A 114356-nucleotide genomic window follows, 5' to 3' on the forward strand; every position below is an offset into this window, starting at 1 on the left:
GCCAACTCCTCACTCTGTGCCGCCGCCTGCCCCATACACGACGCAGGCCCACCACTCCCATAACGAGCGGGAGTTCCGCAGGGGTCGGGAGCTGGATCGTTCCGTTCGAATCGTCGGAGGCAACCCTATGCGACAGCGGAGGAGCAGCGGTCGACCCGGTGGCCGAGTCGGACACGGAGGCGTACGTGTTCGGCTCCTCGAGCATGTTCCAGTGGCCGAGGGGCCAGGCGATGACCATGGCACGGCCCACGACCTCCTCCTCGGAGACCGTGCCGCCGTAGTCGGTGTCCTGGTGGGCGCGGGAGTCCGCGGAGTTGTTCCGGTGGTCGCCCATCACCCACAGCCGCCCCGGGGGCACCGTGATGTCGAACTGCGTGTCGGACGGGGCGATGCCGGGGTACAGGTAGTCCTCGTTCAGCGGGATGCCGTTGACGGTCACGCGCCCTTGCGCGTCACAGCACTTGACGCGGTCGCCGCCGACGCCGACGACCCGCTTGATGAGGTCCTTCTCGTTCTCGGACGGCAGCAGGCCGATGAAGGTGAGCCCTTCCTTGATCTGCTTGATGACGACGGGGTCGTCCTTCTGCGTGGTGGGCTGCTCGTCCTGGAGCCAGCCGCCGGGGTCCTTGAACACGACGACGTCCCCGCGCTGCGGCTTCGAGCCGAACCACGGGGTGAGTTTGTCGACCAGGACGCGGTCGCCGATCTGGATCGTCTGCTCCATGGAGCCGGACGGGATGACGAAGGCCTGGACGAGGAAGGTCTTGAGGACGAGGGCTATCAGGACGGCGACGCCGACGAGGAGGGGTATCTCCTTGACGGCACCGCGCCTGCGGCGCCGTTTGACCTTCTTCTGGAGTTTGCGCCGCTCGGCGCGCGTACGGCCGCCGGACGGGCTGGCGGCGCGCCGGGCGCCGGTGGGCAGCAGGTTGTCCGCGGGGCTGGCGGGGACGCCGCGCGGTTTGCCGCGGTTACCCATGGGCGCCCGCCTCTCCGGCGGCGGGGGCGGGCACGTGTGCGTAGGCGTCGGGGCGCTGCAGCCGGGTGGCGTGGCCGAAGGGCCAGACGATCCAGTCGGCGCGGCCGATGACGTCGTCGACCGGGATCATGCCGCCGCCCGGTGAGCCGAGGTGGTTCCGGGAGTCGCTGGAGCTGCTGCGGTGGTCGCCGAGGACGAACAGGGTGCCGTCGGGCACGACGACGTCGAAGGGCACCGAGGACGGGCTGTCGCCGGGGTACAGGAAGCCCGACTCGTCGACCGGCCGGCCGTTCACCTGGATCCTCCCCTCCTTGTCGCAGCACACCACGTGGTCTCCCCCCACGCCTACAACGCGCTTGACGTAGTCCGCGTGCCCGAAGTAGCCGGTCCCGTCGAACACGACGATGTCTCCCCGCTGCGGATCGGCACCGAAACGGTACGCCAACTTATTTACGAGAACCCGGTCCCCGATCCTCAATGCCTGCTCCATGGATCCGCTGGGGATCTGGAACGGCCGCATCACGAACGTGCTGAGGAACAGCAGGAACAGCAGGCACGTCAGCAGGGTGAGAGTGATCCGGCCGCCCGGGATCCATGCGCTGACACGCGACACCAACGCGAAACGCGACCGGCCCTCCGGCCCTCCGGGGTCCGAGGTCTGCTCGGAGTCGGAAGGGCGGGAGGAGCGGTCGCGCTCCGTCGGCTGTGCTTCGGTGTCCATCGGAGCCAGATGCTATCCGGCCCCGGTGTGAACCCCGGAGAGCGCTCAGCTCTCGCGCTTCTCCTTGATCTTCGCGGCCTTGCCGCGCAGCTCGCGCAGGTAGTACAGCTTGGCGCGACGGACGTCACCCTTGGTGACGAGCTCGATCTTCTCCACGATCGGGGTGTGCACCGGGAAGGTGCGCTCGACGCCGACGGAGAAGGAGACCTTGCGGACCGTGAAGGTCTCGCGCACGCCGGAGCCCTGGCGACGGATCACGACGCCCTTGAACTGCTGCACACGGGAGCGGTTGCCCTCGATGACGCGGACGTGCACGTTGACCGTGTCGCCCGGGCGGAAGGCGGGGACGTCGCTGCGCAGCGACGCGGAGTCGACGGTGTCGAGCAGGTGAGACATGTCGTCTGCTTTCCTCGCTGATGCCACAGGTCATCAACGGAAACTAGGTGTTTCGGAATCAGGGCTGTGCGGGTCGGGGCGGGCGTCGTCTCCCCCTGTGGCAGGGGCGCACGCCGGACGGACGCACAACAGCTGGCTATTCTTCCACGTCGTCGGTCCTGCGCCAAAATCGGCCGTACGGCTCCCCCTCCGGGTCGGGTGCCCAGCCCAGGATGGAGAGCATCTCGCGGTCCTTCTTGTCGAAGGCCTTGGGGTCGCACCGCTCGATCAGGTCGGGCCGGTGGGCGGTGGTGCGCCTCAGGGCCTCGTCGCGGCGCCAGCGGGCGATCTTCCCGTGGTGGCCGCTGAGCAGCACGTCGGGGATGTCCCGGCCGCGCCACTCGGGCGGCTTGGTGTAGACGGGGCCCTCCAGCAGGCTCGCCATGGCGCCGGGCGCGAAGGAGTCGTCCCGGTGGGACTCGGCGTTGCCCAGGACGCCCGGCAGCAGCCGCGCCACGGCCTCCGTGACGACGAGGACGGCCGCCTCGCCGCCGGCCAGCACGTAGTCGCCGATGGACACCTCGTACACCGGCATGCGCGTCGCGTACTCGTCGACGACGCGCCGGTCGATGCCCTCGTAGCGGGCCGGCGTGAAGATCAGCCAGGGGCGCTCGGAGAGGTGGACGGCGAGTTCCTGGGTGAAGGGGCGTCCGCTGGGGGTGGGCACGATGAGGGCGGGCTCGTGGGAGCCGGTCTCGTAGCCGTCGGCCAGGACGGAGTCCAGGGCGTCTCCCCAGGGCTCGGTCTTCATGACCATGCCGGGGCCGCCGCCGTAGGGGGTGTCGTCGACGGTGTGGTGGCGGTCGTAGGTCCAGGAGCGCAGGTCGTGGACGTGGACGTTCAGCTGTCCACGCGCGCGTGCCTTGCCCACGAGGGAGACGTTCAGCGGTTCCAGGTACTCGGGGAAGATCGTGACGACGTCGAGGCGCATTACGACTCTTCCCGGCTGGACGCGATCTCGGCGCGGTCGTCGATCAGGCCGGGAGGCGGGGTGATGACGGCCCTCTGCTCCTCCAGGTCGATCTCGGTGACGATCTCCTCGACGAAGGGGATCAGCACCTCGCTGCCGTCGGGGCGCTCCACGATGAACAGGTCCTGGGTGGGCAGGTGCGAGATCTCCGTGATCCGCCCGACCTCGGTGCCGTCCGCGGTGACCACGTCGAGGTCGATGAGCTGGTGGTCGTAGTACTCGTCCTCGCCCTCGGGCAGTTCGTCCGGGTCGACGTCGGCGATCAGGAGGGTGTTGCGCAGGGCCTCGGCGCCGTTGCGGTCGCTGACGCCCTCGAAGCGCAGCAGGAGACGGCCGCTGTGGACGCGGCCCGTCTCGATGGTGAGCGGTCCCGCGGAGGCGGGATCGGTGGCGAGTACGGCACCGGGGGCGAGCCTCAGTTCCGGCTCGTCCGTACGGACCTCGACGGTGACCTCACCCTTGATGCCATGGGCACGGCCGATCCGTGCGACTACCAGCTGCACGTGTCCAATCTCCTGTCATACGGCTGCGGGCCGGGGACGGCCCAGTGGCCCTCCCCGGCCCGAGCCGGTTGCGCGATAAGCGTCAGCGGACGTGGTCCACGTCGACGAGGTCGACGCGGACTCCGCGACCGCCGATGGCGCCCACGACGGTGCGCAGGGCGCGTGCGGTGCGGCCGTTGCGGCCGATCACCTTGCCGAGGTCGTCCGGGTGGACCCGGACCTCGAGCACTCGCCCGCGACGCAGGTTGCGCGAGGCGACCTGCACATCGTCAGGGTTGTCGACGATGCCCTTCACGAGGTGCTCGAGAGCCTCCTCGAGCATGCTCAGGCCTCGGTCGACGCGGACTCAGCGGCGGCCTCGTCCTTCTTCTCAGCCTTCTTCTTCTGGGTGATCGCCTCACCCTTGCCCTCGTCGTCACCGCCGAGAGCCTCGAACGACGGGCGCGCGGCCTTCTCGGGCTGCGTCAGGAGCGGGGCCGGAGCGGGCTCGCCCTTGAACTTCTGCCAGTCGCCGGTCTTCTTGAGGATGGCGAGCACGGGCTCGGTCGGCTGGGCGCCGACACCGAGCCAGTACGCCACACGCTCGGCGTCGACCTCGATCACCGACGGGTTGTACGTCGGGTGGTACTTGCCGATCTCCTCGATCGCACGGCCGTCACGACGGGTACGGGAGTCGGCGACGACGATGCGGTAGTGAGGCGAACGGATCTTGCCCAGACGCTTCAGCTTGATCTTGACTGCCACGGGAGTGGGTTCTCCTGGATTTGACGTGGTTGGGCACGGCGAGAAGGCCGCGTGGGGTTGCGGTACCCGAGTGCCCGATGGACGCGTCAGCCGGAGGAGAGAGGGGTCCTGTGCGGCTGTCGAGTACAGCTAGCCATTGTGCCACACCCTGCGGGTCGCTCCGGCCGGGGGTGCGCCGCGTGCGGGCAGGCCGGAGCGGCACCCGGCGTGGAGGTGAGGTACGTCGGGTGCCGCACCGCCCCGGCGTCCGTCTCGACCGGCAGCCACGAGATGCCGGTGGGGGACGTCAGCCGGCGACCGCTCCCGCCCCCACGACCTCCGGGATCCGGAACGGCTTGCCGCAACCGCCGCAGACGATCGGGGCCTGGGCGAGGACCGACGGCACCACGCGGACGTTGCGGCCGCAGTCGCAGACCGCCTTGACGCGGACGCCGCCGCCGGAGGAGCCGTGCCGGGCGGCCGGGCCCCGGAAGGTGCGGGAGGTGTCGGAGGAGGTGGCCGCGGTGTGGGCCTTCAGGGCGCGCTGGAGGCGCTCCATCGTCGGGCGGTAGCGGCGCTTCGCCTCGGGGGTGAGCGTGACCAGGGAGAAGCCGCTGCTCGGGTGCGGTTCCTCGGGGTGGTCCAGGCCCAGCTCCTCTGCGATCGCGAGGAATCTGCGGTTGTGGTAGCGGCCGGCACGGGAGGTGTCGCGGACGCCGCGCGCGGCGGCGATGCCATGGACTGCCTCATGGAGCAGTCGCTCGAAGGAGAGCTCGTGACCGCACGCGGACGACGACTCCCCGATCAGGGACTCTGGCGCGGCAAGGTCGGGCAGCTCGGGGTGGTACCGCTGAATGTCGGCCCACGCCTGTGCCAGCTCTGCGGCGAGAACAGGTGGTGTCTGTGTCGTGCTCACGTAATGACAACGAGCCGGGGTGCCCCAGTGTTCCGATTCCGGGCCATCCCAAATAATTTGCACGTACCCGTCAGTTGCCTCTGATGCGTCCCGACGAGGGCGCCTGCGCTGATCTGGGGAGAAGCCTCACAGCTCACCACAAGGTGGTGCGTAGCCCCGCGTACGCCCCGGCGCGTAGACGATGTCCGCGCGCCGGGGACGCGGGGGCCCGCCGGTGCGCAAGAGGCGTTTCGGCCGCCTTGCGCCCCACCGGTGGCCGCGTGCCGCGACTCAGTAGGCGCGTGCGACGACGGCGACGTTACCGGGTGCGTCGTCGGCGTCCGGCACCGACCCGTCCTCGGCGACCAGACACCGTACGGTCACCGCGTGGTCGGCCAGCTTGGCCTCGCCCTCCTCGCCGAGCACCGACCAGGGGATGCGCGCCCAGCCACCGGCCGTCGCGGCCTCGACGGCCTCGTCGATCGTGGAGACCTCCGCGGTCCGGGACCGGCGGCGCTCGCGCGCCTGCTCCAGCAGCAGCGCCTGGTCCTCTTCCAGGACCCTGGGGAGCAACTCGACCAGGTCGTCCAGGGACACCGGCTCCTTGCCCCCGGGGATGCGGCGCGCGAGCATCGCCGTGCCGTTCTCCAGGTCGCGCGGCCCGACCTCGACGCGCACGGGGACGCCCTTGAGCTCCCAGTCGACGGCGCGGCGACCGAACGGGGTGTCGGTGCGGTCGTCGACGTGGACGCGCACGCCGGCCACCTTCAGCCGGTCGCCGAGCTCGCGGACCTTGGCCAGAACCGCCTCATCGCCCTTGATCGCGAGCACCACGGCCTGGATCTGCGCCAGCCGGGGCGGGACGCGCAGGCCGTGGTCGTCGCCGTGCATCATCACCAGGGCGCCGATCATGCGGGTGGTGGAGCCCCAGGAGGTCTGCCAGACCAGTTCCTGCCGCCCCTCCCTGGACAGGTACCGGGTGTCGAAGGCCTTGGCGAAGTTCTGGCCCAGTTCGTGGCTCGTGGCCATCTGGAGGGCCTTGCCGTCGCCCATCATGCCTTCGAGGGTGAGGGTGTTGACGGCGCCCGCGAACCGTTCCTTGACGGTCTTGCGGCCGGGGACGACATCCATGGCGAGGACGTTCACCATGAAGTCCTCGTAGACCCGCCGGTGGATATGCGCGGCGAAATCGCGCGCCTCCTCGTACGTGGCGTGCGCGGTGTGGCCCTCCTGCCAGAGGAACTCGGTCGTGCGCAGGAAGAGGCGGGGCCGGAGTTCCCAGCGCACGACGTTCGCCCACTGGTTGATGAGCAGGGGCAGGTCGCGGTAGCTCTGCACCCACTTGGAGAAGTAGTCGTTGATGATCATCTCCGAGGTGGGCCGGACCACGGCGGCCTCCTCGAGTTCCTTGCCGCCGCCGTGCGTGACCACGGCCAGCTCGGGCGCGAAGCCCTCGACGTGGTCCGCCTCCTTGGTCAGGTACGACTGCGGGATCAGCAGGGGGAAGTACGCGTTCTGGGTGCCCGTCTCCTTGATGCGGGCGTCCATCTCGGCCTGCATCCGCTCCCAGAGCCCGTACCCGTACGGTCGGATGACCATGGTGCCGCGCACCGGACCGTTGTCGGCGAGTTCCGCCTTGGTGATCAAATCCTGGTACCAGCGCGGGAAATCGTCCGCCCGGGGAGTGAGAACAGGTGCTTTGGCCATGGCGCGATGGTACGGGCCCAGGTTGCCGGAATGTGAAATCTCGCCATAGGCACATGACAACTCACAAGCCGGGGCCCATTCCACTGGACGACAGGTCGAGGGGGGAGTTTCCTGGCATACGGGGGTAGTGCGAGCGCACTGTCACGGGGGCCATGGAATCGGGCAAGAGGCAACTCTCGGCGGATTGGGGCGCTTACTTATGACACCTACGCTCGTGCGGCAGCACCTGCCTCACGCGGGGGCCGCACCCCGCGTGGACCTGCGTGCACGCGCGCGTGACTGGTCCGAGATCCAGGAGCGGATGCTCGTACCGCTCTACGAGGCCGTCTACGAGCGACTGGACGTGGGTCCCGCCACGCGGCTGCTCGGCCTGGGCTGCGGTTCCGGGCTCGCCCTGCTGATGGCCGCCGCCCGGGGAGCGGCGGTCACCGGTGTCGACGCTTCCCCCGAAAGAATGGCTCTCGCACGGGAGCGGCTGCTGCCCGAGGCGGGGAGCACGCGCGGGCGTGCGGGCACCCGGCTGGTCGAGGGCTCGCCCCGGGACACGCGGGAGCCGGGCGCTCCCGCGTACAGCCTCCTGACCGCCTTCGAGCCGATCGGGTGCCTCGCGGGCGACGCGGAGGGGCTGGGCGGGCTGCTCGCGGAGGCGACGCCGCTCGCCGAGCGGGGTGCGGCCGTGGTGCTGGCGGGCTGGGGCCCGCCCGAGCGCTGCGCCACGACGTCCGTGCTGCGGGTGGCCACGAAGCTGGCGGAGCCGCTGCGCGCCTCGGGCAGCTGGCGTCCCGCCCTGCGCGACGACCTGGAGGAGGTCGCCCAGCGGGCCGGGCTGAAGCCGGACGGCTCGGGGCGGGTGGCGTGCCCGTTCGGGTACGCGGACGTGGACAGCGCGGTGCGCGGGCTGAAGTCGACGGGGCTGTTCGACGCGGCGATGACGGCGACGGACCAGGTGCAGGTGGACAAGGAGCTGACCGAGGCGCTCCATCCGCACCAGCGGCGGGACGGGACGGTGTGGATGCCGAACGTGTTCCGGTATCTGATCGCCCGGACGCCGTGACGCCCGGAGCCTGACGGAACGGCCGCGAGGGCACCCCTTGGGGCAAGGGGCGCCCTCGGTGTCGTGCGGAGCGGGCCGGTGGCGTGCGGCGGGGACCGTCAGCCCATGAACTTCTTGAACTCGTCGGGGAGTTCGAAGTCCTTGCCGCCCTGCTGCGGCAGCCCGAAGGCGCCTCCGGCCTCGGCGGCGGCCGCGCGGCGGGCGGCGGCCTCCTGCTCCTGCTGCTTGCGCTTCATCGGGTTGCCGGAGCGCTGCTTGCCCTTGGCCTGCTTCTGCTTCTTCTTCGTCCGGCCGGGACCGCCGCCCATGCCCGGCATCCCGGGCATCCCCGGCATGCCGCCGCCCTGGGCCATGCGGGACATCATCTTGCGGGCCTCGAAGAACCGCTCGACCAGGTTCTTCACCGCGCTGACCTCGACACCGGAACCCCGCGCGATACGGGCGCGGCGGGAGCCGTTGATGATCGTCGGGTCCTGGCGCTCGCCCGGGGTCATCGACTTGATGATGGCCGCCGTGCGGTCGACGTCCCGCTCGTCGAGGTTGTTGATCTGGTCCTTGATCTGGCCCATGCCCGGGAGCATGCCGAGCAGCTTGGAGATGGAGCCCATCTTCCTGACCTGCTCCATCTGGGCCAGGAAGTCGTCGAGGGTGAAGTCCTGGCCCTTCTTGGAGGCCAGCTTCTCGGCCATCTTCTGGGCTTCGGCCTGGTCGAAGGTCTTCTCCGCCTGCTCGATCAGGGTGAGCAGGTCACCCATGTCGAGGATGCGGGAGGCCATCCGGTCCGGGTGGAAGGCGTCGAAGTCCTCGAGCTTCTCCCCGTTCGACGCGAACATGATCGGCTTGCCGGTGATCTGCCGGATCGACAGGGCGGCACCACCGCGGGCGTCGCCGTCGAGCTTGGAGAGCACCACGCCGTCGAAGCCGACGCCGTCGCGGAAGGCCTCGGCGGTGTTGACGGCGTCCTGACCGATCATCGCGTCGACGACGAACAGGATCTCGTCCGGGGAGACCGCGTCGCGGATGTCCGCGGCCTGCTGCATCATCTCCTGGTCGATGCCGAGGCGGCCGGCGGTGTCGACGATGACGATGTCGTGGACCTTGGACTTCGCGTGCTCGATGGAGTCCTTGGCGACCTTGACGGGGTCGCCGACGCCGTTGCCCGGCTCCGGCGCGTAGACGCCGACGCCGGCGCGCTCGGCGACGACGCTGAGCTGGTTGACGGCGTTGGGGCGCTGGAGGTCACAGGCGACCAGCAGCGGGGAGTGGCCCTGCTCCTTCAGCCAGCGGCCGAGCTTGCCCGCGAGGGTGGTCTTACCGGCACCCTGCAGACCCGCCAGCATGATCACGGTGGGCGGCTGCTTGGCGAAGCGGAGGCGCCGGGTCTCGCCGCCGAGGATGGTGACCAGTTCCTCGTTGACGATCTTGAGGACCTGCTGGGCCGGGTTCAGCGCCTTGGAGACCTCGGCGCCGAGGGCGCGCTCCTTGACGTTCTTGATGAACGTCCGGACGACCGGAAGCGCCACGTCCGCCTCGAGGAGCGCGATGCGGATCTCGCGCGCCGTGGCGTCGATGTCCGCCTCGGAGAGCCGTCCCTTGCCGCGCAGGTTCTTGAAGGTCGCTGAGAGGCGATCGGAAAGAGTATCGAACACGGCGCTCGCGGTCCTCGGGGTCGGAGACAGACTGGGGAATCGCCCTCCAGGGTATCCCGGCGTGACAAGTCGCCGGGTCGCCCTCACCCACGCAGTGTCTCCTCCAGCTTCCGCGCCACCGCCGCCGCCTCGTCGGCGGGCAGCGGCGCGCCCTCCGGGCCGGTCACGTAGAAGGCGTCGACGGCGTTGGCGCCGAGGGTCGAGACGTGCGCGCTGCGCACCCGCACGCTCGCGTCCTCCAGGGCGCGGCCGATGCGGAACAGCAGGCCGGGGGCGTCCTGGGAGCGGACTTCGATGACCGTGGCCAGCCGGGAGGCGGCCGGGTGGACCGACACCCTCGGCGGCGGCGCGACGACGCCCCGGCGGCGCGGATAGGCCGCGTCCCGTTCGGCGAGGCGGCCGGCGATGTCCAGGGAGCCGTCCAGGGCCCGCACGAGGTCGGCGCGGAGGCGGGCGGCCTGCGGCAGGGAGCCGTACTCGGCGGCGACCCGCCAGTCCAGCAGCAGGACGGAGCCGTCGACGCCGTCCGGGAGGGTCAGGGAGCGCAGCTCGGCGGTCCGCACGGTCAGCCGGTGCATGGCGAGGACCCCGGCCACCGCGGGCAGCACGCCCGGCTGGTCGGGCACGGCGATGAGCAGTTCCACTCCGAGCGGCTCGGGGTCGCCGGACGGTTCCTGCCCGGCGGGCGGCTCGGTCTGGGCCCGCAGGGCGAGGACCGGGCCGCCGGTCGCGACGGCCTCGATGGCGAGCCGCTCCTGCTCGGCGGTCGGAGCGGCGTCCTCGGGGTCGTCCGGGGCGTCCCCGGCGAGCACCGCCGAGACCCGCTTGACGAGGTCCGCCACGAGCGAACCCCGCCAGGACGACCAGGCGGCCGGGCCGGTGGCCAGGGCGTCGGCCTCGGTGAGCGCGTGCAGCAGTTCCAGGGTGCCCGGCGAGCCGACGGCCTCGGCGACCGAGCGCACGGTGGCCGGGTCCTCCAGGTCCCGGCGGGTGGCCGTCTCGATCAGCAGCAGGTGATGGCGTACGAGGGTGGCGATGACGGTCACGTCGTGGCGGTCGAAGCCGATGCGGGCGGCGACGTCCTTGGCGATGATCTCGCCGGCCACCGAGTGGTCGCCGGGCCAGCCCTTGCCGATGTCGTGCAGCAGAGCGGCGACCAGCAGCAGGTCGGGCCGGCTGACCCGGCGCGTGAACTCGGAGGCACGCACGGCGGTCTCGATGAGGTGCCGGTCGACGGTCCACAGGTGCACGGCGTTGCGCTGCGGCCGGCAGCGGACCCGCTCCCAGTCGGGCAGCAGCCGGGTGATCAGCCCCTCGGCCTCCAGCGCCTCCCAGACCTCGACGGTCGGGCGGCCGGAGCCGAGCAGGGTGACGAGCTGTTCCCGGGCCTCGGCGGGCCAGGGCGTGGGGATCGGGCGCACGGTGGCCGCCATCCGCCGTACGGCGTGCAGGGAGAGCGGGAGTCCGGCCTGCGCGGCGGCCGCGGCGGCGCGCAGCGGCAGGACGGGATCGCGCTCGGGGCGGGCGGCACGGGCGAGCACGACCTCGCCGTCCTGCTCGACCACGCCCTCCGCCAGGGGCGACCGCTCGGGGGCCGGTTTCCCGCCGCCCAGCATGGCGCGCAGCCGGGGCCGCACGGCGCGCGACCGCAGCACGCGCCCCACCTCGCGCCAGGTGACGTCACTGGCGTACGAGACGACCCGGGCCGCCTCGTAGACCTGCCGCAGCAGCGTGTCCGCGTCGAGCAGGCCGAGTTCGGCGGCGACCTGGTCCTGCTCTTGGAGGGCGAGCCGGTCGGTGGCCCGCCCGGTGGCCAGGTGCAGGGCGTCCCGGACGTCGAGGAGGCGGCGCCGGGCGTCGGCGAGACCCTCGCGCGGGGCGTCGGCGAGCCAGGAGGCGGCGACGGCGCGCAGGGCGGTGGCGTCCCGCAGCCCGCCGCGGGCCTCCTTGAGGTCGGGCTCCAGCAGGTACTGCAGCTCGCCCTGCCGCTCGGCGCGTTCGGCGCACAGTTCCTGGAGTTCGGGCAGGCGCTTGGGCGCCTGGTTGCGCCAGTCGGCGAGGACGGCCGTGCGCAGTCCCGCCGTCAGACCGAGGTCGCCGGCGATGTGCCGGGCGTCCAGCAGGCCGAGCTGCACCTTGAGGTCCTCGCCGGCCGTCTTGCGGGCCTCGGCGGGCGTGCGGACGGAGTGGTCGAGGTCCAGTCCCAGGTCCCACACCGGGTACCAGAGCCGGTCGGCGAGGGCGGCGACCGCCTTGGTGTCGCTGCCGTCGTGCAGCAGGAGCAGGTCGAGGTCGCTGCGGGGGGACAGTTCGCCGCGGCCGTAGCCGCCGACGGCGACCAGGGAGGCCCCGCGCAGCCCCTCGGCGCCCGCGGTGAACAGGCCGGAGAGCCAGTCGTCGGTCAGTTCGGCCAGGGCCGCACGGCGCGGCGGCCCGGACCGCGCCTCCTCGGTGAGGAGACGCAGCCGGGCCGCCGCGTAGCCGCTGGGTCCCGAGTCCTCTGCTTCCTTCTGCACGTCCGTACCCGTCACCCAGCGACTCCTGTTCTGTTTGCCTGCCTCAGAGCGCGTCGGGGCCGCGCTCGCCGGTCCGGACCCGTACGGCCGTGTCGACCGGGATGGACCAGACCTTGCCGTCACCGATCTTGCCGGTGCGGGCCGCCTTGACCACGACGTCGATCAGCTGCTCCGCGTCGTCGTCCTCGACCAGGACCTCGATGCGGATCTTGGGGACCAGGTCGACGGTGTACTCGGCACCGCGGTAGACCTCGGTGTGGCCCCGCTGACGACCGTAGCCGCTGGCCTCGGTGACCGTCAGGCCGTGCACTCCGAAGGCCTGCAGGGCCTCCTTGATCTCGTCGAGCCGGTGCGGCTTGACGACGGCGGTGATGAGCTTCATGCGTCCACCTTCTTGCTCTCGGCGCCGGCCGCTGCGGCCGCCACGGCTGCGGTCTTGGCGGCACCGCCACCGGCGCCGCTGAAGTCGTATGCGGTCTCGGCGTGCTCGGCCTGGTCGATGCCGGCGACCTCGTCGTCCTCGGTGACCCGCATGCCGATGGTCTTGTCGAGGATGAAGGCGAGGATCGCGGAGACGATCAGGGAGTAGGCGAGCACCGCGAAGACACCGGCGCACTGCTTCCAGAACTGGGTCAGGCCGCCGCCGTAGAAGAGGCCCTCGACCTCGGACTGGCCCTTGCCGCTGGCGAAGAAGCCGATGAGCAGGGAGCCGACGACACCTCCGACCAGGTGGACGCCGACGACGTCGAGCGAGTCGTCGTAGCCGAACTTGTACTTCAGGCCGACGGCCATGGCGCACAGCACACCGGCGATGACGCCGACGGCGATCGCGCCGAGCGGGGTGACCGCGCCACCGGCCGGGGTGATGGCAACCAGACCGGCGACCGCGCCGGAGGCGGCGCCCAGCGTGGTGAACGCGCCGTGGCGGATCTTCTCGTAGGCGAGCCAGGCCAGCATGGCGGCGGCGGTGGCGATCTGCGTGTTGACGAACATCAGCGCGCCGACGCCGTCGTCGTTGCCGAGCCAGGAGCCGGCGTTGAAGCCGAACCAGCCGAACCACAGCAGACCGGCGCCGAGCATGACCAGCGGGAGGCTGTGCGGGCGCATCGGGTCCTTCTTGAAGCCGACGCGCTTGCCGATGACCAGGATCACGCCGAGCGCGGCGGCACCGGCGTTGATGTGGACCGCCGTACCACCGGCGAAGTCGATCACACCGAGCTCGAAGGCCCAGCCGCCGGCGCCCCAGACCCAGTGCGCGACCGGGAAGTAGACGACCGTGGCCCACAGGGCGATGAACAGGGCCCAGGCGCTGAACTTCACGCGGTCCGCGAGGGCACCGCTGATCAGGGCGGGCGTGATGATCGCGAACATCAGCTGGAACACCAGGAACACGAACACCGGGATGGTGTAGCCGTCCCACAGCTCGGTCAGGCCGATGTTGCCGAGGCCGACCCAGTCGGAGTTCCAGCCGATGAGGCTGCCGGAGTCGGTGCCGAACGCCATCGAGAAGCCGTACAGCACCCACAGGATGGTGACGATCCCGAGGCTGATGAAACTCATCATCAGCATGTTCAGGGTGCTCTTGACGCGGACCATGCCTCCGTAGAAGAAGGCCAGGCCCGGGGTCATGAGCATCACCAGGGCGGAACAGATGAGCATGAACCCTGTGTTGGCGGCAGACAGCTTGGGTGCTTCTGCGGCAAGGGTGATGGCTGGTGCCATCGGCGTCTCCTCGTCGTTGGTACGGCCCCGTGCGGGCGAAGCCTCGAGCGGAATGAGGGGTGGGCCGGTTATGCGCCACGAGATTGGCGCAGCGCGGTTTCGGTGGAAGCCCCTCGTTGTTTCACGGCCGTGACGAAGGCGCCTGCTGTGTTACGCGTCGATGAACTGCCGGATTGCGGGCGCGCCGATCGTTATCGTGGCGCAACCTTCCGTCCGGGCGGCCCTGGACACACGGGCCGGCCGCGGTCGGCCTTCCGATGACCTGGCATGGGGGAGCCGAGTCGGGCAGTTCGGGAGGGCCGGCCGCGGCCGGGGTTCGGGGGCCGGGTGGTCTCAGACCGCCTCGGCGGTCTCGGGCAGCTCGGCGGCGAGCCGCTCGGTGAGGTCGACGACCTCGCCGAGGTCGCCGAAGTCGCGTGCGGCGGTGTCGACCGTCTTTCGGATACGGGTGTTGACGCGCTCGGAACGCACCTTCTTGGCCACCTGCATGGCCTGGGCCGCGTAGACCGTGCTCTGCTCGGGCTCGCGCTGGAGGAGGTGCACGGTGGCCATGCCGATCAGGTTCAGCGCATACGACCGCTGGTGCTCGTCGTCCTCGGCGAACTGCTCCACGGCCCGCTTCATCAAGGGCTCGGCCAGCGAGGCGTAGGTGGGGCTGCGGCCGGCCACGTAGGCCAGGTCGCGGTACGAGTGGGAGTTCTCGCCGTAGAGCTCGGCTTCGGAGAAGAAGCGGATCCAGTCGGGGTCCGGCTCGTCCCACTCGTCGGCCTCGGCGAAGGTGTCCTCGGCCATCCGGACCGCCCGCTTGCACTTCCCGGGCTGCCCCATGTTGGCGTAGGCGCGGGCCTCCATCGCATACAGCATCGACTGGGTGCGCGGGCTCGCGCAGTCCCGGCTGCCGTACTGCGCGAGGTGGATCAGCTCCAGCGCGTCGTCGGGCCGGCCGAGGTGGATCATCTGGCGGCTCATGCTGGACAGGACGTAGGAGCCCAGCGGCCGGTCACCGGCCTCCTTGGCCGCGTGCAGCGCGAGGACGAAGTACTTCTGCGCGGTCGGCTGCAGCCCGATGTCGTACGACATCCAGCCCGCCAGCTCGGCGAGCTCGGCGGCGACCTTGAACAGGCGCCGGGTGGTGGCCTCGGGCTGGGGTTCCTGGAGCAGGTCGGTCACCTCGTGCAGCTGGCCGACGACCGCCTTGCGGCGCAGGCCGCCGCCGCACTGGGCGTCCCACTGCCGGAACATCACCGTCGTGGACTCCAGCAGGTCCAGCTCCGGCTTGGAGAGCCGGCCGCGGGCGCGCCCCGCACCGACCGCGGGGTCGGGCTCGGACCGCGGCGCCGGGGGCGAGGGGACGAGCCAGCGCTGCATCGGCTCGATGAGGGCCGGGCCCGCAGACAGGACCAGCGAGCTCCCGAGGAAGCCGCGCCGCGCCAGCATCAGGTCGCTGCGCGAGAACTCGCTGAGCAGAGCCACGGTCTGCGGGCCCGTCCAGGGCAGGTCGACACCGGTCGCGGAGGGTGACTGACGCGCCGTGCGCAGCCCCAGGTCCTCGACGGAGACGACGACGCCGAAGCGCTCCGAGAACAGCTCGGAGAGGATCCTGGGGATCGGCTCGCGCGGGTTCTCGCCGTCGAGCCAGCGGCGCACGCGCGAGGTGTCGGTGGAGATGTGGTTGGCGCCCAACTGCCGCGCCCTGCGGTTGACCTGGCGGGCGAGCTCGCCCTTGGACCAGCCGCTGCGCACGAACCAGGAGGTGAGCAGCTCGTTCGGGCGCTTGTCAGTGTGCGTCGCGTGTGCAGCGTTCGTCCCGCTTCCGCCGTTGCCGCTCACTGGAACGCCCCCATCCCTGAGACCACTTGTCGCCGAGTGCGCCAAGCCCTATCAGCATGCCGGTTCGTACGGCCGTCCGTCCGGCCCTTGTCACCCTTCGAACGGAAAGACGACTTGCCTCCGGCATACCCACGAGCGCATGTGCCCCCAGGCCTCGTGCACACAAAGTAATCCTACGATCACCCGTCCAGCCATGGCTCACACGTAAACGCCACCATTCGCCACCCCATCGAATGAACTCACGTACGCCTGCGCGCGATTCACTTGACACAGGACACCCAGGAGCGGGCGCAGCGATGCACTCGGGGGCGCGCGTCGTCAGGCACACCACCCTGGACACTTCCGGGCGCCGAGTGAACCGGCCTCCGCCGGGAAGGCGGAAACGGAGAGTCACGCGTCGCGTCCGCTGCGTAACCGTGGGTGCGTCGGACCCGTTGGAGGGGGTATGGGCTTCACGATCGGCATCAGCCGGGGCATGCGCGACATCCGGACCGGCTCCCGCCGCCGCGGCCGCACGTCGGACGGCACCGCCGTGGCCGAGTACACCGGGCTGTGGGGCTGGGACGTGGTGCCGGGTGCCCGGGCGTCGGCGGGCGCCTGCTCCTGCGGCCGCCGTGACTGCCCGGCGCCCGGCGCGCATCCGCTCGGCTTCGCACCGGTGATCCCGGCCGGGGCGACGCTGGACGAGGTGACCGAGGCCTGGAGCGAGTACCCCGGCGCCTCGGTGATGCTGCCGGTCGGCCGGGCGTTCGACGTCATCGAGGTGGCCGAACCCGCCGGCTGCCGCGCCCTGGCCCGGCTGGAGCGCATGGGCCTGCCCGTCGGCCCGGTCGCGGCGACCCCGGACGGCCGCGCCCACTTCTTCGTCGCCCCCGGTGCCGCCGCCGACCTGCCCGGGCTCCTCTACCGCATGGGCTGGGACGACCCGGACGCCCTCGACCTGCGCGGCCTCGGCCCCGGCACGCACATCACGGCACCGCCCTCGGACCGCGGCGGCCTCGGCCCGGTCCGCTGGCTGCGCTCCCCCGCCCTGGACTCCGCGTCCCGCCCGCCGGAGGCCCGCCTGGTGCTGGGCACGCTGGCGTATGTGGCGCACCGGTCACGGGCGTAGGCACGGCAAGGACACAGAGCGAAGCGCCCGTCCCCGACTGCACCTCGGGGGCGGGCGCTTCTCGCGCGCGGATGCGGTTCTTCGGAGGTCCTGCCTCGGCGGGTGCCGGGCTCACTCCCCGATCAGGGCGTCAACGAACGCCTCCGGCTCGAACGGCGCGAGGTCGTCCGCGCCCTCGCCGAGCCCGACCAGCTTGACCGGGACGCCCAGCTCCCGCTGGACCGCGACCACGATGCCACCCTTGGCGGTGCCGTCGAGCTTGGTGAGGACGATGCCGGTGATGTCGACGACCTCGGCGAAGACCCGGGCCTGGACCAGGCCGTTCTGGCCGGTGGTGGCGTCGAGCACGAGCAGCACCTCGTCGACCGGGGCCTGCTTCTCCACGACCCGCTTGACCTTGCCGAGCTCGTCCATGAGGCCGGTCTTGGTGTGCAGCCGGCCGGCGGTGTCGATGAGCACGACGTTCGCGCCCATCTCCTTGCCCTCCTTGACCGCGTCGAAGGCCACGGAGGCCGGGTCGCCGCCCTCCGGTCCGCGCACGGTGTAGGCGCCGACGCGCTCGCCCCAGGTCTGGAGCTGGTCGGCGGCGGCGGCCCGGAAGGTGTCGGCGGCGCCGAGCACCACGCTCTGGCCGTCGGCGACCAGGACGCGGGCGAGCTTGCCGGTCGTGGTGGTCTTGCCGGTGCCGTTGACGCCGACGACCATCACGATGCCGGGCTTGCGGTCCTCGGGCTCGGTCTTGACCGCGCGGTCCATGTCGCGGCCGACCAGCGTGACGAGCTCCTCGCGGAGCAGGGTGCGCAGTTCCTCGGGGGTGCGCGTGCCGAGCACCTTCACGCGCTCGCGCAGCCGCTCGACCAGCTCCTGGGTGGGCTGCACGCCGACGTCGGCGGTGAGCAGCGTGTCCTCGATCTCCTCCCAGGTGTCCTCGTCGAGGTGCTCGCGGGACAGCAGGGTGAGCAGGCCCTTGCCGAGGGCGTTCTGCGAGCGGGAGAGCCGGGCCCGCAGCCGGACCAGGCGGCCCGCGGTGGGCTCCGGGATCTCGATCTCGGGAGCTTCGGCGGGGGGCTCCTCGACGACGACCGGAGCCGAGCCGTCCGGAAGATCCACCTCCTCTATCGTGCGCCGCGGTTCCTCCCGCGGCGTCTCGGCCTCGTCGCCGACGTGCGGCTCGGCCGGTGGGGCGGTGATGTCGGGCGCCGCGGGCGGGGGCGGCGGCAGCTGCTTCTTGCGCCGGCTGCCGACGATGAGCCCGCCGAGCGCGCCGAGCACGACCACGGCGATGACTACAGCAAGGATGACGATGTCCATAACGCGTCCAGTATCAGTCATGGGGCCCCGGGTCACCCTGCGCGCACCGCCCCGAAGGACCGAGGCCCGCCGGATCTCCACACCCCTGGATGTCTGACGCCCCGTCAGCTAACGTCCCCCGGACACCCGCCCGGTGAAGGGAGACGCCGCCATGCCCGTCACGGTCGCACGCTTCAACCTCGTCGCCCCCGGGGCCTCCCCCGCCGAGCTCGGCGCCCGGTACCGGGCGGCCCTGGAGATGGCCGCGTACGCCGACGACCGGGGCGTGACCACCGTGCAGACGGAGGAGCACCACGGGGCCGACAACAACTGGCTGCCGTCGCCGTTCGCCTTCGCGGGAGCCGTCTTCGGCGCGACCCGGCGTGTCGTGGTCACCGTCTCGGCGATCATCGGCCCGCTGCACGACCCGCTGCGGCTGGCCGAGGAGATCGCCGTGCTGGACCTGCTCAGCAAGGGCAGGCTGGTGACGGTCGCCGGGATCGGGTACCGGCCGGAGGAGTACGAGCAGTTCGGCGTGGACTTCACCCGGCGCGGGAAGCTCCAGGACGAACTGCTGGAGACACTGCTGAAGGCCTGGACGGGTGAGCCGTTCTCCTACCGGGGCCGCACGGTCCGGATCACCCCGCGCCCGTTCACCGACCCGCACCCGCCGCTCCTGGTCGGCGGCTCCTCCAGGGCCGCCGCCCGCCGGGCCGCCCGGCTCGGCCTGCCCTTCTTCCCCAGCGCGCACCTGCCGGAGCTGGAGGCGTACTACAAGGAGCGGCTCGTCGAGTACGGCACCGAGGGCTGGGTCATGATGCCCGCGGCCGAGACACCCCTGCTGCACGTCGCCGAGGACCCGGACCGGGCCTGGGCGGAGTACGGCCGGCACTTCCTGCACGAGGCGCGGACGTACGCCGCCTGGCAGTCGGGCGGGGTGCGCTCGGCGGTGAAGTCGGCCGCGACGACCGTCGAGGAGCTGCGCGGGGAGGGCGTGTACCGGATCCTCTCGCCGGAGCAGTGCGCGGGGCTGGGGCTGGACTCCTACGTCCTGCATCCGCTGGCGGGCGGGATGCCGGTGGAGGAGGGGTGGCGGAGTCTCCAGCTGTTCTGCGAGCGGGTGCTGCCGGTCCTGGAGGGCTGAGGCCGGCGCATGACCGGTGGTCCGTCGCGCCCGGCCGGTGCTCCACTGGGGCCATGAGCTTGTCGGTCGACGTGTTTCTGCGCGAGCCGGACGGACGGCTGCGGATCCTCGACGTCCCCGAGGGGCGCGACGACTCGGCCGGGTTCGAGTCCTGGCGGACCGTGGTGTGGGGGTCGGAGGCGGTCCGTGCGGCTGGTTGCCCGCTTCCTCCCGGTGCTGGCCTGCGACGACCTGGAGGTCGAGGTCGACGACGTCGCGGCGTTCCTGCGCGAGGTGGCCCTGCTGCGCGACCGGCTCGACGCGATCACCGAGGCCACCCGGGGCCCGCGGGATTTCGAGGAGCACCGGCGCGGGCTCGTGAGACGGCTGCGGAACCTGGAGGTGGCCGCCCTGCACGCCCGGATGATCGAGGGCGGCGTCATCGTGTGGTGAGACGACGGACCGCCGCCCCGGCTCGGGCAGTGGCCGAACCGGGGCGGCGGCGGGTTACGGGGAGAGGGGCAGCGGGGACTTTGGCCCTCCTCCCCGAGTGCGCGGGACGGGCTCAGCCCATCTCCTCCAGGGCCTTGCCCTTCGTCTCCTTGACGAACTTCAGCACGAACGGGATCGAGAGCGCGGCGAACGCCGTGTAGATCACGTACGTCACGGAGAGGTTCCAGTCGGCCAGCGACGGGAAGCTCGCGGTGATGGCCCAGTTGGCGATCCACTGCGCGGCGGCGGCCACGCCCAGGGCGGCGGCGCGGATCCGGTTGGGGAACATCTCGCCGAGCATGACCCAGACGACCACGCCCCAGGACAGGGCGAAGAAGAGGACGAAGACGTGCGCGGCGATCAGGGCGATCCAGCCCTGCGTGGCCGGCAGCTTGCCGTCGACCAGGTGGTGGGAGAACGCCCAGGCCTCCAGCGCCAGGCCGACGACCATGCCGACCGAGCCGATGATCGCGAGCGGCCGGCGGCCGATGCGGTCGACGAAGATCATCGCGATGACGGTGCCGACGATGTTGATGATCGACGTGGTGAAGGAGTAGAAGAACGAGTCCGTCGGGTCGACGCCGACCGACTGCCACAGCGTCGAGGAGTAGTAGAACGCGACGTTGATGCCGACGAACTGCTGGAAGACCGAGAGGCCGATGCCGATCCAGACGATCGGCTTGAAGAAGAAGCTGCCGCCGAGCAGGTCCTTGAAGCTCGACCTGTGCTCGCTCTTCATGGCGCCCTCGATCTCGGCGACACGGGCGTCCAGGTCGATGTCCTTGCCCTCGACCTCGGTGAGGATCTCGCGGGCGCGCTCGTGCTTGCCGACGGAGATCAGGAAGCGCGGGGACTCCGGGATGGCGAAGGAGAGCAGCCCGTAGAGGATGGCCGGGATGACCATGACGCCCAGCATGACCTGCCAGGCCTCCAGGCCCATCAGCTTGCCGCGCTGGTCGCCGTCGGCGGCGTTCAGCAGGCCCCAGTTGACCAGCTGCGACACGGCGATGCCGATGACGATCGCGGCCTGCTGGAAGGAGCCGAGCCGGCCGCGGTAGGCGGGTGGGGCTACCTCGGCGATGTAGGCCGGGCCGATCACGGAGGCCATGCCGATGGCGAAGCCGCCGACGACGCGCCAGAAGGCGAGGTCGTACAGCGCGAAGGGCAGCGCGGAGCCGACGGCGCTGACGGTGAAGAGGATCGCGGCGATCTGCATGCACCGGATGCGCCCGATGCGGTCGGCTATGCGGCCGGCGGTCGCGGCGCCGACGGCGCAGCCGATGAGGGCGATGGCGATGACCTGGGCGAGGGCCGCGGAGCCGACGTCGTAGCGGTCACGGATGGCCTCGACGGCGCCGTTGATCACGGAACTGTCGTAGCCGAAGAGGAAACCGCCCATCGCGGCCGCCGCCGCGATGAAGATGACGTGCCCGAGATGCTCGGGATGAGCCGTCCTGGCTCCTGACTGGGGTGCCTGCGCTGTGCTGGTCACGTGTACTCCTCGGGCCACCGGCAACGCTGCCGGAGAGGGTCAGCCCTTCGAGGTGCCACCTGAAGGTACCTGAAGGTAAAAGGAACGTTGCCGAGACTATGCCTTCAAGTTTCGAAGTCAATAGGACAGCCGCCGTGAATCTGAGGCAGGGATGTGTCAGTGATGTGTTCAAGAAATGAAGTCATCGAGAGCCGCAGGTGAGACCGGTGTAGACCACACCCATCTAGCGGAGGCGCTGCGAGATGACCTTCGACACACCGTCGCCCTGCATGGAGACGCCGTAGAGCGCGTCGGCGACCTCCATCGTCCGCTTCTGGTGCGTGATCACGATCAGCTGGGAGGCTTCCTGGAGCTCCTGCATGATCCGGATGAGCCGCTGGAGGTTGGTGTCGTCGAGTGCGGCCTCGACCTCGTCCATGACGTAGAACGGGCTGGGCCGCGCCTTGAAGATCGACACGAGCATGGCCACGGCGGTCAGCGACCGCTCCCCGCCGGAGAGCAGGGACAGCCGCTTGACCTTCTTGCCCGGCGGCCGGGCCTCGACGTCCACGCCCGTGGTGAGCATGTTGTCGGGGTCGGTCAGCACCAGCCGCCCCTCACCGCCGGGGAACAGCCGGCTGAAGACGCCCTCGAACTCCCGTGCGGTGTCCCGGTAGGCCTCGGTGAAGACCTGCTCGACCCGCTCGTCGACCTCCTTGACGACCTGGAGCAGGTCGGCGCGGGTCTTCTTCAGGTCCTCCAGCTGTTCGCTGAGGAACTGGTGGCGCTCCTCCAGCGCCGCGAACTCCTCCAGCGCGAGCGGGTTCACCTTGCCGAGTTGCTGGTAGGCGCGCTCGGCGGCCTTCAGGCGCTTCTCCTGCTCGGCCCGGACGAACGGTTTCGGCCGGTTGCGGGGGTGCTCGGGGTCCTCCGGCAGCTCCTCCCCCTCGGCGGGGGGCGAGGGCGGCACGAGCTGGTGCGGTCCGTACTCCGCGACGAGCCCGGCCGGTTCCACACCCAGCTCCTCCAGCGCCTTGGTCTCCAGCTGCTCGATCCGCAGCCGCTTCTCGGCGCCGAGTACCTCGCCGCGGTGGACCGAATCCGTCAACTTGTCGAGTTCGGCCTTGAGGTCGCGACCCTCGGTGCGGGCGCGGGCGAGGTCCTGCTCGCGCCGGGCCTTGGCGGCCTCGGCGGCGGTGCGCTCCTCGTCGGCGCGGGCGACGGACACCTCGACGTGCGCGAGGAGCTGCCGGGCGCCGGAGGCAACGGCTTCCGCCACCGCCGCCTCGTGCCGCAGCCGGGCCCGCCGCTGCTCGGCACGCGCGCGTGCCTCGCGTTCCGCGCGGGCGGCCCGGTCGAGGGAGTCGGCCCGGCCGGCGAGGCCCTTGACCCGTTCCTCGTGCGTACGGACCTGGAGCCGGGCCTCCATCTCGGTCTGGCGGGCGTTGGCGCCGTCGGCGGCAAGCCGGTCCCGCACGGCGGTGTCGGGCTCCTCCTCGATCGGCATCTCCTCGGCGACGGCGAGCCGCTCGGCGAGTTCCTCGACCTCCTGGAGGGCCTTGTCGAGAGCCTCCTGGGCCCGGGCCGCGGCGGCGGTGGACCGCTCGGCCTCCCCCGCCGCGCCACGTGCCTGCCCGGCGAGCCGGCCGAGCTGCTGGGCGACGGCCGACTTCTCCCGGTCGGCGGCCCGGCGCCGCTCCCCCAGCTCCTCGACCAGCGCGGCGCACTCCTTGCGCCGCTCGACGGCCTCGTGCTGGGCCTCGGTCAGCTCCTCGCAGCGGACGGCCAGCTCCTCCAGCTCGGCGGCGGCCTCGTCGACGGAGGCCTGTACTTCGAGGAGGCTGGGGGCGCCCGCGGAGCCGCCGTGGGCGAAGTGGGCGCCGAGGAGGTCGCCCTCGGCCGTGACGGCGGTGAGGTCGGGGTGGGCGTAGACGAGGTCCTCGGCGTCTTCGAGGGTGCCGACGACGACGATGCCGTGGAGCAGCCGCCTGACGGCAGGCATGAGGTCCGTGGGGCCGCGGACCAGGTCTGCGGCGTAGGTGTGGCGGGTGTCTGCGGCGCCGTTGTGGCTGGTCGCGCCCACGCGGCGGCAGCCGCACGTCTGATGCGGCCCCGCGCCCCTGAGGGCGTCATCTCCTGCCAGGAGCAGGGTGGCCCTGCCACCGTCCTGTTTGCGGAGGAGTCGGATCGCGTCGGCCGCGGATGCCGGGGACGTGACCGCGATGGCGTCCGCCGCCGCCCCGAAGGCGGCGGCCAGGGCGACCTCGTGGCCCTGGGCCACCGTCAGGAGCTCCGCCGCCGGGCCGAGCAGGCCGGAGAGGCGGTCCTTCGCCGCGAGCAGTGTCCCGGTGCCGTCCTTGCGGCGCAGGCCGAGTGCCAGGGCCTCGTGCCGGGCCTGGGTGGCGGCGCGCCGACGTTCCGCCGAGGTGGCGGCCTCCCGGGCTGCCGTGAGGGCGGCCTCGGCCTCGGCGAGCTGCTGTTTCGCGGCCTCGTGCTGCTCGGCGAGTGCGACGTCGCCGGCGTCGAGGCCGTCGACCTCGGCCTTGAGCGCCTCGTATTCCTCCTGGGCGGTGACGGCACGTTCCTGCGCCTCGTCGCGGGCGGCGGCCAGGCGTTCGATCTCGGCCTGGGCGGAGGCGGCGCGGGAGCGGGCCGCGTTGACCTGGCCGCTGAGCCGGGCCAGGCCCTCGCGCCGGTCGGCGATGGCGCGGGCGGCGTCCTTCAGGCGCCGCTCCTCCTGGGCCAGTTCGCGCTCCAGCTCGGCACGGTGGGCGACCGTGTCCTCCAGGGCGCGTTCGGCGGCTTCCAGGGCCGCCTCGAGTTCGGCCTCCTGCTCGCGGATGCGGGCGGCCTCGCGCTCCATGTCCTCGGGGTCGCGGCCGCGCCGTTCCTCGGGAGGTGCGGAGGTGGCGCTCTTCACCCGGGCGTCGGCCAGCGAGATCGTGCCGCGCACCCGCTCGGCGAGCTGGGAGAGCTCGTACCAGGTCTGCTGGGCGCGCTGCAGGCGCGGCGTGAGCTGCCGTACCTCGTCCTCCAGGAGGGCCTCGCGCTGGAGCGCCCTGCGCAGCTCCTGCTCGGCGGCCTCCTTGCGCTCCTTCAGCGCGGCCTCGTCGGCGACCTCGGCCTGGAGGGCTTCGCGGAGGCGGACGAGGTCGTCGGCGAGGAGGCGCAGGCGGGCGTCGCGCAGGTCCGCCTGGATGACGGCGGCCCTTCTCGCGACCGCCGCCTGTCGGCCCAGCGGTTTGAGCTGGCGGCGCAGCTCGTCCGTGAGGTCCTGGACGCGGGCGAGGTTGGCCTGCATCGCGTCCAGCTTGCGCAGCGCCTTCTCCTTGCGCTTGCGGTGCTTGAGGACGCCGGCGGCCTCCTCGATGAAGGCGCGGCGGCCCATGGGGTCGGCGTGCAGCACGGAGTCGAGCTGGCCCTGCCCGACGATGACGTGCATCTCGCGGCCGATGCCGGAGTCGGAGAGCAGTTCCTGGATGTCGAGGAGGCGGCAGGTGTCGCCGTTGATCTGGTACTCGCTGCCGCCGTTGCGGAACATGATCCGCGTGATCGTGACCTCGGCGTACTCGATGGGCAGGGCCCCGTCGGAGTTGTCGATGGTCAGGGACACCTCGGCGCGGCCCAGGGGCGGGCGGCCGGTGGTGCCGGCGAAGATGACGTCCTCCATCTTGCCGCCGCGCAGCGACTTGGCGCCCTGCTCGCCCATGACCCAGCTGAGCGCGTCGACGACGTTGGACTTGCCCGAGCCGTTCGGTCCGACGACGCACGTGATGCCCGGCTCGAACCGGAGTGTGGTGGCCGAGGCGAACGACTTGAACCCGCGGAGGGTCAGGGCCTTGAGGTGCACGCCGCCGGACTCTACCGCCCGGGTTGGTCTCACTCCATGAACCCGCGGTTTCGCCGGTGAACGCGCAGGGCACACCAAACGTTAAAGACGGTGAAAGGATGCGTGGGGAAAGAAAGAAGGGACGCCGAGGGCGTCCCTTGCACTTCTGACAACTCAGCGGTTGTGACGGGCGGCCCGACCACTGCTGTGCTGTTGTGGAGCGATGCAGTGATCAGGTGAGCGCAGGCTCCGCCTGGTGTGCGTCAACGCTCTCCATGATCCTGTCGTGAGAAGCGGCAGCCGTCAGCGCTTCGTTCTCCGCCTGGATCCGTACGAGCTCGGATTCCAGGTCCTGGACGCGCTGCTGGAGCCGTCGCATCTCGGCGAGGAGTCGAGGGTCGGAGCCGCCGACGTAACCGAGAAGCGCCTTTGCCATGATGGATGGTCCTCCACAATGAGTGACCGACCGATGCGGTGTGGGTCGTGAGGGATTCGCACCCGCCCTGCCTGGCAGGCCTGGAGTTGTGCTGCCGTTCAGCCATGCCAAACAGCTAAGGTGCGCGGGGTGCTTTCAGCGTCTCACCAAAAAGTTTGACGGTCAACACGATCACGCCCCGTATTGGCGGGCGACCCGGGCACACACGGCCGGGAACGGCGGTGCGGCGGCTTCTGCGGGGCCCTCGGGGCGTGGCGATCATCCTTGCGTGCGGAGCCTGCCAAGGCAAGCGGTTCTGGCAATCACCAGCGAGTTTCCGTCCGGGGCGGCGTCCCGCGGCCTGTCCGTGGGCGGCCCGCGTGCCCGCCCGGCGGTACGGGGTCAGCGGATGGCGAAGCCGTCGTAGCCGCCGCGAGGTGTGTCCCAGATCTCGGTGACACCGTCCACGCGGCCGGGCGTGTCGTCACTCTGGAGCCACTCCAGCAGGCCTTCACAGCCCTCTCGCGCGCCCTCGGCGACCACTTGGACCCGTCCGTCGCCCAAATTGAGAGCAAAACCACTCAGGCCGCCGATCTCCAGGGCCTTGGCCCGGGTGAACCAGCGGAAACCCACACCTTGGACGCGTCCCCGCACCCAGGCGACCAGTCGCACATCCTCGCTCATGACTGCAACCTAACCGCCTGATCTCCCTCCGGGCACTTCCTCCACTTGCGCCATGCGGTACCGTCCCCCCTCAACGAATCTCATATGAAACTCACACGATCGAGTGAGTTTGGTGTTGATCTCGAGGACGAGTCGACCGCCAGGACGAGGAAGGCCAGGACATGGGACGCCACCGACGCTCCGCCGCCGGCCGCGCCGCCACGGGGATCACGCGGGCCGACGGCGCCGCGGAGGGCCACGAGCCGCTGCACTCCACCGCGGGAGACGCTCCGACGATGGGCATCGCGCCCTATCTGAACCCGGAGGCGTACGCCGAGAGCTACGCGAAGAGCGAGGCCTACCTGTTCGGGGCGGAGGCGTCCGCGGCGGGTGACCGCTACGAGGACACGGCCGTCTTCGCGAGCGACGGGTTCGCGAACGACCGCTTCACGAACGACCGCTTCACCACAGACGGGTTCGCGAGCGACGGCTTCACGCCCGATGGCGGTGCCCGCCGCGCCGGCGCGCACCGCCGCCGGAAGAAGGCCGCGCGTCCGATGCGCACCGGGCTGCTCGGCGTGTCCGCCGCGGTCGCCCTCGGCACGGTCGCGGTCGCCACGGGCGCGGTGCCCGGCCTCGAGAACTACAAGCTCGGCGGCAACGGCGGCGCAGACAAGGTGCAGGCCGGGGACACGCCGACGAACACCCCGATCGAGCAGGGCGGCACCTCCGGCAGCGCCGACAGCCGGGGCGACGCCCCCACCAGCCGGGACGCGGAGCGCTCCGCCTCCCCGTCGCCGTCCGCGTCGAAGTCCTCCGCCGCGCCGACGAAGACGCCTCAGAAGCCGGACAAGACGCAGGAGAAGACCCCGGAGAAGAAGCAGCCGGCGGCCACCCCCAGCGAGAAGCCGGCCGACCCGCCGTCCCGCACGGCCACCAAGGCGCCGCGGAAGCCCAGCGCCTCCGCCGCGCTCTCCGGTGAGTCCGCGGCGGCGGCCCAGGTGCTCGCGCTGGTGAACGAGGAGCGCGCCAAGGTGGGCTGCAGCCCGCTCGCCGCGAACAGCGTGCTGGCCGAGCTGGCCCGGAACTACAGCGAGGACATGGCCGCCCGGGGCTTCTTCGACCACACCGACCCGGACGGCAGGACGCCGTGGGACCGGGCCGAGAAGGCCGGGATATCCAACCTCGGCGGCGAGAACATCGCGCGCGGCCAGGCCGACGCCGCGGCTGTGATGGACGCCTGGATGAACAGCCCCGGCCACCGCGCCAACATCCTGAACTGCGACTTCAAGACGCTGGGCGTCGGTGTCGAGTTCGGGTCCGGCGGTCCCTGGTGGACCCAGAACTTCGGTTACTGAGATAACCGCAGGTCACAGAGCTAAGAGACCTCAGGGGCCGTCTCGGGGCCGTCTCCCGAGGGGTCCTCGTCCTCGAAGACGCGATCAACGGCGGCCCGAGTCCGCGTCTCACTCGACGGCATCAGGTGCGTGTACGTGCGCAGGGTGAATCCGGGGTCGTGGTGGCCCAGGTACTCACTGAGAGCCTTGATGCTCTCCCCCGCGTCCAGGAGCACCGACGCGTAGAAGTGCCGCAAGGCGTGCATGCCATTGCTGCGGTCAGCGTCGACACCGGCAGTCCGGAGAGCTGGCCGCCACACGCGGTCATTGAAGCGGTTGCGATTCAGCGCCAGGCCCTCAGCGCTGGTGAAGAGCAGCGAGGCCGTGACCGGCGGCCCGTCGAGGGTCTTCCACGGCAGGGTGATCCTCGTCGCCGGGTGCCGCTTCAGGTGACCGGCCAGCGCGAAGGCGACGGACTCCGGCAGAGGAACATCACGCTCACGTCCGCTCTTCGGCGGGGCGAACACCGCCCGGTGGCGTTGCAGCAGCTTGACCTGTCGCACGACGTGCACGACGCCACCGAGGAAGTCCACGTCTTCCACCGCCAGGCCGAAGGCTTCTCCCTGACGCAGACCGAGCCCAGCCGCGACGTTCACCAGGGCCTGGTAGGGATCCGGCAAGGCGGCGCGAACGGCCGTGACCTTGCCGACTGACCAGGGCTTGACCTTGCGCGGCTCAAGCCGAGGAGCCTTGACCGAGCGCGCGCTACACGGATTCACGCGGATGATCCGGTCTTCTACAGCGGCGGTGAACACCGTCGAGACGTGGGCGAAGATCCCGCGCCGGTAGCCAGCCGAAAGCCCACGATCTTCCAGCGTCCGCAGCCAGAGGCGCAGGTGAGAGGGCGTGAACGAGCTCATCGGCCGCGTGCCCAGGTACGGGATGGCGTGGAGCCGTAGCCGACTCTCGACCGACTCACGGGTCAGAGGGTCCGTAATCTGCGTTGCCATCCACTCGGTGGCGTACTGCTCGAACGTGACCTTGCCCGAGTCCGGATCAACGTAGTCGCCGCGCGACATGTCCGCCTCGATGTTGGCGAGCCACTGTTCCGCCTTGCGCTTCTGCTTGTCCGGGAAGCTCTTCGACTTCTCGGAGCCGTCGGGACCGAGGTACCGGGCGCGGTAGCGCAGGCCGACGCCGAAGCGATCGGTCTTGACCTTGACGGTCTTGCCGTTGGAGTCGGTCTCGACCTTGTACCAGCGGTCTTGGACGTGTCCGGCCATCAGGCTGCCTCTTCCATCTGGGACTCGACCCAGACGCGGACGTCTTCGGGGTCGAAGCGGAGGTGCCGGCCGACGCGGAAGCCACGCGGTCCGGTCTGCTTGCGGCGCCACTGGTAGACGGTCTCGACCGGGACGCCGAGGAGGTCGGCCAGGTCGACCGGGGTCAAGTAGCGGTCGGGCAGCGAGCGCCTCATGCCCACACCTCCATGTCGTCCATGTCGTGCAGGTCAGCGAGTGCTTCGCGTGCTGTCTCGCGGTTCAAGCGCAGGTCCCGGGCGATGCTGGCGGCGAGCCAGGATTCACCGGGGCTGTGGCCCTGTCCGGCGTAGGTCCAGTGGGCGAGGACGAGCGTGGAGCCCTCCGAGTCGTCGAGGTCTTCGGAGAGCCCGCGTTCGCGGCGTTCCTGTCGGGCCCGGAAGTCAGCCCGCGCCTGGCGCAGCGTGCCGAGGGTGGTGGAGTAGCTGCGGGATTTGGTGGAGAAGTGGCCGCGGAAGCCGAGCATGTGAGCCCACCGGGCCAGCAGCCGTTCCGGATAGGCGTCATCCAGCGCCCAGCATGCTTCGATGAGCCGCCGGGTGTGCGCAGGCAGCGGCAGCTTGTCCAGCTCGGACAGCTCCCCGATCCGGCGATCCACGGTGCCGGTGGTCTCGGCCGCCTTGGTGGCGTACTTGGCCACGTAGGAGGCGACCGCCTGTTCGGTCAGTTCCTCGTGACCCAGAGCCCCGATGGACTGCACGTCGACCTGAGAGCCCCAGCGCAGGACCCGCGCCGGATGGTCACCAGAGGCAGGCACTGGCACCGAGACCCGCCCGGCGGCGGCCCGGATCGCATCATCCAGTAGAGCCACCGTGGCCCACGCTGGCGGAGCAGTGTCAGGACCGGCCGGGCCGTCCAGGCGCACCACGGCATGGAAGTGCACGGCCCCGCGCTTTTGGAACTCGGCGACCTTGCCGAATGAGACCCGGCATACCTCTCGCAGCGCCGACTGTGTCAGGCCCGCCCGTGCGGCGATCTCCCGGCGCAGGTAGATGGTGAAGCGCCGCCACAGGTCACCGGCGTAGTTGTTGAACAGCACCGACCCCGCGTAGTCGTACCGCTCCGAGTCGAGCGCCGTACCAAGCGCCGGGTCATCCTCGGCGTGGGAGCCCCCGCAGCGGCAGCGTCCGGAGTCGGGGCGGTTGTGGACTGGGCCGAACGAGGGCGCGGTGAGGGTGGCAAAGACGCGCGGGTGATCCCGCACGGTCGCGGGCACATCTTTGCGTTCGTCGCCCGTGATCCCGGCCCGGATCAGGTGATAGGTGTCGCCCGCGTAAGTCCAGGCGCAGGCCGGGCAGCGTGAGGCCCGCCGGTTGCCGCAGGCGACCCTCAGCATGCCGCCCGGCTCGTGGTCGGTGCTGTAGGAGTACAGCACGTCACCGGTCTTGGCATCGCGGGTCACGGTCTGGCCCATGAGCCGGATCGGGTTAGCGCAGCCGCCGGTACGGCGCACTTGTTCCTGCCACCGATCGAAGCCGGGCGCGTTCGCCACCCGCAGCAGGTCTGCCAGGGTCACAGGGTTAACGCCCATGGAGGCCGCAGCACCGGCCACGGCCTCCGGAGGGACGGGGAACACCGTCACGCGGCACCCCCGCACAGCGAGCACGGCCCGTAGCCCTCCTCGTACCAGTCGGCATCCACGTCGACGGCCCAGCACGCCCACACCTGCCGGGTGTCGCCGCACTCGGGGCACGGCCCGTCCAGCAGGAACCGACCGCCACGCTCGCGAGCCTCATCACTCATGGAGGCGAAGTGCGTAACGAGCGCGGCCAGTTCCCCGGCCCGCCGGTCGCGCTTGCGGTTCGGGAACCGCTCGGCGTGGGCCCGCTTCTGCTCAGCCGTGACCCTCTTTCGCGCCTCAAGACGCCGGTACCCCGCCTCCAGCGCGGCGACGTGGCGGAGCCGGTCCAGCCCCATACGAGTGGCCCCCTGGATGATCCAGGCGACAAGGCACTGCTCGTCCCCGCGCTTGTAGCGGTAGCCGTCCGGCAGGTCCGAGGCGTACAACGCCACAGTCCGCTCACCGTTCGACAGGTCTTCGACCGACACGGACGGCACAGATAAACCGGCCGAGGAGACGTGCTGAGCAACCAGAGTTGCGGGCATGATGGGACTTCCCTTCGAGGGAGCCAGGGGCGGCGGTTCTTCTTGGCGGTTGAGGCGCCGTCCCTGGGCAGGCCGTTGGTGGTGCCGGATCTCTCATTCATGCGGCGTGATCCGGCGCAGCCGGGTCTACCGCGACCGGCATGGAATCGTCGCGCACTCGACCTCATGGATTCCCGTCCGGTACGGAGAGCTGATCCCACAACTCACGAGCAGTGAGCGACTGACCGGGGGAACGTCGCTGCAACTCATCGCGCAGGCAACCGGACGCCCCATCACGCACCGTTTCGACACCGCGTCGGCTCGGTTGCTCACGCCCGAGGACGCGCAGTTGTTGGAGCTGGATCCCGAGGCGGCGCCGCGGGACCCGGTGGTCGTCATGACTGCGAAGTTCGTCGACAGTGAAGGCACGGTCGTTGAGTACGGTGTCGACCTCGGCGGCCCCGGCCGTACGTGGCAGACAGCATCGGAAGTCACCCAGTGACCGCCGTGGACAGCGCTCGTCAACCGTTCTGCGTCCTCATGGCAGGGCTTCCCGGCTCAGGGAAGACCACTCTGGCCCGTGCACTGACAGCACGAGGGTTCGTCCGACTCTGCCCTGATGAAGAGATGTTCCGCCGACATGGGGTGTACGGGGTGGACTTCCCCCGAGGAACGTTCCCGACCCTTGAGCGACCGATCCTCAAAGAGACATCGGTGGAGCTCCGTGAGCAGCTCCAGGCCGGGCACGATGTGGTCGTGGACCATGGCTTCTGGACGCCGGAAGACCGTGCTCACTGGCGCTCGGTTGCGACCGAAGGCGGAGGAGTTTCGGTCGTGGTCTACCTCGAGGCCAGCCACGAGGAACTGTGGTCCCGCGTGAGCAAACGCAATGCTCGGCATGAGGACGACCCGAACTCGATCTACTTCGCCGAAAGCGACCTGATCCGCTATCGCAAGCGATTCGTTGCCCCGAAGCCCGACGAACCGCACCTCGTCTACGACGGGTACCCTGAGTCTGTCCTTAAGGCGCTGCAATCGGAGCTAGGCCGCTCGTAGCCGGGACCAGAGACCGCCAGGGCACGAGTTACAGGTTTCTCTACCTCATCAAGCCCCGGCTGCGCTCCGCTCCGCCGGGCGCGCTTCCCGGCTCCGCTGCGGGCGCCGCTCCTGCCTTCGGCCCGCTCCGCCCGCGCTGCGCCGACGCGCGCCCTGGTAAGGGTTGGCCGGGCGGCGTGAGGGTCAGAACACGTCGTGGCTGGGGCGGTCGGCTCCACGGCTTTAGGCAGCCACTTTGGGGCGAGCCTCTAAGATCATGGCCCCAACGTCGTGCTTTAACGGGCAGGTCCACAGACTGCCCGACTCGCCGGAAGCTTACGGGGCCATGATCACTCGCCCCAAAGCAGCTCCAGCCCAAAGCCGCTACGCCGACCGCGCAGGTACCTGCGGGTGCACGGACAGCAGGCGAACGCCCCACAGTCACGCAATCGAAACTGTGAGCTCAGAGGCGCCCGTCAACATCCGGTTACATTGCGGCTTCAGGCTGAACATCTCAGTAGTCTCGCGGCATGATCTCAGACGCGGTCGTGGTCGGCATTCTTACTTTCATCGGGACTGCGCTGGCCACGGGAGCGGGGTTCTGGCAGTGGCAGCGGACGCAGGCCCGTGAAGCTCGGGCCACCTTTCGTACTCAGCGGGTAGATGCGCTGCGGGAGGTTTGGGAGGCGCTGTCATCCTTCGAGGAAGCACAACGGATTTCCATCGCGCACCCCGATGCCGCGACCGAGCCCGAGACAGGGAGGCTCGCACAGATCAATCTCCTGCTGCTGCGACGTTCGCCGTTCCTGCGATCGGACGAACAGGAGTGGGCTCAGGCCTTTGCTCAGCGCCTAACAGAGATCGATGCGTTGCTCCGGGCGGGACTGAACGACGATTGTCCTACCGATTCAGAGTGGTGGGCGACGAGCCGTGAGCTCCCACCCGCGACCCACGTCGCGTCCACAGCGGCGTATCAACTCCGGACCCTACGCGGCAAGTTGGGTGAGCGCTATGCAGCAGTGATGCAAGGAGAACACGAATAGGCCGCCATCCAACCCCGCCCACTCCACCTACAGGCCGGGCCGTCTGGGGGCCGTCAAAGGGCGCTCAACGACAACCAACGCTGACAACCGCCGACAGCTAAGTCGCAGGTCGCAGCGTTGATCGATTGCAAGGCCGCAGGTCAGAGACCCGGCCCTTCACTTCTTCGGTTACTGAGGCCCGGCACGGGGCTCAGGCGGCGGCCAGGCCCCTGAGGAAGACCCTGGCCGTCTCCGTCACGCGGCGGCCCAGCTGCTCGGCCGTGGCGATGTCGGCCTTGTGGACGGCGTCGGGGCCCTCGTCGGCGTTGGTCTGGGCGGCGGCACCGGTGAAGACGCCGAGGCGGTTCAGGTCGTGCTCGGAGCCGGTGCTGCTGTTCCAGCCCGGGAGCAGGCCGAGGTTGACCCAGTGCATGCCGAGCTGCGCGGCGAGGATCTGGAAGTACTGCAGGGTGTGCAGCTTGTCGCCGCTCTTGGAGGCGGAGTTGGTGAAGCCGGCGGCCAGCTTGTCCTTCCACGCCTGGGTGGCCCAGCGCTTCGAGGTGGCCTCCGCGAAGACGTGGAAGGCCCCGGACGCGGTGCCCATGTAGGTCGGCGATCCGAACACGATGGCGTCCGAGCGGTCGAGGATCGCCCACTGCTCCTCGGTGATCTCGTCGACCTTGATCAGGTGCACCTCGGCGCCGGCCGCGACGGCACCGGCCCGGACGGCCTCGGCGATGACGGCGGTGTGGCCGTAGCCGGAGTGGTAGGCGAGGGAGACAACAGGGGTGGTCACGTGCGTACTCCTGAAATGGGCAGGCCGGAAGCAATGACCAAAGGAAAGCACTAACTTTTGGTTAGTGCAACCTGTTGGTTAGCGCTGTGCTGGCGTAGGCTGGGCATATGACCACCACCCAGGAGCGCGGGGAAGGGCTCGACGACCTCCCGTACAACGTGTTCGCCAAGGCCTGTCCCTCGCGCGGCACGCTGGAGCACGTCACGGGCCGCTGGGGCGGACTCACGCTGGGCGCCCTGTACGAGGGCTCGCTGCGCTTCAACGAGCTGCGCCGCCGCGTCGACGGCGTCAGCGAAAAGATGCTCTCCCAGACGCTGCACGCGCTGGAGCGCGACGGCCTGGTGCACCGCGAGGCCCAGCCGACCAACCCGCCCCGCGTGGACTACGAACTGACGCCGCTGGGGCGCGGGATCGCCGAGCGGCTGCTGGACCTCATCCACTTCGTGGAAGGCCGGATGGACGACGTGCTCGCCGCGCGCGAGCGCTACGACGAGACCCGCGGCGCCCGCTGACACGTCGGGCAGAAGTAGCTCGACCGGTTCATCCAGGCCCGGCGGCGCAGGGGCGTGCCGCAGCGCCGGCAGGGCAGGCCCTCACGGCCGTACGCGTCGAGGGACCGGTCGAAGTAGCCCGACTCGCCGTTGACGTTGACGTAGAGGCTGTCGAAGCTGGTGCCGCCCACGGCGAGGGCCGCGTTCATCACGTCCCGTACGTGGCCCAGGAGCATCAGGGTGCGCGGGCGCGTGAAGGTCGCGGTCGGGCGCTCGTAGTGGATGCGGGCGCGCCACAGGGCCTCGTCCGCGTAGATGTTGCCGACGCCGCTGATCAGCGACTGGTCGAGCAGGGCCCGCTTGATCGTGGACCGCTTGCGGCGCAGCGCCTGGTGGAAGGCCTCGTCGTCGAAGAGCGGGTCGAGCGGGTCACGGGCGATGTGCGCGATGACGTCGGGCAGCCCGTCGGGGGTGTTGTCGTGCAGCGACAGGCCGCCGAAGGTGCGCTGGTCGACGAAGCGGAGTTCGGTGTCGAGGGCGCCGGTGAAGCGGACGCGGATGCGCAGGTGCTTCTCGTCCGGGGCCGTGTGCGGCTGGACCAGCAGCTGGCCGCTCATGCCGAGGTGGGCCAGGATCGACTGGTCCGTGTCCTCCAGGGGCAGCCACAGGTACTTGCCTCGGCGGCTCGGGACGCCGATGCGGTGGCCCTTGAGCCGGTGCGCGAAGTCGTCGGCGCCACCGAGGTGGCGGCGCACGGCGCGCGGGTGCAGCACCTCGGTCTCGGCGACGGTCCGGTGGGCGACCCACCGCTCCAGGCCGCGCCGTACGACCTCGACCTCGGGCAACTCGGGCATGGGCATCCCCCGTCACGAACCTGCGGACGACCCGAGCGCCCGCCCCCGGGCAGGGGCGGGCGCTCGGGTGCGCTGTGCTGTGGCCGGACGCCCGGTGCGGGCGGCCGGCTCGTATCAGCCGTCGACGGTGCTGCCGTCGACGGCCGTGTGGGCGGCCTGCGCGGCTGCCGTCTGCGTCGCCTCGGCGTCCTTCGCCGCCTTGGCGCGCTCGTCCGCCGCGGCCCGGATGGACCGCCAGGCGGACTCGGCGGCCTGCTGCTCCGCCTCCTTCTTGCTGCGGCCGGTGCCGGTGCCGTACGAGACGCCTCCGACGCGGGCGGCAGCAGTGAAGGTCTTCTCGTGGTCGGGGCCGGTCTCCGTGACCAGGTACTCGGGGACGCCGAGCCCCTCGGTCGCGGTGAGCTCCTGGAGACTGGTCTTCCAGTCCAGGCCGGCTCCGAGGTTCGAGGACTTCTCGATCAGGGGGTCGAACAGGCGGTGCACCAGCTCCGCCGCCGATTCCAGGCCCTGGTCGAGGTAGACCGCGCCGATCACCGCTTCCAGGGTGTCGGCGAGGATGGACGCCTTGTCCCGCCCGCCCGTGCCCTCTTCACCGCGGCCGAGCCGGATGAAGGAGCCCAGGTCGAGCCCGCGGCCCACCTCGGCGAGCGCACGCGAGTTCACCACCGCGGCCCGCAGTTTGGCCAGCTGGCCTTCCGGCAGGTCGGGGTGGGTGCGGTACAGCGTGTCCGTGACCACGAGGCCGAGGACGGAGTCCCCGAGGAACTCCAGGCGCTCGTTGGTCGGCAGACCGCCGTTCTCGTATGCGTACGACCGGTGGGTCAGTGCGCGCACCAGAAGGGCGGACTCGACCTTGTAGCCGAGCCGCCCTTCCAGAAGCGTGTGGGACGAGGCCTGGTTGTCCGCCGGAGCACTCCCGCTGACGCGGGAAGACTTGTTCTTAGGCGTGGACACAGTGCCTCTCACCAGCCGCTCAGACCTCGAGGACCTGGCGCTTGTTGTAGGTGCCGCACGACGGGCACGCGATGTGCTGCAGCTTGGGCTCGTGGCAGCGCTCGCACGCAACCAGGGTGGGGACCGCAGCCTTCCACTGCGACCGGCGGTGGCGCGTGTTGCTGCGCGACATCTTCCGCTTCGGAACAGCCACGGCTACTTCTCCTGCTTCTCGTCGACGCCCGCTTCGGCGCCGCTCATCTCGTCCTTCTCGCCGTCCGACATGGTGTCGGCGAGTCCCTGCAATGCCGCCCAACGGATGTCGACGGCGTCGTGGTGGTGGTCCGGGTCGTCCGCCAGCCGCGCGCCGCACTCGGCGCACAGACCAGGGCAGTCTTCCTGGCACACCGGCTGCATCGGCAGTGCGAGCACCACCGCATCACGCAGCACGGGCTCGAGGTCGAACAGGCCGTCCTCGAGGAAGAGCCTGTCCTCGTCGTCCTCGGCGTCGTCGCCCGGTTCCGCGATCACGCGGCCCCGGTCGTCGGCGTCAGGGTACGAGAACATCTCCTGGAAGTCCGCTTCGAGCTGCTGCTCCAGCGGCTCCAGACACCTTACGCACTCCCCCTCGGCCGTGGCACGGGCGGTGCCTGTGACGAGCACCCCTTCCATGACCGACTCCAGGCGGAGTTCCAGCTCCACCGGGGCGCCTTCCGGCACTCCGATGACTCCCTTGATACCGAGGTCCTGGGGAGCGTCGACCGTACGGGTCAGGCGCTGCAGCGCACCAGGCCGCCGACCCAGCTCGTGCGTGTCGAACACGAGGGGGTTGCGGTGGTCGAGGCGGGCGTTCAGGGCCATTCCTGCTTTCGATCTGCTGAGCTCGGGGGGACGCCGCCCTTCGGTGTTCCCGGGCAGCGGTGATCGCGGACGTACTCGCGACCGAAGAGCCAGGATACTGGACCTTTCGCCGTCGGCCCAATCCGGTGCTCAGCCCTGGCCGCGGCCCTGCTCGTAGGCCCGCAGCTGCTCGGCGCTGATCATGCTGGTGTCGAAGAGGCTGGTCTCGTCCAGGGCGTATCCCTGGTGGCCCTGGTGACTCTGGTGCCCCTGCTGCGGCTGCTGCTGTGCCTGGTTCGGGTCGTAGCCGCCCTGCTGGGGGTCGTAGCCCTGGTAGGCGTAGGGATCGGCCTGCTGGTAGCCGTACGGGTCCTGCTGGGCGGCGTAATCCGGCTGCTGGTAGCCGCCGTAGGGGTCGGGCTGCTGCTGGTAGCCGTAGGCAGGCTGGGGCTGTGCGTAGTCCTGCTGCTGGGCGGGCTGCTCGGCCGGGGGCTTCTCCTCCGCGAGGGCGGCCAGGCCGGCGAGGTAGTCGGCGTCGCTGGAGTGCTGGACGGTGCTGGTGTCGTCGGCGAGGGCGCCGAGGTCGTCGGTGGCGATCCGGCCGTGCAGCTTCTGCCGGCCGCGGCCGACGGCCTCCAGGGTCTTGGCGAGGACCGCCTCGAACGCGCCGAGCTTGGCGTCGACGTACTCGTCGGCGGTACGGCGCTGGGTCTCCGGGTCGTGGCTGCGCTCGGGGGCGTCCTCGTCCTCGTAGCCCTGCTCGTCGGTGCCGGGGCCGGTGCCGAGGAGCTTCTCGCGGCCGCGGCCGACGGAGCCGAGGGTCTTGGTGAGGACGACCTCGAAGTTGGCGAGCTTGGAGTCGACGTAGTCGTCGGCCTCGGCGCGGATCTCCTCGGCCTCCTGGCGGGCCTCGGCGAGGATCCGGTCGGCCTCGGCCTGGGAGCGGCGGGCGACCTCGGTGTCGGAGATCAGCGAGCCCCGCTCGGCGTGCGCGCTCTCGATGATCCGCTGGGCCTCCTGGCGGGCCTGCTCGACCATCTGCTCGCGGCCGCCGATCAGCTCCTGGGCCTGGGCGAGGGAGTCGGGCAGCGCCGCGCGGACCTCTTCCAGCATGGAGAGCAGTTCGGCGCGGTTGACCACGCACGAGGCCGACATGGGCATGGACCGGGCGCCGGAGATCGCGGTGACGATCTCGTCGAGCTTCTTCTGCACGTCCACCGTGTGCTCGCCATTCTCTACAGATGCGTTGGAGACGGACGGGACGACTGTACGGCCACGGGGTCACCGGCGGACACCGGGTGACGGCTTGTCAGGCTCCCGGGGGGCGCCCGGGGCGCGTTCAGTCCTTCCGCAGGCGCTCGGTGAGGGCCTGGAGGACCTCGGCGGGCACCAGGTGGGAGACGTCGCCGCCCCAGGTCGCGACCTCCTTGACCAGGGAGGACGACAGGAAGCTGTAGGTGGGGTTGGTGGGGATGAAGAGGGTCTCCACGCCCGAGAGGCCGTTGTTCATCTGGGCCATCTGCAGCTCGTAGTCGAAGTCGCTGACCGCGCGCAGGCCCTTCACGATGGCCGGGATGTCGCGCTGCTTGCAGAAGTCGACGAGCAGGCCGTGGAAGGCCTCGACGCGGACGTTGCCGTACTCGGCGGTGACCCGGCGGATCAGGTCGATCCGCTCGTCGATCTCGAAAAGGCCCTTCTTCGACTGGTTGATCATCACCGCGACGTAGACCTCGTCGTACAGCCTGGAGGCGCGGGAGATGATGTCGAGGTGTCCGTTGGTGATCGGGTCGAACGACCCGGGACAGACGGCGCGGCGCACTTGTGATCCCTCGCTCTCCGGTCCGGTCATCGTGCGTCTTCGCACGTAGAGGCGGCGCGACCGTACCAAAACGTTCCCTCGCCGTAGCGACGGGCCCGGAGGGGTTCGAAACCCTCGGGCCATCGGAATTCGCCGCCTCTGGTGCTGCGCTCCACGGTGACGAGGGCTTCCTCGGCGAGCCAGCCCTCCGAGCGGAGTGTGAGGAGGATCTCCCGAAGATCGTCGTCCGTGACGGCGTACGGGGGGTCGAGGAAGACCAGGTCGTACGGGTCGCCGGGTGGTGTGGTGCGGATGATCTGTTCTGCTTTGCCCGCTCTGACCTCGGCGCCGGGGAGGCCGAGGTTCCTGACGTTCTCCCGGACCGTGCGGACGGCTTTGGCGTCGGCCTCGACGAGGAGGGTGTGGCCGGCGCCGCGGGAGAGGGCCTCCAGCCCGACGGCTCCTGATCCCGCGTAGAGGTCGAGGACGCGTTCGCCCTCCAGGGGGCCGCCGAGGAGGGACTGCCAGGTGGAGAAGAGGCCTTCGCGCGCGCGGTCGGAGGTGGGGCGGGTGCCTGTCCCTGGCGGGACGGCCAGGCGGCGTCCGCCGGCCTGGCCGGCGATCACGCGGGTCATCTTTGGTCCTTGGTGGTCGGCGGCTTTCCGGTATCAGTGTGGCTGGTCGCGCCCGCGCGGCGGTAGCCGAATACGAGGTACAGCCCCGCGCCCCTGGGGCGCCGCCACTCATCCCTTTTCCAGGTACTGCTCCCTCTCCTCGTCCAGTAGGGCGTCCAGAGCCGTCCGGAGGGCCGGGAGGTGGGTCAGCTCCGGGTCGGCGGCGACCACTGCCGTCGCTTCCTGCCTCGCCTCCGCGATGATCTCCTCGTCGTCGATGACGGCGAGCATGCGCAGGGAGGTCCTGGCGCCCGACTGGGCCTGGCCGAGGACGTCGCCCTCGCGGCGCTGTTCGAGGTCGATGCGGGAGAGCTCGAAGCCGTCGAGGGTGGAGGCCACGGCGTTGAGGCGCTGGCGGGCGGCGCTCGCCTCGGGCATCTCGGTGACGAGGAGGCAGAGCCCGGGCGCCGAGCCACGGCCGACGCGGCCGCGCAGCTGGTGGAGCTGGGAGACTCCGAAGCGGTCGGCGTCCATGATCACCATGGCGGTGGCGTTCGGGACGTTGACGCCGACCTCGATGACCGTCGTGGCGACCAGGACGTCGGTCTCGCCGGCGGCGAAGCGGCGCATGACCGCGTCCTTGTCGTCCGGGTGCATACGGCCGTGCAGGACCTCGACCCGGAGCCCCTGCAGGGGGCCCTTGGTCAGGTGGTCGGCCACGTCGAGGACGGCGAGGGGCGGGCGCTTCTCGGCGGCGTCCTCCGGGGACTCCGGGGGCTTCTTCTTGCCGGGCTTCTTCGGGTCGTCCTCCTCGTCGCCGATGCGGGGGCACACGACGTACGCCTGGTGGCCGTTCTCCACCTCCTCGCGGACCCGTTCCCACGCGCGGGTCAGGAAGTGGGGCTTGTCGGCGGCCGGGACGACATGGCTGGCGATCGGGGAGCGGCCGGCCGGGAGCTGGTCGAGGACCGAGGTCTCCAGGTCGCCGAAGACCGTCATCGCGACCGTGCGCGGAATGGGCGTGGCCGTCATGACCAGCAGGTGCGGGGGCTGTTTGCCCTTGCCGCGCAGGGCGTCGCGCTGCTCGACGCCGAAGCGGTGCTGTTCGTCGACCACGACCAGGCCCAGGTCGTGGAACTGCACCTTGTCCTCGATCAGCGCGTGCGTGCCGATGACGATGCCGGCCTCGCCGGTGGTGAGGTCCAGGAGGGCCTGGCGGCGGGCGGCCGTGCCCATGGAGCCGGTGAGCAGCACCACCTTGGTGGCCTGCTCGGCCCCGCCCAGCATGCCGCCCTCGGCCAGCTCGCCCATCATCTCGACGATGGACCGGTGGTGCTGCTGGGCGAGCACTTCGGTGGGGGCGAGCATGGCGGCTTGCCCGCCGGCGTCGACCACGGCGAGCATCGCGCGCAGGGCGACCATGGTGTTGTGTGTGACCGTGAAGTTGTCGGTGACGTAGGCATGGCTCGGGTGAGCGACGCTGATGCACTGGACGGGCTTCCGCCCCACGTACTCGACCGCCCGGATACCGCGTCGGAACGTGTCGTACTTCGGCCTCGGACGCACGCGCTCCGCTTTGCGGGTGAGCCGGAAGGGGGCGTGATCGTCGGGCAGGGACATCTGCACGTTGTACGCGGCCTTCTTCGGCAGTACTCGCGCCCGGCCGCCCAGCGAGCGCACGAGCCATGCGACGTCCTCCGCGAGCCGGCGCGAAGCCGAGCAGAGGGAGACACTCATGCCGTCGGCTTGGATGGTGCCGTCCGTGTCCAGAAGTCCCTGCAGCACGGCGAGACGGTCCTTGATCGGAGCGTTCTTGAAAGTTTGAGGGACGAACTTGTCGTGGGACGTCCTTCCCCAGAGTCCCAGGTCGCGCAGGACCTGGATCACCGGGTTGCGCACGCCTCCGGCACGCTGCTTGAGCTGGATCGTGTAGTCACAGTGCGATCCCTTCACCGGTACCAGTCGGCATTCGGGCGCTACTGCCGCTGCTACCGCGTCACGGATCTCGTCGTCGATGGTGGAAAGACGGAGATTGTGCCGAAGCGAACCGCCCCCCAACAGGAGCCCGAACAGGTACGGGTCTAGCGGCAGCCCGGCGTCGCTGCCGAGATCGACCGGCTTCGCCGGCGGGATGTACCACTTCGAGGACCCGTTGGCCTTGAACGTGTCGAAACGGATCTCCCGGGTCGTCATGACCTTGGGAGCCTGACCACGGTGCCAACCACAGCTCGTGCCGACGATCCAGAGATGCTCGTCGTCGCACTCGACGGAACTCCCGTCGGACAGGACCAAGCGCCACACATCGCGCTCGCCCTGAGGAAAGACGCCATCGATCAGGGCGATGTCCCCGTCTGGCACCACCACCTCGTCGCCAACCCGCAGATCTCCCATGGGACGGAAGCCCATCGGGGTGAGCACCAGCGAGTCGAGCGGCTGGGCCTTGCCCGATCCGACCTCTCCCTGCAGCAGCCGGTGCATCGGGTGCTCGGTCGCCAGGTCGGCGAAGATCTCGCGGGAGACCCGCTGCTGGCCCTCGGTGAGGGTGAACGGGAGGCGTGCGTCGAAGGCCGTGAGGAGGCCGTCCGGGGTCGGCTCGCGGGGGACCGCCGGGAGTTGGGCGTCCGCGTGGCGGCGGCGGGCGAGGGCGACCTGGAGGACGAAGGCCTCGTCCCACTTGAGGCGGGAGCGGGCGTCCTCGATGTCGGACTTGGTGTGCGGGCGGTGGATCTTCAGGAGGGCCTCGGGGAGCGGGACCAGGCCGCGGCCCCGGCGCAGGGAGTCGGGCAGCGGGTCGACGGCCTCCTGGGCGGTGGGCAGGACCGTCTGGATCGCCTTGCCGATCTTCCAGGACTCCAGCTTGGCGGTGGCGGGGTAGATCGGGATCAGGGCGCCCGCCCAGGTCTCCACGGACTCCTCCGGGTCGCCGCGCAGCAACTCGTAGGCCGGGTGGGCGAGTTGGAGGCGGCGGTTGAAGACGGAGACCTTGCCCGCGAACATCGCGCGGGTGCCCGGCAGGAGCTCCTTGTGGGGCTTGTGAACGCCGTTGCCGAAGAAGACCAGTTGGAGCCGGCCGCTGCCGTCCGTGATCGTGACCTCCAGGCGCTGGCCCTTGCCGCGCGGGGCCTTTGCGGAGGCGAACGTGTGCAGGCGGGCGTCGGCGACCTGGGCGACCACCGTGACGTGCTCGTCCATGGGGAGGTCGGCGAGGTGGGTGAGCTGGCCGCGCTCCTCGTATCTGCGCGGGTAGTGGTGCAGGAGATCGCCGACGGTGAGCAGGCCGAGGTGCTCGGCCATCACCTTCGCGGTGGCGGGGCCGAGCACCGACTTCAGCGGTTGGCGCAGGGGTTCTTCCAGTGCGGGCACGAGATCCATTGCACACCACGCCACTGACAATGGCGCCCGGGCCGCGGCGGAGGCCGCCGTATACGTCCCCGGAAAGCCCTGGTCGGACGGCCGGTCCGGGCCTTAGGATGACGCGCCCCCGGCCTTTCTCGCGGTCACCGCCTCCCCGGGACCGCCCGACCCCGCGCCGTCGCGAGTCCCCCACCGGCGCCGTGATGATGGACTCCCAGAGCTCACAGGCATCCCAGGCACCCCCTTCCCCTCGATCACCTCATACGTTCCAGGTCGACCTGCGTGGTCTCGTGGACCTGCTCTCCCACCACCTCTACTCCAGCCCCAAGGTGTACCTGCGCGAGCTGCTGCAGAACGCCGTGGACGCCATCACGGCCAGACGCGCGGACGAGCCCGGCGCCCCGGCCCGGGTCCGGCTGTACGCGAAGGGCGGCGCGCTGCGCGTCGAGGACACCGGCGTGGGGCTCACCGAGGCGGACGTGCACAGCCTGCTGGCCACCATCGGGCGCAGTTCCAAGCGTGCCGAGGGGCTTCAGGAGGCCAGGTCCGACTTCCTCGGGCAGTTCGGCATCGGCCTGCTGGCGTGTTTCGTCGTCGCCGAGCGGATCCGGGTCGTCAGCCGCAGCGCCCGTACGCCCGGGGCGCCGCCGGTGGAGTGGACGGCGTCCGACGACGGTTCGTACACCGTGCGGACCCTGCCGGACGCCGAGCGGCCCGAACCGGGCACCACGGTGCACCTGGTGGCCCGGGCCGGGGCCGCGGAGTGGCTGGCGCCCGAGCGGGTCGAGGCGCTGGCCCGGGACTTCGGGTCGCTGCTGCCGTACGACGTCCGGGTGGGTGACGAGGCGGTCACCGACCTGCCCGCGCCCTGGGACCGGCCGTACCCGGGCCCGGCCGCCCGCCGCATCGCCCTCGCGCGGCACTGCCACGACCTGTTCGGGTTCACGCCGCTGGACACCATCGAGCTGTCCGTGCCGGTGGCGGGCATCCGCGGGGTGGCGTACGTGCTTCCGGCGGCCGTCAGCCCGGCACAGCGCGCGGGGCATCGCATCCACCTCAAGGGCATGCTGCTGACCGAGCGGGCCGAACAGCTGCTGCCCGACTGGGCGTTCTTCGTGCGCTGCGTCCTCGACACGGACAGCCTGCGGCCCACGGCCTCGCGCGAGGCGCTGTACGAGGACGAGACGCTGGCGGCCGTGCGCGAGGCGCTGGGCGAGCGCATCCGCGGGTGGCTGACGGGGCTCGCGGCCGGTGATCCGGAACGGCTGGCCGCGTTCCTGGCGGTGCACCACCTGGGCGTGAAGTCCCTGGCCCGGCACGACCGGGAGATGCTGCGCACGATGCTGCCGTGGCTGCCCTTCGAGACCACCGACGGTCGGCTGTCCCTGGAGGAGTTCGCGCAGCGGCACCCGGTGGTGCACTTCACGCGGACCGTCGAGGAGTACCGGCAGGTCGCGCCGATCGCCTCGGCACAGGGCATCGGCGTGATCAACGGCGGTTACACGTACGACAGCGAGCTGGTGGAGGCGCTGCCGTCGGTGCGGCCGGGGACGGTGGTCGCCGAGCTGGACGCCGAGACGGTGACCGCGCATCTGGACGCGGTCGACCCGGCCGAGGAACTGGCCCTGTCCGGCTTCCTGGCCGCCGCGCGGGCCCGCCTCGACCCGCTGGGCTGCGACGTCGTCCTGCGGGCGTTCCATCCGCTGTCCGTGCCCGCGCTGCACCTCGACGACCGGGACGCCCGGCACGAGCAGGCCCGGGCGGACGCCGAGGCCCAGGCCGACGACCTGTGGGCGGGCATCCTCGGGTCCCTGCGCGGCAGTGCGCCCCGCGCGCGTCTGGTGCTCAACCACCTGAACCCGCTCGTGCGGCGGATCAGCGCCCTGCCCGACGCGGAGCTCATCGGCACGGCCACGGAGTCGCTGTACGGGCAGGCGCTGCTGATGGCGCAGCGACCGCTCAGGCCCGCCGACTCGGCGCTGCTCAACCGCGCGTTCATCGGCCTGCTGGAGTGGGCCACGCACCCCGAGGACGGCCGGGCATGACGGAGATCACGGATGTCGACGCCCTGCGCCGGGCGATGGCGGAGAACGCCGAGCAGCCGGAGGGACCGGCCCGCAACGCGCGCGCGGAGGAGTTGCTGGCGGCGGCCGAGAAGCTGAACGTCCCGCTCGCCGTCATCGAGGCGCTCGGACACCAGCTGAAGGTCTACAACTACAGCTCCGAGAAAGGGAAGATGTTCGTCCCCTTCGCGCGTCTGCTGCGCATGTGGGACGAACGGCCCGAGGACTTCGACGAGTACGAGGCGCACTCGCTGCACTGGGTCTTCAAGTGGGTGTCGTCCGGCATGCTCGACCAGCCGCACATCCCGCTCGCGTCGATCGAGAAGTGGCTCGGCGAGATGGAGCGCCGCTACCGGCTCGCCGGGTACTCCGAAGCGGCCGTGCGCAGCGCCGAGCACAGTGTGGCCGCGCATGTCGGGGACGTGGCGCGCGCGGAGCGGGCCTACGCCGCGTGGCTGGCCGCCGACCGGGACGCCATGTCCGACTGCCACGCCTGCGAGCTGCACGGGCAGGGCTGGTGGCAGGCCGAGCTGGGCCGGGACGAGGAGGCACTGGAGCTGTGGCTGCCGGTGCTGGAGGGCCGGTACACCTGCGCCCACGAGCCGCACACGGCCCTGGCCTCCTCCCTGGTGCCGTTGCTGCGGCTGGGCCGCCTGGACGAGGCCCGCGCCAACCATCTGCGGGGCTTCCGGCTCGTCCGGGCCATGGAGAGCATGCGCGGCGCCTACGCGGAGCACGTGGAGTTCTGCGCGCTGACCGGCAACGAGGCGCGAGGGCTCGAACTGCTCGCGGAGCGCCCGGCGTACTTCACGGACGACGGGCAGCCGCAGAGCAGGCTGGACTTCCTGAGCGTGGTGACCCTGCTCATGGACCGCCTCACCGCGCTCGGTCTCGGCGACCGGCTGGTGCCGGGCCCGGTCGGCCGGGAGTGGACGGCCCGGGAACTCGCCGCCCACGCGCGTGCGGACGCCCTCGCGCTGGCGGCCCGTTTCGACGAGCGCAACGGCACGGCCCACGTGGGCGACCGGGCCCGCGCCCGCATGGCGCGGAAGCCCCTGGTCGAGCGGCTGCCGCTGGGGGTGCGCTCGGTCGGTCCGGCCCCGGTGCCCGCTCCCCCGCCGCCGGCCCCGGCCCCCGTCGACGGGCAGCCGGACCTGCCCGCCCTGCTGGCCGAGGCGCGGCGGCTGTCGGACCACCTGCGACCGCACGCCGTGGAGGCGTGGGCGGCGGTCGCCCGGGCCGCGGAGGGCGTCGAGCTGGACCCGCGCGACCGGGCCGAGATCGCCGACCACGAGGCGATGGGCCTCGGTCCCGCCGGTGCCGAGCTGTTCGAACAGGCCGCCGTGCTGTACGCGGAGGCGGGCGACCCGGGCGAGGCGCTGGCGGCACGCGCGCGTGCCGCCTACGTGCGGGCGCTGGGGGGTGCGGTGGCGGAGGCCGTCGCGGCCGTGGAGGAGCCGTACGAGGAGGTCCTCGCGCTGTACGCCGCCGGCGGTACGGGGACGCGGCAGACGGCGGCCGTCCTGATGGGCCGGGCCCGGATCCTGCTGCGCCGGGCGCACGCGGCGGAGACGGCCGGGGCAGCGGAGGGGCCCGGCGCGGAGGCGGTGTACGGCGCGGAGGCGGTGTACGGCGCGGCCGAGGCCGCCGTGCGCGAGGTCCTGGCGCTGGTCGAGGGGCGCACCGGGGAGGACGTGCGGCTGGCCGCGCGGGCCGCCGAGGCGCAGGCGATGCTCGCCGAGCTGGCGGGACTGCGCGGAGACCTGCCGGCGGCGGTGCGGCTGTTCGCGCGGGGCGCGGCGGCGTTCGTCGCGGCGGGGCTGCCCTGGTTCGCCGTGGAGTACGAGGCCCGGCTGGCGTCCCTCGCGCACCACCTCGGCGACATGGCCGAGGCGGAACGGGCCCTGCGGGCCGCCCTGGAGCACGGCGGAGCGCACCTGGAGGCGCCCGGGCGGGCCCAGCTGCACCTCCAGCTCGCCGAACTCCTCGGCAACCGGGACGAGGCCGTGGAGGCCGCGCGGCACGCGCTGGAGGCCGCGCACTGGGCCGACGAAGCCGGCCAGAGCGCCACGCTGGGCGCCTGGGCCCGGCAGCAGCTCGGCGGGTTCCTGCTGCGGCAGGGGCGGTGGGCCGAGGCGGCTGAGGTGCTGGAGTCGGCGCTGCCCGACCTGACCGCCGAGACGCACGGCGACGGGGCGATCGTGCAGACGCAGTGGTGGCTCGGCGACTGCCTGAGCGAACTCGGCGAGCACCGCGCGGCCGCCGAACGACGCCTGCAGGCCGCCGAGATCGCCCGCACCTGGCCCGAGCAGCAGGACCACGCGACCCTCGCGCACCTGGCCGGGGAGTCCCTCGGGCAGGCGGGACTGACCGCCGAGGCCGACCGGGCCTACGCGCTCGCGGGCGAGCTGTGGCGGGCCCTCGGCAACCCGCAGGGCCTGGTCCGCTCCCTGCGCGCCCGCGCCTGGCTGGCGTTGCGCACCCAGGACGGCATCGCGGCGGCCCGCGCGCTCATGGCGGAGGCGTTCCAGGAGTGCGCGACCGCGCGGGACGAGGCGCCCGACGAGGAGTCCCGGCAGCGGTTCGTCACCGAACTCGGCCACACCCACCGCCAGTTCGGCGACCTGCTGGCCCGGGCCGCCACCGAGAGCGACACCGGGGCCCCGCCCCCGGCCCTGTTCGACGAGGCGCTGTCCCAACTGCGGCGGTCGTCCCGGGTGTTCGCCTCCCTCGGGGACGGCGCCCTGCACAGCCGCACCGATGCCGAACTGACCGCGGGATGGCTGGAGATCGAGCTGGGCCGCCTCACCGAGGCGAGGGCACGCGCGCGTGCGGTGCTGACGGCGTACGACGGATACGACGGCGAGACGGTGCGGTCCCGGCGGGCGGAGGCCGAGCACCTGCTCCGCGTCGCGGCGGATGACCGGGGCTGAAACGCCCGGCACCGCCCGCTCGGCCTGTTCGGCCCTATTCGACGCCGATGAGCAGCAGGGAGCCCTGCCGTCCGCCCCGGTACACGACCGTGTCGACGGCGAGGTACCCCTCGCGGACCCGGCCTTCGAGGTGCTCGGCGACGGCGTCGGGGGCCTCGTCGCCGAGGACCAGGGTGACCATCTCGCCCCCGGCCGCGAGCATGCGGTCCAGGACGGTCTCGGCGGTGGCCGTGACGTCCGAGCCGATCACGGCCACGTCGCCGTCGATCAGGCCGAGGACGTCGCCGGCCTGGCAGATGCCGGCCATCGTCCAGGACTGGCGTTCGGCGACGGTGACCTCGGCGTAGCGGGTGGCGCCGGCGGCCGAGGTCATCGACACGACGTCCTCGTCGAAGCGGCGCTCGGGCTCGTGCACGGCCAGTGCCGCGATGCCCTGGACCGCCGAGCGGGTCGGGATGAGGGCGACACGGACGCCCTCCGTGCGGACCTGCTCGGCGGCCGCCGCTGCGGTGTGGCGCAGCTCTGCGTCATTGGGCAGCAGGACGACCTCGCGCGCGTGGGCCCGCCGTACGGCCTGCACGAGCTCGCCGCTCGCGGGCGGCTCCCCGGGCCGCGCGAGCACGGTGGTCGCGCCGGCCTCGGCGTAGAGCCCGGCCAGGCCCTCCCCGGGCACGACCGCCACCACGGCCCGCTGGGCGCGTTCCCGGGGCTGCCGCTCGGCGCCGGTGGTGTGCACGTCGCCGGCGCCGAAGTGCGTGATGCGGATCCGGTACGGCCGCCCGGCCTCGATGCCGGCCTCCACGGCGGCGCCCGCGTCGTCGACATGGACGTGGACGTTCCACAGCCCGTCGCCGCCGACCACGACGAGGGAGTCCCCGAGGGCGTCGAGCCGCTCCCGCAACCGCGTCACGGCGGCGTCCTCGGCCTCCAGGAGGTAGATCACCTCGAAGGCGGGTCCGTCCTGCCCGGGCGCGGCGGCGCTGTCGGCACCCTCGCCGGGGTCGGCGCACGCCGGGAGGGGCTCTGCGACGGGCTCCACGCGCGCGTGCGACGCGTCGACCGTGACACCCCGCGCATCGGACGCCCCGTGATCGACCAGGCCGGGACCGGCCGGACCGTGATCGACCAGGCTGGAGTCGGCCGGACCGGGGTCGGCCGAGCCATGATCCACCGACAGCGCCCCGACCGAACCGTCGGACGCCGCCCCGGGCACCACGCGCGCGTGCGCCCCCACCGGCTCCCCGGCCCCCACCGGCTCCCCGGCCCCGGGCCCCGCCCCCCGGGCCTCCGGCACCCGCCCCGCGCTCGTCACCGGCCCGCGCGGCCGCTCCCCCGTGAACGTCTCCACCAGCGCCCCGAGCACGGCCACCAGCCCCCGCCCGCCGGCGTCGACCACCCCGGCGCGTCCCAGCACGGGCAGCTGCTCCGGGGTCGCGGCGAGGGCCTCACGCGCTCCCTCGTAGGCGGCCCGTGCGACGTTCCCGCAGTCACCCTCGACACCGGCGGCGGCGTCCGCCGCGTCCGCCGCGGCCGAGGCGACCGTGAGGACCGTGCCCTCCACGGGATGGGCCACGGCCTCGCGGGCGGAGTCGGCCGCGTGCCGCAGGGCGAGCCGCAGACCCCGGCCGTCCGCGTGCGCGCTCGCGTCGTCCGCCAGCACCTGGGCCATACCGCGCAGCAGCTGGGCGAGGATCGTCCCGGAGTTCCCGCGGGCACCGATCAGCGCCCCGTGCGCCATGGCCCGTACGGCGTCGGAGAGCGTCGGCCGGTCCTCCGGTCCGGAGCCCGCCGCGTGCCCCACGAACACCGCCTCGACCGCCGCGACCGCCGACTCCACGGTCAGGTACAGGTTCGTGCCGGTGTCCCCGTCCGCCACGGGATAGACGTTGATCGCGTCGATCTCCTCACGCGCCCGCCCCAGCGTCTCGAGCGCGAGACCGCACCAGGTGCGCACCGCGACAGCATCGAAGAATGTCTGCGGCACCTGCGCCACTGCGCCTCCCTGAGCTGCTGGACGTGGCAGGCAGCGTAGACCCCGGGACGGTGTCCACCGGAAGAGGGCCGGGGCGGGGCCCTGAGCTGCCATGGTAGTTTCGCTCTACGGGTGCAGCCGTTGTATGCTGCTCCGGTTGCCCGATCCTGATCGGGCCTTCCCCCTGGCAGCGCCACTCAGATCTCGACCGGCTCCTGGAGCCACAAGATCTCGATCCCGGCATGCCGGGATTAACCGTAAGTGCATCTGAAGTCTTTGGAGTGACCCGTGGCTGCCAACTGCGACGTCTGCGGCAAGGGGCCGGGCTTCGGCAACAACATCTCGCACTCGCACCGCCGTACGTCCCGTCGCTGGAACCCGAACATCCAGCGTGTGCGTACCGTGGTGGGCGGGACGCCGAAGCGCGTGAACGCTTGCACCTCGTGCATCAAGGCCGGCAAGGTCTCGCGCTGACGCTCAGCTAGCGCGCGGCCACTGCTGGTTCGCTGGAGGAGCCGGTCCACCCAGGTGGACCGGCTCTTTGGCGTGCCTCGGCCCGCGGTCACGAGCCGCCACGGAACCGCCACCCGTGGTCCACCGGACCGATGCCCCCACCGAGCGCGAAACCGGCCGCCACGGCCCCGGTGACGTACTCCTTGGCCGCCGCCACCGCCTCCGGCACGGAGTCGCCCTTCGCGAGCTGTGAGGCGATCGCGGAGGCGAGGGTGCAGCCGGTGCCGTGGGTGTGGCGGTTGTCGTGCCTCGGCGCCCGCAGCCAGTGCTCCTCGGAACCGTCCGTGAGCAGGTCCACGGCGTCCCCGGAGAGGTGGCCGCCCTTGATCAGCGCCCAGCGCGGTCCGTAGGCCAGCACCGCCGCCGCGGCCCGCCGCATCTCCCCCTCCGACGCGACGCGTACACCCGTCAGCTGGGCCACCTCGTCGAGGTTCGGGGTCGCGACCGTCGCCGCCGGCAGCAGCTTCGTACGGACGGAGTCCAGCGCGGAGGCGGCCAGCAGGGAGTCGCCGTGCTTGGAGACCCCGACCGGGTCGACGACCGCCGGGGCGTCCGTCCCCGCGATCAACTCCGCGACCGCCTCGACGAGTTCCGCGGAGGCGAGCATGCCGGTCTTGACCGCCTGGACGCCGATGTCGTCGACGACGCTGCGGTACTGGGCGCGCACGGCCTCCACGGGCAGTTCCCAAGCCCCCTGCACGCCCAGGGAGTTCTGCGCGGTCACCGCCGTGACGACGCTCATGCCGTGCACGCCGAGCGCGAGCATCGTCTTCAGGTCGGCCTGGATGCCCGCGCCTCCGCCGGAGTCCGAGCCCGCCACCGTGAGGACGTTGGGGATCATGAGTCCGTGTCCCCGAAGTGGTCCCAGCCGCCCTTGTTGGTCCACGGCGCACCGTCGACGGTCACCTGCGGCAGCGCCGAGGGGTTGAGGACCTCGCCGATGACCTTCCAGCGGGCGGGCAGCTTCACGTCCGGCGGGAAGGTCGCCACGATCGCGTGGTCCTCTCCCCCGGTCAGCACCCACTGCATGGGGTCCACGCCGACGGCCTGCCCGATGTCGTTCATCTGGGACGGGATGTCGATCGCCTGGGAGCGGATGTCGATGCGCACCTTGCTGGCCTCGGCGATGTGCCCCAGGTCGGCGATCAGCCCGTCGCTCACGTCGCACATCGCGGTCGCCCCGAGCCCGGCGGCGGCCGGCCCCGCGTGGTACGGCGGCTCGGGGCGCCGGTGGGCCTCCACGAACGCCCGCGGCGAGCGGAACCCCCGGGACAGCACGGCGAACCCGGCCGCCGACCAACCCAGCCAGCCCGTCACCGCGACGAGGTCGCCGGGCTGCGCACCCGCCCGCGTCACCGGCTCCTGGTTGCGGAGATCGCCGAGCGCGGTGATCGACACCATGATCGAGTCGCCGCGTACGACGTCACCGCCGACCACGGCGGCGCCCGCCACCTGGCACTCGTCGCGCAGGCCGTCCATGAGCTCGCTCGGCCACGTCACCGGCAGCTCGGCCGGGACGACCAGGCCGAGCAGCAGCGCGGTGGGCACGGCGCCCATGGCTGCGATGTCGGCGAGGTTCTGCGCGGCCGCCTTGCGGCCCACGTCGTAGGCCGTCGACCAGTCGCGGCGGAAGTGCCGGCCCTCCACCAGGATGTCCGTACTGGCCACGACCCTGCGGTCGGGGGCGGCCACCACGGCGGCGTCGTCGCCGGGGCCGACCCGGACCGCCGGGGTGGTGGTCAGACGGGAGGTGAGCTCCCTGATGAGCCCGAACTCACCGAGCTCACCAACAGTGCCCTTCATTGCCCTTTCTCCCCTTCTGTCCCTGTCCGTGCCCGGTCGCGAGGCATCTCAGTCCTCGCTACGGTCGAAGTGACCGTCACGTTCTGCCGGACCCGCGCCCCGGCGCGCAAGACCCGGTGCCCGCAGGTCTCCCCGCGGCGAGCGGCGACGCGATACCGTGGCGTTCCTTTTCCCCACATGATCCTCGTGGCCGCCCTGGAGGTTCCGTGGTACAGGCGTACATCCTGATCCAGACGGAGGTCGGCAAGGCGTCGACCGTCGCCGAGACGATCAGCAAGATCCCTGGGGTCATCCAGGCCGAGGACGTGACAGGACCCTACGACGTGATCGTGCGGGCCCAGGCGGACACCGTCGACGACCTCGGCCGCATGGTGGTCGCCAAGGTCCAGCAAGTGGACGGCATCACCCGCACCCTGACCTGCCCGGTCGTGCATCTGTAGCCCCCGTCTACCCTGTGCCGGTGAACTCTTTCCGTCACCGGCACCGTCGTGTCTTCCGCGTGTTCCGCCTGCCCGTTCTGGCGCTGTTGATCACTGCCGCGGGCTGCTCCTCAGCAGACGACAGCGCGTCGGCGGCGGTTCCCGAACCGGACGCGAAGGCCACGGAACTGTGCCGGAACCTGGACAAGGTACTGCCCGCGAAGGTGGACGGTGAGCGTCGCCGGGATCCCGATCCCGCGTCGGCGCTGACGGCGGGCTGGGGCAGCCCGGCGATCATACTTCGCTGCGGTGTGCCGCAGCCGCCGAAGATGGTCGATCCGAAGGTGGCGGAGGGGCGGGACGCGGACGCGGTGGCCGGGGGTGTGAACGGGGTCGACTGGCTGATGGAGAAGCAGGGCGACGGCGGGTACCGGTTCACCACGGCCAACCGCGAGGCCTACGTGGAGGTCTCCGTGCCGGAGGGCGTGGACAGCTCCGGCGTCCTGATCGATCTGGCGTCGGCTGTGAAAAAGGCGATCCCCGAGGGGATCGCCTCCTGACCTTCCGGTCGCTCTCGGAGCCCGGTCAGCGCAGGCCCGTCGACCGGCGCAGCGCCGCCCGCACCAGCCGGTCGATCAGCTCCGGGTAGCTCACCCCGCTCTCCTGCCACATCTTCGGGTACATCGAGATGGGCGTGAAGCCGGGCATCGTGTTGATCTCGTTGATCACGAACTCGCCGTCCTCGGTGAGGAAGAAGTCCGCGCGGACCAGGCCCTCACAGGACGCCGCCTCGAAGGCGTCGACCGCCAGGCGCTGCACCTCGGCCGTCTCCTCGGGCGTGAGGGGCGCCGGCACGATCCCCGGGGTGGAGTCGATGTACTTGGCCTCGAAGTCGTAGTACGCGTGCGCCTCGGGTGAGGGGATCTCCGCGGGGACGGAGGCCCGGGGGCCGTCCTCGAACTCCAGGACACCGCACTCGATCTCGCGGCCGCGCAGGGCCGCCTCGATGAGGATCTTGGGGTCGTGCCGCTGGGCCTCGGCGATCGCCTCGTCCAGGCCGGAGAGGTCGTCGACCTTGGTGATGCCGATCGAGGAGCCGGCGCGCGAGGGCTTCACGAACAGCGGCCAGCCGTGCTCACCGGCGAAGTCGACGATCTTCTTGCGGGCGGCGGCCTCGTCGCGCTCCCACTCGCGCGGCCGGATCACCACGTACGGGCCCACCTTGAGCCCGAAGGAGGTGAACACCCGCTTCATGTACTCCTTGTCCTGGCCGACGGCCGAGGCGAGCACGCCCGAACCCACGTACGGGACGCCGGACAGCTCCAGGAGGCCCTGGAGGGTGCCGTCCTCGCCGTACGGGCCGTGCAGCACCGGGAAGACCACGTCGACCTCACCGAGCGCCTTGGGCACCGATCCCGGCTCGCTGTAGACGACTTCGCGGTTGGCGGGGTCGACCGGGAGGATCACCCCGCCCTCGGCCGACTCGGCGAGCGCGTCGACGCTCGGCGGGCGCCGGTCGACGATCGCCATCCGCTCCGGTTCGTCCGCCGTGAGCGCCCAACGGCCGTCCTGGGTGATGCCGATCGGGAGGACGTCGTACTTCGTCCGGTCGATGGCCTTGAGGACGGCGCCGGCCGTGACCACGGAGATCCCGTGTTCGGAGCTGCGCCCGCCGAACACGACGGCCACACGCGGCTTGCGAGGCGGCTGCTCGGGGCTCTGGGGGAGGTTCTCGGTGCTCATATCGCGTTGAGAGTACCCGTTGGTAGGGCCCGGAGACAGCGCCCGCCGCCTCGCGTCGCTCAGCGTCGTTCGGGCTTCGCGCTGCGCGACATCAGCTCCTTGAGCGCCACCACCGGAGGCTTGCCCTCGTGCACGATGCCGACGACCGTCTCCGTGATCGGCATGTCGACGCCGTGCCGGCGGGCCAGATCCAGCACCGACTCGCAGGACTTGACGCCCTCGGCGGTCTGCTTGGTGACCGCGATGGTCTCCTGGAGGGTCATGCCCTTGCCGAGGTTGGTGCCGAAGGTGTGGTTGCGGGACAGCGGCGAGGAGCAGGTGGCCACCAGGTCGCCCAGGCCGGCGAGTCCGGAGAAGGTCAGCGGGTCGGCGCCGAGCGCCATGCCGAGCCGGGTCGTCTCGGCGAGGCCGCGCGTGATGAGGGAGCCCTTGGCGTTGTCGCCGAGGCCCATGCCGTCCGCGATGCCGACGGCGAGGCCGATGACGTTCTTCACGGCTCCGCCCAGTTCGCAACCCACCACGTCCGTATTGGTGTACGGGCGGAAGTAGGGCGTGTGGCAGGCGGCCTGGAGCCGCTGGGCGACGGCCTCGTCGGTGCAGGCGACGACGGCGGCGGCCGGCATCCGCGCGGCGATCTCCCGGGCCAGGTTGGGCCCGGTGACGACGGCGATCCGGTCCGGGCCGACCTTGGCGACGTCGTCGATGACCTCGCTCATCCGCATCGCGGAGCCGAGTTCGACGCCCTTCATCAGCGACACGAGGACCGTGTCGGGAGCGAGCAGCGGGCTCCACTCGGCGAGGTTGCCGCGCAGGGTCTGCGAGGGGACCGACAGGACCGTGAAGTCGGCGTCCGCCGCGGCTTCGGCGGGGTCCGTGGTGGCCCGCACGTTCTCCGGGAGCTCGACGCCCGGGAAGTAGTCGGGATTGGTCCGCGTGGAGTTGATGGCCTCCACGACCTCCGGGCGGCGTCCCCACAGGGTGACCTCGCAGCCCGCGTCGGCGAGCACCATGCCGAAGGCCGTGCCCCACGAACCGGCGCTCAGGACCGCCGCCTTGACCGGTGTGCTCACTTGCCCAGCCCCTCTTCCTGCACGGTCTGCCCGGACTTCTGGTGCGTCTCCGTCTGCTGCGTCTGCGCCTGGGTGCGGCGCCGCTGCTCGATCCGCTCCCGCCGCGGGTCGTAGGGCGTCGCGGGCGCCTTCTCGCCGCGGATCTCCTCCAGCTGGCGGGTGATGGCGGCCATGATGACCTCCGTGGCCTCCTTCAGCAGGTCCGCGGTCATCTCCCGGTCGTAGAACCGCGTGAGGTCCACCGGCGGTCCGGCGAGCACGCGGTGCGTCTTGCGCGGCAGCAGACGCGGCTTCTTCGCGTACGGCGGCAGCAACTCGTTGCAGCCCCACTGGGCGACGGGGATCACCGGGCACTTGGTCTGCAGGGCGACGCGGGCCGCCCCGGTCTTGCCGGTCATGGGCCAGCCGTCCGGGTCGCGGGTGAGGGTGCCCTCGGGGTAGAAGGCGACGCATTCCCCGCGGTCCACGGCGTCGATCGCGGCCCGGAAGGCGCTCAGCGCGTCCGTGCTCTCGCGGTAGACGGGGATCTGCCCGGTGCCCCGCATGGCGGCCCCGACGAATCCCTTCTTGAAAAGCCCGCTCTTCGCGAGGAATCGCGGGACGCGCCCGGTGTTGTACTGAAAGTGCGCGTAAGCGAAGGGGTCGATGTGCGAATTGTGGTTCACCGCGGTGATAAATCCACCCTCGGCCGGAATGTGCTCCATTCCGCGCCAGTCCCGCCTGAGCAGAACCACCAGCGGCGGTTTGCAGATCACCGCGGCGAAGCGGTACCAGAAGCCGATTCTGCGGCGGGGCACGCGGACACCTTCCTCTAGGGCCTGAAGCGGGGGCCACCGGGGGGCCGCACAAGTGTCGCCCCAGGCCGCCGGTCTGTCGAGAACACCGTACGCCCCGACACGCCGACCGCCCGATGCCCCGGGTGACAATGACCGCGACAAGAGGAGGACGGAACACCCGTGCAGTGGACCCTGGTCGTACCCCTGAAGCCCCTGGCCCAGGCCAAGAGCAGGCTTGCGGACACCGCGGACGACGGGCTGCGGCCGGACCTGGCGCTGGCCTTCGCCCAGGACACGGTGGCGGCCGCGCTGGCCTGCCCGGCGGTGCGTGATGTGGCAGTCGTCACGGACGACGCCCGGGCGGGCCGTGAGCTGGCCGCTCTGGGCGCGGCGATCATCCCCGACGAGCCGGGCGGCGGCCTCAACGCCGCGCTCGCACACGGGACGGGCGTCATACGGTCCGCGCGTCCGGGAAGTCCGGTGGCGGCGCTGAACGCCGACCTCCCGGCGCTGCGCCCGCAGGAATTGTCCCGGGTCCTCGATTCCGCCGCTGAATTCCCGCGCGCATTTCTCCCGGACGCGGCCGGGATCGGCACGACCCTGCTGGCGGCCGCCCCGGGCCTGGAATTGCGTCCGGCCTTCGGCACCGATTCCCGGGCCCGGCACCACAAGTCCGGCGCGGTGGAACTGTCCCTCACCGCCGTGGATTCCGTACGCCAGGACGTGGACACCGGCGACGACCTGCGCAGCGCCCTGGCCCTGGGGGTCGGCCCTCATACGGCCGCGGCCGCCGCGCGCTTGCTGATACCCGGGCAGTAGGCTGCGGCCATGCAGGCGACCGCGTACACGTACGACCCCGAAAGCCGCAGTGGGCAGGTGCTCCTGGACGACGGCACCCCGGTGCCCTTCGACGCGGCGGCGTTCGACGCGGGGGGCCTGAGACTGCTGCGTCCGGGGCAGCGGGTCCGGATCGAGGTGGAGGGCCCGAAGGAGAGCCTCCGCATTACTCTCGTGACACTCCAGACCCTCTGACCACTCCTGAACACACCGCGGGCCGGACTCCGTGCGGGAGTCCGGCCCGGCGCGTGAATACCCCGGCGCCCCTACTTCTTGCGGGCGGTGGTCTTCTTGGCGGTGGTCTTGCGCGCCGTCGACTTCTTGGCGGGCGCCTTCTTGGCCGTCGCCTTCTTCGCCGGGGCCTTCTTGGCGGTGGTCTTCTTCGCGGCGGTGGTCTTGGACGTCGCCGTGGTCTTCTTGGCGGGCGCCTTCTTGGCCGTCGTCTTCTTCGCGGCGGCCGTCTTGGTGGTGGCCTTCTTCGCCGTGGTCTTCTTGGCGGTGGTCTTCTTCGCGGCGGCCGTCTTCGTGGTCGCCTTCTTCGCGGCGGCCTTCTTGACCGTCGCGCCGGCACCGCCGGTCAGGCTGCCCTTGGGTGCCTTCTTGACGGACACCTCACCACCACGCGGGAGCTTCTTCGAGCCGCTGACCAGGTCCTTGAAGCCCTGGCCCGCGCGGAAGCGCGGAACGGAGGTCTTCTTGACCCGAACCCGCTCGCCCGTCTGGGGATTACGGGCGTAGCGGGCCGGACGGTCGACCTTCTCGAAGGAACCGAAGCCGGTGACGGAGACCCTCTCACCTGCGACGACCGCGCGGACGATGGCGTCCAGTACATGGTCGACAGCGTCGGCGGCCTGCTGGCGGCCGCCCATCTTGTCGGCAATCGCTTCTACGAGCTGCGCCTTGTTCACGTCTTCCCCTTCGGAGACATCGCCAGAACGAAAGTGTTCAAGCTTTTTCGCACGTTAGGCAGATATATACCGCAAATCAAACACGAAACGGGCTTATCACCCTTGTGCCGCAACGAACTCGACGGTGTCGACGGGTTCAGCGTTCCTCGTCGGGGAGACACCCCTCGTCGAGGTCCGCGGTGAACCGCTCCAGCCGCCTTGCCGCGTCGGCGAGATCGTGCTTGGCCGCGGCCGTAATGACCAGCAGCTTCCGGGTCAGCGCCATCCGTACGCCCTCCGGGACTTGCAGTGCGCGCACCCTTGCGTGCGCTTCCTTGAGTTGGTCCGCGACTGCCGCATAGAGCTCGAGTTGGCCGTCGTGTTCCATGCACAGATTGTGCCATCTGGGGCGAGTTGTCGCCTGCGCAGGGGACAACTGCCGCCTCAAACGGCCTTCCGGGCGCACACGGAAGTCACGGCTGTACCACTCGCGTACCCCAACAACCACCGGCATAACGTGGGAAGTTGACAGCCCCGGCCCGGACGTGCAGGGCCGTTCGGGTGCAGACACAGCTGTACCCCCGATCGGGCTGATCGGGGGTACAGAGGGGGTCTTGCCGTGGCCGAAAGTCGCCTTGCTCAGGGGCGGCGGATCGTGCTCCGGATCAGACCGGGAGCGTCCGCGGCTTGAACGACGGGCGCTTCGCCTCGTACGCGGCGATGTCCGCCTCGTTCTGGAGGGTGATCGAGATGTCGTCGAGGCCGTTCAGCAGCCGCCAGCGGGAGTTCTCGTCCAGCTCGAAGGAGGCGGTGATGCCCTCGGCACGCACCTCACGGCTCTCCAGGTCGACGGTGATCTCCGCCTGCGGGTCCTTTTCGGTGAGCTCCCACAGCGCGTCCACGATCTTCTGCTCCAGAACCACCGTGAGCAGGCCGTTCTTGAGCGAGTTGCCGCGGAAGATGTCAGCGAAGCGGGAGGAGATCACGGCCTTGAAGCCGTAGTTCTGCAGCGCCCAGACCGCGTGCTCACGGGAGGAGCCGGTGCCGAAGTCGGGGCCGGCGACCAGGACGGTCGCGCCCTGGCGCTCGGGCTGGTTGAGGACGAACGTCTCGTCCTTGCGCCAGGCCTCGAACAGCCCGTCCTCGAACCCGTCGCGCGTGACCTTCTTGAGCCAGTGGGCGGGGATGATCTGGTCGGTGTCGACGTTGCTGCGGCGCAGCGGGACGGCCCGGCCGGTGTGGGTGGTGAATGCTTCCATGACTGATCAGACTCCAGCGGGCGTACGGGTCTCGGCGTCGGACAGGTCGGCCGGGGAGGCCAGGTGGCCCAGCACCGCGGTCGCGGCCGCGACCTGCGGCGACACCAGGTGCGTACGGCCGCCCTTGCCCTGCCGGCCCTCGAAGTTGCGGTTGGAGGTGGACGCGGAGCGCTCACCCGGGGCCAGCTGGTCGGGGTTCATGCCCAGACACATGGAGCAGCCCGCGTGCCGCCACTCGGCGCCGGCCTCCTTGAAGACGACGTCCAGACCCTCGGAGACGGCCTGCAGACCGACCCGCGCGGAGCCCGGGACGACCAGCATCCGTACCCCGTCGGCGACTTTGCGGCCCTTGAGCAGCTCGGCGGCGGCGCGCAGGTCCTCGATGCGGCCGTTGGTGCAGGAGCCTACGAAGACGGTGTCCACCTTGATGGACCGCAGCGGCTGCCCGGCCTCCAACCCCATGTACTCCAGGGCCTTTTCGGCGGCGTAGCGCTCCGAAGCGTCTTCGTACGAAGCAGGATCGGGGACGGACGCCGAAAGCGGTGCGCCCTGCCCCGGGTTGGTGCCCCAGGTGACGAACGGCGACAGCTCGGCGGCGTCGATGACGACCTCGGCGTCGAACTCGGCGTCCTCGTCCGTCCGCAGCGTCTTCCAGTACGCGACGGCGGCGTCCCAGTCCTCGCCCTCGGGGGCGTGCGGGCGGCCCTTGAGGTACGCGAAGGTGGTCTCGTCGGGGGCGATCATGCCCGCGCGGGCGCCGGCCTCGATCGACATGTTGCAGATGGTCATCCGGGCCTCCATCGAGAGCTTCTCGATGGCCTCGCCGCGGTACTCCAGGACGTAGCCCTGGCCGCCGCCGGTGCCGATCTTGGCGATGATCGCGAGGATCAGGTCCTTGGCGGTGACGCCCTCGGGCAGTTCGCCGTTGACCGTGATCGCCATGGTCTTCGGGCGGCTCATGGGCAGCGTCTGGGTGGCCAGCACGTGCTCCACCTGGGAGGTGCCGATACCGAACGCGAGTGCGCCGAAGGCGCCGTGCGTGGAGGTGTGCGAGTCACCGCAGACGACGGTGGTGCCCGGCTGCGTCAGGCCCAGCTGCGGGCCGACGACGTGCACGACGCCCTGCTCGACGTCGCCCAGCGGGTGCAGGCGCACCCCGAAGTCGGCGGCGTTCTTGCGCAGGGTCTCCAGCTGGACCCGGGAGACGGGGTCGGCGATGGGCTTGTCGATGTCGAGGGTGGGGGTGTTGTGGTCCTCGGTGGCGATGGTGAGGTCGAGGCGCCGCACCTTGCGCCCGCTCTTGCGGAGACCGTCGAAGGCCTGCGGGCTGGTCACCTCGTGCAGCAGGTGCAGATCGATGAAGAGAAGGTCGGGCTCGCCCTCGGCGCGCCGGACGACATGGTCGTCCCAGACTTTCTCCGCGAGTGTCCTACCCATCGCTGTTCCCTCCGGCCGACGGCGATCGCCGACCCAACTAGAGATCTTGAGGAGGCGGGCCCGCGCCCCTGGTTCCGGGCATCCGCCGCCAGGCCCGTACGTCACGGGCCGTTGTGACTTCGTGTCTTCCAGAGTGGCGGGTTCCACGGAAATTTGAACTTGCGTTTCACAGAGTGAGACGCGAGTATCGTTTCATGGACAACAGTAGCGGCGTCGGCGTTCTGGACAAGGCGGCCCTCGTCCTGAGCGCTCTGGAGTCCGGTCCGGCCACCCTCGCGGGTCTGGTCGGTGCCACCGGACTGGCACGACCCACGGCCCACCGCCTGGCCGTGGCGCTGGAACACCACCGCATGGTGGCGCGCGACATGCAGGGCCGTTTCATTCTCGGCCCGCGTCTGGCCGAGCTGGCCGCGGCCGCGGGTGAGGACCGTCTCCTCGCCACCGCGGGCCCGGTGCTCACGCATCTCCGTGACGTCACGGGCGAGAGCGCGCAGCTCTACCGCCGCCAGGGCGACATGCGCATCTGCGTCGCCGCGGCGGAGCGCCTGTCCGGTCTGCGGGACACGGTCCCGGTCGGCTCGACGCTCACGATGAAGGCCGGCTCCTCGGCGCAGATCCTGCTGGCCTGGGAGGAGCCGGAGCGGCTGCACCGCGGTCTGCAGGGGGCGCGCTTCACGGCGACGGCCCTGTCGGGCGTACGGCGGCGGGGCTGGGCGCAGTCGATCGGTGAGCGGGAGCCGGGGGTCGCGTCGGTGTCCGCGCCGGTGCGGGGCCCTTCCAACCGTGTCGTGGCGGCCGTGTCGGTGTCCGGCCCGATCGAGCGTCTGACCCGTCACCCGGGCCGGATGCATGCGCAGGCTGTGATCGATGCGGCGGGGCGCCTGTCCGAGGCCCTTCGGCGCACCGGCTGAACGGTTCGGGGGAGGTCGGCCTCAACGCCGCGGCAGGCTTTCCCCGACCAGGCGCCATGGCAGCTTGGGGTTCCGTGTCGGCAGCCGGCCGTCTGTGGTTGTTCGCGCAGTTCCCCGCGCCCCTAACGGCACGAGGCCCTCCACCCGAAGTGGAGGGCCTCGTGTATGCGTACCCCCGACCGGATTCGAACCGGCGCTACCGCCTTGAGAGGGCGGCGTGCTAGGCCGCTACACAACGGGGGCGTGGACTCTGCGTTTCCGCAGGTCCGAGCTGGTCTACCTGGACTCGAACCAAGACTAACTGAACCAGAATCAGTCGTGCTGCCAATTACACCATAGACCAATGTGGTTTAGACCAGTCAGTACCCCCGACCGGATTCGAACCGGCGCTACCGCCTTGAGAGGGCGGCGTGCTAGGCCGCTACACAACGGGGGCCCTAGCGATCCCGACAAGATCGGAACCAGTACCCCCGACCGGATTCGAACCGGCGCTACTGCCTTGAGAGGGCAGCGTGCTAGGCCGCTACACAACGGGGGCTTTGCAGATGAGCTCTGCGAGCTGGCCTACCTGGACTCGAACCAAGACTAACTGAACCAGAATCAGTCGTGCTGCCAATTACACCATAGGCCACTGGAACGCAAGCCCCCCAAGGGGGTTCTTGTTCTAGTTCGCTCCCCCGGGCTCCGGCCTTTCGGCCCGCTCCCCGGCGGCGCAGGAAGAACATTACCCGAAGGTGGACGGGGCTCCAAAACGAGTATCCGCGCCGAGGAGCGAGGGCAGTTCGGCGAGGGAGGCGATGCGGTGCGGCCCGGCGGGCGGGTCGATCGTGGCGTACAGGCCGCCGCGGTCGATCCACACCGACAGCAGCCCGGCCTCGGCCGCGCCCCGCCCGTCGATCTCCGGGTGGTCACCGACGTACGCCACCTGGTGCGGAGCCAGGGCGAGGGTCTCGCATACGGCGTGGAAAGCGCCGGCCTCGGGTTTGGAGACGCCGAGTTCCGCCGCGCACAGGATGGCCTCGAAGCGGTCGTGGACGCCGAGGGCGCGCAGTTTGCGGTCCTGGACGTGGAGGCTGGAGTTGGAGAGCACCGCGTGCCGGTGGCTGGCGGCGAGGGCGTCGAGGACGGGCAGGACGTCCGGGAACAGCGTCCAGACCGCCTCGTAGTGGGCGATGTACCGCTGGAACCAGGCGTCGGCCTCGGCGTCGGTCAGTTCCTGCCCGAGGAACACCCGCACGCGGTCGCGCCGCTGGTCCTCGAAGGTGGCCTCGCCCGCGGCGAAGCGCGCCCACTGCAGCTCGGTGATCTCCCGCCAGCGGGCGAGGGCCTGCTCGACGGTGCCGTGGTCGTCGAGCAGGCCCTCGGCCGCCAGGTGGGCGCGCATGCCGAGGCGGTCGGCGGTGGTGTAGTCGAAGAGGGTGTCGTCGACGTCCCAGACCACGGCTTGGATGCTCATGGTCGGACCGTACCCACCGCGACCGGTCCTCAGCCCAGCGTCATCGTGCCGGAGAGGGTCAGGTCGGGGCCCTGGTCGTCACGGGGGTGGGCGGTGAGCTTCCATGTGTAGGTGCCGCCCGTGACTCCGGCGCCGCTGTCGGTGGTGCCGTCCCAGGCGGGGCGTACGGCGGCTCCGGTGGAGGCGCCGGTCAGGGTGCGCAGGACCGTGCCGGAGGCGGTGGCGAGGGTCAGGGTCCAGGTGGAGGGCTTGTTCAGCTGCCACACCGGCGCCCAGGGGAACGACCTGCCGATCACGGACGGTGAGTAGACCTGGGCCTCCATCTGCGCGAGGGGTGAGGCGGGGACGCCGCTGGGGACGATCGACACCTCGCCGTACGTGCCGTTGAGGTAGGCGATGTGGCCGCCGAAGCGGTCGACGGCCCAGCGGCCGTTGCTGCCGCCGGTGTTCTGGTCCGTGGTCGGCAGCTTCACCAGGGTGCGGGTGGCGGCGGCGCCGGTGTGGAAGTCGGTGAGCAGCAGTTCGTGGGTGGTGCGGTTCTCGCGGAGCAGGAAGCCGTCGGCGAGGCGGGCCGGGGCGTGGTCGGCCGGGACCGTGATCCTGCGTTGGGTGGCCCGGTCGTAGACGCCCGCGGTGGTGCCGCAGGACCAGTACAGCCAGGTGTTGACGGCTTGCAGGTCCGTAGGGGTGCAGGGGGCGCCGGTGGTGACGGTGGTGGTCGTGCCGGTCTTGAGGTTGCGGCCGGTGGCCGTCCCCGGGGTGCTGCCCGGGGTCCACAGGGTCTGGCCCCACACCGCGGCGGCGGTGCGGTCGCGGGTGAGCACGGTCGTGCCGCTCGTGGCGCCGCGCGGGAAGTCGACGACCCGCTGCTTGCCGGAGCCACCGTTGTAGAGCACGTAACGGCCGGTGCTGCCGGCGATACGGCCGCCGGAGTCGCCGTCGGTGGGCGCGCCGAGGAGGGTGGTGGTGTCGAGACCGGCGTTCACCACGGACTCCTCCCCGTTCGCGTTGGTGTGCAGGTGGCTGACGCGGCCGTCGCCCAGGGCCTCCAGCTGGGGGCAGGCGGCGTCGCCGCCGAGGCACGTGGGGGCGGCCAGACCCGGACTGCGGGGGGTCTGGGGGCCCGTGGGTCGGCCGGCGGCGTCCAGTTGGAAGCCGCTGTAGCGGAGCGAGGCGCCCGGGGTGGCGCCGTGCAGGAGCAACTCGCCGGCGGCGACGGCCAGTCCCTGGACGGCGGTCGCGGCGGCGGGGACCCGGGTCACCTGGGTGGTGGTGAGGCCGCCGTTGTCGTCGAGGCCGATGCGGTGGATGTTCCAATCGAGGCTGGAAGGGCCGGCGGTGGCCAGGGCGCCGCCGTCCAGCGTCGGGCCGATCCCGCCGAACGACGAAGTCAGCACGGTGTTCGTGGCGCCGGTGGCGAGGGAGCGGGCGGTCAGTGCCGCCTCGGTGCCGCCCAGGACGAAGTCCGGGTTGCCGAGCAGGAGCTGGTCGCCCACGACCGCTTCGAGCTGTACGCCCGTCCTGGTGAGGGCGGTGGGCTCGGTGCCGGGCTCGGAGTCCACCCGGATCGCCTTCCAGTCGGCGACGAGCCAGCGGTCGTTGAAGGCGAGCTCCGGGGTGGCCTCGTCGGCGGTGACGTACGTGCGGAAGGCGCCGTCGGCGAGGTCGACCAGGCCCACCGAGGTCTTGCCGTCCAGCACGTAGACGATCGCCAGGCGGGTGACCGAGCCGCCGGTGCGGTAGAAGACGGGCCGGGCGCCTGCGGGGAAACCGGTGACGGGTCGGTCGGCGATGACCGTGCCGTCGGTGGCGCGCAGGACGTGCAGGGCGCCGGTGGAGTCCAGAGTCAGCACGCTCCAGCCGACGGCGGCCCGGTAGGCCTGGTCGGAGGGGAGGGTGACGGTGGCGGTCGCCCCGGTGGAGCGGTGCCGCTGCACGACCTTCTGCCCGTCGCGGGTGGTCATGACGTCGGTGCCGCTCGCCAGGTCGTCGGGGCCGGCGTGGGCGGGCGGGACCGCGTCGGGGTAGTCCACCGTGGTGACCGAGGTGGTCCCCGGCCGGTACTGGAAGCCGGACGCCCCGGCCCACGGGTAGTCGACGGTCACGCGCTTCTCCGTGACGAGTCGTACCGTGCCGACCGGTTCGCCCGCCGCCACAGCGGCCTGCGCGGGTGCGGTCAGCACGGTGCAGGACAGGGCCACCACCCCGCCGACGGCCGCGTGGACGAGTCTTCGTGAACGGCTCATGTTCCTCTCCCCCTGTACCAGGGCGCACACGCGCACCGTGCGCACAGGGGCATCCAACGCCCCCGTCCGGGACGGGAGTTGGCCGGAACGGTGAACTCCGGGTGACGGCTGGGCGGACACGGCGAGGGCGGCGTCCGAACCGGACGCCGCCCTCGTGGGAACCGTGTCGTTACGCGGCCAGCTTCGCCAGCGCCGCGTCGATCCGGGCCAGGGTCTTCTCCTTGCCCAGGACCTCCAGGGACTCGAACAGCGGCAGGCCGACCGTGCGGCCGGTGACGGCGACGCGGACCGGGGCCTGGGCCTTGCCGAGCTTGAGGCCGTGGGCCTCACCGGCGGCCAGGACGGCCTCCTTGAGCGACTCGGCGGAGGTCCAGTCGGCCGCCTCCAGCTTCTCGCGGGCCGTGCGCAGCAGGGCGTCCGAGCCCTCCTTCATGGCCTTGTTCCAGGAGGCCTCGTCCTCGACCGGCTCCGGCAGGAACAGGAAGTCGACGTTGTCGGTGATCTCCGACAGGACCTTGAGGCGGGTCTGCGCGTGCGGGGCGATGGCCTGCCACTGCGCCTCGTCGAAGGCCTCCGGGGCCCAGGGGGCGAACGGCGCCTGGAGCCACGGGCGGCAGCGCTCCGTGAAGTCCTTCACGTCCAGCATGCGGATGTGGTCGCCGTTGATGGCCTCGCACTTCTTCAGGTCGAAGCGGGCCGGGTTCGGGTTCACGTCGGAGATGTCGAAGGCCGCGATCATCTCGTCGATGGAGAAGACGTCCTGGTCGGCCGAGAGGGACCAGCCGAGCAGGGAGAGGTAGTTGAGCAGGCCCTCGGGGAGGAAGCCGCGCTCCCGGTAGAGGTTCAGGCTGGACTGCGGGTCGCGCTTGGAGAGCTTCTTGTTGCCCTCGCCCATGACGTACGGCAGGTGGCCGAACTCGGGGATGCCCTTGGCGATGCCCAGCTCGATCAGCGCCTTGTACAGGGCGATCTGGCGGGGGGTGGAGGAGAGCAGGTCCTCGCCGCGCAGGACGTGGGTGATCTCCATCAGGGCGTCGTCGACCGGGTTGACCAGCGTGTACAGCGGGGCGCCGTTGGCACGGACGATGCCGTAGTCCGGGACGTTCTCCGGGGTGAAGGTCAGCTCGCCGCGGACCAGGTCGGTGAAGGTGATCGTCTCGTCGGGCATGCGGAAGCGGACGATCGGCTCGCGGCCCTGGGCCTGGTACTCCTCGACCTGCGCGGCGGTCAGCTCGCGGCAGTGGCCGTCGTAGCCGGAGGGCTTGCCGGCGGCGCGGGCGGCCTCGCGGCGGGTGTCCAGCTCCTCCTGAGAGCAGTAGCAGTGGTAGGCGTGGCCGGCGTCGAGCAGCTTGACGGCGACGTCCTTGTACAGGTCCATGCGCTGCGACTGCCGGTACGGCGCGTGCGGGCCGCCGACCTCGGGGCCCTCGTCCCAGTCGAAGCCCAGCCAGCGCATCGAGTCGAGCAGCTGGGTGTACGACTCCTCGGAGTCGCGGGCCGCGTCGGTGTCCTCGATGCGGAAGACCAGGGTGCCCTGGTGGTGCTTGGCGAACGCCCAGTTGAACAGGGCGGTGCGCACCAGGCCCACGTGGGGGTTACCGGTGGGCGACGGGCAGAAACGGACGCGTACGGAGGAGCCGGGTGCGCTAGCCACGCTTGACAACCTTGTTGGTGAGAGTGCCGATGCCTTCGATGGTGACGGCGACCTCGTCGCCGACGTTGAGGGGGCCGACCCCAGCCGGGGTGCCCGTGAGGATCACGTCGCCGGGGAGCAGCGTCATGGCCTCGGAGATGTTGACGATCAGGTCCTCGACGGAGTGGATCATCTCGCTGGTGCGGCCGAGCTGGCGCTGCTGGCCGTTGACCGTGAGCTGGATGGTCAGGTCGGAGGGGTCGAGGTCGGTCTCCACCCAGGGGCCGAGGGGGCAGGAGCTGTCGAAGCCCTTGGCCCGGGCCCACTGCTTCTCGCGCTTCTGGACGTCGCGGGCGGTGATGTCGTTGGCGCAGGTGTAGCCGAAGATGACGTCCTTGACGCGCTCGCGCGGGACCTCGCGGCACATCCGGCCGATGACCACGGCCAGCTCGGCCTCGTGGTGCACCTCTGAGGAGAAGGACGGGTACTGGATCTCGTCGCCGGGGCCGATCACCGAGGTGGACGGCTTGAAGAAGGCGAAGGGGGCCTCGGGCACCTCGTTGCCCAGTTCGCGCGCGTGCTCGGCGTAGTTGCGGCCGAAGGCCACGACCTTGTTGGGGAGCACCGGCGGCAGCAGCCTCACCTTGCCGACCGGCACCTTCGTGCCGGAGAGCTCGTAGTCCGCGAACGGGATGCCCTTGATGATGTCCAGGACGAGCTCGTCCTGCTTCTCGCCCTCGATGGCGCCGAAGGCGACGTTCCCGTCGATGGAGAATCTGGCGATGCGCACGGGATGCTTGGCCCCTTGACTGAAGCGGCTGGAGTCTGACGCTCCAGGCTAACGCGGGGAGGTGCCCGCGCCGCGCGCATGACGAAGGGGCGCCCCGGTCGGTGGGGGCGCCCCTCGGAGTTCGTATCCTGCCGCCGTGAGCATCCGGCGGCCGGCACGCGTACTACTTGGTGTCACTCCGCGGCCGCGGCGGCCGCGACGGGGATCTCCATGAGGACGGTGCGCTTGGGGTTGGCGGTCTGGGCCGGGAGTTCGACGGGGTGCTCCGGCTGTTCCGGCGTCTGCAGTTCGTCGGCGCCGTCGAGGTGCGCCAGCGTCGTGCGTCGCGGGTTGGCGATCTTGTGGAACATCGTCGTCGTCTTCACTGTTTACTTGACCCTGTCCTGTGACGGGCACCCCGAGGGTGCGAGAGCACCGCGGGGGCGCGGGTTGTCGGTTTTGCCATCTCTGTAAAGCGTCAGGCTAAACACGAGATTCCCGGCACAGCCGCCGGGGGTCCATGATCAGCATGTGAGTTTTCTCACGGATCAGGGGTCGAATCGGTCAATCCGGACTCGCGAGTAGCCCCAACGAAACGGACATTGGCCCACTGAAGCCCTCATTCCGCTCCTGATCATGGCGACTGGGACACCCGTCGCGGCTCGGCGACTCGCGGGCATACGTCCGAAATGGACGAACTCACTTTCTACGACCGGTGATCCGGCCCTCACGTGGTGTCACCTATGTCACGGCCTGGCCTACGAGCCTTGTTGGAGATCCCGTGCTGTGCTGGAATGCCACGGACCGCCGCGGGATCGAGCCGGCGCACAGGGGGCGCACAGACGCGCCGAGTGGCGGCCAGAAGGGGGAGCCAGCGCCGGTCACTCACGACCACCACGGGGGCGTACTCAGGGCGTCCCCAGAACGCCGACACCGTGCTCCGCCGTTCTGACGACGGAGTGCCTGGTCCAGAGGTTGCGACGCTAGTGCAGGGACGTTTCAAGAGGGATGGCAGCGCTTCGGCGGAGCCGGAGCCGCACGGCGGGACCGACCGAGGTCCCTCGCCCCAGCACGCCCAGAACCCGAGCCCGGCCGGTGACGGCGGTGAGCGCTCCGGGCGCCCCGGTGCGTCGGTCCCCTCGGGGTCCGCGAGCCCGGCCCCGCCCCTGAAGCCGCCGGCGGGCCCGACCGGCCCCGGCCCGCGAATAGCCCTGCGCAACTGGCGCATCTCCACCCGACTGGTGTCGCTGCTCGCGCTCCCGGTGGTCGCGGCCACCTCGCTGGGCGCGCTGCGCATCAACCAGTCCATGGACGACATCCAGCAGCTCGACAACATGAAGCTGCTGACGGACATGACCAAGCAGGCCACCGAGCTGTCCGCCGCCCTCCAGGAGGAGCGCGACCAGTCGGCGGGCCCGCTCGCGCACGGCGGCAAGGCCACCGACTTCACGGTCAAGGGCCTGCGCGAGAAGACCGACCGGGCGATGAAGAACTTCCTCGACAGCTCCGAGGAGATCGACAGCGCCAGCAAGGACGGCAACCTCAAGGGCGTCCGCGAGTACCTCATCCAGATCGCCGGTGAGCTCGGCGACCTGGCGCAGATCCGCAAGAGCGCCTACGCCTCCGAGGGCAACTCCACGCAGACGATCGAGGCGTACCACCGTCTGATCGAGAACCTGATCGACCTCTCCCAGGACATGGCCGAGGCGACCAGCAACCCGGACATGATCCAGCGCACGCGTGCGCTGGCCGCGTTCTCCTCCGCCAAGGAGTACTCGTCGATCCAGCGCGCGGCCCTCGCCGCGGCGCTGCCCGCGAGCAACACCACGACCGGCAAGCTCTCCCCGAACGACCGGCTCTACGCCCAGTCGGCCCTGGAGAGCCAGAAGTCCGAGATCCGCAGCTTCAAGAGCATCTACGGCGAGGACGCCGCCGCCGAGCTGCTCAAGCCGATCGAGGACGGCGGCAACTCCACGATCAAGGCGACCGACACCTACGCGGGCCGTGCCCTGGTCTCCGCGAGCGGTCTCGCGCAGCAGGACAAGCGGTCCTACCGCGACTGGCTGGACGACAGCTCCACCAAGATCCAGCAGATGAAGAACATCGAGCACACTCTGCTCGAGGAGATGGAACAGAAGGCCCGCGAGCTGCGCAGCGCCACCGAGCGCGACGCGATCATCTCCGGTGCGCTGATCCTGATCGTGCTCGGTGTGTCGCTGGTCGGCGCCTTCGTCGTGGCCCGCTCCATGATCCGCTCGCTGCGCCGCCTGGAGGAGACCGCGACGAAGGTCGCCTCCGACCGCCTGCCCGAGCTGGTCAAGCAGCTGTCCGAGTCCGACCCGCAGGACGTCGACACGTCCGTGGAGTCGGTCGGTGTGCACTCCCGGGACGAGATCGGCCGGGTGGCCGCGGCCTTCGACGACGTGCACCGCGAGGCGGTCCGCCTCGCCGCCGAGCAGGCCCTGCTGCGGGGCAACGTCAACGCGATGTTCACCAACCTCTCGCGCCGCTCCCAGGGCCTCATCCAGCGTCAGCTGTCGCTCATCTCCGAACTGGAGTCCCGCGAGGCCGACCCGGACCAGCTGTCCTCGCTGTTCAAGCTCGACCACCTCGCCACGCGCATGCGCCGTAACGGTGAGAACCTGCTGGTTCTCGCGGGTGAGGAGCCCGGTCGCCGGTGGACCCGCCCGGTCCCGCTGGTCGACGTGCTCCGCGCCGCCGCGTCCGAGGTGGAGCAGTACGAGCGCATCGAGCTGGCCGCCGTGCCGACGACCGAGGTCGCCGGACGCGTGGTCAACGACCTCGTGCACCTGCTCGCCGAGCTGCTGGAGAACGCGACCTCGTTCTCCTCCCCGCAGACCAAGGTCAAGGTCACCGGTCACGCCCTGCCCGACGGCCGGGTGCTGATCGAGATCCACGACACCGGCATCGGCCTGTCGCCCGAGGACCTCGCCGCGATCAACGAGCGGCTCGCCTCTCCCCCGACGGTGGACGTCTCCGTCTCCCGCCGCATGGGTCTGTTCGTGGTCGGCCGGCTCTCCCAGCGGCACGGCATCCGCATCCAGCTGCGCCCGTCCGACTCCGGTGGCACGACCGCGCTGGTCATGCTGCCCGTCGACGTCGCCCAGGGCGGCAAGAAGCCCCAGCCCAAGCAGGGCGGCCAGCCGCCGGTCGGCGGTGGCGGTCCGGCCGCCGCGCAGGCCGCGGCCGGTGCGGCGGCGGCCCGGCGGGCCGCCGGTGCCGGCCAGGGCGGCGGCGCCCTCGGGGCCGGTCCGTCCGGTGGCGGTGCCTTCGGCGGTGGTGCGTCCGGCGGTGGCCGGCTCGGGGCGGGCCAGGGCCCGCGTGCCGCGCTGCCCGGCCGGGACGGGGACGGCGGCCGTCCGGGAGCCCCGGGCGGAGCGCGTGGACCGCAGGGCGGCCCCGGCACCTCGCCGTTCGAGCAGGGCGGTCCCTCGCAGGGCCGGCCGGCTCCGGCGGGCGCCGGGTTCGGGCAGGCGCCGGGTGCCCCGCAGGGCCTTCAGGCCGCGGGCACCAACGGGCCGCAGGGCCAGGACGCCTTCGGCGGCGGCCGGGGCAGGCAGCAGGGCGGCAACGCCGAGCAGGGCCAGGGCCGTCGGCCGCAGCTGCCGCCGCGCGGTGGCCCGCGGGCCGAGCTGCCCGGCGGCGACCCGCAGCCGCGGGTGCCGAGCTGGAGCGACGAGAACGCCCAGCCGCCGGTGCCGCGTGCCTCGCTGGACGCCCCGCGCGGACATGAGGAGTCGGACGTCTCCCGTACGTCCGCCATGCCGCGGATCGACGACCACCAGGGCCCCGGCTCGACGGCGGAGATCCCGGCCGTGCCGAGCGACGACTTCGGCTCCCAGCAGTCGGACCCGTTCGCCGGTCCCGGCGCGAACGGCCAGCAGGGCCCGTTCGTCCGCCCGGACGTCTTCGGCGCCCCGGGCGGCCGCCGCGACGCCTCGTCCACGACCGGCCAGTTCCCGGCACCGCAGAGCCCGCAGTCCTACGACAACGGCTCGACCGGCCAGTACCCGGCGCCCCGCCAGGACGACAACTCCACCGGCCAGTACGGCTCGACCGGGCAGTACCCGGCGCCCCGCCAGGACGACAACTCCACCGGGCAGTACCCCGCGCCGCGCCAGGACAACGGCTCCGGCCGGCCCACCCTCCCGGGTCCGGCCACGCCTGCCGACCCGGCGGGCACGGGCCGGTTCGAGCGGCCGCAGGCCAACGGCGCCCGGGGCGGATCGGACTTCGGCGCCCCGCGCCCGCCCGCCCCGCAGGCCCGGCCCGCCCGGCAGGAGCCCGAGGCCCTGCCGCCGGCGTCCGGGCCGGGCGACGGTCGTACGCCGCTGTACGACACGCTGGAGACCAACTGGTTCCACGGCCAGCAGGAGCAGCAGCCGCAGAACAACGGCTCGGCTCCGGCCCCGCAGCAGCCGCAGGGACCCACCGGTCCCCAGCGGTCCGCCCCCACAGGCTGGCGTACCTCGCCGAACGACGACCTCGTCCGCCAGGCCGAGCGCGTTCGCCAGCCCGCCGCGGGCGGTGTCACCACCTCCGGCCTGCCTCGCCGGGTGCCCCGGGCGAACCTCGTCCCGGGCACGGCTCAGCAGCAATCGCACCAGAGCGGTCCTCAGGTCTCGCGCGCCCCCGATGACGTGCGCGGCCGGCTGACCAATCTCCGTCGGGGTATCGCACAGGGTCGTCAGGCCGGCTCCACCCAGACCGGCAGCTTCCCACGACCCACTCACCAGCAGGAGCGTTAGTTGAGTCCGATGAGCCAGGCGGCACAGAACCTCAACTGGTTGATCACCAACTTCGTGGACAACACCCCCGGGGTGTCCCACACCGTCGTCGTGTCCGCCGACGGTCTCCTCCTGGCGATGTCGGAGGGCTTCCCGCGCGACCGCGCGGACCAGCTCGCGGCCGTCGCCTCGGGCCTGACGTCCCTGACGGCGGGCGCCTCCCGGATCTTCGAGGGCGGTGAGGTGGCGCAGACGGTCGTGGAGATGGAGCGCGGATTCCTCTTCCTGATGTCCATCTCGGACGGCTCTTCGCTGGCGGTCCTCGCCCACCCCGAGTGCGACATCGGCCTCGTCGGCTACGAGATGGCGCTCCTGGTCGACCGCGCGGGCGCGGTCCTGACACCCGACCTGCGAGCTGAGCTCCAAGGCAGTCTGCTCCATTGATCGGCCCCGGCACCACCCGTCTCACCACATCACCGTCCGGCCGCCACACACCCCACACAGGCCTCGTCAGACGGCTCGACTGACCGACTTGCTGTCCCGCCCGGAGGACTCATGACCCCGCCCACCGCCTCTCATGATCCGTACGCGGAGCCGTACGAGGACGAGGGCGACCAGCCGCTGGTACGGCCGTATGCCATGACCGGCGGCCGGACGCGGCCGCGCTACCAGCTGGCCATCGAGGCACTGATCAGTACGACCGCCGACCCGGCGGCGCTCATGGGACTGCTCCCGGAGCACCAGCGCATCTGCCACCTGTGCCGTGAGGTGAAGTCGGTGGCCGAGGTCTCGGCGCTGCTCAACATGCCGCTCGGTGTGGCCCGGATCCTGGTCGCGGACCTCGCCGAGGCCGGTCTCGTCGCGATCCACCAGCCGGGCGGCGACGAGGCCACCGGTGCGCCGGACGTGACACTGCTCGAAAGGGTGCTCAGTGGACTTCGCAAGCTCTGACGCGGGTCGTTCCACCACCTCCGCGAAGATCGTGGTGGCTGGCGGCTTCGGCGTGGGCAAGACCACGTTCGTCGGCGCCGTCTCGGAGATCAACCCGCTGCGGACCGAGGCCGTGATGACCTCGGCGAGCGCGGGCATCGACGACCTGACGCACACCGGGGACAAGACCACCACCACGGTGGCCATGGACTTCGGCCGTATCACCCTGGACCAGGACCTGATCCTGTACCTGTTCGGTACGCCCGGTCAGGACCGGTTCTGGTTCATGTGGGACGACCTGGTGCGCGGCGCCATCGGCGCCGTGGTCCTCGTGGACACCCGCCGCCTGGCCGACTGCTTCCCCGCCGTCGACTACTTCGAGAACAGCGGCCTGCCCTTCGTCATCGCCCTCAACGGCTTCGACGGCCAGCAGCCCTACACACCCGACGAGGTACGCGAGGCCCTCCAGATCGGCCCCGACACCCCCATCATCACCACCGACGCCCGCCACCGCGCGGACGCGAAGAGTGCCCTGATCACGCTGGTCGAGCACGCGCTGATGGCACGGCTGAGGTAGCACCCAATTCAGAAGCGCCATACGGCAGTTGTCGTAGATGCTCCGGAGCCGGCTGTGTCCTTTGACACGGTCGGCCAAGGTGTTCATAACGTTTCGGCAGAGGAATCGGGTGGTACGGCCACGCGTCGCGCACATCCGGTCTCGCTGCGCGCACAATCGCCCCGCCTTTTGGCGGGGCTCGCTCTTTATGACCGTTTTATCTGGGGCTTACACCCTCCGGAATCCCTGCCCTCGACTGTTTGGAAGAGCGCAGGTCGTCGTGCTGGAATGCCTGAACTGCCCAATAGTCAATGACGTACTCGTCCGTCGAGGACGTGGTTGGGCTCTGAGACACTGCGGCACAACGTTGGTGCCGACCGCCGAGAGGTTGTTGGTCGAGTGAGGCGAAGCAAGAACAGTCCCGAGCCGTCGGCCCGGGGCAACTTCACCCCGCCGCCGCGCACAGCGGCGCCCGCCCCCGTGCCCGGTTCGGAGCCGACGGCCGCGCCCGCCCCGAGCGGCGGCCGTCTCTCCCCGCGCAACTGGCGCGTGGCGACCAGGCTCAACGCGATCCTGCTCATACCCGTGCTGGTCGGCCTCGTCATGGGCGGCTTCCAGGTCAAGAGCTCGATCGACACCTGGCAGGAGGCCGAGGACGCGGAGAACACCGCGCGTCTGGTCCGGGCCTCCCTGCTCTACGCCAACGCCCTCTACAACGAGCGCGACGCCTCGGCGGCGCCCCTGCTGAAGGGCAGCGCCCAGACCGCCCAGGACAAGGCGACCGTCGCCCAGGTCCGCAAGGCCACCGACGAGGCGGCCGACGCCTTCGACACCGCGGCCCAGAGCATGCCGGCCAAGCCCGGCCTGGAGCGCCGGCTGAAGCTGTTCCGCGAGGCGGAGCCGAAGCTGGCGACCCTGCGCCAGGTCGCGTACACCTCCAAGCTCAAGGGTGTGCAGACCGAAGAGGGCTACGTCGAGGTCGCGCACCCGCTGACGGAGTTCGCCAACGAGCTGGGCCTCGGCACCGGCAACATCACCAGCTACGGCCGGACCGTGTACGCCATCGAGCTCACCAAGGCGGCCCTGTCGCTGCAGCGCTCCATCGGCATGCACATCCTGATCAAGCCGGGCCCGGACGACGGCAACCTGGCCAGCCAGCGCATCGCCCTGTCCTCGTACGCCTACCTCGAGCGCATCGCCGTCGAGGAGTACATCGGCGGCGGTACCGAGGAGGACGCGGCCAAGCTCAAGGCGGCCGAGGCGAAGCTGAAGACCGACGGCGCCGCGATGGCCCGGGAGGCCAAGGCCAAGAACCCGGACTACGTGCCGCCGCCCTCCAAGCCGGAGACGATGGTCGCGGCCCTCGCGACGCTGCAGAGCACGGACCCCAGCGCCCGCGCCGCCCTCGCCGAGCGGGGCATCACCGCCGAGAACTGGTGGGCGGTCAACACCCTCAAGTTCAACGCCTACGAGAAGATCGAGGCGGACATGGCGGACAAGGCGGTGAGCGAGGCCTCGGACATCGCCGACACCGCCCAGCGCGACGCCTACATCACCGGTGCCGCCGTCGTCGTCGCCCTGCTCCTCGCCTTCATCCTGGCCGGCGCGGTCGCCCGCCAGATGAGCCGCTCGATGCGCCAGCTGCGCAACGCCGCCTTCGGCATCGCCGAGCAGCGCCTGCCGATGCTGGTCGACCAGCTCTCCCGCACCGACCCCGGCCGCGTCGACACCCGCGTCCAGGCCATCCCGATCACCACCACGGACGAGATCGGCGAGGTCGCCCGCGCCTTCGACCAGGTCCACCGCGAGGCCGTCCGGCTCGCCGCCGAGCAGGCCCTGCTGCGGGGCAACATCAACGCGATCTTCACCAACCTCTCGCGCCGCAACCAGTCGCTGATCGAGGGCCAGCTGACCCTCATCACCGACCTGGAGAACAACGAGGCCGACCCGGACCAGCTGGAGAACCTCTTCAAGCTGGACCACCTGGCGACCCGTATGCGCCGCAACGGCGAGAACCTCCTCGTCCTCGCCGGCGAGGAGCCGGGCCGCCGCTGGGACCAGCCGGTGCCGCTGGTCGACGTCCTGCGCGCCGCCTCGTCCGAGGTGGAGCAGTACGAGCGCATCGAGCTGTCCGGCGTCCCGGAGGCCGAGATCCACGGCCGCGCGGTCACCGACCTCGTGCACCTGCTCGCCGAGCTGCTGGAGAACGCGACGACGTTCTCCTCCCCGCAGACCAAGGTCCGCGTCACCGCGACCCGTCTCCCCGACGGCCGCGTGATGATCGAGATCCACGACAAGGGCATCGGCCTGACCGCCGAGGACTTCGCGGACATCAACCACAAGCTGGCCAACCCGCCGACCGTGGACGCCGCGATCTCGCAGCGCATGGGCCTGTTCGTGGTCGGCCGGCTGTCCGACCGGCACGGCATCCGCGTCCAGCTGCGCCCCTCGGGCGAGCAGGCCGGCACCACCTCGCTGGTCATGCTGCCCGACGCGATCACCCACGGCGGTGGCGGCGAGCAGCACGTGGACCGCGACGAGTTCACCGTCTCGCAGATCATCCCGGAGCAGAACTTCGGCGGCGAGAACTTCAACCAGCCGATGCGCACGGCGGCGGAGCTCGGCTTCGACGACAGCCGCTACTCGGACGTCCCCGACGACATACGCGAGCTGGACCCCGTCGGCCGCTCCCTGATGCGCGAGGAGCGCCGGGCGGCCCTGGAGGCCCAGGCCCACCAGCAGCCCGCCCTCCCCGGGCAGAACGCCCAGGAGCAGGCCGAGGCGCCCGCGTACCAGGACGAGTACACCGCGCAGCACGGCTACGACGCCGGCCAGGCCTACGACACCGGCCAGACCGGCTACCCGGAGCAGCAGCCCTCCGCGTACGACCGTCAGGCGCCGTACGAGGAGCAGCAGCGGCAGTCGTACGAAGAGCCGCAGCGGCAGTCGTACGAGGAGCAGTACTACGCGCCGAACGGCGGCCTGCCGCAGAACGACGCCTTCTCGTCGAACGGCGGCTACCCGGAGCCCTCCTATGCGGAGCCGGCCCAGGAGGAGCCCGCGGCGCCGGGTGCGGGCGTGCCCGGCGGCTTCCCCGCCTTCGAGCAGCGCCGTCACCAGGATGACTGGCCGCAGCAGGACGGTTACCAGAACGGCTACCCGAACCAGTACCCTTCTCAGGCTCCGGAAACGGAATCTGCGCAGGCCGCTGACGCGGGTGAGCAGGACCGCGTAGGCTTCGACCGTCCGGGACCGGCCCACTCCGCCGCACCCTCGCTGACCGACGCCGGGCTTCCCCGCCGCGGGTCCGCCGCGAGCGGTGCGAACGGCGCGGGCGGCGCCCGGCGAGCGAGCCAGGAGCCTCCCGCCTCCACCCCGGAGAGCAACGGCGACGGCGACTGGCGCTCGGCGAACGACGAGCGGTGGCAGCAGGCCTCGCAGCTCCGGAAGCCGAAGGCGGGCGGGGTCACCTCCTCCGGCCTGCCGAGGCGGGTACCCAAGGCCAACCTGTTCGAGGGTTCCGCCGAGAGCACTCCCCAGGGAGGCCCACAGGTCTCCCGTGCCCCGGAGGACGTCCGGGGCAGGCTGAGCAACCTGCGCCGGGGCGTCCAACGCGGACGCAGCGCAGGCAGTGAAACGAACGGCCAGGGCTTCGGTCCTGACAGCACCTACAACCAGGAGCGTTAGTGTGAGCCCGATGAGCCAGGCGGCACAGAACCTGAACTGGTTGATCACCAACTTCGTGGACAACACCCCGGGGGTGTCCCACACGGTGGTGGTCTCCGCCGACGGACTCCTTCTGGCGATGTCCGAAGGCTTCCCCCGCGACCGCGCCGACCAGCTCGCGGCCGTCGCCTCCGGTCTGACGTCTCTGACGGCAGGCGCCTCCCGGATCTTCGAGGGTGGCAGCGTGAACCAGACGGTTGTGGAGATGGAGCGGGGATTCCTCTTCATCATGTCCATCTCCGACGGCTCGTCGCTCGCGGTTCTCGCACATCCGGAGGCGGACATCGGCCTCATCGGGTACGAGATGGCGCTGCTCGTGGACCGAGCCGGTACGGTCCTGACGCCGGACCTTCGTGCGGAGCTCCAGGGGAGCCTGCTCAACTAATCGACGGACGGTGCGTTTTGGCGTCCCGTGGCCGTAAGGTTTCGGGACGCGGCTCCACAGCGATGGGTGCCAGGCACAGTCGGAGGAGGAGAAAGTGGCAACACCCCCAGGCGGTTCGTCTTCGGGCAACTGGTCGTACGGCCCTGCCCAGGGTCAGGGCGACGGTGGTCAGAACCCGAACCGTTACAACTTCCCCTCCGCACCGAGCCACCGGCAGCCGTACGCGCCACAGGGCCCCGGCCCGTCGCCGTACGACCAGCCGCCGGCCCCGCGCATCCAGCCCGTGCAGCCGCAGCGCCGCACCCCCGAGCCGGCGCCCGCCGGGGCGTCGAACAATCCGTTGGTGCGTCCGTACGCCATGACCGGCGGCCGGACCCGCCCGCGCTACCAGCTCGCCATCGAGGCGCTGGTGCACACCACTGCGCAGCCGCACCAGATGCAGGGCCAGTTGCCCGAGCATCAGCGGATCTGCAACCTCTGCCGGGAAATCAAGTCGGTCGCCGAGATCTCGGCGCTCCTCACGATCCCTCTCGGCGTGGCCAGGATCCTCGTCGCCGACTTGGCGGAGGCGGGACTGGTCGCCATCCATCAGCCCGGCGGCGACGAGAACGCCGGCGGCCAGCCAGACGTGACACTGCTCGAAAGGGTGCTCAGTGGACTTCGCAAGCTCTAGCGGAGGGCCTTCCCGCTCCACCACGTCCGCGAAGATCGTGGTGGCTGGCGGCTTCGGCGTGGGCAAGACCACGTTCGTCGGCGCCGTCTCGGAGATCAATCCGCTGCGCACAGAGGCCGTCATGACGTCCGCTTCGGCGGGCATCGACGACCTCACCCACACCGGGGACAAGACCACCACCACGGTGGCCATGGACTTCGGCCGTATCACCCTGGACCAGGACCTGATCCTGTACCTGTTCGGTACGCCCGGTCAGGACCGGTTCTGGTTCATGTGGGACGACCTGGTGCGCGGCGCCATCGGCGCCGTGGTCCTCGTGGACACCCGCCGCCTGGCCGACTGCTTCCCCGCCGTCGACTACTTCGAGAACAGCGGCCTGCCCTTCGTCATCGCCCTCAACGGCTTCGACGGCCAGCAGCCCTACACACCCGACGAGGTGCGCGAGGCCCTCCAGATCGGCCCCGACACCCCCATCATCACCACCGACGCCCGCCACCGCGCGGACGCGAAGTCGACGCTGATCACGCTCGTCGAGCACGCGCTGATGGCACGGCTGCGGTAATCGGCACGTTCTCCTTGCGGCCCTCGTTCCTCCTGTGGGAGGAGTGGGGGCCGCGAGTCTTTTCCGGGAGGGGGCGCGATGAGCGCGGAGGCGGCGGCGTTACGCCTGGGCACGACGGTGGCGAAGGCGGCGGCCGACCTGTGGCTGGGCGGCAGGCGGCGCGAGCAGGAGCGGCACCTGCCGTTGGCGGAGCTGGTGCGGGTGCGGGTTCCCGGGCTGCGGCTGCGGCGGAGCGTGGAGCGCCAGTTCGGCCAGATCACCGACGCGGTGTTCGACCGGCTGGAGCCGTACCTGGAGCACGAGTTCCGGGGGCTGGACGAATCGGGCCGGCAGGCCGTGATCGACGGGGTGTGCGATACGTTCGCGCGGGCGGACCTCTCGGACGAGGCCGTGCTCGCCGCCGACGCCAACCCGGCGGAGCTGATCCGGCGCATCACCGGGTCGGTGTCGGCGCCGGTGGGGCTGAGCGAGGCGGAGTCCCGCCTGTACGAGGTGCTGTTCGCCGAGTGCGTCGAGTACTACGTGCGGATCGTGCGCAGCCTGCCGGTCTTCGAGGAGCGGGCGGCGGCCGAGCTGCTGGCCCGGACGGCCACGCTCGGCACCGAAGTGGCCCGGCTCCTGGAGCGGCTGCCGGACCGCTCCCTGCTCGCGCCCGACGGCACGGACCGGGACACCGCGTTCCGGCGCCGCTACCTGGAGCTGGTGAGCCGGGACCTGGACGAGGTGGAGCTGTTCCGGCGCACGTCCGACCGGGCGGCGGGGCCCCGGGTGCGGTTGTCGGTGGCCTACGTGAGCCTGCGGGCGACCGGGGACGACGGGACCCGACGGCGCGCCGCCCGCCCCTTCTCCCGGCTGCGGCCGGACATGAGCGACTGGGAGGAGGCCGGGGGCGAGAGCTCCGGGATGCGGGTCGAGGCCGGGCTCAGCGGTGCCTCGCGGGTGCTGCTGCGGGGTGAGGCGGGCTCGGGCAAGACGACCCTGCTGCGCTGGCTGGCCGTCACGGCGGCGCGTGGCGCCTTCTCCGGGGAGCTGGCCGAGTGGAACGGCCTTACGCCCGTCTTCGTCAAGCTGCGGGAGTACAGCGGCCGTACGCCGCCGAACCCGGACGCGATGCTCGACGGGGTCGCCGGGCCGATCACCGGCATCATGCCCAAGGGCTGGGTGGAGCGGCAGCTCGACTCGGGCCGGGCGCTGCTGCTGATCGACGGCGTGGACGAACTGCTCGACCGGGAGCGCCGGGCGGTCCGGGACTGGCTGCGCAAGCTGCTCGTGGCGTACGACGGCGTGCGGGTCGTCGTCACCTCCCGCCCGGCGGCGGCCGGGGCGGACTGGCTGCGCGAGGAGCACTTCACCGCGCTGCACCTGGACCGCATGAGCCCGCCCGACCTGGCGGCGTTCGTACGGCAGTGGCACCAGGCGGTGCGGGAGCTGGGCGAGGACCTGCCCTGTCCCGTGGACGACCTGCCGCTCTACGAGCAGTCCCTGCTGGCCAGTCTGAAGGACCGCCCGCACCTCCAGTCCCTCGCGGGCACTCCCCTGCTGGCGGCCATGCTGTGCGCCATGCACCTCAACCGGGGCCGGCAACTGCCCCGGGACCGGATGGAGCTGTACCGGAACGCGCTGCACACGCTGGTCCACGACCGGGACGCCGACCGGAACGTGCCGAGCGCGGCGGACGGCAAGCTGAGCCTCAGCGACAAGCTGGTGATCCTGCGGGACCTGGCGTGGCGGCTGTCGGACAACAACCGCAGCGAGATCTCGGTGGAGCAGGCCGCGGTGCACGTCGGGCGCAAACTGCGGGCCATGCGGCATCTGGACGGCCTGGAGGGCGGGCGGGTACTGGACCAGCTGCGGCACCGCTCGGGCATCCTCCGCTCCCCCGCGGAGGCCCGTCTGGACTTCGTGCACCGGACGTTCCAGGAGTACCTGGCCTCCGCCGAGGCGGCGGAGGAGGACCGGATGGGCAACCTCGTCGAGCGGGCGCATCTGGATCTGTGGCGGGAGACGGTCATCATGGCGGCGGGCCACGCGAACGCGCGCCAGCGGGAGGAGTTGCTGGGCGGGATCCTGGACCGGGCGGAGAGGGAGCCTCGGCACGCGCGTGTGCTGCGGCTGCTGGCGGCTTCCTGCCAGGAGACGTTGCCGGAGGTCTCCGACGGGTTGGCCGGGCGGTTGGAGGAGGCGGTGTCGCGTCTGTTGCCCGCGCGGCGGCAGACGGATCCGCCTGCGTTGGCGGCGGTGGGGGCGAGTCTGCTGCGGAGGTTGCCGAGGTCGTTGGGGGAACTGACGGAGAAGTCTGCGGCGCAGACGGTGCGGACGGTGGCGTTGATCGGTGGGGCGGAGGCGCGGGGGTTGCTGGCGCGGTATGCGGAGGACGCGCGGCACGAGGTGGTCGAGGCGCTGATCGAAGCGTGGGGGTATTTCGACGCCGATGCCTATGCCGACGAGGTCCTGGCGAGGTTGCCGTTGGCGCACCGACAGGTCAGGCTGACCCACTCCGGCCAGTGGCCGGCAGTCGGCCGCCTCAGCTCCATCGACAACCTGTGGATCGCTCATTCCGTTACTGATCTCACGTTCCTCGACGGCCTCCGTCCACTCAACCAACTCGCCTTTGTGGCGCTTCTCGACGAGGTGGACTTGTCACAGCTCGTGAGACAAACGTCGCTCACGCAACTAGTGCTGACCGGCCGTGCGACGCTGAAGAACATCAATGTCCTGGGGGATCTCCCGGGACTGAAGATCCTGCACCTCGGCTACCGCTGCCTCCCTGACCTCGGCGAGCTGTGTCTGGGCCCCAAACTGCAGTTTCTGAGCCTGCACGACGTCGACGCGTCCCTGGATCTCGCTGCTCTGCGGCATGACCCGATCAGATGGCTGGGGTTGTATGCCAGTGACATCTGTCTGCCACGAAACGTTCAGGCCTTGGCCGCCCTGCCGCGGCTGAGATACCTGCGCCTCAGCCGCATCGATATTGCCGCCTGGCTGAAGGCCGGGCCGTTCCCTCCGCCCGCCGTGACGGGCCTGTCCCTGTGGGACTGCGCCCTCCCCGGCGACCAAGCCGCGCTCGAAGTCCCCGGGGTGGAGATCACCATCGACTGACAGTCGACGGCCACGTTCCTCTTGAGGAGGAACGGGGCCGTCGGCAGGTGCTGGGCTCAGCGCCAGCTGTGCGGGGCCCTGAAGCCCGGCTCTCGTTCCAGGCGGCGCCAGCCGGCCTTCACGCGGCCGCGGTGGGACGGGGTCGGGTCCGTGGGGCGGGCGGCGGCGCGGGCCAGGAGGATCGCCGTGATGGCGGCGACTTCCTCGGGCTCGGCGTGGCCCTTCTCGACGCGGATATCAGGAATGTCCATGGGTGTCAGTCTCCGTGAGAGAGATGTCCGCCGCGTTACTGCGGAGGGTTGCCGTGCTTGCGGGAAGGCAGGTCGGCGTGCTTGGTCTGGAGCATGGCGAGGGACTTGATCAGGACCTCGCGGGTCTCGGCGGGGTCGATGACGTCGTCGACCAGGCCGCGTTCGGCCGCGTAATAGGGGTGCATGAGCTCGGACTTGTACTCCTTGACCATCTTCTGCCGCATCGCCTCGGGGTCCTCGGCCTCGGCGATCTGGCGGCGGAAGATGACGTTGGCCGCGCCCTCCGCACCCATGACGGCGATCTCGTTCGTCGGCCAGGCGTAGGTGAGGTCCGCACCGATGGACTGGCTGTCCATGACGATGTACGCACCTCCGTAGGCCTTGCGCAGGATCAGCGAGATCCTCGGCACGGTCGCGTTGCAGTAGGCGTACAGCAGCTTCGCGCCGTGGCGGATGATGCCACCGTGCTCCTGGTCGACGCCCGGGAGGAAGCCGGGGACGTCCAGAAGGGTGATGATCGGGATGTTGAAGGCGTCGCACATCTGGACGAAGCGGGCCGCCTTCTCCGAGGCCTCGATGTCCAGCACACCCGCCAGCACCTGCGGCTGGTTGGCGATGATGCCGACGACCTGACCGTCCATCCGGCCCAGCGCGCAGATGATGTTGCGGGCCCAGCGCTCGTGGACCTCCAGGTAGTCGCCGTCGTCGACGATCTCCTCGATGACCTTGGTCATGTCGTAGGGCCGGTTGCCGTCCGCCGGGACCAGGTCCAGCAGGACGTCCGAGCGGCGGTCGACCGGGTCGGAGGCCTCCGCGCGCGGCGGGTTCTCGCGGTTGTTCTGCGGGAGGAGCGAGAGCAGGTAGCGGACCTCCGCGATGCAGGTCTCCTCGTCGTCGTAGGCGAAGTGGCAGACCCCGCTCGTCTCGGCGTGGACGTCCGCGCCGCCCAGGCCGTTCTGCGTGATCTCCTCGCCGGTGACCGCCTTGACCACGTCCGGGCCGGTGATGAACATCTGCGAGGTCTCGCGGACCATGAACACGAAGTCCGTCAGGGCCGGGCTGTAGGCCGCGCCGCCCGCGCACGGGCCGAGCATCACCGAGATCTGCGGGATCACGCCCGAGGCCTTGGTGTTGCGCTGGAAGATGCCGCCGTAACCCGCGAGGGCGGAGACGCCCTCCTGGATGCGGGCCCCCGCACCGTCGTTCAGCGACACCAAGGGGGCACCGGCCGCGATGGCCATGTCCATGATCTTGTGGATCTTCGTGGCGTGGGCCTCGCCCAGCGCGCCGCCGAAGATGCGGAAGTCATGGGCGTAGACGAAGACCGTCCGGCCCTCCACCGTGCCCCAGCCGGTGAGCACACCGTCGGTGTACGGCTTCTTCGCCTCCAGGCCGAAGCCCGTGGCCCGGTGCCGGCGCAACTGCTCGACCTCCCGGAACGACCCGGGGTCCAGGAGCAGCTCGATGCGCTCCCGCGCGGTCAGCTTGCCCTTGGCGTGCTGCGCCTGGGTCGCCTTCTCGCTCGGGCCGGCCACCGCCTGCGCACGGATCTCGTGCAGTTCGGCCACGCGTCCACGCGCGTCGGTCGGCTCACCCGGCGCCTCATCCAAAACGGTCATGTAGCGACCTTACGAAGCCGACCAAGGATTCCGGGCCGTCGACTCCTCACAGTCTCCGGCGTGTTTTCCTGGTACCCCTGAACAGAACCATGGCGGGGTGCAGCCTTTTCGACTGTTCAGGGGGCGTTCGGCTTGTAGGGGTCGCACAAGGGCCTCAGCCGAGCGTCACCTCACATCGGTGGGTGGCGCAGGCCTTCCCCGGGGTGACGCGCAGGCGCAGCCGACGGCCGGTCGCGAGCACCTCGACCGTCTCGTCCGCGTGGACGACCCGGCGGACCGGGCGGTCCCAGGTGATCTCCAGCGGTTCGCCCGTGCGAGGCGGCTCGCTCACACAGAGGGTAACGGTGCGGCCCCGGCGGACGGCCAGCAGGCTCGCGCCGGCGGAGGCGGTGAAGGGGCCCGCCGTCCCGGGCTGCCAGAAGTTCGCGGCGGTGAGGCCGAGGGAGGGCACGGTGACCGCCTGGCGGGAGGCGTCGTTGGCGAGGACCGACAGCCAGGAGCGGTCGGCGGCGCGGCGCGCGAGCGCGCGGGGCGACGCGCCGGGCATCAGGACGTAGGCGTACGTGGCGTCCACCGGGTCGGTGCCGTGGTCGATCCACAGGGTCTGCCAGCGGCGGGTGCGGCGCTCCGGTGTGCTGCCGGTGTTGATGTCGGACCAGGCGCCGGTGCGGTCCTCGCGCAGGGCCTTCGGCGAGCCGTCGAGCATGACCCAGCCGCCGTGGTCCTCCAAGTGCGCCCAGTTCGGGCCCCGGACGAAGCGCTGGGTGCCGTTCTCGCCGAGGTTGCGGTTGTCGACGATCGTCTCGACGGGGACGCCGTCGGAGCAGGTGATCCCGGCGCCGAGGCAGATCACCGCGTCGGCGGCGCAGAACCAGGACTTGCGGGCCTGGAGGGTGGAGCCGAGGCCCTTGAGGTGCTGGCCGAGTGCCGCGTAGGTGCCGTCGGTGGTGCCGCCGACCCAGCGGGCGTCCGGGCGGGCCGTGCCCCACTCGCCGCCCTCCCGGTCGGCGAGCCGTCGGGTGGAGACGGTGGTGCCGGGCAGGCGGTACCAGTCGACGGTCGGCCAGTACCAGTCCGTGTACTGGTCGCTCACGCCCGCCCACCAGCCGACCATGCCGGCGCCGGTGTGCCAGCCGCGCGGGTTCTCGCCGTTGCCGCACTCGTAGTGGGCGATGCGGTCGCTGGCCATGGCGATGTTCACGGTGAAGCCGGGGCGGCGGTGGACGGCGCGGTCCATGGCGGCGAAGAGGTGGTGGCCGGTGGGCTCGGGCGCGGCCGGGACGGGCGAGGCGGCGATCGCGTGCAGCCGGGCGAGGTCGGCGACGTCGAACTGGGGTGCCATCAGCAGCGGTGTCACGGTGTCGCGTTCGATCCAGCCCTTGACGCGGGCGTGCCAGCGGTCGCGTTCCGCCGGGCTCGCCGCGGTCGCGAGGAGGGCAATGGCGGCGATGAGCTGCCCGCCGTGGAAGTGGTCGGAGCGCATGATCCCGCGGTCGTCGGAGGCGAGGTGACCGCGGCTGATGGCGCGGCCGTTGACGCTGTCCATGACCAGTCCGTCGTGGATGAGCGGGGCGTAGGCGCGTTCGACACTGTCGAGGATGATCTGCCGGTTCGGGTCGGTGACCTCCCATGCGGAACCGGCGAGCAGGGTGAGGAGCCGGCCGAGGCCGTCGAGCATGACCTGGCCGTAGGTGCCCGAGTAGGCCACCCAGGTGTGCTGGACGAAGGAGCCGTCGGCGTAGAGGCCGTCGCCGCGGGTGACGTACGGGAAGACCGGGGAGAGCGCGTCCCGGGCGAGCGTGATCTTGGCCGGGGCGCGGCCGAGGACGCCGCGCAGGGTGACGGAGCGGCACAGGTCGACGCGGTTGGCGCCGGTGGAGGTGCCGGAGTAGTCGCCGAGGGCCGTGTCGGGGACGAAGTGGTCGACGACGGCGCACGCGGCCTGGATCCGGTCGGTGCCCAGGTGGTCGTGGAGGGCGGCCGTGATGTCCAGGAGCAGGCGGGGGCTGCCGATCTGCCACTCCCACCAGTTGCCGTAGCGGTTGGTGCCGGGGTGGTAGACGGCGGCCGAGAGGTGGTCGAGGCCGCGCAGGACGGCGGCGAGGAGGCCTGGGTCGCCGGTCGAGCCGGTGCCCTGCTGGACGTAGGCCCGGGTCATGGTCCACAGGCGGCCGTAGCTGAGGGTGATGCCGGCCGGCGGGTCGAAGGGGTGGCCGGGCCAGAGGGAGTTCGCCGTGGGGGCCATGGTGGTGGAGAGGGCGCGGGCGAGTTCGCCGGTCTCGGCGAGCCGGGCGGCGTACGGCTGCGCGGTCGGGTCGTAGCCGGTGCCGAGGGCGATGTCGAGCCAGCGCGCCCGGAGGGCCTGGTACGGGTCGGGGGCGGCGTCGGCGGGAGCGCCGGCGACCCGGGCCGCGGGCGTCGCACCGCCGGTCGCCGCCAGGGCCGCGGCCGCCAGCAGCAGCGCGCGCCGGCTGGGGAGGGGCGCGGCGGCCCGGGTGGAGCGGCGGGGAAGGAAGCGACGCTGGGGAGTCATGCCCATGCCCTACCACGGGGAGACGGTCACCTGAACGGAGGATCCGGCCGCAGTGCCCCGGACGGCGGAGCGGGAGAATCCGGCCGCACGGGCCGGGGAGGCGGAACCGGAGACTCCGGCCGCACGGGCCGGACGGCGGAACCGGAGAACCCGGCCGCACGGACCCGGATCGTGGAACCGGAGACTCCGGTCACAGGGACCAGGGGCGTCGCACCGGAGACTCCGGCCACAGGGACCAGGGGCGTCGCACCGGAGACTCCGGCCGCACGGACCGGGATGACGGAACGGGAGAATCCGGCCGCAGCGACCCGGACGGTGGAACGGGAAGATGCGGCCACAGGGACCGGGGGGCGGAACCGGAGAATCCGGCCGCACGGACCGGACGGCGGAACCGGAGAACCCGGCCGCACGGACCCGGATCGTGGAACGGGAGACTCCGGCCGCAGGGACCAGGGGCGTCGCACCGGAGACTCCGCCCGCACGGACCGGGATGGCAGGACCGGAGATTCCGGCCGCAGCAACCCGGACGGCGGAACGCGGGCTTCCAGCCACAGGCACCCCGGCCGGCGGAACAGCCGGTGGTGAGGACGGGTCAGCCGAAGCGGTCGAGCAGGCGGCGGTACACCCCGGGCGTCAGGCCGCGGACCCGGCCGGGGAGGGTGAGCCAGGTGGGGACGTGGACCACGTCGCGCTCCTGGCGGACGGCCTCCCAGATCGCGCCGGCGACGCGGCCGGGCGATGTGGGACGGGGGTGGGAGCGGTCGTAGGGCCTGCCGCGGCGGGTGAAGAAGGCCGTGTCGACGGGGCCGGGCACGACGAGGGTCACGCCCACCCCCGTGCCGCGCAGTTCCTGGCGGAGCGCCTCGGCGAAGGCGGCCAGGCCGGCCTTGGCGGCGGAGTACACCGCTTCCTCGCGGACGCCCACGCTGCCCGCGATCGAGCCGAGGAGCACCACACGGCCCCGCCCGGCCGCGATCATGGAGGGTAGGACCTCGCGCACGAGGTGGAGCGTGGCGTTGAGGTCCAGGATCAGCACCCGGTCGATGTCGGTGTGCGGCATGGTGGCGAACGGGCCCGCCCAGCCGATGCCCGCCCCGGCCACCAGCACGTCGATCCGGCCGGTGGTGTGGAGCGCGGACCGGGCCAGCAGGCGGGGGCCGTCGGGGGCGGCGAGGTCGGCGGGCAGCACGACGGCCGAGGTGCCGGAGGCGGTCCGTTCCAGGCGGTGCCGGTCGCGTCCGCTGAGGAGCAGCTGCCAGCCGTCCATGGCGAAACGCCGTGCCGTGGCCGCCCCGATGCCGGAGGAGGCCCCGGTGACCAGGGCCACCCGCCGGTCCAGACGCGGTGGCGGCCCGTACGCGCGCACCCGGGCGGGGACGGGGGCCGTGGCGCGGCGCGGGGTGGCGCCCGCCGGTGGGTCGTGGGCCGAGCCGGAGCCGGTGAGTGTCACGAGTCGGTCTCCCTGCGCTGTGCGTCCGCCGTGGTCTCGTCTGTCTCCCTGCGGTCCCATGAAACGGAACCTCCTCTTCCAGGACACCGCCACCAGGGTGCGTCGCGCCAGTGCTGGGGCCGTTCCCGCGCACCGGGCTCACCCGGTCCGACGCGCCCCTGCCGTGGGCGCTCGGCCGGCCGGGCCGCCGCGTACCGGATCCGGCAGGACCACCCCTGCGGGCCGCGGGGTGCCGCCAGGCGGCGGTATGGGCGGTACGCGCCACGACCCGCTCGGGTTACGTAGGAGGCACCTTCCGTGTCCGGTACGGCTCCCCGTGGCGAGGTGACCATGCGTGTGCTGCTCGTCCACCCCAGTGCCCTGATGTACTCCGAGATCTTCCTGCGGCTGGAGCCGCTGGGGCTCGAACGGGTCGCCGGCGCCGCCCGCGAGGCGGGCCACGAGGTGCGGGTCGTGGACCTCCAGGTGCTGAGCCGCCGCCGGCTGCGTGGGGAGGTGCGCTCCTTCCGGCCGGAGGCCCTCGGCATCTCCCTGAACTACCTGGCGAACATCCCGGAGGCCATCGAGCTGGCCGCGGAGGTGAAGCGGGCCGTGCCGGGCTGTTTCGTGTTCCTGGGCGGGCACAGCGTCTCCTTCGTCGCCGAGGAGGTGCTGGAGCAGGCCGAGGGCGCGGTGGACGCGGTGGTGCGCGGCGAGGGCGAACCGGCGGTGGCGCCCCTGCTGGAGGCGGTCCGCAACGGGGGCGTGGAGGGTGTGCCCGGGATCGTCACGGCGGCCGGGCGGGGACCGGCGCCGCTGATGCTGCACGGCATCGACGCGCCGCTGCCCGCGCGGGACCTGATGCGGAGCCGCCGGCGCTACTTCATCGGCGAGCTGGACCCGTGCGCGTCCATCGAGTTCACCCGCGGGTGCCCCTGGGACTGCTCGTTCTGCTCGGCGTGGACGTTCTACGGCCGCAGCTACCGCAAGGCCTCGCCCGAGGCGGCGGCCGAGGACCTGGCCGGCATCCGGGAGCCGAACGTCTTCATCGTCGACGACGTGGCCTTCATCCGGCCCGAGCACGGGGACGCCATCGCCGTGGAGGTGGAGCGGCGCGGCATCCGCAAGCGCTACTACCTGGAGACCCGCAGCGATGTGCTGCTGCGCCACCCCGAGGTCTTCGAACGGTGGGCCCGGCTGGGGCTGAAGTACATGTTCCTCGGGATGGAGGCGATCGACGCGGAGGGCCTGGACCTGTACCGCAAGCGCGTCAGCCCCGACGAGAACTTCCGCGCCCTGGAGCAGGCCCGCCGGCTCGGCATCAAGGTCGCCATCAACCTCATCGTCGATCCGGCCTGGGACGAGGAACGCTTCCGGGTGGTACGGGAGTTCGCGCTGGCGGTGCCGGAGATCGTGCACCTCACGGTGATGACGCCGTACCCGGGCACGGAGATCTGGCACACCGAGTCGCGGCGCCTGACCACCCGCGACTACCGGCTCTTCGACATCCAGCACGCGGTCGTGCCCACCACGCTCCCCCTGGAGCGCTTCTACGAGGAACTGGTGCGTACCCAGGCCGTCATCAACCGCAAGCACCTGGGGCTGCGCACCGCCGTCGGCGCGGCGCGCGTCCTCGGCCGCAACCTGCTGCACGGGCAGACGAACTTCGCGCGCATGCTGTGGAAGTTCAACCAGGTCTACAACCCGCGCCGGCAGTTCGCCGACCACGGCATGCCGGTGCGTTACGAGCTGCCGCTGCCGCAGCACCTCGACGTCGGCGACCGGCGGAAGCTGTACGTCCACACCCGGCGCGCGACGCAGGGCGCGCCGTCCCGCCGGACCACCGACTGACTGCCCGACCCCGGCATGCCGATCGCGGTCCTGGCCTCCCTCGCCGCCGGTGTCTGCTTCGCCGTGGCCGGTGTGCTCCAGCAGTGGGCGGCGGGCGGGCGCCCGGACGCGGAGGCGCTGTCGCCGCGCCTGCTGACCCAGCTGGCCCGGGACCGGGTGTGGCTGGGCGGCATCGGGCTGGCCGTGCTGGCCTACGGTTTCCAGTCGCTGGCGCTGGCGTACGGGCCGCTCAGTCTGGTGCAGCCGCTGATCGTGGCCGAACTGGTCTTCGCCGTGCCGCTGTCGGCGCGGCTGCACCGGATGCGGCTGGGGCCCCGCGAGTGGTTCGGCACGCTGGCGGTGGCGGCCGGCCTGGTGCTGGCGCTGGTCTCGGCCCGGCCGCGCGGGGGCCGGCCGGACGCGGCGGACCTGGTGTCCTGGCTGCTGGTGCTGGGCGCGACCGTCGCGCTCGTGGTCTGCGCCCTGGCGACGGCACGTCTGCTCTCGGGTCCGTGGCGGGCCTCGGCGACGGCCCTGGCGGCCGGGGCGGTCATGGGCACGCAGTCCGTGTTGCTCGCGGCGACGGTGGACCGCCTGCGCCACGGCCTGCTCGCGGCGCTCTCGGCCTGGCAGACCTACGCCCTCGTGCTGGCCAGCGTCGGCGGTCTGCTGCTGATCCAGAGCGCCTTCCAGCAGGGGCCGCTGGCGTCGAGCATGACGGTCCTGGACGCGATGGAGCCGGTGGTCGCCGTGACCGTGGGCACGGCGGTCTTCGGCGAGACGATCCACACGGGCTGGCCGGTGTCGGCGGTGACGGCGGCGGGTCTGGTGCTGGTGGGAGCGGGCATCGTGAGCCTGGACTCGTCACCGGTGATCGCGGCGTTGCGGGGGCGGGGGCCGCGGAGGGGCGGTGAGGGGCCGAGCGGCTGATCAGGCCGCTCGGGGGTGTGCGCGGTCCCGGGACGGCGGTCGGGCGAGCCAGACGGGGAGGAGGTCCTCGGCCAGGACCCGGTCCCAGGTGGGGTGGGTGCCGCGGGCGGTGGCCGCCGCGCGCTGCCGTACCGCCGCCAGCAGGGGCGGGTGGTCGAGGAGCCCTGCCAGCGCGTCCGCCCAGGCCGCCGGAGTGTCGTGGCGTACGACGATGCCGTCGCGGCCCGGCGCCAGGAGCCACTCGGTGGTGCGCGCGCCCTCGGGCAGCACGACCGCCAGGCCGCTCGCCATCGCCTCGGCGACGACGTTGCCGCAGGTCTCCGTGCGCGACGGGAACGCGAAGACGTCGCAGCCGGCGTACACCTGCGCCAGCCGGTCCTGCGGGAGGGTGCCGAGGAGGCTGACGTCGGCACCGAGGGCCTGCCGGACGGGCCCCGCCTCCGCGCCGGAGCCGGCCATGACGAGGTGCACGGCCCGGCCCCGCTCCCGCAGCAGCCGCACGCTCCCGGTCAGCAGCGGCACGCCCTTGGAGGCGTCCAGCCGCCCCGCGAACAGCACCAGCGGACGGTCGGCCGGCAGGCCGTACTCCCGGACGAGCCGGGCCCGGGCGGCGGGGTCGGGGCGGAAGCGCTCGTGGTCGACGCCCCGGCGGAGCAGGGCGACCCGGTGCGGCCCGAGGACGCGGCCGAGTTCCGCGCGTCCCGCGGGGGTGGGTACCAGCACCCGTTCGCAGCTGTCCAGCAGCCGGTCCCGCCGCCGGCGCAGCCAGGTCTCGGCCCGGTCCGCGAGGAACGCGCCCGGCCCCGGGTGGTCGCCGGGCAGCCACCGGCCGGCCAGGTAGCGGGCGTAGACCGAGGCGAGCAGCGGGACGTCGGTGTGCACGGAGGCGATCAGCCGGGGTGCCGGCCCGGGCGTGCGGGCGGCGCGCCGGGCGAGGCGCACGGCGGTGGTGGCGTAGGCGAAGCTGTGCGTGACGTGCCAGACGTCGTGGCGCGGCAGCAGGGTCGCGAGCCGCGGGTGGTAGGGGGCGAGGTCGGTGACGTCCTCCGAGCCGTCGGCCGACATCAGCGCGGCCGTGCCGAGCACCGGGCGGAGCATGACGAGGCGCACCCGGGGCGAGAGGACCTCGACGTGTTCCCGGTCGCCGAGGAAGTAGACGGTCAGGTCGAGGCCGGAGCGGGAGCCGTCGGGCAGGTGCTCCGGCAGGCGGGCGGCGCTCTCCGCGAGACGCTCCCAGCACTTCACATGGCCGCCCGACGTGCCGCTCCGCACCAGCTCGACCAGGACCGCGACCGAGGACATGATCACTGGGTACCACTCGGGCCGCGGATCCAATCAGGACACCCCGCCCGATGATGTTGAACCTTGAACGGAATAGGTCTACGGTGAGGCGCGTTGAGTAGTTCAACATTCAACATCAGCCGCAGGAGGCGTACTCCATGAGCATCTTCAGCCGCACCGACACCGAGACCGCCGCCGCCACGGGTGCCGCCGTGACCCCGGACCTCGCCGCCCTGACCGGCGACTACACGATCGACCCCGCGCACTCGACGATCGGCTTCGTCGCCCGGCACGCCATGGTGACCAACGTCAAGGGCAGCTTCCAGGACTTCACCGGCACGCTCCACCTCGACGGCACCGACCCCTCACGGTCCACGGCCTCCCTCGACGTCGTGATGGACAGCATCGAGACGGGCAACGCCGACCGCGACGGACACCTCAAGAGCGCGGACTTCTTCAAGGCGGACGAGTTCCTGACCATGACGTTCCGCTCCACGAAGGCGGAGGCCCTCGGCGGCGACGACTACCGCATCACCGGCGATCTGACGATCCTCGGCACGACCCGCCCCCTGACCATCACCCTGGAGTTCAACGGCGCCGCGAAGGACCCCTTCGGCAACGAGCGCGTCGGCTTCGAGGGCAAGGCGGAGATCCTGCGCTCCGAGTGGGGCCTGACCTGGAACGCCGCCCTGGAGACCGGCGGTGTCCTGGTCTCCGACAAGATCAAGCTGAACTTCGACATCTCGGCGATCAGGAACGCGTGAACCGCGGCGGCCACGCCGTACGGCCGGGTGCCTACGGCGTGGCCGAATCGCGCCCCTTGTGCGAGAACTGTCGGCGTTCCCATAATCCAGCAGCACAATTTTGACCAGTCCATGCCAGCACATGGACGTTTCTTTTGCCCTTGCTGCTGTCATGCTCTCGTCAATCTGATGCTTCGGTTGCACGTCCCCAGGTCAACCCCCCACGAAAGGCATCACGTTGAAGAGACTTCTCACGGCCCTCAAGAGATGCGCGGTCCTCGGCGCCGCCGCCCTCGCGATCGCCAGTCTCCAGCCCGTCTCCGCCGCGCATGCCGCCCCGTCGCCCGTCGTCGGCGGGACCCGTGCCGCGCAGGGCGAGTTCCCGTTCATGGTCCGGCTCTCCATGGGCTGCGGCGGCGCGCTCTACACCCAGCAGATCGTGCTCACGGCCGCGCACTGCGTGGGCAGCTCCGGCAACAACACGAGCATCACCGCCACCGCGGGGGTCGTCGACCTCCAGTCCACCAGCGGCCGGGTCCAGGTCCGCTCCACCAAGGTGCTGCGCGCCCCCGGCTACAACGGCACCGGCAAGGACTGGGCGCTCATCAAGCTCGCCCAGCCCATCAACCTGCCGACCCTGAAGATCGCCACGAACGCGCAGTACAACACCGGCGACTTCACCGTCGCGGGCTGGGGCGCGAACCGCGAGGGCGGCTCCCAGCAGCGCTACCTGCTGAAGGCGACCGTGCCGTTCGTCAGCGACGCCGCCTGCAAGGCCTACGGCGGTCTGTACAGCGGCCTCGTCGCGAACGAGGAGATCTGCGCCGGCTTCGACGCGGGCGGTGTCGACACCTGCCAGGGCGACTCCGGCGGCCCCATGTTCCGCAAGGACAACGCCGGTGCCTGGATCCAGGTCGGCATCGTCAGCTGGGGTGAGGGCTGCGCCCGGCCCGAGGCCCCCGGCGTCTACACGGAGGTCTCGACCTTCGCCTCCGCCATCGCCTCGGCGGCGTCCACGCTCTGACCCGCCCCCGGACGACCCACGGGCCCGGCGCCGTTCGGCGCCGGGCCCGCCCCGTGCCGGGTCATGGGCTCCCGCTCCGGGCACCGGCTCCCGCCGGGTCACGGGCTCCAACTCCGGGGCACGGGCCCCCGCCCCGGGCCATGGACTCCCGCCGCGTCACGCGCTCCCGCTCCGAGTCACGAGCTCCCGCTCCAGACCCACGGGCCCCCGCTCCGGGCCACGGAGTCCCGCCGCCTCAGGCGCCCGGCCGCCCGGACTCCAGCCTCCGGATCGCCGTCGCCACCTGAGCCGCGCGGCCGCGCGCGGTCCTGGCGCGGAGCACGCCGAGCATCACGAGGTACCGGTCCGTCCGGCCGAACGCCTCGAAGGCCGCGGCAGCGCGCGGGCTCCGGTCCAGCGCTGCCGCCAGGTCCCCGGGAACCTCGGCCTCCCGCTGGGACTCGTACGCCGCCGCCCAGCGCCCGTCCGCCCGCGCGGCCGCCACCTCCGCGAGCCCGCCGGGCCGCATCCGCCCGGCCGCGGTCAGTTCCTCGACCCGCCGGACGTTGACCAGGGACCAGAGGCTGCCGGGTCGCCGCGGGGTGATCCGCTGGAGGTACCAGGACCGGTCGAGCCCCTTGCGCTGCCCGGTGATCCACCCGTGGCACAGCGCCACGTCGTTGACGTCGGCGGCGCTGACGGAGGGGATGCCGGAGCCCTTCTTCGCGACCTCGACCCAGAGGCCGGTGTGCCGGGCGGCGTGCGCGGTCAGCCAGGCGTCCAGGGCTGCCGCGGAGGCGAAGGGAAGGACGGGGTCGGTGCCGTCGGAGGCGGTCATGCGGCCACCGTAGGCTGCCAGTAGGTCAGATTCCGTCCGCTACGGGAGCAGCGCGCGGGCCTGTTCGCGGGCGTGGGTGACGGGGTCCGGGAACACGGCCAGCCCGTGGGCCACGAGGGCGCCCTCGTGCAGGAGCATCAGCGTCCGGGCCAGGGAGTCCGCCCGCTCGGGTGCGAGGTCCGCGGCGAGGCGCGCGAACAGGGCGAGCATCCACTGCTTCTGGCCGGTGATGATCGAGTGGGCCGGATGGGCGGGGTCGCTGATCTCCGCGTGGGCGTTGACCATGCTGCACCCCTTGGGGCTCGACTCCTCGGCCCAGGCGCGGGTGGCGTCGAAGACCGCGAGGACGCGCTCGCGCGGGTCCGGGCCGGCCGCGTCGAGGCGTTCGGCGAGGAAGGCCCGCCAGCGCTCGTCGCGGTCCGCGAGGTACTCGACGACGATCTGCTCCTTGGAGCCGAACCGGTCGTAGAGGGTCTTCTTGGTCACCCCGGCCTCGGCGGCGATGAGGTCGACCCCGACCGCGTGGATACCGCGCTCGTAGAACAGCCGGGCGGCAGCCTCCAGGGCGCGGCGGGCGGCGGGCGTCATCGTGATGCGGCGGGGGTGCGGTGCGGTGGTGCCCATAGCATCCGACTATACCGTTCTGTATAGTGAGCAGGGAACTGGTATACCGATCTGTCTACTGGTTGTGATGTCGTGAACATCCTCCTGTCCCTCGCCTTCGTCCTCTGCTGGAGTTCCGGGTTCATCGGGGCCAAGCTCGGTGCGGGCAGCGCGTCCGCGCTCACGGTCCTGATGTGGCGGTTCCTGCCGCTGGCCGTCGTCCTCGTCGCCGTCGCCGTCGTCATGCGGAGCGCGTGGCGGGGGCTCACCGCCCGGGACGTGACCCGGCAGGCCGTGATCGGCGTGCTGTCGCAGAGCGGCTACCTGCTCAGCGTCTACTACGCCATCCAGCTCGGCGTCTCCAGCGGCACGACGGCCCTGATCGACGGGGTGCAGCCCCTGGTCGCCGGGGCCCTGGCCGGACCGCTGCTGGGCCAGTACGTCTCGGGCCGGCAGTGGGTCGGCCTCGGCCTGGGGCTGGCCGGCGTCGCCGTGGTCACGCTGGCCGACGCGGCGGCGGGAGCGGGTGTGCCCTGGTGGGCGTACGCCGTCCCGCTGCTCGGCATGCTGTCCCTGGTCGCGGCGACGTTCCTGGAGAGCCGGTCCCGCGCGCGGGTCGCCCCCTCGGTGTCGCTGACCGTCCACTGCGTCACCAGCGCCGTCCTGTTCACCGCGCTGGCCCTGGGCACCGGTGCCGCGACGCCGCCCGCCGGGACCGGCTTCTGGGTGGCGGTCGCCTGGCTCGTGGCCCTGTCCACGTTCGGCGGGTACGGGCTGTACTGGCTGATCCTGAAGCGCTCCGGCGTCACGAAGGTCAACACGCTGATGTTCCTGATGGCCCCGGTCACGGCCGTCTGGGGCGCGCTGATGTTCGGTGAGCCGTTCGGCCTCGAGACCGCGCTGGGGCTGGCCGTCTGCCTCGCGGCCGTCATTGTGGTCCACCGCGGTGACGGGCGCCGGGGCACGGACCGGACCGCCGCCCGCGGGGAGCGGGCGGAAAACCGGTGGACCCGGTCCGCCGAGTCCGCCTAACGTGCCGTCCATGTCCAGCCCCGAGGCGTCCAGAGTGTGGCCACCGGCTCTCCGGTGGCTGCTCGTGACGCCGAAGCCGGGCCGCCGGGCCCGCTGACGCCCGCTCGCTCCGCCACCGGTGTGCCGTCCGACGTGTCGTGTCCGTCGTCGACTTCCGGGTGCGGAGTTCTTTCATGCCATTCGCTCTTCTTCTGCTGGGCCTTGCCGTGTTCGCGCAAGGCACGTCCGAGTTCATGCTGTCCGGGCTGGTGCCGGGCATCGCGCGGGATCTGGGGGTGTCCGTTCCCGCGGCGGGGGCGCTGACCTCCGCCTTCGCGGCGGGGATGGTCGTCGGGGCGCCGCTGGTGGCGGCTCTCGCGCGCCGCTGGCCGCGGCGGGGCGCGCTGCTGGCGTTCCTCGGCGTCTTCCTCACCGTCCATGTCGTCGGTGCGCTCACCGGCAGTTTCGCGGTGCTGCTCGCCACGCGGGTCGTGGGGGCGTTCGCCAACGCCGGGTTCCTCGCCGTCGCCCTCGTGGCCGCCGTGGGCATGGTGCCCGCGGATGCGAAGGGGCGGGCCACGTCCATGCTGCTGGGCGGGGTGACGCTGGCGTGCGTGGCCGGGGTGCCCGCCGGGGCCGTACTGGGCGAACTGTGGGGATGGCGTACGGCGTTCTGGGCGGTGGCGCTGGTGTCGGTGCCGGCGTTGGTGGCCGTGGCGCGGTCGGTGCCCGGGGGCCGGGCCGAGGGCACGCCGCCCGCGCTGGGGGGTGAGCTGCGGTCGCTGCGCAGCCCCGGGCTGCTCGTGACGCTGCTACTGGGCGCCCTGGTCAACGGGGCGACGTTCTGCACCTTCACCTATCTCGCGCCGCTGGTCACCGAGGTGACGGGGCTGGGCAGCGGCTGGGTGCCCGGGGTGCTCGCGCTGTTCGGGGCCGGGTCGTTCGCCGGGGTGACCGCCGCGGGGCGCTTGGCCGACCGGCATCCCGTGCCGGTCCTCGCCGGCGGTGGCGTCGCGGTGTGCGTGGGCTGGTGCGTCCTGGCTCTCGGGGCCGGGCACCCGGTCCTGGCCCTCGGACTGGTCTTCGCGCAGGGGGCGCTGTCGTTCGGCGTCGGCTCCACGCTGATCTCCCAGGTGCTGTACGCGGCACCGGCCGCGCCGACGCTGGCCGGCGGTTTCGCCACGGCCGCGCTCAACGTCGGCGCCGCGCTGGGCCCCTGGGCCGGCGGCACGGCCATCGGCGCCGGGCTCGGCTACCGCTCGCCGGTGTGGGTCAGCGCCGGGCTGGTCGTCCTGGCGGGTGCCGTGGCCGGGGTGGCGTGGTGGGGGCGTCGGGGCGTGGGCCGGGAGGTGGTGCGGGGCTGACGTCCGGCTGGGGCGTGCGGGTGGAGATCTCGGGTCATCCACCGCGACAGTGCGGGCGGGGACGGCCCTTCCCGTCCCCGTTCCCGTCGCCCACCCCGACAGTGCGGGCAGGACGGCCGTTCCCCTCTGCCGCTCCCGTCGCTCCCCTCAGAAGCCGCCGCCGAAGTCGCCGCCCCCGCCGCCGAAGTCGCCTCCGCCGAAGCCCCCTCCGAAGTCGCCGCCGAAGTCGCCGGTGTCGAAGTCCGCGCCGGAGACGTCGCCGCCCTCGTAGCCGCCGAAGTCTCCGTAGCCGGAGCCGTAGTCGGCCGCATAGGCGGGCGCGGCCATCATGCTGCCGAGCATGGTGCCGACGAGGAGGCCGGGGAGCAGGCCGCCGCCGAAGTAGCCGCCGGCCCAGGGGCCGTACGCCGGGCCCGCCTCCCAGTACGGGCGGCGGCCGAGGTCGGTGTCGACCTCGCGGACCACCGGGTCGCGGCCCTCGGCGAGACGCGTCCGGTCGGCCGCGCAGACCGGCACCTCGCGCGCGGCACCGCCCGGGGGCGTCCAGCTCGCGTCGGCGACCGAGGGGCCGTGGCGCGGGTCGAAGAAGCAGGGCGGGCGGCGCTCCGGCAGCGGTCCGCCCTCGCGGCGGGCCGCGAGCCGCGCCAGGGAGAACCGGCCGTCCTCCACGGCCTGGGTGACGGCCTTGACGTCCTCGGGTTTCGTCGCGGCGGCCATCAGCGACTTCGCCTGCTCGTAGGCGTCCAGGGCGTGCTCGTAGTCGGCGCGCATCGCGTCGTCGGCACCGGGCTCCCCGGGGTGGAAGTCGAGGCGGTCGAGTTCCTCGCCGAAGGCGGTGATGTCCTCGTCGACGACCACCCGCAGCTTCTCCAGCGCGGCCCGCTGCTCCTCCTCGTGGCGGCGCCGGTTGCGCCGCACCACCGCGTAGGCGCCCGCGCCGCCGGCCGCGACCAGGGCACCGACCGTGATGAGACCGCCGACCGGCACGTCGGTGCCCGAGCCGTCGCTCCAGCTGCTCGGCGCCGAGCCGCCCACGTTGCGCAGGGCGTCGTCGACGAAGTCGTTCAGCTGCGCCTTGGCGTCGCCCGCGCCGCGGACGGCCGTGACCAGGTTGGACACGCCCTGGCTGCTCAGCACGGCGCTGTCGGCCCGGGCGTCGAACGCGTCGCCGACGCGGATGCCGTACAGGCCGGTGACGCCGGTCTCGGTGCGCAGGTTCCGGAACAGGTCCTGCGTGGGGTAGCCGTCCGGCAGGACCGCCACGAAGACGGGCTTGTCCGCGTCCTTGATCTTGTCGGCGAGTGCCTCCGCGTCCGACTGGGCCAACTGGTCCGAGGCGGCCGGATCGACGTAGACCGGGTTCTCGCGCAGCTCCTGGGCGACCTCCGAGAGGTCGGTGGCCGCGTGCGCGCCCGGCGCACCGGCCAGCAGCACCGCCAGTACGGCGGCGACCGGCACGATCAGCAGACGTACGAGGGTACGCACCAGTGCGGCCTTCATATGTTCGAAGCTACCCGAATCGGTACAGAAACGGATATCCGTCGGGCCACGGATTTCGGGGCGCCGGTGCGCCTACGATGCCCTCGGACTTACTGCCGTGGGCCGGTCCGGCCCGCCGGTCTCAGCAGAAGGGGCGGGAACAGGGGCATGTTCGGACGACGCAGAGCCGCGGACATGACGGTGTCCGAACTCACCGAGCTGGACCGGTCCCGGACGCGGGCCGATCTGCTGTGGGAGCTGTTCCGGCACGCCGAGGGCGAGGTGACGTCGGCGATCGACTGGTATCTGGCCCGGCGCCGGGGGCCTGCGCTGTGGTCGCGGTCGCTGCGGGCGCTCGCGGCGCTGCTGGGGATCGTCGGCACGCTCACCCCGCTGGTGCACACCGCAGCTCCGACGACCGTGCAGCCCGAGTGGGGCTTCGTGTTCCTGGCCGGCGGGGCGGGCTGTGTCCTCTTCGACCGGATCTTCGGGTTCTCGGCGTCCTGGACGCGTTACATCCGTACCGAACTGGCGTTGCAGCAGATCCTCAAGAGGGCGCAGTCCGAGTGGGCGCAGGCGTTCCTGAGGACCACCGACTCGCCCAGCGACAAGGACCAGGCCGCGCTGCTCGGGGTGATCGAGCGGCTGCGGACGGACGCCCAGCGGATCATCGAGGACGAGGGCACGGCGTGGGTCGGCTATCTGGCCGACGGCATGGAGGAACTGACCCGCTCCACCTCCCACGCCACCGGCCAGCGCCCCCACTCCGCGGGCCTCTTCCGCCTCGACCGCGCTCAGGGCCGCGACCGGGGCGGCGAGGTGCCGGGCCCGCGGTCGCGGGACACGGCGATGTGAGCCCGGCCCGGACCACAGCGCGGCCACCGGGACCGCGGTTCCCGCCCGGGCCGACGGCTCCTACTCGGCCGGAGCCACCCCCGCCCGCAGCAGGCCGTAGGTGTAGGCGTCCTCCAGGGCCTGCCAGCTCGCCGCGATGACGTTGTCGGCGACGCCCACCGTCGACCACTCCCCCGCCCCGTCGGACGTGGAGATCAGGACGCGGGTCGTGGACTGGGTGCCGTGCACGCCCTCCAGGATGCGGACCTTGTAGTCCACCAGGTCCAGCTTCGCGAGCTGCGGGTAGATCTTCTCCAGGCCCACGCGCAGGGCCCGGTCCAGGGCGTTGACCGGGCCGTTGCCCTCGGCCGTGGCGACGATGCGCTCGCCCTTGGCCCAGAGCTTGACGGTGGCCTCGTTGGCGTGGGTGCCGTCGGGGCGGTCCTCGACGATGGCCCGCCAGGACTCGACCTCGAAGTAGCGCAGGGGCTTGCCCTGGACCTCGCCGCGCAGGAGGAGTTCGAAGGAGGCGTCGGCCGCCTCGTACGTGTAGCCCTTGAGTTCGCGCTCCTTCACCCGCTCCACGACCCGGCCGACCAGCTCGCGGTCGCCGCCGAGGTCGATGCCGAGCTCCTTGCCCTTGAGCTCGATGGAGGCGCGGCCCGCCATGTCGGAGACGAGCATCCGCATGGTGTTGCCGACCAGCTCGGGGTCGATGTGCTGGTACAGGTCCGGGTCGACCTTGATCGCGGAGGCGTGCAGTCCGGCCTTGTGCGCGAAGGCGGAGACACCGACGTAGGGCTGGTGCGTGGAGGGGGTGAGGTTGACGACCTCGGCGATCGCGTGCGAGATGCGGGTCATCTCGCGGAGCCGGCCCTCGGGCAGCACCTTCTTGCCGTACTTCAGTTCCAGGGCCGCCACGACCGGGAAGAGGTTGGCGTTGCCGACGCGCTCGCCGTAGCCGTTGGCCGTGCACTGCACGTGCGTGGCGCCCGCGTCGACGGCGGCCAGCGTGTTCGCCACCGCGCAGCCCGTGTCGTCCTGGGCGTGGATGCCGAGCCGGGCGCTGGTGTCGGCGAGGACGGTGGAGACGACGGCCTGGATCTGCGCCGGGAGCATCCCGCCGTTGGTGTCGCACAGGACGACGACGTCGGCACCGGCCTGGGACGCCGCGCGGACGACCTCCTTGGCGTACTCCGGGTTCGCGCGGTAGCCGTCGAAGAAGTGCTCGCAGTCGACGAAGACCCGGCGGCCCTGCTCCTTCAGGAAGGAGACCGTGTCCCGGACCATCTCCAGGTTCTCGTCGAGGGTCGTGCGCAGGGCGAGTTCGACATGGCGGTCGTGCGACTTGGCGACCAGCGTGATCACCTGGGCGCCGGACTCCAGCAGCGCCCTGACCTGCGGGTCCTGTGCGGCCGTGGTGCCGGCGCGGCGGGTGGAGCCGAACGCGACCAGCTGGGCGTGCCGGAAGTCGATCTCCTGCCGGGCGCGGGCGAAGAACTCGGTGTCGCGGGGGTTCGCGCCGGGCCAGCCGCCCTCGATGAAGCCCACGCCGAAGTCGTCCAGGTGCCGTGCGATGGCGAGCTTGTCCGCGACGGTGAGGTTGATGCCCTCCCGCTGGGCGCCGTCGCGCAGGGTGGTGTCGAAGACGTGGAACGAATCGTCGAGCTCGCTGGTAGCGGTCATGGTGTCAAGGCTCCTGAGGATGGGATCTCGGTCGTACCGGAATGACCGGCTCCACCGCCCTCACATACTCCCTCGCGCTCTCGCCTCCGGCTGCGGGTGGGCCAGAAATGCGAAAAACCTCTCGCGGGTGCGAGAGGTCTGCGCGCGGGTCGAGGACGACGGTGTCCGCCCGTACCTGGTCGTACGTGGCGGTCACTGCGGACCGGCGCGCCTGCTGCCAATAATCATGGCGAACGAGAGCACGGGGGCAGTCTGGCACAACCCCCGCGCCCCGCTCACGGTTGTCTCAGGATGCGGTCGGTCACCTCGTGTGGCGGACGTAGACGTGCGAGGTGTCGTACGTGTCGCCGGGCACGAGGTCGGGCGAGGAGCTGGCGAAGGCGACCGTGCGGCCGTGCCGGTCGAGGACCGGGCCGGACACGCTCAGGTCGTTGGGGCCGCCGTCGACGTCCGGGCTGGCGAGGGTGGTGCGCCCGGTGCGCAGGTCGCGGACGTACGCGCGGGTCGTGCGGTCTGGGGCGTCCGGGTCGGCCGAGACGAACGCCAGGTGGCGGCCGTCGGCGCTGAGCCGCGGGTGGGTGGTGAAGGCGGCCGGGTCGGCGGCGTCGATCCGGCGCAGCTCGCCCGTCTTCAGGTCGCGGACGAAGACGTTGTGGCCCTGGTTGGTGTCGCCCGGGGTGAGCCGCGAGTCCAGCGAGTGGAAGACGGCGTACCGTCCGTCGGCGCTGATCTGCGGGAACTCGGTCTGCCCGTCGGACTTCTCGCCGTCCGGCGTCCGGTCGGCCTGGATCAGGTCGCCGCTCGGCACGTCCCGGACCCAGGCGTCGCTCCAGTCGCCCGAGGAGGGGTGCGGGACGAAGAACCGGTAGCCGACGCGCCGGCCGTCGGCGCTGATGGACGGGTTGGCGGCGGCGGTCCTGCGGTCGGTGGCCGCGGGCACCTGGCTGATGCGGACGGTCTCGCCGCTGGTGCGGTCGACGCGGTAGACGCGCCCCCAGCGGTCCTCGCCCTCCCCGAGGCCGGACTGCTGGGCGACGAAGGCGACGTAGCGGCCGTCAGCGCTGAGGGCGGGCTGCCGGCCGGTGTCGTAGCCCGCGTCGACGGTGTCCGCGATGCGCTGCAGGGTGCCGGTCTTCAGGTCCTTGACCCAGACGTGGCTGCGGCCGTCGTCGGCATCGGTGGCGCTGAAGGCCAGGTAGCGGCCGTTGCCGCTCAGGGCGACGTCGTCGACGGAGCCGCCGTCCCCCGCGGTGCTCGCCAGCCGGGTGGTGCCGGTCCTCAGGTCGCGGACGAAGGCGTCGGCGGTGCCGTCGGTGTCGCCGGCGACGAGGTTGTCGGCGCTGGAGACGAACGCCAGACGGCGGCCGTCGGCGCTCAGGCTCGGCCCGCCGGAGGGGCCGTTGCCCTCGGTGCCGTCGGGGGCGATGCTCGCCTTCTCGGTCCGCGGTGCCGGCGTGGGCGCGGCGGTCGCGGGCAGTGCGGCGACACCGCCGAGCGTGACGGCCAGGGCCACGCCGAGCGCGACGGACGTGGCCCTCCTGGTGCTGGTCATGTGCTGTTTCCCCCTGTGTTCCCCGTTGACGCTGCTCCCCCGGCCCCGCGCCGAGGGCTTCCCCAGAGCCAACAGCACCACGGACCACAGGGTCAATCCGTCGTATTGAGTACAACCCGGGCGTGCGTTCAGGCGTCCGCGAGGAGGCTGTCGGCGAGGAAATCGCGCACGTGGGCGAGGACTTGGGCCCGGTCGGTGCCGCGCAGGCCGATCGCCACGTGGATGGAGAAGCCGTCGAGCAGCGCCCGCAGGCGGGCGGCGAAGCGGTCGGGATCCACGCGGCGGAACTCGCCCCGCGAGATGCCCTCGGCGAGCAGGGCGACCAGGTCGCGGTGCCAGGCGCCCTCGATGGCGGCCTGCCGGTCGCGGGCGGTCGCGTCGGCGGCAGCGCTCTGCGAGCGGTTCCAGACCTCCAGCCACAGCGTCCAGTGCGGGTCGCGGTGGCCGTCCGGGACGTACAGGTCGACGTAGGCGTCGAGGCGTGCGCGGGCGCTCGCGGCCCGGGCCAGCAGCCGTCCGCGCTCGGCGCCGAGCCGGCCCTCGCTCCACTCCAGGGTCCGCAGCAGCAGTTCGTCCTTGGAGCCGAAGTAGTAGAGGAGGTGCCCGCTGCTCATCCCGACCTCGCGGCCGAGCGCCGCCATGGTGAGCTTCTCCAGTCCGCGCTCGGCGATCATCTCCATGGCGGCGGCGAGGACGTTCTCGCGGGGCGGTGCCTGCCTTCGCCCACCGGCCATGTCCTGCTCCTAGGTCCTCGGTTGCTGCTGCGTGATGCAGTGGATGCCGCCACCGCCCGCGAAGATCGTACGGGCGTCGACCAGTGTCACCGTCCGTTCGGGGAACAGCCGGCGGAAGATACCGGCCGCGATCTCGTCGCGCGGGTCGTCGAAGCCGCACAGTACGACGCCGCCGTTGCAGAGGTAGTGGTTGATGTAGGAGTAGTCGGCCCAGTGGCCGTCGGCCTCCAGCACCGTCGGGGCGGGGACCTCGACGACCTCCAGGCGGCGGCCGCGCGCGTCCGTCTGCGCCTTCAGCAGGCCGATGACCTCCTGGGTCACCTCGTGGTCGGGGTGCGCCGGGTCCGGCTGCGAGTGCGCCACGACGACGCCCGGGCGGGCGAACGCCGCGACGATGTCGACGTGTCCGAGGGTGCCGAAGCCGTGGGGAGGGTAGTCGCCGGTCAGGCCGCGGGGCAGCCAGATCGCCTTGCGGGTGCCGAGCTGGGCGTGGATCTCGGCCTCGACCTGCTCGCGGCTCCAGCCCGGATTGCGCTCGGGGCCGAGCTGGACGGTCTCGGTCAGCAGGACCGTTCCCTCGCCGTCGACGTGGATCGCCCCGCCCTCGTTGACGAGCCGGGAGGCGTACGTCCGGGCCCCGGCGAGGTCCGCGACATGGGCGGCGATCTTCGCGTCGTGCTCCCAGCGGGCCCACTCCTGGGCGCCCCAGCCGTTGAACGTCCAGTCGACTGCGGCCAGTCGGCCCTTGCCGTCGGTGAGGAAGGTCGGGCCGATGTCCCGCATCCAGGCGTCGTCGAGGTCCCGCTCGACGGTCTCGATCCCCTCGCCCAGCAGCGCACGCGCCTCACCGGACCGGCCCGGGCCGCACACCACCGTCACCGGCTCGAAGCGGCGGACGGCCCGGGCGACCGCGGCCCAGGCGACCCGGGCGGCGGCCAGCTCGCCGGGGTCGTCGAAGGTCGGATTGGGACCCGGCCAGGCCATCCAGGTGCGCTCGTGCGGAACCCATTCGGCGGGCATGCGGAAGCCGTCGGCGGCTGCGGACATCGTTGAACCTCAGAGGAAGTAGAGACGGTTGAGGGAGACGGACTCGGCGGCTTCGGAGCGCAGCGGCTCGCCGTCGAGGGTGACCAGCCCGGTGCGCCGGTCGACGTCCACGGCCCCCGTACGGGAGTTGAGGCGCAGGTCGGCCGGGCCGATGCCGCGCGTGCCGCGCACGGCGACCCTGCGGCGGCGGGTCGGCAGGCGGTCGTGCCCCTGGTCGAGGGCGGCCCGCGCGACGAACGCCACCGAGATGTCGGCCGGTGTCGCCCCGTGCGCGCCGAACTGCGGCCCGAGCACGAGGGGTTCGCAGGTGTCGGTCGCCGCGTTCGGGTCGCCGGTCACGCCGTACGCCGGGAAGCCGGCCTTCAGCACCAGCTGCGGCTTGGCGCCGAAGAACTCCGGGCGCCACAGCACGATGTCGGCGAGCTTGCCGGTCTCGATCGACCCGACCTCGTGCGCGAGCCCGTGCGCGATGGCCGGGTTGATCGTCAGCTTGGCCAGGTAGCGCAGGACGCGCTCGTTGTCGTGGTCGTCGTCGGGGGCGCCGAACTCGGCCTTCATCTTCCCCGCCATGGCGAAGGTGCGGCGGACGGTCTCGCCCGCGCGCCCCATGCCCTGCGCGTCCGAGGAGGTGATGCCGATGGCGCCCAGGTCGTGCAGGACGTCCTCGGCGCCCATGGTCCCGGCGCGGATGCGGTCGCGGGCCATGGCGGCGTCGCCGGGCAGGTCGGTCTTCAGGTCGTGGACGGAGACGATCATGCCGTAGTGCTCGGCGACGGCGTCCCGGCCGAAGGGCAGGGTGGGGTTGGTGGACGAGCCGATGACGTTGGGGACGCCTGCCATCTTCAGCACGTTCGGCACGTGACCGCCGCCGCAGCCCTCGATGTGGAAGGCGTGGATGGTCCGGCCCTCCAGCACGCGCAGGGTGTCCTCCACGGAGAGGCACTCGTTCAGCCCGTCGCTGTGCAGGGCCACTTGGACGTCGTGCTCCTCGGCGACGCGCAGGGCGGTGTCCAGGGCGCGGGTGTGGGCGCCCATGTCCTCGTGCACCTTGAAGCCGGAGGCGCCGCCCTCGGCCAGGGCCTCGACCAGCGGAGCCTGGTGCGACGACGAACCCCGGCCGAGGAAGCCGATGTTGACCGGCCAGGCGTCGAAGGCGCCGAACGCGTGCCGCAGCGCCCAGGGCGAGTTGACGCCGACGCCCCAGACGGGCCCGAACTCCTGCCCGATGATCGTCGTCACGCCGGAGGCGAGCGATGCCTCCATGACGCGCGGTGACAGCAGGTGGACGTGGGTGTCGACGGCCCCGGCGGTGGCGATGAGTCCCTCGCCGGAGACGATCGACGTGCCGGTGCCGACGACGACGTCCACCCCGTCGAGGGTGTCGGGGTTCCCGGCCCGCCCGATCGCGTGGATGCGGCCCTCGCGGATGCCGATGGAGACCTTCCGGACGCCCTGCACGGCGTCGATCACCACGACGTTGCTGATGACGACGTCGCAGGTGTCCCGGACGGCGGCGGCCTTGAGGTGCAGTCCGTCGCGGGCGGTCTTGCCGAAGCCGGCGAGGAACTCGTCGCCGTACCGCTGGGAGTCGGACTCGACGCGGACGGTCAGTCCGGAGTCGCCGAGGCGGATGCGGTCGCCGGCCCGGGGGCCGTGGGTGGCGGCGTACTCGTACGGGGTGAGGCGGCGGGCCTCGGCGGGGTGGCCTCCGGGGCGGCTCATCGCGCGGCCTCCTGTCCAGGTGTCGTGTCCGGTACGCCGAGGTAGCCGCAGGCGGCGGCCCGGCGCAGCGCCTCCTCGCGGGCGCCCGGCGCGTCCAGCGGTCCGTCGACGAGCCCGGCGAACCCGATCGCGATCCGTTCGCCTCCGAGGGGCACGAGCCCCACCTCGACGCTCTCCCCCGGCCCGAACCGCACGGAGGACCCGGCGGGCACGGCGAGCCGCATGCCGTAGGCCTCGGCGCGTGCGAAGTCGAGCCGCGGGTTGGCCTCGAAGAAGTGGAAGTGGGAGGTGACGGAGACCGGCACGGTCGCGGTGTTGGTCACCGTCAGCCGTACGGCCGGCTCCGGCTCGGGGTGCTCCGGCCCCGGCAGCAGGGCGCCCGGCGCGTCCGGGCCCGAGCCGCCGCCCATCGGGTCGGTGACGACCGCGAGCCGCGAGCCGTCGTCGAAGACCGCCTCGACGTGCACCTCGGTGACGACGTCGGCGACTCCGGGCAGCACGTCGTCGGGCCCGAGGACGGACCGGGCGGCCTCGATGGCCTCCGCGAGCCGTTTGCCGTCCCGGGCGGCCTCGCACACCGTGTCGGCGATGAGCGCGGTCGCCTCGGGGACGTTGAGCCTCAGGCCCCTCGCCCGGCGGGCGCGGGCGAGCTCGGCGGCGCCGAAGAGCAGCAGCCGGTCGCGTTCGGTCGGGGTCAGCCGCATGTCACTCCCTCCGTTTAGAACATCACTCTAAACATGAATTTCTCCGTTCCGGAAGGTTGACGGCAGGGCACCGTGCACATCACATTGAACGTCGCTCTAACCGAGGGAGACCAGCATGCCGATCGAACACCGCGGAGTCGACACCATCCCCCAGGAGGAACGCACGAGTGGGCCACGGGACCTCGTCTCGATCCTGCTCGGCTCCAACCTCTGTCTCGGCGTGATCGTCTTCGGCTGGCTGCCGCCGTCCTTCGGCCTGGACTGGTGGTCGTCGGTCAGCGCTGTCGTGGCGGGCACGGTGGTGGGCGTGGTGTTCACGGCCCCCCTCGCGCTGGTCTCCCTGCGCACGGGCACCAACCTGTCGACGTCCTCCGGCGCCCAGTTCGGGGTGCGCGGGCGCCTGGTCGGTTCGGTGGTCGGCCTGCTCCTCGCCCTCGGCTACACCGCGCTGACCGTGTGGATCGGCGGTGACGTGATGGTGGGCGTGCTGAGCCGGCTGGCCGGGCTGCCGCAGGGCGACCTGTCGTACGGGATCGTCTACGGGGTGCTCGCGGCGGCCACCGTCGCGGGCGCGGTGTACGGCTACCGGGTGCTGCTGGCGATGTCCCGGGCCCTGGCGTTCGGCATGACGGCCCTGCTGGCGCTGGGGGTGATCGCCTACGCCCCCGACTTCACGACGGACGCGCTGCCGGAGGCCGGCGGCTACCTGCTGGGCGGTTTCTGGCCGACGTGGCTGCTCGCGGCCGTGGCGGCCGGGCTGTCCGGACCGATCGCCTTCATCACCCTGCTCGGCGACTACACCCGCTACATCTCACCGGCCCGCCACTCCTCCCGCCGGGTCCTGCACGCGACCTGGCTGGGCCTGATGCTGGGCCTGCTGGTGCCGCAGCTGTTCGGCACGTTCACCGCGTACGCGGCCCGGGCGGCCCTGGACTACGCGGGCCCGCTGGTCGACGCGGCCCCCGGCTGGTACCTGGTCCCGCTGCTGCTGGCGGCCTCGGCGGGCTCGGTCGGCAACGCGGGTCTGATGCTGTACTCGATGGGCCTCGACCTGGACGCGATCCTGCCGCGCGCCTCACGGGCCCGGGCGACGTACGTGGTCGCGGTCGTGGCCACGGCCGCGGTCTTCGCCGGGCACTGGTTCTCGACCGCGCAGGACGCGATGACGTCCTTCGTCCTCCTGCTGACCGCGATCGGCACGCCGTGGGCGGTCATCACCCTCATCGGCTTCGCCCGCTGCGGCGGGGTGTACGACGCGGACGCCCTCCAGGTCTTCAACCGCCGCGCACGGGGCGGCGTCTACTGGTACCGCGCCGGCTGGAACATCCCGGCGACCCTGTCCTGGGCGGCCGGCGCGACCGTCGGCGTCCTCGCGGTGTCCCTGCCGTCGTACGAGGGCCCGCTGCTGGCCCTGACCGGCGGGGTGGACATCAGCTTCCTGCTGTCGGGGCTGGTGGGCGGCGCGGCGTACGCGTTGTCGACCCCGGGGGCCGTGGCTGCGGAACCCGGGGTCGGGGAGGCGCCCAGCACGTCTTGTCCGACCGCGTCGGGTGGCGGGCGGGCATAGGCCGGGGGCCCGGGGGCGGAGCCCCCGGTGGCCGGGGCGGCCTCAGCCCAGCTGGTGCATCCAGCCGTGGGTGTCCGGGGCCGTGCCCCGCTGGATGTCCAGCAGCGCCTGGCGCAGCCGCAGCGTGACCTCGCCCGGCTCACCCCCGCTCTGCTTCCACTCCGCCCCGGCCCGCTTCACCGTCCCGACCGGCGTGATCACCGCGGCCGTACCGCAGGCGAACACCTCGGTCAGCGACCCGTTCTCCGAGTCCCGCTGCCACTGCTCGACCGAGACCCTGCCCTCCTCGGCCTCGTAGCCGAGGTCACGGGCGACGGTGAGCAGGGAGTCGCGCGTGACGCCCTCCAGGATCGAGCCGGTGAGGGACGGCGTGACGATCTTGTTCCCGTACACGAAGTACAGGTTCATGCCCCCGAGCTCCTCGACCCAGGTGTGCTCCACCGCGTCGAGGTAGCAGACCTGGTCGCAGCCCTTCGTCGCGGCCTCGGCCTGCGCGAGCAGGGACGCCGCGTAGTTGCCGCCCGTCTTCGCGTCGCCCATGCCGCCGGGGACGGCGCGGACGCGGTCCTCGGAGACCCAGATGGAGACCGGCTTCACGCCGCCCGGGAAGTACGCGCCGGCCGGCGAGGCGATCACCAGGAACAGGTACTCGTTGGCCGGCTTCACACCCAGCCCGACCTCGGTCGCGATCATGAACGGGCGCAGGTAGAGGGACTCCTCGCCGCCGTGCGCCGGAACCCACGCCTTGTCCTGCCTGACCAGCGCGTCGCACGCCTCGATGAACGTCTCGACCGGCAGCTCGGGCATCGCGAGCCGGCGCGCGGACCGCTGGAAGCGCTCGGCGTTCTTCTCCGGCCGGAACGTGGCGACCGAGCCGTCGGGGCGGCGGTAGGCCTTCAGACCCTCGAAGATCTCCTGCGCGTAGTGCAGGACCGTGGTGGCCGGGTCGAGGGAGATCGGCGCGTACGGCACGAGCTGGCCGTCGTGCCAGCCGCGGCCCTCCGTCCACTTGATCGTCACCATGTGATCGGTGAAGTGGCGGCCGAACCCGGGGTTGGCCAGGATCGCCTCGCGCTCTGCGGCGGAGAGCGGGTTGGCGGACGGCTTGAGCTCGATCGTGGGCGTCGTCATGGGTTGATGTCCTTCACCGGTTGTAGTGACGGGCCGCGCTCGGTACTGCGCTGATGGTGACCAGTGCTAGGACGTCCGAGCATTCCCTCGTTCCGCGGCCTCGCGTTCGATTATCGCCCGGGGGCGGCGGCGGAAGGAACGGGGTGAATACGGCCCGGTGGTCGATGGTGGCACCCGGCGGGAACATGCGGAAGCCGCCGGGTGCGGATGCGACCCGGCGGCTTGGTGGAGCGCGGCGGGTCAGCCGGCTACGCGTACGGCGAGCGCGTCGCCGATCTCCGCGGTGGAGCGGGCGGGCTTGCCGGCCCGCTCGCCGAGGTCGGCGGCGACCGCCTCGTCGATCCGGGCGGCCTCGGCCTCGTAGCCGAGGTGGCGCAGCAGCAGGGCGACGGACAGCACGGTGGCGGTCGGGTCGGCCTTGCCCTGGCCGGCGATGTCCGGGGCCGAGCCGTGTACGGGCTCGAACATGGACGGGAACTCTCCGGACGGGTTGATGTTGCCGGAGGCGGCCACGCCGATGCCGCCGGAGACGGCCGCGGCGAGGTCGGTGACGATGTCGCCGAAGAGGTTGTCGGTGACGATGACGTCGAAGCGCTCGGGCTGCGTGACGAGGTAGATCGTCGCCGCGTCCACGTGCATGTACTCGGTGGTGACCTCGGGGAACTCCTCGGCCACCTTGTTGAAGATGTTCGTCCACAGGTGACCCGCGAAGGTCAGCACGTTGTTCTTGTGGATCAGCGCCAGCTTCTTGCGCGGGCGGGCCTGGGCCCGCGCGAAGGCGTCCCGGACCACGCGCTCGACACCGAAGGCCGTGTTCACGGAGACCTCGGTGGCGACCTCGTGCTCGGTGCCCTTGCGGATCGTGCCGCCGTTGCCGGTGTACGGGCCCTCGGTGCCCTCGCGGACCACGACGAAGTCGATCTGCGGCTCGCCGGCCAGCGGGGTGGAGACACCCGGGAGCAGCTTCGAGGGGCGCAGGTTGACGTGGTGGTCGAAGGCGAAGCGGAGCTTGAGCAGGAAGCCGCGCTCCAGGACGCCGGACGGCACGGACGGGTCGCCGATCGCACCGAGCAGGATGGCGTCGTGCTTCTTCAGGGCGTCGAGGTCGGCGTCGGTGAGGGTCTCACCGGTGGCGTGGTAGCGCCGCGCGCCGAAGTCGTACTCCTTGGTCTCCAGCTTCACATCCTGCGGAAGGACGGCGGAGAGGACCTTGAGACCTTCGGCCACGACCTCCTGGCCGATGCCGTCACCCGGGATCACTGCGAGATTGATGCTGCGAGACATGCGGGCACCCTACTCCTCGTCCCATGGGATGACACGAGGTGTCCGTGATGCGGACACCCGCCCGGGTGACCGCACGCGGCCGTCGACCGCCGTTCACCCGTACGTGGTGCGGCTGTTGGCCTCCGCTGGGAAGTTCACTGAACATGGAGATCCCCCACTTCGGCGTCCCGCCCGAGCTCGCCCGCCGGATGAGCATGGCCGAGCAGCACGAGTACCTGCGCACCCGGCTGTCGCGGCGGCGCACGCTGGTGACGGCGGGCGCGGTGGCGAGCGGGCTGCTGACCGGCTGCGGCTCCGGTCCGGACTCCGGGCGGGGCGGCGCCACGGCGACGCGGAGCCCGGCGCCGAGCACGTCGAAGGCGCCCGGCTCCTTCATCACGCCCTTCGGCCGCCACCTCGCCTTCGGGGCCGACCCGAAGACGCAGATGCGGATCTCCTGGCAGGTGCCGCTCGCGGTGAAGAAGCCGTACGTCCGGGTGGGCCTGCGCCCCGACGACCTCGGCCGCAGGATCGAGGCGGAGCTGCGCGACCTGCACACCCCGGAGCTGAACGGCGTGCGGGCGGCGGTCGACCAGTTCTACCTGCACGCGGCGCTGGACGGCCTGCGCCCCGATACGACGTACTACTACGGCGTCGGCCACGAGGGCTTCGACCCGGCGTCCCCGCGGCACCGCTCGACCATCACGTCCTTCCGCACGGCACCCGCGAGTCCGCCCGAGCGGTTCGTGTTCACCGCGTTCGGCGACCAGGGCGTGGGCGAGGAGGCGGCCCTCAACGACCGTACGCTGCTGCGCCGGAAGCCCGCCTTCCATCTCCACGCGGGGGACATCTGCTACGCGGACCCGACCGGCAAGGGCAAGGAGTCGGACGTCTTCGACGCGAGCCAGTGGGACCGGTTCCTCAAGCAGACCGAGCCGGTGGCCAGGTCGGTGCCGTGGATGGTGACGACCGGCAACCACGACATGGAGGCCTGGTACTCGCCGGACGGCTACGGCGGTCAACTCGCCCGGTTCTCCCTGCCGGACAGCGGCTTCGACGCGCGCACGGCACCGGGCGTGTACGCCTTCACGTACGGCAACGTCGGCGTGGTCGCGCTGGACGCGAACGACGTGTCGTACGAGATCCCCACCAACCTCGGCTACACGGAGGGCCGGCAGACGAAGTGGCTGGACGGCACGCTCGGCGAGTTGAGGGCCTCGAAGGACGTGGACTTCATCGTCGTCTTCTTCCACCACTGCGCGTACTCGACGTCCACCCACGCCTCCGACGGCGGGGTGCGCGCCGAGTGGCTGCCGCTGTTCGCCCGGCACCAGGTGGACCTGGTGATCAACGGGCACAACCACGTCTACGAGCGGACCGACGCCATCCGGAACGGCGAGGTGGGCAGGCCGGTGCCGGTCGGCGGGACGACGGACCCGCGGCGGGACGGGATCGTCTACGTCACCGCGGGCGGCGGCGGCAAGGAGCTGTACGGCTTCCCGGACGGCGTGAAGGAAAGCTACGAGGGGAACACCGCCGACCAAGAGTCGGTCGACACGTTCCGGTGGACCAGGTCCCGGGACACCCGGGCGGAGTCGGTGCAGTGGTCGCGGGTGCGCTACCGCGGTTTCTCGTTCCTCTCGGTGGAGGCGGTGAGCGGCGCCGCGCCGAGGCTGAAGGTGTCGGCGCTGGCGTCCAGCGGTGAGCGGATCGACCACTTCGAGGTGCGGCGCGGGGCGTGAGGCCCCGCACCGCGCCCCGGTCGGGTGCGGCTCCCGGTCCTGTGCGGCCCTGGTGGGTCTTGATGCGGCTCAGTGGCCGGTGGATCCGCCGTTGTCCCTGCGGTCGAGGGCGCGCTGGAGCGCGGCGGCGGCGGCCTTGCGGTCGGACTCGCTCGTACGGGAGACGTGACGGACTCGGCGGCGGACGGTCGTCTCGGCCATGGGAAATCGACTCCTTCGATACAGCACGGAGTGCGGAAGAGGGTTTCGAGACGCCGGATGGGGCGGGGAGCGGTGCCGCAGGGGTTGCCTGCACGGGGCCCGGCTCACGACCGCCATTCGCTTGGTCGAGCGAGACGTTCGGCTCCTACAAAGCTAAGGGAGTCCGGAGCATCTGTCTCCACAATTACTCGGACTTCCTAGTATCTGAGACAGTGGACTGGGTCACACGCCGCTGACCTGCGGGGATTCCTAGAGCACATCGCCGTCCCGCCAGTCGAAGAGCAGTTCGCGCGCGGGGTCGAGCGGACCGGCGAGGGCGGCGCGGACGTAGGTGCTGCCCTCCTCCTCAGGCAGGCGGACGATGCCGTCGTCCGGGCTGAGGGCGTGCACCTCGCCGCGCCACGGCCGCCAGCCGCGGGTGGTGTAGAGGCGGGCGCCGTCATCGCTGGCGGAGAGGGCGCCGAGGTCGTAGGCGCGGTCGACGACGCGTTCCAGCTCGGCCATGACCCGCCCGCCGAGGCCGGTGCGGCGGGCGTCGGCGCGCACGGCGACGTTCTCGACGTACCCGGTGCGCAGCCACCGGCCGCGGTGCCGCACCCGGCGCATCACCACGGCCCCGTGCGCGGCGAGGCCGGAGGCGTCGTGGACGAGGGCGTGCAGGCCGCCGAGACCGTGGTCCCAGTCGTCGTCGCCGAAGTCGCCGTCGAAGGCGGCGTCCAGCAGGGCCCGTACGGCGTCGAGTTCGGCGGGGGCGAGGTCGGCGGTGTGGGCGGTGCGCAGGCGGATGGTCATCGGCCCAGTATGCGAACGGGCCGGGTGGCTCTCGACCTGATTTGCGAGCACGATGGAAGGGTCCGGCTCCGGGAGGGAGACCCGATGACGACGGCCAAGCCGCGCGCACAGGTGATCACCCAGCACCGCTTCGGCGGCCCGGACGTCCTGGAGATCGAGGAGCGGCCACGGCCCGAGCCCGGCCCCGGCGAGGTGCTGCTCCGGGTGCACGCGGCGGGGGTCAACCCGGCGGACCGGCTGGCCCGTTCCGGGGCGGCACCGCTGTTCGGGGAGCCGCCGTTCACGCTCGGGCAGGACGTGTCGGGGGAGATCGAGGAGGTGGGGGCCGGGGTCACCCGGTTCCGGTCCGGGGACGAGGTGTTCGGCCGGATCGACGGTGGCGGCCACGCCACGCACGTGACCGCGCCGGCCGGTCACTTCGCCGCGAAACCCGCCGGTCTCGACCACGCCCACGCGGCCGCCGCCCCGACGGCCACGCTCACCGC

General features: G+C 71.7%; 99 protein-coding genes, 5 tRNA genes and 2 pseudogenes (2 of these 106 running past the window's edge). 36 read left to right on the forward strand and 70 right to left on the reverse strand.

The features are described 5' to 3' along the window. From lepB (ACSUPV_RS11240) to proS, 9 genes are all read right to left on the reverse strand, one after another. Positions 1 to 979 carry the 5' portion of a signal peptidase I gene (lepB, locus tag ACSUPV_RS11240; protein WP_031120921.1) on the reverse strand. 113 nt of this gene lie to the left of the window's left edge, so 979 of the gene's 1092 nt are visible here — the first part of the coding sequence; its start codon is at positions 977 to 979; the stop codon falls past the left edge of the window. Beyond that, positions 972 to 1700 carry a signal peptidase I gene (lepB, locus tag ACSUPV_RS11245; RefSeq protein ID WP_037763881.1) on the reverse strand — a complete coding sequence of 243 codons (729 nt, stop codon included), beginning with the start codon at positions 1698 to 1700 and terminating at the stop codon, positions 972 to 974. Before lepB (ACSUPV_RS11245) ends, lepB (ACSUPV_RS11240) begins: the two co-directional genes overlap by 8 nt. Before the next feature lie 45 nt (positions 1701 to 1745). Next, on the reverse strand, positions 1746 to 2096 hold the full coding sequence (rplS, locus tag ACSUPV_RS11250) for a 50S ribosomal protein L19 (protein WP_003993262.1): 351 nt from the start codon (positions 2094 to 2096) through the stop codon (positions 1746 to 1748). A gap of 136 nt (positions 2097 to 2232) precedes the next feature. Next, positions 2233 to 3066: a tRNA (guanosine(37)-N1)-methyltransferase TrmD gene (gene trmD, locus ACSUPV_RS11255; RefSeq protein ID WP_031120923.1), complete on the reverse strand. Its 834-nt coding sequence runs from the start codon at positions 3064 to 3066 to the stop codon at positions 2233 to 2235. Next, the gene (rimM, locus tag ACSUPV_RS11260) at positions 3066 to 3608 is read right to left on the reverse strand and encodes a ribosome maturation factor RimM (RefSeq protein ID WP_031120924.1); all 543 of its coding nucleotides are present in this window, start codon (positions 3606 to 3608) and stop codon (positions 3066 to 3068) included. The genes trmD and rimM overlap by 1 nt, the downstream gene beginning before the upstream one ends. An 82-nt stretch (positions 3609 to 3690) precedes the next feature. Beyond that, positions 3691 to 3930, reverse strand: a complete 240-nt coding sequence (locus ACSUPV_RS11265; protein ID WP_003973401.1) for an RNA-binding protein — start codon at positions 3928 to 3930, stop codon at positions 3691 to 3693. A gap of 2 nt (positions 3931 to 3932) precedes the next feature. Then, positions 3933 to 4352, reverse strand: a complete 420-nt coding sequence (gene rpsP / locus ACSUPV_RS11270; RefSeq protein WP_031120925.1) for a 30S ribosomal protein S16 — start codon at positions 4350 to 4352, stop codon at positions 3933 to 3935. Positions 4353 to 4638: 286 nt separating this feature from the next. Then, positions 4639 to 5247 (reverse strand): hypothetical protein, encoded by a 609-nt coding sequence (locus ACSUPV_RS11275; RefSeq protein ID WP_114255550.1) that lies wholly within the window; start codon positions 5245 to 5247, stop codon positions 4639 to 4641. Between the two features lie 270 nt (positions 5248 to 5517). Next, entirely contained in the window at positions 5518 to 6933 is a 1416-nt protein-coding gene (proS, locus tag ACSUPV_RS11280) for a proline--tRNA ligase (RefSeq protein WP_436947413.1), read from the reverse strand. Between the two features lie 199 nt (positions 6934 to 7132). Here proS and ACSUPV_RS11285 point away from each other — a divergent pair, with 199 nt between their 5' ends. Further along, a complete protein-coding gene (locus ACSUPV_RS11285; protein WP_037763890.1) occupies positions 7133 to 7987 on the forward strand; it encodes a methyltransferase domain-containing protein in 855 nt (284 codons plus the stop codon). A gap of 98 nt (positions 7988 to 8085) precedes the next feature. Here the strand turns inward: ACSUPV_RS11285 and ffh are convergent, their stop codons facing one another. The 5 genes from ffh to nsdA all read right to left on the reverse strand — a co-directional run bounded on the left by ffh (position 8086) and on the right by nsdA (position 15704). Then, positions 8086 to 9636 (reverse strand): signal recognition particle protein, encoded by a 1551-nt coding sequence (gene ffh / locus ACSUPV_RS11290; protein ID WP_031120929.1) that lies wholly within the window; start codon positions 9634 to 9636, stop codon positions 8086 to 8088. Positions 9637 to 9719: 83 nt separating this feature from the next. Further along, a complete protein-coding gene (locus ACSUPV_RS11295; RefSeq protein ID WP_037763892.1) occupies positions 9720 to 12167 on the reverse strand; it encodes a [protein-PII] uridylyltransferase in 2448 nt (815 codons plus the stop codon). Positions 12168 to 12195: 28 nt separating this feature from the next. Continuing rightward, entirely contained in the window at positions 12196 to 12534 is a 339-nt protein-coding gene (locus ACSUPV_RS11300; protein ID WP_003993253.1) for a P-II family nitrogen regulator, read from the reverse strand. Next, positions 12531 to 13874, reverse strand: coding sequence for an ammonium transporter (locus ACSUPV_RS11305; protein WP_037763893.1), 1344 nt, complete (start codon positions 13872 to 13874; stop codon positions 12531 to 12533). Before ACSUPV_RS11305 ends, ACSUPV_RS11300 begins: the two co-directional genes overlap by 4 nt. A 333-nt stretch (positions 13875 to 14207) precedes the next feature. Then, on the reverse strand, positions 14208 to 15704 hold the full coding sequence (gene nsdA, locus ACSUPV_RS11310) for a transcriptional repressor NsdA (protein ID WP_037763895.1): 1497 nt from the start codon (positions 15702 to 15704) through the stop codon (positions 14208 to 14210). A 445-nt stretch (positions 15705 to 16149) separates the two neighbouring features. On the opposite strand from nsdA, the gene ACSUPV_RS11315 reads away from it, so the two are divergent. Further along, positions 16150 to 16815 (forward strand): bifunctional DNA primase/polymerase, encoded by a 666-nt coding sequence (locus tag ACSUPV_RS11315; protein ID WP_031120936.1) that lies wholly within the window; start codon positions 16150 to 16152, stop codon positions 16813 to 16815. 111 nt (positions 16816 to 16926) lie between these two features. On the opposite strand, the gene ftsY is transcribed toward ACSUPV_RS11315, so the two are convergent. Then, the gene (ftsY, locus tag ACSUPV_RS11320) at positions 16927 to 18126 is read right to left on the reverse strand and encodes a signal recognition particle-docking protein FtsY (RefSeq protein WP_037763899.1); all 1200 of its coding nucleotides are present in this window, start codon (positions 18124 to 18126) and stop codon (positions 16927 to 16929) included. Between the two features lie 151 nt (positions 18127 to 18277). Between ftsY and ACSUPV_RS11325 the strand changes: the two genes are divergently transcribed. Together ACSUPV_RS11325 and ACSUPV_RS11330 are read left to right on the forward strand one after the other, a co-directional pair. Beyond that, the gene (locus tag ACSUPV_RS11325; protein ID WP_382614854.1) at positions 18278 to 19249 is read left to right on the forward strand and encodes an LLM class flavin-dependent oxidoreductase; all 972 of its coding nucleotides are present in this window, start codon (positions 18278 to 18280) and stop codon (positions 19247 to 19249) included. A 186-nt stretch (positions 19250 to 19435) separates the two neighbouring features. After that, positions 19436 to 19681, forward strand: a complete 246-nt coding sequence (locus ACSUPV_RS11330) for a hypothetical protein (protein WP_382614856.1) — start codon at positions 19436 to 19438, stop codon at positions 19679 to 19681. Between the two features lie 112 nt (positions 19682 to 19793). Here ACSUPV_RS11330 and ACSUPV_RS11335 read toward each other — a convergent pair whose 3' ends face one another. The 4 genes from ACSUPV_RS11335 to ACSUPV_RS11350 all read right to left on the reverse strand — a co-directional run bounded on the left by ACSUPV_RS11335 (position 19794) and on the right by ACSUPV_RS11350 (position 26119). Further along, entirely contained in the window at positions 19794 to 21212 is a 1419-nt protein-coding gene (locus ACSUPV_RS11335; protein WP_037763904.1) for a sugar porter family MFS transporter, read from the reverse strand. A 223-nt stretch (positions 21213 to 21435) separates the two neighbouring features. Continuing rightward, on the reverse strand, positions 21436 to 25041 hold the full coding sequence (gene smc, locus ACSUPV_RS11340) for a chromosome segregation protein SMC (RefSeq protein ID WP_037763905.1): 3606 nt from the start codon (positions 25039 to 25041) through the stop codon (positions 21436 to 21438). A 211-nt stretch (positions 25042 to 25252) separates the two neighbouring features. Continuing rightward, positions 25253 to 25456: a hypothetical protein gene (locus tag ACSUPV_RS11345; protein WP_003993245.1), complete on the reverse strand. Its 204-nt coding sequence runs from the start codon at positions 25454 to 25456 to the stop codon at positions 25253 to 25255. A gap of 381 nt (positions 25457 to 25837) precedes the next feature. After that, on the reverse strand, positions 25838 to 26119 hold the full coding sequence (locus tag ACSUPV_RS11350) for an acylphosphatase (RefSeq protein ID WP_037763907.1): 282 nt from the start codon (positions 26117 to 26119) through the stop codon (positions 25838 to 25840). A 161-nt stretch (positions 26120 to 26280) separates the two neighbouring features. Here ACSUPV_RS11350 and ACSUPV_RS11355 point away from each other — a divergent pair, with 161 nt between their 5' ends. Beyond that, on the forward strand, positions 26281 to 27456 hold the full coding sequence (locus tag ACSUPV_RS11355; protein ID WP_436947414.1) for a CAP domain-containing protein: 1176 nt from the start codon (positions 26281 to 26283) through the stop codon (positions 27454 to 27456). A 20-nt stretch (positions 27457 to 27476) separates the two neighbouring features. Here ACSUPV_RS11355 and ACSUPV_RS11360 read toward each other — a convergent pair whose 3' ends face one another. Genes ACSUPV_RS11360 through ACSUPV_RS11375 form a run of 4 tightly spaced genes read right to left on the reverse strand, consistent with a single transcriptional unit; the run spans position 27477 to position 30860 of the window. Beyond that, positions 27477 to 28718 carry a tyrosine-type recombinase/integrase gene (locus tag ACSUPV_RS11360; protein ID WP_436947415.1) on the reverse strand — a complete coding sequence of 414 codons (1242 nt, stop codon included), beginning with the start codon at positions 28716 to 28718 and terminating at the stop codon, positions 27477 to 27479. Beyond that, positions 28718 to 28912 (reverse strand): helix-turn-helix transcriptional regulator, encoded by a 195-nt coding sequence (locus ACSUPV_RS11365; protein ID WP_436947416.1) that lies wholly within the window; start codon positions 28910 to 28912, stop codon positions 28718 to 28720. Before ACSUPV_RS11365 ends, ACSUPV_RS11360 begins: the two co-directional genes overlap by 1 nt. Further along, entirely contained in the window at positions 28909 to 30306 is a 1398-nt protein-coding gene (repSA, locus tag ACSUPV_RS11370; protein ID WP_436949893.1) for a replication initiator protein RepSA, read from the reverse strand. The genes ACSUPV_RS11365 and repSA overlap by 4 nt, the downstream gene beginning before the upstream one ends. Positions 30307 to 30332: 26 nt before the next feature. Next, a complete protein-coding gene (locus ACSUPV_RS11375) occupies positions 30333 to 30860 on the reverse strand; it encodes a hypothetical protein (protein ID WP_436947417.1) in 528 nt (175 codons plus the stop codon). Positions 30861 to 30966: 106 nt separating this feature from the next. On the opposite strand from ACSUPV_RS11375, the pseudogene ACSUPV_RS11380 reads away from it, so the two are divergent. From ACSUPV_RS11380 to ACSUPV_RS11390, 3 genes and pseudogenes are all read left to right on the forward strand, one after another. Then, positions 30967 to 31341, forward strand: a pseudogene (locus tag ACSUPV_RS11380) (UTRA domain-containing protein); the annotation flags it as partial. A gap of 5 nt (positions 31342 to 31346) precedes the next feature. After that, entirely contained in the window at positions 31347 to 31895 is a 549-nt protein-coding gene (locus ACSUPV_RS11385) for an AAA family ATPase (RefSeq protein WP_436949894.1), read from the forward strand. Between the two features lie 509 nt (positions 31896 to 32404). After that, positions 32405 to 32917, forward strand: a complete 513-nt coding sequence (locus tag ACSUPV_RS11390; protein WP_436947418.1) for a hypothetical protein — start codon at positions 32405 to 32407, stop codon at positions 32915 to 32917. 190 nt (positions 32918 to 33107) lie between these two features. Here ACSUPV_RS11390 and ACSUPV_RS11395 read toward each other — a convergent pair whose 3' ends face one another. Next, complete coding sequence (locus ACSUPV_RS11395; RefSeq protein ID WP_031120944.1) at positions 33108 to 33692, reverse strand: flavodoxin family protein; 585 nt, start codon at positions 33690 to 33692, stop codon at positions 33108 to 33110. A gap of 107 nt (positions 33693 to 33799) precedes the next feature. Between ACSUPV_RS11395 and ACSUPV_RS11400 the strand changes: the two genes are divergently transcribed. Then, positions 33800 to 34204: a winged helix-turn-helix transcriptional regulator gene (locus ACSUPV_RS11400; protein WP_037763910.1), complete on the forward strand. Its 405-nt coding sequence runs from the start codon at positions 33800 to 33802 to the stop codon at positions 34202 to 34204. Here ACSUPV_RS11400 and mutM read toward each other — a convergent pair. From mutM to ACSUPV_RS11440, 8 genes and pseudogenes are all read right to left on the reverse strand, one after another. Then, on the reverse strand, positions 34177 to 35037 hold the full coding sequence (gene mutM, locus ACSUPV_RS11405) for a bifunctional DNA-formamidopyrimidine glycosylase/DNA-(apurinic or apyrimidinic site) lyase (RefSeq protein ID WP_436947419.1): 861 nt from the start codon (positions 35035 to 35037) through the stop codon (positions 34177 to 34179). The two genes, ACSUPV_RS11400 and mutM, sit on opposite strands and share 28 nt — an antisense overlap. 114 nt (positions 35038 to 35151) lie before the next feature. Beyond that, positions 35152 to 36003: a ribonuclease III gene (gene rnc / locus ACSUPV_RS11410; RefSeq protein WP_031120947.1), complete on the reverse strand. Its 852-nt coding sequence runs from the start codon at positions 36001 to 36003 to the stop codon at positions 35152 to 35154. Between the two features lie 7 nt (positions 36004 to 36010). Continuing rightward, a complete protein-coding gene (rpmF, locus tag ACSUPV_RS11415; protein ID WP_007493396.1) occupies positions 36011 to 36184 on the reverse strand; it encodes a 50S ribosomal protein L32 in 174 nt (57 codons plus the stop codon). A gap of 2 nt (positions 36185 to 36186) precedes the next feature. Next, complete coding sequence (locus ACSUPV_RS11420) at positions 36187 to 36831, reverse strand: YceD family protein (protein ID WP_037763916.1); 645 nt, start codon at positions 36829 to 36831, stop codon at positions 36187 to 36189. A gap of 129 nt (positions 36832 to 36960) precedes the next feature. Next, positions 36961 to 38028, reverse strand: a complete 1068-nt coding sequence (locus ACSUPV_RS11425; RefSeq protein ID WP_037763919.1) for an ATP synthase F0 subunit B — start codon at positions 38026 to 38028, stop codon at positions 36961 to 36963. A 121-nt stretch (positions 38029 to 38149) separates the two neighbouring features. After that, positions 38150 to 38629, reverse strand: coding sequence for a pantetheine-phosphate adenylyltransferase (gene coaD, locus ACSUPV_RS11430; RefSeq protein WP_010044544.1), 480 nt, complete (start codon positions 38627 to 38629; stop codon positions 38150 to 38152). A 26-nt stretch (positions 38630 to 38655) separates the two neighbouring features. Continuing rightward, positions 38656 to 39246: pseudogene (gene rsmD / locus ACSUPV_RS11435) on the reverse strand (16S rRNA (guanine(966)-N(2))-methyltransferase RsmD); the annotation flags it as partial. A 105-nt stretch (positions 39247 to 39351) separates the two neighbouring features. Further along, positions 39352 to 42594, reverse strand: a complete 3243-nt coding sequence (locus ACSUPV_RS11440) for a helicase-related protein (protein ID WP_436947420.1) — start codon at positions 42592 to 42594, stop codon at positions 39352 to 39354. A 188-nt stretch (positions 42595 to 42782) separates the two neighbouring features. On the opposite strand from ACSUPV_RS11440, the gene ACSUPV_RS11445 reads away from it, so the two are divergent. Both ACSUPV_RS11445 and ACSUPV_RS11450 read left to right on the forward strand, forming a co-directional pair. Next, a complete protein-coding gene (locus ACSUPV_RS11445; protein ID WP_436949895.1) occupies positions 42783 to 44621 on the forward strand; it encodes an HSP90 family protein in 1839 nt (612 codons plus the stop codon). Next, positions 44618 to 47572 carry a tetratricopeptide repeat protein gene (locus ACSUPV_RS11450; protein ID WP_436947421.1) on the forward strand — a complete coding sequence of 985 codons (2955 nt, stop codon included), beginning with the start codon at positions 44618 to 44620 and terminating at the stop codon, positions 47570 to 47572. Before ACSUPV_RS11445 ends, ACSUPV_RS11450 begins: the two co-directional genes overlap by 4 nt. 34 nt (positions 47573 to 47606) lie before the next feature. On the opposite strand, the gene ACSUPV_RS11455 is transcribed toward ACSUPV_RS11450, so the two are convergent. Continuing rightward, positions 47607 to 49565: a DAK2 domain-containing protein gene (locus tag ACSUPV_RS11455; protein ID WP_436947422.1), complete on the reverse strand. Its 1959-nt coding sequence runs from the start codon at positions 49563 to 49565 to the stop codon at positions 47607 to 47609. Between the two features lie 267 nt (positions 49566 to 49832). Here ACSUPV_RS11455 and rpmB point away from each other — a divergent pair, with 267 nt between their 5' ends. Beyond that, positions 49833 to 50018, forward strand: a complete 186-nt coding sequence (gene rpmB, locus ACSUPV_RS11460; protein WP_003993230.1) for a 50S ribosomal protein L28 — start codon at positions 49833 to 49835, stop codon at positions 50016 to 50018. Between the two features lie 88 nt (positions 50019 to 50106). Here rpmB and thiD read toward each other — a convergent pair whose 3' ends face one another. Beyond that, positions 50107 to 50898 carry a bifunctional hydroxymethylpyrimidine kinase/phosphomethylpyrimidine kinase gene (gene thiD, locus ACSUPV_RS11465; protein WP_031120957.1) on the reverse strand — a complete coding sequence of 264 codons (792 nt, stop codon included), beginning with the start codon at positions 50896 to 50898 and terminating at the stop codon, positions 50107 to 50109. Beyond that, the gene (locus ACSUPV_RS11470; RefSeq protein ID WP_037763930.1) at positions 50895 to 51860 is read right to left on the reverse strand and encodes a thiamine-phosphate kinase; all 966 of its coding nucleotides are present in this window, start codon (positions 51858 to 51860) and stop codon (positions 50895 to 50897) included. Before ACSUPV_RS11470 ends, thiD begins: the two co-directional genes overlap by 4 nt. Before the next feature lie 206 nt (positions 51861 to 52066). Between ACSUPV_RS11470 and ACSUPV_RS11475 the strand changes: the two genes are divergently transcribed. Together ACSUPV_RS11475 and ACSUPV_RS11480 are read left to right on the forward strand one after the other, a co-directional pair. Next, positions 52067 to 52300, forward strand: a complete 234-nt coding sequence (locus ACSUPV_RS11475) for an Lrp/AsnC family transcriptional regulator (protein WP_003997603.1) — start codon at positions 52067 to 52069, stop codon at positions 52298 to 52300. Positions 52301 to 52320: 20 nt separating this feature from the next. Beyond that, positions 52321 to 52839 carry a DUF3515 domain-containing protein gene (locus tag ACSUPV_RS11480; protein WP_037763933.1) on the forward strand — a complete coding sequence of 173 codons (519 nt, stop codon included), beginning with the start codon at positions 52321 to 52323 and terminating at the stop codon, positions 52837 to 52839. 25 nt (positions 52840 to 52864) lie between these two features. Here ACSUPV_RS11480 and ACSUPV_RS11485 read toward each other — a convergent pair whose 3' ends face one another. Genes ACSUPV_RS11485 through ACSUPV_RS11495 form a run of 3 tightly spaced genes read right to left on the reverse strand, consistent with a single transcriptional unit; the run spans position 52865 to position 55889 of the window. Beyond that, on the reverse strand, positions 52865 to 54022 hold the full coding sequence (locus ACSUPV_RS11485; RefSeq protein ID WP_031120960.1) for a D-alanine--D-alanine ligase family protein: 1158 nt from the start codon (positions 54020 to 54022) through the stop codon (positions 52865 to 52867). Between the two features lie 59 nt (positions 54023 to 54081). Next, the gene (locus tag ACSUPV_RS11490) at positions 54082 to 55092 is read right to left on the reverse strand and encodes an NAD(P)H-dependent glycerol-3-phosphate dehydrogenase (RefSeq protein WP_037763938.1); all 1011 of its coding nucleotides are present in this window, start codon (positions 55090 to 55092) and stop codon (positions 54082 to 54084) included. Beyond that, complete coding sequence (locus ACSUPV_RS11495) at positions 55089 to 55889, reverse strand: lysophospholipid acyltransferase family protein (protein ID WP_436947423.1); 801 nt, start codon at positions 55887 to 55889, stop codon at positions 55089 to 55091. The genes ACSUPV_RS11490 and ACSUPV_RS11495 overlap by 4 nt, the downstream gene beginning before the upstream one ends. Positions 55890 to 56048: 159 nt before the next feature. On the opposite strand from ACSUPV_RS11495, the gene cofC reads away from it, so the two are divergent. Together cofC and ACSUPV_RS11505 are read left to right on the forward strand one after the other, a co-directional pair. After that, a complete protein-coding gene (gene cofC / locus ACSUPV_RS11500; protein ID WP_436947424.1) occupies positions 56049 to 56687 on the forward strand; it encodes a 2-phospho-L-lactate guanylyltransferase in 639 nt (212 codons plus the stop codon). Positions 56688 to 56696: 9 nt separating this feature from the next. Further along, positions 56697 to 56900 carry a hypothetical protein gene (locus ACSUPV_RS11505; protein WP_031120965.1) on the forward strand — a complete coding sequence of 68 codons (204 nt, stop codon included), beginning with the start codon at positions 56697 to 56699 and terminating at the stop codon, positions 56898 to 56900. 71 nt (positions 56901 to 56971) lie between these two features. On the opposite strand, the gene ACSUPV_RS11510 is transcribed toward ACSUPV_RS11505, so the two are convergent. The 4 genes from ACSUPV_RS11510 to leuC form a co-directional block, all read right to left on the reverse strand. Then, positions 56972 to 57613 (reverse strand): HU family DNA-binding protein, encoded by a 642-nt coding sequence (locus ACSUPV_RS11510; RefSeq protein ID WP_037763941.1) that lies wholly within the window; start codon positions 57611 to 57613, stop codon positions 56972 to 56974. A 136-nt stretch (positions 57614 to 57749) separates the two neighbouring features. After that, positions 57750 to 57980: a hypothetical protein gene (locus tag ACSUPV_RS11515; RefSeq protein WP_031120967.1), complete on the reverse strand. Its 231-nt coding sequence runs from the start codon at positions 57978 to 57980 to the stop codon at positions 57750 to 57752. Between the two features lie 277 nt (positions 57981 to 58257). Further along, positions 58258 to 58851 (reverse strand): 3-isopropylmalate dehydratase small subunit, encoded by a 594-nt coding sequence (leuD, locus tag ACSUPV_RS11520; protein ID WP_031120968.1) that lies wholly within the window; start codon positions 58849 to 58851, stop codon positions 58258 to 58260. A 6-nt stretch (positions 58852 to 58857) separates the two neighbouring features. Beyond that, the gene (gene leuC, locus ACSUPV_RS11525; RefSeq protein WP_031120969.1) at positions 58858 to 60288 is read right to left on the reverse strand and encodes a 3-isopropylmalate dehydratase large subunit; all 1431 of its coding nucleotides are present in this window, start codon (positions 60286 to 60288) and stop codon (positions 58858 to 58860) included. A 194-nt stretch (positions 60289 to 60482) separates the two neighbouring features. Here leuC and ndgR point away from each other — a divergent pair, with 194 nt between their 5' ends. Beyond that, positions 60483 to 61199, forward strand: a complete 717-nt coding sequence (gene ndgR, locus ACSUPV_RS11530; protein WP_010044585.1) for an IclR family transcriptional regulator NdgR — start codon at positions 60483 to 60485, stop codon at positions 61197 to 61199. A gap of 170 nt (positions 61200 to 61369) precedes the next feature. Here the strand turns inward: ndgR and ACSUPV_RS11535 are convergent. The 10 genes from ACSUPV_RS11535 to ACSUPV_RS11580 form a co-directional block, all read right to left on the reverse strand. Next, positions 61370 to 61442: transfer RNA gene (locus ACSUPV_RS11535), tRNA-Glu, on the reverse strand. Positions 61443 to 61470: 28 nt separating this feature from the next. After that, positions 61471 to 61542 (reverse strand) — tRNA-Gln (locus ACSUPV_RS11540). Positions 61543 to 61562: 20 nt separating this feature from the next. Next, a tRNA-Glu gene (locus ACSUPV_RS11545) sits at positions 61563 to 61635 on the reverse strand. Between the two features lie 29 nt (positions 61636 to 61664). Then, a tRNA-Glu gene (locus tag ACSUPV_RS11550) sits at positions 61665 to 61737 on the reverse strand. Positions 61738 to 61758: 21 nt separating this feature from the next. Continuing rightward, positions 61759 to 61830: transfer RNA gene (locus tag ACSUPV_RS11555), tRNA-Gln, on the reverse strand. Between the two features lie 93 nt (positions 61831 to 61923). Beyond that, entirely contained in the window at positions 61924 to 62655 is a 732-nt protein-coding gene (locus ACSUPV_RS11560) for an HAD family hydrolase (RefSeq protein ID WP_031121431.1), read from the reverse strand. A gap of 29 nt (positions 62656 to 62684) precedes the next feature. Continuing rightward, a complete protein-coding gene (locus ACSUPV_RS11565; RefSeq protein ID WP_436947425.1) occupies positions 62685 to 64901 on the reverse strand; it encodes a FlgD immunoglobulin-like domain containing protein in 2217 nt (738 codons plus the stop codon). Positions 64902 to 65070: 169 nt separating this feature from the next. Beyond that, positions 65071 to 66555, reverse strand: coding sequence for a glutamate--tRNA ligase (gene gltX, locus ACSUPV_RS11570; protein ID WP_359790731.1), 1485 nt, complete (start codon positions 66553 to 66555; stop codon positions 65071 to 65073). Continuing rightward, positions 66548 to 67324: a fumarylacetoacetate hydrolase family protein gene (locus ACSUPV_RS11575; protein ID WP_031121435.1), complete on the reverse strand. Its 777-nt coding sequence runs from the start codon at positions 67322 to 67324 to the stop codon at positions 66548 to 66550. The genes gltX and ACSUPV_RS11575 overlap by 8 nt, the downstream gene beginning before the upstream one ends. 173 nt (positions 67325 to 67497) lie before the next feature. Beyond that, positions 67498 to 67689 carry a hypothetical protein gene (locus tag ACSUPV_RS11580; RefSeq protein ID WP_031121436.1) on the reverse strand — a complete coding sequence of 64 codons (192 nt, stop codon included), beginning with the start codon at positions 67687 to 67689 and terminating at the stop codon, positions 67498 to 67500. Positions 67690 to 68289: 600 nt separating this feature from the next. On the opposite strand from ACSUPV_RS11580, the gene ACSUPV_RS11585 reads away from it, so the two are divergent. The 9 genes from ACSUPV_RS11585 (at position 68290) to ACSUPV_RS11625 (ending at position 81982) form a co-directional block, all read left to right on the forward strand. Then, entirely contained in the window at positions 68290 to 72072 is a 3783-nt protein-coding gene (locus ACSUPV_RS11585; RefSeq protein ID WP_436947426.1) for a nitrate- and nitrite sensing domain-containing protein, read from the forward strand. Positions 72073 to 72081: 9 nt separating this feature from the next. Further along, positions 72082 to 72495 carry a roadblock/LC7 domain-containing protein gene (locus tag ACSUPV_RS11590; protein WP_037767687.1) on the forward strand — a complete coding sequence of 138 codons (414 nt, stop codon included), beginning with the start codon at positions 72082 to 72084 and terminating at the stop codon, positions 72493 to 72495. 111 nt (positions 72496 to 72606) lie between these two features. After that, on the forward strand, positions 72607 to 73002 hold the full coding sequence (locus tag ACSUPV_RS11595) for a DUF742 domain-containing protein (protein WP_031121441.1): 396 nt from the start codon (positions 72607 to 72609) through the stop codon (positions 73000 to 73002). Then, positions 72983 to 73558: a GTP-binding protein gene (locus ACSUPV_RS11600; RefSeq protein WP_020271455.1), complete on the forward strand. Its 576-nt coding sequence runs from the start codon at positions 72983 to 72985 to the stop codon at positions 73556 to 73558. The genes ACSUPV_RS11595 and ACSUPV_RS11600 overlap by 20 nt, the downstream gene beginning before the upstream one ends. A gap of 378 nt (positions 73559 to 73936) precedes the next feature. Further along, the gene (locus ACSUPV_RS11605; RefSeq protein WP_436947427.1) at positions 73937 to 77224 is read left to right on the forward strand and encodes a sensor histidine kinase; all 3288 of its coding nucleotides are present in this window, start codon (positions 73937 to 73939) and stop codon (positions 77222 to 77224) included. Positions 77225 to 77234: 10 nt separating this feature from the next. Then, a complete protein-coding gene (locus ACSUPV_RS11610; protein WP_004983065.1) occupies positions 77235 to 77648 on the forward strand; it encodes a roadblock/LC7 domain-containing protein in 414 nt (137 codons plus the stop codon). A gap of 94 nt (positions 77649 to 77742) precedes the next feature. After that, positions 77743 to 78321: a DUF742 domain-containing protein gene (locus tag ACSUPV_RS11615; protein WP_029181511.1), complete on the forward strand. Its 579-nt coding sequence runs from the start codon at positions 77743 to 77745 to the stop codon at positions 78319 to 78321. After that, positions 78302 to 78883, forward strand: a complete 582-nt coding sequence (locus tag ACSUPV_RS11620; protein ID WP_114255509.1) for a GTP-binding protein — start codon at positions 78302 to 78304, stop codon at positions 78881 to 78883. The genes ACSUPV_RS11615 and ACSUPV_RS11620 overlap by 20 nt, the downstream gene beginning before the upstream one ends. 78 nt (positions 78884 to 78961) lie before the next feature. Further along, the gene (locus ACSUPV_RS11625) at positions 78962 to 81982 is read left to right on the forward strand and encodes an NACHT domain-containing protein (protein WP_436947428.1); all 3021 of its coding nucleotides are present in this window, start codon (positions 78962 to 78964) and stop codon (positions 81980 to 81982) included. A 56-nt stretch (positions 81983 to 82038) separates the two neighbouring features. On the opposite strand, the gene ACSUPV_RS11630 is transcribed toward ACSUPV_RS11625, so the two are convergent. The 4 genes from ACSUPV_RS11630 to ACSUPV_RS11645 all read right to left on the reverse strand — a co-directional run bounded on the left by ACSUPV_RS11630 (position 82039) and on the right by ACSUPV_RS11645 (position 87835). Next, entirely contained in the window at positions 82039 to 82233 is a 195-nt protein-coding gene (locus ACSUPV_RS11630) for an acyl-CoA carboxylase subunit epsilon (RefSeq protein ID WP_031111558.1), read from the reverse strand. Positions 82234 to 82268: 35 nt separating this feature from the next. Beyond that, positions 82269 to 83852, reverse strand: a complete 1584-nt coding sequence (locus ACSUPV_RS11635) for an acyl-CoA carboxylase subunit beta (protein WP_436947429.1) — start codon at positions 83850 to 83852, stop codon at positions 82269 to 82271. 154 nt (positions 83853 to 84006) lie between these two features. Next, positions 84007 to 86385: a polysaccharide lyase 8 family protein gene (locus tag ACSUPV_RS11640; protein WP_436947430.1), complete on the reverse strand. Its 2379-nt coding sequence runs from the start codon at positions 86383 to 86385 to the stop codon at positions 84007 to 84009. 592 nt (positions 86386 to 86977) lie between these two features. Continuing rightward, positions 86978 to 87835, reverse strand: a complete 858-nt coding sequence (locus ACSUPV_RS11645) for an SDR family NAD(P)-dependent oxidoreductase (protein WP_031121486.1) — start codon at positions 87833 to 87835, stop codon at positions 86978 to 86980. 330 nt (positions 87836 to 88165) lie between these two features. Here ACSUPV_RS11645 and hpnR point away from each other — a divergent pair, with 330 nt between their 5' ends. Together hpnR and ACSUPV_RS11655 are read left to right on the forward strand one after the other, a co-directional pair. Continuing rightward, the gene (gene hpnR, locus ACSUPV_RS11650) at positions 88166 to 89665 is read left to right on the forward strand and encodes a hopanoid C-3 methylase HpnR (protein ID WP_436949896.1); all 1500 of its coding nucleotides are present in this window, start codon (positions 88166 to 88168) and stop codon (positions 89663 to 89665) included. 15 nt (positions 89666 to 89680) lie between these two features. Then, positions 89681 to 90574 (forward strand): DMT family transporter, encoded by an 894-nt coding sequence (locus ACSUPV_RS11655; protein ID WP_051649333.1) that lies wholly within the window; start codon positions 89681 to 89683, stop codon positions 90572 to 90574. On the opposite strand, the gene ACSUPV_RS11660 is transcribed toward ACSUPV_RS11655, so the two are convergent. After that, complete coding sequence (locus ACSUPV_RS11660; protein WP_436947431.1) at positions 90575 to 91876, reverse strand: glycosyltransferase; 1302 nt, start codon at positions 91874 to 91876, stop codon at positions 90575 to 90577. A gap of 137 nt (positions 91877 to 92013) precedes the next feature. Here ACSUPV_RS11660 and ACSUPV_RS11665 point away from each other — a divergent pair, with 137 nt between their 5' ends. Both ACSUPV_RS11665 and ACSUPV_RS11670 read left to right on the forward strand, forming a co-directional pair. Beyond that, positions 92014 to 92619, forward strand: a complete 606-nt coding sequence (locus ACSUPV_RS11665) for a YceI family protein (RefSeq protein WP_436947432.1) — start codon at positions 92014 to 92016, stop codon at positions 92617 to 92619. Positions 92620 to 92836: 217 nt separating this feature from the next. Beyond that, positions 92837 to 93622 carry a S1 family peptidase gene (locus ACSUPV_RS11670; protein WP_037768715.1) on the forward strand — a complete coding sequence of 262 codons (786 nt, stop codon included), beginning with the start codon at positions 92837 to 92839 and terminating at the stop codon, positions 93620 to 93622. Between the two features lie 235 nt (positions 93623 to 93857). Here the strand turns inward: ACSUPV_RS11670 and ACSUPV_RS11675 are convergent, their stop codons facing one another. Together ACSUPV_RS11675 and ACSUPV_RS11680 are read right to left on the reverse strand one after the other, a co-directional pair. Continuing rightward, entirely contained in the window at positions 93858 to 94439 is a 582-nt protein-coding gene (locus ACSUPV_RS11675) for a YdeI/OmpD-associated family protein (RefSeq protein WP_436947433.1), read from the reverse strand. 39 nt (positions 94440 to 94478) lie between these two features. After that, a complete protein-coding gene (locus ACSUPV_RS11680) occupies positions 94479 to 95063 on the reverse strand; it encodes a TetR/AcrR family transcriptional regulator (protein WP_031121479.1) in 585 nt (194 codons plus the stop codon). A 72-nt stretch (positions 95064 to 95135) separates the two neighbouring features. Between ACSUPV_RS11680 and ACSUPV_RS11685 the strand changes: the two genes are divergently transcribed. Then, on the forward strand, positions 95136 to 96074 hold the full coding sequence (locus ACSUPV_RS11685) for a DMT family transporter (protein ID WP_436947434.1): 939 nt from the start codon (positions 95136 to 95138) through the stop codon (positions 96072 to 96074). Positions 96075 to 96247: 173 nt separating this feature from the next. Continuing rightward, a complete protein-coding gene (locus ACSUPV_RS11690; RefSeq protein ID WP_382615692.1) occupies positions 96248 to 97417 on the forward strand; it encodes a Cmx/CmrA family chloramphenicol efflux MFS transporter in 1170 nt (389 codons plus the stop codon). 147 nt (positions 97418 to 97564) lie between these two features. Here ACSUPV_RS11690 and ACSUPV_RS11695 read toward each other — a convergent pair whose 3' ends face one another. Continuing rightward, positions 97565 to 98917 carry a hypothetical protein gene (locus ACSUPV_RS11695; protein WP_037768708.1) on the reverse strand — a complete coding sequence of 451 codons (1353 nt, stop codon included), beginning with the start codon at positions 98915 to 98917 and terminating at the stop codon, positions 97565 to 97567. Positions 98918 to 99091: 174 nt separating this feature from the next. Between ACSUPV_RS11695 and ACSUPV_RS11700 the strand changes: the two genes are divergently transcribed. Then, entirely contained in the window at positions 99092 to 99751 is a 660-nt protein-coding gene (locus ACSUPV_RS11700; RefSeq protein WP_359789893.1) for an SLATT domain-containing protein, read from the forward strand. 60 nt (positions 99752 to 99811) lie between these two features. On the opposite strand, the gene cimA is transcribed toward ACSUPV_RS11700, so the two are convergent. The 6 genes from cimA to ureA form a co-directional block, all read right to left on the reverse strand. Next, positions 99812 to 101416 (reverse strand): citramalate synthase, encoded by a 1605-nt coding sequence (gene cimA / locus ACSUPV_RS11705; RefSeq protein WP_436947435.1) that lies wholly within the window; start codon positions 101414 to 101416, stop codon positions 99812 to 99814. 301 nt (positions 101417 to 101717) lie between these two features. Further along, the gene (locus ACSUPV_RS11710) at positions 101718 to 102968 is read right to left on the reverse strand and encodes a TolB family protein (protein ID WP_436947436.1); all 1251 of its coding nucleotides are present in this window, start codon (positions 102966 to 102968) and stop codon (positions 101718 to 101720) included. Positions 102969 to 103096: 128 nt separating this feature from the next. Then, positions 103097 to 103702 carry a TetR family transcriptional regulator C-terminal domain-containing protein gene (locus ACSUPV_RS11715; RefSeq protein WP_436947437.1) on the reverse strand — a complete coding sequence of 202 codons (606 nt, stop codon included), beginning with the start codon at positions 103700 to 103702 and terminating at the stop codon, positions 103097 to 103099. Positions 103703 to 103711: 9 nt separating this feature from the next. After that, positions 103712 to 104749: an agmatine deiminase family protein gene (locus ACSUPV_RS11720; protein WP_037768695.1), complete on the reverse strand. Its 1038-nt coding sequence runs from the start codon at positions 104747 to 104749 to the stop codon at positions 103712 to 103714. Positions 104750 to 104758: 9 nt separating this feature from the next. After that, positions 104759 to 106471, reverse strand: a complete 1713-nt coding sequence (locus ACSUPV_RS11725; RefSeq protein ID WP_359789887.1) for an urease subunit alpha — start codon at positions 106469 to 106471, stop codon at positions 104759 to 104761. After that, the gene (gene ureA, locus ACSUPV_RS11730; protein ID WP_436947438.1) at positions 106468 to 107175 is read right to left on the reverse strand and encodes an urease subunit gamma; all 708 of its coding nucleotides are present in this window, start codon (positions 107173 to 107175) and stop codon (positions 106468 to 106470) included. Before ureA ends, ACSUPV_RS11725 begins: the two co-directional genes overlap by 4 nt. 115 nt (positions 107176 to 107290) lie before the next feature. On the opposite strand from ureA, the gene ACSUPV_RS11735 reads away from it, so the two are divergent. Beyond that, a complete protein-coding gene (locus ACSUPV_RS11735) occupies positions 107291 to 108742 on the forward strand; it encodes a cytosine permease (protein WP_436947439.1) in 1452 nt (483 codons plus the stop codon). A 42-nt stretch (positions 108743 to 108784) separates the two neighbouring features. Here the strand turns inward: ACSUPV_RS11735 and ACSUPV_RS11740 are convergent, their stop codons facing one another. Further along, positions 108785 to 109873, reverse strand: coding sequence for a branched-chain amino acid aminotransferase (locus tag ACSUPV_RS11740; protein ID WP_382615685.1), 1089 nt, complete (start codon positions 109871 to 109873; stop codon positions 108785 to 108787). Between the two features lie 240 nt (positions 109874 to 110113). Continuing rightward, on the reverse strand, positions 110114 to 111157 hold the full coding sequence (locus ACSUPV_RS11745; RefSeq protein ID WP_037768685.1) for a 3-isopropylmalate dehydrogenase: 1044 nt from the start codon (positions 111155 to 111157) through the stop codon (positions 110114 to 110116). A 143-nt stretch (positions 111158 to 111300) separates the two neighbouring features. Here ACSUPV_RS11745 and ACSUPV_RS11750 point away from each other — a divergent pair, with 143 nt between their 5' ends. Further along, a complete protein-coding gene (locus ACSUPV_RS11750; RefSeq protein ID WP_382615683.1) occupies positions 111301 to 112878 on the forward strand; it encodes a purple acid phosphatase family protein in 1578 nt (525 codons plus the stop codon). Between the two features lie 69 nt (positions 112879 to 112947). On the opposite strand, the gene ACSUPV_RS11755 is transcribed toward ACSUPV_RS11750, so the two are convergent. After that, complete coding sequence (locus ACSUPV_RS11755; protein ID WP_359767051.1) at positions 112948 to 113079, reverse strand: hypothetical protein; 132 nt, start codon at positions 113077 to 113079, stop codon at positions 112948 to 112950. A 249-nt stretch (positions 113080 to 113328) separates the two neighbouring features. Next, on the reverse strand, positions 113329 to 113871 hold the full coding sequence (locus ACSUPV_RS11760) for a GNAT family N-acetyltransferase (RefSeq protein WP_436947440.1): 543 nt from the start codon (positions 113869 to 113871) through the stop codon (positions 113329 to 113331). 84 nt (positions 113872 to 113955) lie between these two features. Between ACSUPV_RS11760 and ACSUPV_RS11765 the strand changes: the two genes are divergently transcribed. Beyond that, a protein-coding gene (locus ACSUPV_RS11765) for an NADP-dependent oxidoreductase (protein ID WP_436947441.1) crosses the window boundary here: on the forward strand, positions 113956 to 114356 show its 5' portion. It continues 547 nt past the right edge of the window; only the first 401 of its 948 coding nucleotides appear in the window; its start codon is at positions 113956 to 113958; its stop codon lies beyond the right edge, outside the window.

The sequence above is a fragment of the Streptomyces sp. SudanB52_2052 genome, from assembly GCF_964272415.1.
Lineage (GTDB): Bacteria > Actinomycetota > Actinomycetes > Streptomycetales > Streptomycetaceae > Streptomyces > Streptomyces olindensis.

Coding starts and splice junctions, on each gene's coding strand:
- lepB (WP_037763881.1), bottom strand. CDS start 1,700: ATGGACACCGAAGCACAGCCGACGGAGCGCGACCGCTCCTCCCGCCCT.
- rplS (WP_003993262.1), bottom strand. CDS start 2,096: ATGTCTCACCTGCTCGACACCGTCGACTCCGCGTCGCTGCGCAGCGAC.
- trmD (WP_031120923.1), bottom strand. CDS start 3,066: ATGCGCCTCGACGTCGTCACGATCTTCCCCGAGTACCTGGAACCGCTG.
- ACSUPV_RS11265 (WP_003973401.1), bottom strand. CDS start 3,930: ATGCTCGAGGAGGCTCTCGAGCACCTCGTGAAGGGCATCGTCGACAAC.
- proS (WP_436947413.1), bottom strand. CDS start 6,933: ATGGCCAAAGCACCTGTTCTCACTCCCCGGGCGGACGATTTCCCGCGC.
- ACSUPV_RS11285 (WP_037763890.1), top strand. CDS start 7,133: ATGACACCTACGCTCGTGCGGCAGCACCTGCCTCACGCGGGGGCCGCA.
- ACSUPV_RS11300 (WP_003993253.1), bottom strand. CDS start 12,534: ATGAAGCTCATCACCGCCGTCGTCAAGCCGCACCGGCTCGACGAGATC.
- ACSUPV_RS11305 (WP_037763893.1), bottom strand. CDS start 13,874: ATGGCACCAGCCATCACCCTTGCCGCAGAAGCACCCAAGCTGTCTGCC.
- ACSUPV_RS11315 (WP_031120936.1), top strand. CDS start 16,150: ATGGGCTTCACGATCGGCATCAGCCGGGGCATGCGCGACATCCGGACC.
- ftsY (WP_037763899.1), bottom strand. CDS start 18,126: ATGGACATCGTCATCCTTGCTGTAGTCATCGCCGTGGTCGTGCTCGGC.
- ACSUPV_RS11325 (WP_382614854.1), top strand. CDS start 18,278: ATGCCCGTCACGGTCGCACGCTTCAACCTCGTCGCCCCCGGGGCCTCC.
- ACSUPV_RS11345 (WP_003993245.1), bottom strand. CDS start 25,456: ATGGCAAAGGCGCTTCTCGGTTACGTCGGCGGCTCCGACCCTCGACTC.
- ACSUPV_RS11350 (WP_037763907.1), bottom strand. CDS start 26,119: ATGAGCGAGGATGTGCGACTGGTCGCCTGGGTGCGGGGACGCGTCCAA.
- ACSUPV_RS11355 (WP_436947414.1), top strand. CDS start 26,281: ATGGGACGCCACCGACGCTCCGCCGCCGGCCGCGCCGCCACGGGGATC.
- ACSUPV_RS11360 (WP_436947415.1), bottom strand. CDS start 28,718: ATGGCCGGACACGTCCAAGACCGCTGGTACAAGGTCGAGACCGACTCC.
- ACSUPV_RS11365 (WP_436947416.1), bottom strand. CDS start 28,912: ATGAGGCGCTCGCTGCCCGACCGCTACTTGACCCCGGTCGACCTGGCC.
- ACSUPV_RS11375 (WP_436947417.1), bottom strand. CDS start 30,860: ATGCCCGCAACTCTGGTTGCTCAGCACGTCTCCTCGGCCGGTTTATCT.
- ACSUPV_RS11390 (WP_436947418.1), top strand. CDS start 32,405: ATGATCTCAGACGCGGTCGTGGTCGGCATTCTTACTTTCATCGGGACT.
- ACSUPV_RS11400 (WP_037763910.1), top strand. CDS start 33,800: ATGACCACCACCCAGGAGCGCGGGGAAGGGCTCGACGACCTCCCGTAC.
- mutM (WP_436947419.1), bottom strand. CDS start 35,037: ATGCCCGAGTTGCCCGAGGTCGAGGTCGTACGGCGCGGCCTGGAGCGG.
- ACSUPV_RS11420 (WP_037763916.1), bottom strand. CDS start 36,831: ATGGCCCTGAACGCCCGCCTCGACCACCGCAACCCCCTCGTGTTCGAC.
- ACSUPV_RS11440 (WP_436947420.1), bottom strand. CDS start 42,594: ATGGATCTCGTGCCCGCACTGGAAGAACCCCTGCGCCAACCGCTGAAG.
- ACSUPV_RS11445 (WP_436949895.1), top strand. CDS start 42,783: ATGGACTCCCAGAGCTCACAGGCATCCCAGGCACCCCCTTCCCCTCGA.
- ACSUPV_RS11450 (WP_436947421.1), top strand. CDS start 44,618: ATGACGGAGATCACGGATGTCGACGCCCTGCGCCGGGCGATGGCGGAG.
- thiD (WP_031120957.1), bottom strand. CDS start 50,898: ATGATCCCCAACGTCCTCACGGTGGCGGGCTCGGACTCCGGCGGAGGC.
- ACSUPV_RS11470 (WP_037763930.1), bottom strand. CDS start 51,860: ATGAAGGGCACTGTTGGTGAGCTCGGTGAGTTCGGGCTCATCAGGGAG.
- ACSUPV_RS11485 (WP_031120960.1), bottom strand. CDS start 54,022: ATGAGCACCGAGAACCTCCCCCAGAGCCCCGAGCAGCCGCCTCGCAAG.
- ACSUPV_RS11505 (WP_031120965.1), top strand. CDS start 56,697: ATGCAGGCGACCGCGTACACGTACGACCCCGAAAGCCGCAGTGGGCAG.
- ACSUPV_RS11515 (WP_031120967.1), bottom strand. CDS start 57,980: ATGGAACACGACGGCCAACTCGAGCTCTATGCGGCAGTCGCGGACCAA.
- leuD (WP_031120968.1), bottom strand. CDS start 58,851: ATGGAAGCATTCACCACCCACACCGGCCGGGCCGTCCCGCTGCGCCGC.
- leuC (WP_031120969.1), bottom strand. CDS start 60,288: ATGGGTAGGACACTCGCGGAGAAAGTCTGGGACGACCATGTCGTCCGG.
- ndgR (WP_010044585.1), top strand. CDS start 60,483: ATGGACAACAGTAGCGGCGTCGGCGTTCTGGACAAGGCGGCCCTCGTC.
- ACSUPV_RS11560 (WP_031121431.1), bottom strand. CDS start 62,655: ATGAGCATCCAAGCCGTGGTCTGGGACGTCGACGACACCCTCTTCGAC.
- ACSUPV_RS11565 (WP_436947425.1), bottom strand. CDS start 64,901: ATGAGCCGTTCACGAAGACTCGTCCACGCGGCCGTCGGCGGGGTGGTG.
- ACSUPV_RS11590 (WP_037767687.1), top strand. CDS start 72,082: ATGAGCCAGGCGGCACAGAACCTCAACTGGTTGATCACCAACTTCGTG.
- ACSUPV_RS11595 (WP_031121441.1), top strand. CDS start 72,607: ATGACCCCGCCCACCGCCTCTCATGATCCGTACGCGGAGCCGTACGAG.
- ACSUPV_RS11610 (WP_004983065.1), top strand. CDS start 77,235: ATGAGCCAGGCGGCACAGAACCTGAACTGGTTGATCACCAACTTCGTG.
- ACSUPV_RS11625 (WP_436947428.1), top strand. CDS start 78,962: ATGAGCGCGGAGGCGGCGGCGTTACGCCTGGGCACGACGGTGGCGAAG.
- ACSUPV_RS11630 (WP_031111558.1), bottom strand. CDS start 82,233: ATGGACATTCCTGATATCCGCGTCGAGAAGGGCCACGCCGAGCCCGAG.
- ACSUPV_RS11635 (WP_436947429.1), bottom strand. CDS start 83,852: ATGACCGTTTTGGATGAGGCGCCGGGTGAGCCGACCGACGCGCGTGGA.
- ACSUPV_RS11640 (WP_436947430.1), bottom strand. CDS start 86,385: ATGACTCCCCAGCGTCGCTTCCTTCCCCGCCGCTCCACCCGGGCCGCC.
- hpnR (WP_436949896.1), top strand. CDS start 88,166: ATGCGTGTGCTGCTCGTCCACCCCAGTGCCCTGATGTACTCCGAGATC.
- ACSUPV_RS11655 (WP_051649333.1), top strand. CDS start 89,681: ATGCCGATCGCGGTCCTGGCCTCCCTCGCCGCCGGTGTCTGCTTCGCC.
- ACSUPV_RS11660 (WP_436947431.1), bottom strand. CDS start 91,876: ATGTCCTCGGTCGCGGTCCTGGTCGAGCTGGTGCGGAGCGGCACGTCG.
- ACSUPV_RS11665 (WP_436947432.1), top strand. CDS start 92,014: ATGAGCATCTTCAGCCGCACCGACACCGAGACCGCCGCCGCCACGGGT.
- ACSUPV_RS11675 (WP_436947433.1), bottom strand. CDS start 94,439: ATGACCGCCTCCGACGGCACCGACCCCGTCCTTCCCTTCGCCTCCGCG.
- ACSUPV_RS11680 (WP_031121479.1), bottom strand. CDS start 95,063: ATGGGCACCACCGCACCGCACCCCCGCCGCATCACGATGACGCCCGCC.
- ACSUPV_RS11690 (WP_382615692.1), top strand. CDS start 96,248: ATGCCATTCGCTCTTCTTCTGCTGGGCCTTGCCGTGTTCGCGCAAGGC.
- ACSUPV_RS11695 (WP_037768708.1), bottom strand. CDS start 98,917: ATGAAGGCCGCACTGGTGCGTACCCTCGTACGTCTGCTGATCGTGCCG.
- ACSUPV_RS11700 (WP_359789893.1), top strand. CDS start 99,092: ATGACGGTGTCCGAACTCACCGAGCTGGACCGGTCCCGGACGCGGGCC.
- cimA (WP_436947435.1), bottom strand. CDS start 101,416: ATGACCGCTACCAGCGAGCTCGACGATTCGTTCCACGTCTTCGACACC.
- ACSUPV_RS11710 (WP_436947436.1), bottom strand. CDS start 102,968: ATGACCAGCACCAGGAGGGCCACGTCCGTCGCGCTCGGCGTGGCCCTG.
- ACSUPV_RS11715 (WP_436947437.1), bottom strand. CDS start 103,702: ATGGCCGGTGGGCGAAGGCAGGCACCGCCCCGCGAGAACGTCCTCGCC.
- ACSUPV_RS11720 (WP_037768695.1), bottom strand. CDS start 104,749: ATGTCCGCAGCCGCCGACGGCTTCCGCATGCCCGCCGAATGGGTTCCG.
- ACSUPV_RS11725 (WP_359789887.1), bottom strand. CDS start 106,471: ATGAGCCGCCCCGGAGGCCACCCCGCCGAGGCCCGCCGCCTCACCCCG.
- ureA (WP_436947438.1), bottom strand. CDS start 107,175: ATGCGGCTGACCCCGACCGAACGCGACCGGCTGCTGCTCTTCGGCGCC.
- ACSUPV_RS11735 (WP_436947439.1), top strand. CDS start 107,291: ATGCCGATCGAACACCGCGGAGTCGACACCATCCCCCAGGAGGAACGC.
- ACSUPV_RS11740 (WP_382615685.1), bottom strand. CDS start 109,873: ATGACGACGCCCACGATCGAGCTCAAGCCGTCCGCCAACCCGCTCTCC.
- ACSUPV_RS11745 (WP_037768685.1), bottom strand. CDS start 111,157: ATGTCTCGCAGCATCAATCTCGCAGTGATCCCGGGTGACGGCATCGGC.
- ACSUPV_RS11750 (WP_382615683.1), top strand. CDS start 111,301: ATGGAGATCCCCCACTTCGGCGTCCCGCCCGAGCTCGCCCGCCGGATG.
- ACSUPV_RS11755 (WP_359767051.1), bottom strand. CDS start 113,079: ATGGCCGAGACGACCGTCCGCCGCCGAGTCCGTCACGTCTCCCGTACG.
- ACSUPV_RS11760 (WP_436947440.1), bottom strand. CDS start 113,871: ATGACCATCCGCCTGCGCACCGCCCACACCGCCGACCTCGCCCCCGCC.